Origin of the sequence: Streptomyces sp. NBC_00996 (assembly GCF_045162675.1) — a bacterium.
In the GTDB taxonomy this organism is placed as follows: domain Bacteria; phylum Actinomycetota; class Actinomycetes; order Streptomycetales; family Streptomycetaceae; genus Streptomyces.
The window spans coordinates 1944819-2060161 of sequence record NZ_CP108723.1 but is presented as its reverse complement, the minus strand read 5'-3'; the positions used below and the strand labels follow the sequence as shown (position 1 = coordinate 2060161).

The following is a 115343-nucleotide window of genomic DNA, read 5'->3' as shown; positions in this document are numbered from 1 at the left end:
GCATGGTCTGGCGCCGCGCGGCGCGACCACCGGCGATCGTGGACACGGTTCCTCCGTGTTCGTCCGGGGGGACGGGGCAAGGGGAGTGGTCCCCTGGCCCAGAGATACGGTCCACGACGGCAGTGCGTTCAGAGGCCGGCCGAGTCCAGTGCCGACTGAAGGGACTGCCGGTAACCGTCGCTGGTGTACGTGGCTCCGGACACGGAGTCGATCTGGGCGCTCTGCGCGGCGAGCGCCTCACGCCTGAGCTGGGGGATCGCGTAGCTGTTGATCTCCTGGTCCTTCGGATTGTCCGAGGGGTAGGCGACCGCGGTGACGTCAGTGATCTTTCCGTTCTTCAGCGTGATGCGCACCTGGACGGGGCCCCAACGGGTCTGGACCGTGTCACCGGTGACGGTCTTGGCGCCCGTGCTGCTCTTGGGGGAGCCGGCGGTGCTTGTGGGAGTGGGGGACTGCGAGGACCGCGACGGGGACTGGCCGGCGGACGAGGACGCCTGGGCCACGGTCGGTGGTGTGTGCGGCTTCAGCGACAGCAGCAGGACGACGCCGGTGACGGTACTGGCGGCCGCGAGGACGACGCGCCGCAGCGGACGTTGCTTCTTCAGGGCGTGCAAGGCAGCCTCACAGCTCGAACGACTCGTGGTGGATACGGCGGTCGGGGACACCCGCCGCGCGCAGTGCCTCGTACAGGTCACGCGCCATCGTGGGCGGGCCGCACAGATAGACGTCGTGCGCCGCGATGTCGGGCACGCTCGCCCGCAGGGTCTCGGCGGTGAACCGCGGGCGCGTTCCGTCGGCGCCGTTGACCGCGTACAGGACGCGCGCGCCGCGCCACTTCGCGATGGCCTCCAACTCGGCGCCCAGCGCGAGGTCTTCGGCCGTACGCGCCCGGTAGAGGAGGGTGACCTGGCCCGGCAGGGTCTCGAACAGGGCGCGCAACGGCGTGATGCCGACGCCGCCCGCGATCAGCAGCGCCTTCGAGGAGATGCGCCGCTCGGCGGTCAGCGAGCCGTACGGGCCCTCCGCCCACACCCGGGTGCCGGGCCGCAGCAGCCCCACCGCGGCACTGTGGTCGCCGAGCGCCTTCACGGTGATCCGCATCCGGTCGGGCCGGGGCGGTGCCGACAGCGAGTACGGCGTGGAGGTCCACCGCATCCCGTCCGAGAGGAACCGCCAGCGGAAGAACTGCCCCGCCTGGGCGTTCAGTTCGTCCAGCCGCTCCCCGCGCACGACGATGGAGAAGACCCCCGGCGCCTCGCGGTACACCGACTCCACCCGCAGCCGATGGCGCAGATTGAGCCGCACCGGGACGAGCAGCCGGAACCATGCGACGAGTGCGGCCGTGCCCAGGTAGAGCACGTACCAGGCGGCCTGGGCGAGGCTGTTGCCGACGAAGTCGGAGCCGAGTGCGAGCTGGTGGAAGAAGGCGAGGAAGACCGCTACGTACGTGAGCAGGTGCACGTAGTACCAGAACTCGTGGGGGATCCGACGGCGGGCGGCGCGCGCCGAGGTGACGCCGACGGCGAAGAGGATGAGCGTGCCGACCGTCGCCTTGAGCATGTCCGGATAGTCGAACACCACGCTCAGGGTCTCGTGCACGATGCCCGACCCGTCCTGGGAGGCGTACCCGAAGAGGATCAGCGTGACGTGCGCGACAAGCAGGCAGATCGTGTACCGGCCCGCCATGGAATGCCAGCGGGCCACCCGGTCGGAGCCCACGTTCCGCTCCAGGAGGGGGACCCGGGCCATCAGCGCCACCAGCACCGCGCAGCCGTAGCCGCACAGCAGCCCGGCGATCCGCCCGGCGTCGGTCAGCCATCCGGCGAGGCCCACCACCGACCGCGTGTCGGTCCACCACAGGGCGACGACGGCGGCGGCACCGGCCCAGAGCAGGGCCAGCAGCGGCCCGGCGGGCGAGGGGCGGGGTCGCCTGCGTCCTCGGGTGGGGCGCGGGACCGCAGCCCGCTCGTACACCGTGGTCATCTGTTCGTCCTTCCGGCTGTCCGGGAGGAAACTGTGCGTCCGGAACTTCTGAGGACCCTCTGAACCGGCGCGTTCAGCGCGGACTCACAGGAAACCGAGAGCCTCGGGGAGAGGCGACTCAGAGGAAACTCAGAGGCACCGGGGGAGGATGCAGCCGCCAGGAAGAGCGATGCTGGAAGACGACATGAACACTCCCCGATCCCGAGGCAACGGCCGGCCCGCGCTCACCCGCCCCGACGGCACCCCTGTCCGCGTCCTCGTCGTCGACGACGACCCGGATCTGGCCGAGGTCCTCTCCGGGGCCCTGCGCTACGAGGGCTGGGAGGTGCGCACGGCGGGCGACGGGGCTTCGGCCGTCGCCGGGGCCCGCGAGCTGCTGCCCGACGCCGTCGTCCTCGACGTGATGCTCCCGGACACCGACGGCTTCCACGTGCTGCGCGACCTGCACACGGTGAAGCCCGACGTCTGCGTTCTCTTCCTCACCGCGCGGGACGCCGTCGAGGACCGGATCGCCGGCATCACCGCGGGCGGCGACGACTACGTGACCAAGCCGTTCAGCCTGGAGGAGGTGGTCGCCCGGCTGCGCGGGTTGCTGCGCCGCGCGGGCATGGCCCGGCAACTGGACGAGGGACCACGGTTGGTCGTCGGCGACCTGGTCATGGACGAGGAGGCCCGTGAGGTGACCCGGGGCGGCGAGCTGATCGAACTGTCGCCGACCGAGTTCGAGCTCCTGCGTTTCCTGATGCGCAACCCGCGCCGGGTCCTCAGCAAGGCGCAGATCCTCGACCGCGTCTGGTCGTACGACTTCGGTGGCAGGGCCCATGTTGTCGAGCTCTACATCTCGTATCTGCGCAAGAAAGTGGACGCGGGCCGCGAGCCCATGATCCACACGGTGCGCGGCGCCGGATACGTGATCAAGCCGGTGGCGGGACGATGAGCCCGCGGGCGTGGCCCTGGGCGACGCGGCGGTGGTCGTGGGTGAGGGGACGGTGGGCGTGGCTGGGGGCGGGCGTACGCCGGCTGCCGCGCCCGCGCACGATGCGGGCCCGGCTCACCGCCGGGCTCGTGGTGCTGCTCGCCATCAGCTGCGCCGCCGTCGGGGTGGCCGCCGTGTACGAACTGAACGGCTTCCTCACCGGCCGCCTCGACCAGCAGTTGCACGATGTGGGGGCACGATTTCCCGCGAGCCTGGAGCACGGCGCCGTGAAGCCGTCGGACCATGACAACGACGAACACGGCGACACACGCAACCAGAGTGCCGGGACGCTCGGCGCCCGGCGGGTGGGCCGGGACGTCACCAACGCTGCGGTCGTACCCTCCGGCGGCAGGGCGACCGCAGTGAACGTGCGAGTGACCGCCGCCGACAAGAAGGCCCTCGCCGGAGTCCCGCTCGACGGCGGGGGACACACCATCTGCCTGTCGGCGGTGGGCGAGTACCGGGTGACGGCGGTGCCGGGCCTCGACGGCGACGTCCTGATCACCGGCTTGCCGATGGAGCCGGTCACGGCCGCGGTCCACCGTCTGGAACTGGTGGCTTCCGCCGTCTTCGGCGCGGCCCTCGCCGTCGCCGGCATCGCCGGCGCCCTCTGGGTGCGTTGGTCGCTGCGCCCGCTGAGCCGGGTCGCCGCGACCGCGACGCGGGTCAGTGAACTCCCGCTCGCCAGCGGCGAGGTGGCGCTGCCGCCGCGTGCGCCCGAGTCCGACCCGCGCAGCGAGGTGGGCAGGCTCGCCGGTGCCTTCAACCGCATGCTCGGCCATGTCGAGGACGCGCTGACCAAGCGGCACGCGAGCGAGGAACGGCTGCGCAGCTTCGCCGCCGACGCCAGCCATGAGCTGCGCACCCCGGTGGCCTCGGTCCGTGGCCATGCCGAGCTGGCGCTGTTGCACCCGGGCCCGGTGCCCTCCAAGGTGACCCGTGCACTGGAACGCATCGCCGCCGAGTCGGCCCGGATGGGCGAGATGGTCGACGACCTGCTGCTGCTCGCCCGCCTCGACGCCGGCCGCCCTCTGGAACGGCTCCCCGTCGACCTCACCCGCCTCGTCCTCGACGCCGTCACCGACGCCCGGGCCGCGGGTCCCGACCACCGCTGGACGCTGGAGCTGGCGGAGGAGCCGGTGGCGGTGACCGGTGACGCGCACCGACTCCAACAGGTGTTGGCCAACTTGTTGGCCAACGCACGTTTGCACACGCCCGTGGGCACCAAGGTGACGGTGGCTCTGGAGACCGACGACAAGACGGCCGTCCTCACGGTCCACGACGACGGCCCGGGCGTCCAGAAGGACGTCCAGCCCGGCGTCTTCGAACGCTTCACCCGAGCCGACCGTCGCCGCGCCGAGGGGGCGGGCGGTGGCGCGGGGCTCGGCCTGTCGATCGTGGCGGCAGTGGTGGCGGCGCACGGTGGAAGCGTGCGGTTGGAGAGCCGCCCGGGATCGACGACGTTCACGGTCCGCCTACGGATGGGCGGCGCTGAAGGCGCCTCGTAACGGCTGCGGGGAACTGCGCGACCAGCCGCACACGACCGGTGGCCACGACAGGGCCCGCCCTACGGCGCAGTCGTACTCGGTGGCAGCGGGAGAGGCAGCCCCGGCAGACCGTCCAGGCTCGTGGCGATGTGGTCCTTCTTGGCGAAGTACGCGTCGAGCGAGGCGTCGTCCTCGCGCGCGAACCGCTTGGCGTGCAGATCGCGATCCTCGTCGTAGGACATGAAGGGCACCGCGTAACCACAGGTGTCACGGACGAGTTCGGCGGTCACCACAATGATCGCGCGGAGTCCGTGCGGGGTCGGGTCGATGTCCGGGAAGTGGGTGAGCAGCTCCGGGAAGCGCGGATCGTCCCGGAAGACGGGCTCACCGCGGCCGTGCACCCGGACGATGTTGGGCGGGCCCTGGAAGGCGCACCACATGAGGGTGATCCGGCCGTTCTCGCGCAGATGCGCGATCGTCTCGGCGTTGCTACCCGCGAAGTCCAGATAGGCCACGGTCAGCTCGTCGAGCACGGCGAACGAGCCGGTGAGTCCCTTGGGGGAGAGGTTGATGGTGCCGTCGCCGGACAAGGGCGCGGTCGCGGTGAAGAAGAGGGGCTGCGCCTCGATGAACGTACGCAGGCGGCCGTCAATGCGCTCATAGGTCTTTCCCATGTCTAACGATTATTGGGGAAAGTCTTTCGGCTGTCTAATGAATTGACGGTTCCGGTGGGTCCATGGCCGCCCCCGGCCGACGCTCCGCGGGGCGGTCGCAGTGCCTGTCACGTCACTTGGTGAGTGTGCAGGCGGCGAGGGAGTCCAGGCCCTGCGGCTTGGCCGCGGTGCGGCCGATGGAGATGGCGATGCGGTCGATGGTGGAGACCCGCTTGTTTTTCAGGGGGCCGAGGATCGCGTTCTGGACGAAGTTGGGTCCGCCCTGTCCGACGGTGTTCGCCAGCCGCGCGTTCGCCTCGGAGATCTGGGTGTTCAGCAGCGTGAGATTGCGGTCGACCTCTGCCTTGGCGGAGGCGGGGATCGCGGGCAGCTTCGATGCGACGTCGGGGCAGGAGATGGTGCCCGCGGCGGTGGTGCTCCCCGCATTCCCGGAGTTGCCGCCCGCCTGGGCGGTCGCCGTCGGGCTCGTGGATGCGGCCGCGTTCGGCGTCGTGGCGGCGTCGCCGCCCACCGGGTTCAGCGTGCACGGCGCCAGGGCGTCCAGCCCCTGCGGCTTGGCCGCCGTGCGCCCGATGGCTGTCGCGATGCGATTGATGGTGGCGACCCGCTTGTCCTTGAGCGGGCCGAGGATCGCGTTCTGGACGAAGTTCGGTCCGCCTTGGCCGACCGTGTCGACCAGCCGCTTGTCGGCCTCGGAGATCTGGGTGTTCAGCAGCGCGAGATTGCGGTCCACCTCGGCCTTTGCGGAGGCGGGAACCGCGGGCAGGCTCGGCGCGACGGCCGGGCAGTTCACCGTTCCCGGGGACACGGCCTTCGTCGTGGCGTTCCGACCGCCGCTCTTGGACGTCTCCCCGGCCAAGGCGGAGCCGGCGATCACCGCTCCGGACAACACCACCGCGGCGGCGCCGCCGATCATCGCTACGCGGCGCTTGTGGTACTTCGGAAGAGCCCTGGACATGCGGAAGCCTCACCTGGTCAGGAGTGGGTGCACGGAAGTGGGTGTACAAACGCGGCGCCTGCGTTCGGAGTGAAGTACGAGAAAGCGGTTTCGTGCGTTCAATCGCTCCCGGGATTTCCGGGTCGGCACCCCTTCGATTGACGAATCATGCAGAGCCCTGCATACTCATGCATGTCAGTGAATGCAGTGTGAGGAGAACCCCGTGACCGAGCGCGTCGTACTCGCCTACTCGGGCGGTCTGGACACCTCCGTCGCCATCGGCTGGATCGCCGAGGAGACGGGCGCCGAGGTCATCGCCGTTGCCGTGGACGTCGGCCAGGGCGGCGAGGACCTGGACGTCATTCGCAAGCGCGCGCTCGCCTGCGGTGCCGTCGAGGCCGAAGTCGCGGACGCCAAGGACGAGTTCGCCGACGAGTACTGCCTTCCGGCGATCAAGGCCAACGCCCTCTACATGGACCGCTACCCGCTGGTCTCGGCCCTCTCCCGGCCGACGATCGTCAAGCACCTCGTCGCCGCCGCCCAGAAGCACGGCGCCACCACGGTCGCCCACGGCTGCACCGGCAAGGGCAACGACCAGGTCCGCTTCGAGGCCGGCATCGTCGCCCTCGCCCCCGACCTCAAGTGCATCGCCCCGGTCCGTGACTACGCAATGACCCGGGACAAGGCGATCGCCTTCTGCGAGGAGAAGCAGCTCCCGATCGCCACCACCAAGAAGTCCCCGTACTCCATCGACCAGAACGTCTTCGGGCGCGCCGTCGAGACGGGCTTCCTGGAGGACATCTGGAACGCGCCGATCGAGGACATCTACGAGTACACCTCCAACCCGGCCGAGCCCCGCGAGGCCGACGAGGTGATCATCTCCTTCAAGCAGGGCGTCCCGGTCGCCATCGACGGCAAGCCCGTCACCGTGCTCCAGGCCATCAAGGAGCTGAACGTGCGAGCCGGGCAGCAGGGCATCGGCCGGATCGACATGGTCGAGGACCGGCTCGTGGGCATCAAGTCCCGTGAGGTGTACGAGGCTCCGGGCGCGATCGCGCTGATCACGGCCCACCAGGAGCTGGAGAACGTCACCGTCGAGCGTGAACTCGCCCGCTACAAGCGGCAGGTCGAGCAGCGCTGGGGCGAACTGGTCTACGACGGCCAGTGGTTCTCCGCGCTCAAGCGCGCCCTGGACGGTTTCATCGACGAGGCCAACCAGCACGTCAACGGCGACATCCGGATGACCCTGCACGGCGGCCGCGCCGTCGTCACCGGCCGTCGCTCCGACACGTCGCTCTACGACTTCAACCTGGCGACGTACGACACGGGCGACTCGTTCGACCAGGCCGCGGCCAAGGGCTTCATCGACATCTACAGCCTGTCGTCGAAGATCGCCGCCCAGCGGGACCTCGCGTAAGCAGTAGCGTGATCACCGCCTCTCCGTCTGCATCAGACGAGGAGGCGGTCGCACGGCGAGCTGGGGGTGTCCCCCAGACAACACAGCCACCACCTCCGAGGAGCACAGCAAGTGAGCAGCAACAGCGGTGACGTACGGCTCTGGGGCGGCCGTTTCGCCGACGGTCCCGCCGAGGCCCTGGCCAAGCTGTCCGCGTCGGTCCACTTCGACTGGCGCCTGGCGCCGTACGACATCGCCGGTTCGCGTGCCCACGCGCGCGTGCTGCACAAGGCGGGCCTGCTCACCGAGGACGAGCTGACGCGCATGCTCGCGGGCCTCGACCGGCTCGAAGCGGACGTGGAGTCCGGCGACTTCGTGGGCACCATCGCCGACGAGGACGTGCACACCGCCCTGGAGCGCGGCCTCCTCGAGCGCCTCGGCCCCGACCTCGGCGGCAAGCTGCGCGCGGGACGCTCGAGGAACGACCAGGTCGCGACCCTCTTCCGGATGTACCTGCGCGACCACGCCCGCATCATCGGTGGCCTGATCGCCGACCTCCAGGACGCCCTTGTCGGCCTGGCCGAGGCACACCCGGACGTCGCCATGCCCGGACGTACACACCTCCAGCACGCCCAGCCGGTGCTCTTCGCCCACCACGTCCTCGCGCACGTCCAGTCCCTGTCCCGGGACGCCGAACGCCTGCGCCAGTGGGACGAGCGGACGGCTGTGTCGCCGTACGGCTCGGGCGCCCTTGCCGGTTCCTCCCTCGGCCTCGACCCGGAAGCCGTCGCCAAGGACCTCGGCTTCGAGCACGGCAGCTCCGCCAACTCCATCGACGGCACGGCCTCCCGCGACTTCGTCGCCGAGTTCGCCTTCATCACCGCGATGATCGGCGTCAACCTCTCCCGCATCGCTGAAGAGGTCATCATCTGGAACACGAAGGAGTTCTCCTTCGTCACCCTCCACGACGCGTTCTCGACGGGCTCGTCGATCATGCCCCAGAAGAAGAACCCGGACATCGCCGAGCTGGCGCGCGGCAAGTCGGGCCGCCTGATCGGCAACCTCACCGGCCTGATGGCGACGCTCAAGGCGCTGCCCCTCGCGTACAACCGCGACCTCCAGGAGGACAAGGAGCCGGTCTTCGACTCCTGCGACCAGCTGGAGGTCCTGCTCCCCGCCTTCACCGGCATGATGGCCACGCTCACCGTCAACCGCGAGCGCATGGAGGAGCTGGCCCCGGCCGGCTTCTCGCTCGCCACCGACATTGCCGAGTGGCTGGTCAAGCAGGGCGTACCGTTCCGTGTCGCGCACGAGGTCGCGGGCGAGTGCGTGAAGGTCGCCGAGGCCGAGGGCAAGGAGCTCGACGGTCTGACCGACGAGCAGTTCGCGAAGATCTCCGCGCATCTGACGCCCGAGGTGCGGACGGTTCTCAACGTCCCCGGCGCCCTGGCCTCCCGCAACGGCCGGGGTGGTACGGCGCCGAGCGCGGTCGCCGTACAGCTCGCCGAGGTCAAGTCGGACGTGGTGGCCCAGCACGCATGGGCCACGGCCAAGCAGGCCTAGAACACAGGGGAGCGGGGCCGCCCCGCAGTCGGCTGAAGGGTCCGGACATCACGTCCGGGCCCTTCGTGCTGCCCGGACCACCCCGGACCGCTGGATAACAGATGAGATTCGGCCGCTGGCCGGATCCTTGACTTGTGGCTACTCGGAGGTAACGATTCCGGTTACTGGTCGGCATTGTCGAACGCCGGTCCTGTCACAGCCGAGCATGAAAGGGACGTCATGCGCGCAAGACGTACAAGACGCATAGCCCGCCTCCTCGCCGTCAGCGCCGTCGCGGCGCTGTGCGCCTTCGGCCTCACGGCCCCGGCCGGCGCCGCCGACACTCCGCCACCCGGCGCCAACGACTGGTCCTGCAAGCCGGACTCCGCCCACCCGCAGCCGGTGGTCCTGGTGAACGGCACCTTCAAGACCTCGTACGAGAACTGGCTGACCCTCTCGCCCGCGCTCGCGGACGCCGGCTACTGCGTCTTCTCCTTCGAGTACGGCGATCTGGAGACCGCCCCGATCCCGGACTCGGCGGCCGAGCTCCGCGACTTCGTGAACGCCGTGCTTGGCGCGACCGGCGCCAAGAAGGTGGACATCCTCGGCCACAGCCAGGGCGGCATGATGCCCCGCTACTACGTGAAGTTCCTCGGCGGAGCCACCAAGGTCGACGATCTCGTCGGCATCGTGCCCTCCAACCACGGCACCACCAACCCGCTCGCCCTCGCGGCCGGCGCCACCGTCTGTCCCTCGTGTGTCGACCAGACCGCCGGCTCGGACTTCCTGCAGAAGCTCAACTCCGACCCGGAGACCCCGGTCGGTCCCGACTACACGGCGATAGCCACCAAGTACGACGAGGTCGTGGTGCCGTACACCAGCGCCTTCCTCGACGGTCCGGACTCCCGTGTGACCAACGTGCTGCTCCAGGACCGCTGCCCGCTCGACACCACCGAGCACGACCAGGCCCCCAAGTCCCCGCTGGTCGAGCAGTGGGTGCTCAACGCCCTCAAGCGGAGCGGCCCGGCCGACCCCGCCTTTGTGCCACGCTGCGTCAGCGCGGGCTGAACCGCGCGGAGCTGGGTAGATTGGTGCGGCATCCGCCCTCCGCCGATCGTGCAGGGAGCCACCATGCCGTTCAGTCGCCTGGCCCACGCGACCACGCCCACCGCGCACATCGGACTCGGCCTGGCCGCCGTCGGTCGTCCGGGCTACATCAACCTCGGCCGGGAGGGCGACCTCCCGGCCGACCGCAGCGTCGAAGCCCTGCGCGAGCGCACCCACGAACTCCTCGAAGCCGCCTACGTCCAGGGCGTGCGCTACTTCGACGTCGCCCGCTCCTACGGCCGCTCCGAGGAGTTCCTCGCCGACTGGCTGAACCGCCGGCCGGACATCGACGACGTCGTGATCGGCAGCAAGTGGGGCTACACCTACACGGCGGACTGGCACATCGACGCCGAGGCGCACGAGGTCAAGGACCACAGCCTCGCCACGTACGAGCGGCAGCGCGCCGAGACGGCGGAGCTGCTCGGCGACCGGCTCGACCTCTACCAGATCCACTCGGTGACCCCGGACAGCCCGGCCCTCACCGACAAGGAACTCCACGCCAGACTCGCCGAAGCGGCCGCGGGGGGTCTGTCGATCGGCTTCTCCACCAGCGGGCCCGCCCAGGCCGAGGCCATCCGCGCCGCGCTCGCGGTCACGGTGGACGGCGCACCGCTCTTCCGTACGGTGCAGGCCACGTACAACGTGCTGGAGACCTCGGCGGCGCCCGCGCTCGCCGAGGCTCACGACGCCGGACTGACGGTGATCGTCAAGGAGGGTGTGGCCAACGGCCGGCTGGTGGAGCCGTATGCGCCGGACGTTCTCAAGGCCGTCACCGCGGAGACTTCCCTGGGCTGTGACGCGGTGGCCCTGGCGCTGATCCTGCGGCAGCCCTGGGCCGGCGTCGTGCTCTCCGGGGCGGTCACCGCCAACCAGCTCGCCTCGAACCTGCACGCAGCGGTCGTCGACCTTGACGACGACCAGCTGTCCCGGCTCGCCGCGCTCGTGGAGGACCCGCGGGGGTACTGGGAGCGACGCGGGCAGCTGCCCTGGCACTGAGCGCCACCCGCCCGACACCCGGTCGATGAGACTCGCATGTATTTAATGAGGCAAAGATGTCTCATGTGGTCTACCATTGTCTCATGGCCGTCGACCGTGATCACGTGCTGCGCAGCGCAGCCGCCCTGCTCGCCCGTAAATCCACCGCCACCATGGACGAGGTCGCCAAGGCGGCCGGGATCAGCCGGGCCACGCTGCACCGCCAGTTCGCGGGCCGCGACGCCCTCGTGCGGGCGCTGGAGTCGCTCGGCATCCAGGAGTGCGAGGCGGCGCTGGATGCCGCCCGCCTCGACGAGGGCACCGCTCAGGAGGCCGTGCGCCGCCTGGTGAAGGAGCTCGAAACGGCGGCCGGGCTGCTCGCCTTCCTCTACACCGAGAACCAGCTGTTCGAGGGTGAGGAGCAGAACGAGGGCTGGGCCCGGCTGGACGCGCGGATGGCCGCCCTGTTCCGGCGCGGCCAGGAGAACGGCGAGTTCCGCATCGACCTCACTCCGGCCTGGCTCACCGAGGCGCTCTACGGACTGATGGCCTCGGGGGCGTGGGCCGTGACCGAGGGCAGGGTCGCCGCCAAGGACTTCCACTACATGATCGTCGAGCTGCTGCTCGGCGGCGCACTACGGAGAGAGGAATCATGACCAGCACCCTGCAGCCGGTATCGACGGTGGCGGTGGAGAAGCGCCCGGGCCGCTGGGCCGCGCTCGCGGTGCTGATCCTCGCCGTGCTCCTCGTGGCCGTCGACGCGACCGTCCTCGGCCTCGCGACCCCGTACATCAGTGAGGACCTGAAGCCCTCGGGCACACAGCTCCTGTGGATCGGTGACGTCTACTCGTTCGTCATCGCCGGCCTGCTCGTCTCCATGGGCAGCCTCGGCGACCGCATCGGCCGCAAGAGGCTGCTGCTCCTCGGTGCCACGGCGTTCGGCCTGATATCGGTGCTCAACGCCTATGCCACGACGCCGGAGTTGATGATCCTGGCGCGGGCGCTGCTCGGCGTCGCGGGCGCGACGCTGATGCCCGCCACACTCGCCCTGATCCGCAACCTCTTCCACAACCCGCGCGAGCGCAGCCTCGCCATCGGCATCTGGGGCGCAACCGCCTCCGCCGGTACGGCAGTCGGGCCGGTCGCCGGCGGCTTCCTGCTGGAACACTTCTGGTGGGGTTCCGTCTTCCTCATCAACCTTCCGGTGATGGTCGTCCTCGTCCTCGTCGGCAGTAAGCTGCTGCCCGAGTCGAAGAACCCCGACCCCGGGCCCTGGGACCTGTCCGGCGTCGCCCTCTCGCTCGTCGGCGTGATCGGTGTCGTGTACGGGGTGAAGGAGGCCGCCGCGCACGGTCTCAGCTGGCAGCCGATGGCCACCGGCCTGCTCGGTGCCGCCGCCCTGTACTGGTTCGTGCGCCGCCAACTCACGCTGCCCGCACCGCTGTTGGACGTACGGCTGTTCCGTAACCGGGGCTTCTCCGGAGCCGTCCTCGCCGACCTGCTCACCGTCCTCGGGATGTCCGGGCTCGTCTTCTTCCTCTCCCAGTACCTGCAACTCGTCCAGGGCAGGGGACCGTTCGAGGCCGGCCTCGCCGAAGTGCCCGCCGCCGTCGGCGCGGTGACGGCGGGTCTGGTCGCGGGCACGTTCGCGCGGCGGTTCTCGGTGCGCGCCGTGGTCTCCGGCGGTCTGGCCGCAGTGGGTCTGGCGCTCGGTTCGCTCACGCTGCTGAGCCAGAGCACCGGCTATCCGCTGCTCGGTGCCGCCCTGCTGGTCGTCGGCGTGGGCGCCGGCTTCTCGTTCACGGTCACCGCCGACGTGATCCTCTCCAGCGTGCCCAAGGAGCAGGCGGGCGCCGCGTCCGCGGTCTCCGAGACGGCGTACGAACTCGGCGCCGCCCTCGGCATCGCCCTGCTCGGTTCCGTCGTGACCGGCGTCTACGCCGGCTTCGCCGGCCCCGCGGGCACACCGGCCGTGGCCCACGAGTCACTGGGCGGTGCGGTGGAGGCGGCCCAGGGCCTCCCCGCCCACACCTCCGAGGCCCTGCTGAACGCAGCTCGCGAGTCCTTCGTCGACGGCCTCACGCTGGCGGCGGGCGGCGGCGCGGTGGTGTTGCTCGCCACGGCGGCTGCGGCGTGGTTCCTGCTGAAGGGACAGCGCCTGGAAAGCGCCGGGTAGGAAGCGCCCCGTAAGGGGCGCGGGGAACTGCGCGACCAGCCCGCTGCGGACCCGCAGTCGCTCAACGACGGCAGACCCGCAACGGCGCCGTGGCGGTCCGCGGTGTCCGCTACGCGGCCTTCGCCTTCGTGGCGTACATGTCCACGTACTCCTGCCCCGACAGCCGCATGACCTCGGTCATGACGGAGTCGGTCACGGCACGCAGCACATACCGGTCACGGTCCATGCCCTCGTACCGCGAGAACTCCATCGCCTCACCGAAGCGCACCGTGACACGGCCGGGCCGCGGCATCCCCGCCCCGCCCGGCTGCAGCTTGTCGGTGCCGATCATCGCGAACGGCACGACCGGGGCGCCGGTCATCAGGGTCAGCCGGGCGATGCCGGTGCGGCCGCGGTACAGACGGCCGTCGGGGGAGCGGGTGCCCTCGGGGTAGATCCCGAAGACCTTGCCCTCCTCCAGGACGCGGCGGCCGGTCATCAGTGCCGCGACACCGCCGTTCGCGCCGTCCCGGTCCACCGGGATCATGCCGACGCCGGTGAAGAACCAGGCCATCAGACGGCCCTTGAAGCCCTTGCCGGTGACGTACTCGTCCTTGCCGATGAAGAACACCTGCCGGTCGCAGACCAGCGGAAGGATCATCGAGTCGATGAACGTGAGGTGGTTGCCGGCCAGGATGACCGGACCGTCGCCCGGAATGTGTTCCACGCCCTCCACCCGTGGGCGGAACATCAGGCGCATGATCGGTCCGAGCACTGCCTTGATGAGCGCGAAGCGGGACAACGGGCCCTCCGGTGTCAAGGGATCGGTATGAAGTCTGTGCAGGTGAGGACGATACTCGCGCCCCCCGGGGTATTGCACATCGGGCACATCGGGTTCACCGAGGTCTTACGCACTGTTGACGCAGCTTTACCTGCGGTGTCGCTCCGTCGGCCGCGCGTAACGTGACCGCCACGATGTGACGGACATCGCCCGTCAGGCCCAGTGGGCGAGTACCCGACATCGCTCGGCGGCCCAATGGCCGCGTACCCGATCCGGTCCGGGGCAAGCCGACGGGTCGTCAGCTATCTGTCCTCGTACGACATTCAGCGTCACCCCTGTGTTTTCGACGGCGTCTCCCGCCCGTCACGGGCGCGCCCCTACGATCGGCCCGCACTGGCGAAGACAGGACGACGGAGGCGCTCATGGGAACGCAGGAGTCGGACGAGCGGACGCGCGGGACCGGACGGCGGGCGCTGCTCGGCGCGGCGGTGCTCGGCGCGGGCGTGGCGGCACTGGGGACGGCGGGCACGGCGAGAGCCGCGGACGCGCAGCACGCAGGCGGCGGTTTGAAGAGCCTGCCCGTGCCGACGATCATCGGCCACCGCGGGGCCAGCGGCTACCGGCCGGAGCACACCTTCGGGTCGTACCAGCTGGCCCTCGACCTGGGCGCGGACATCGTCGAGGCGGGTGACCTGGTGCCCACCAAGGACGGCCACCTCGTGTGCCGTCACGAGCCGGAGATCGGCGGGACCACAGATGTCGCGGCGCACCCCGAGTTCGCCGACCGCAAGACCACGAAGACCCTCGACGGGGTCGCCACGACGGGCTGGTTCACCGAGGACTTCACGCTCGCCGAGCTGAAGACCCTGCGCGCCGTCGAGCGCATCCCGGCCAACCGCCCGCACAACACCCTCTACAACGGCCGCTGGGAGATCCCCACCTTCGAAGAGGTGCTCCGCTGGCAGGACGAGCAGACCCGCAAGCGCGGCAAGCAGGTCTGGATCTACCCCGAGACCAAGCACCCCACCTACTTCCGCAAGCTGGGCCTCGGCCTGGAGGAGCGGGTGGCCAAGCTGCTGCACAAGTACGGCAAGGACAAGCGGAACTCGCCGGTCGTCCTCCAGTCGTTCGAGCCGACCAGCATCCAGCGGCTGAACGAGCTCGTCGACAACCCCCTGGTCGTCCTGCTCTCCACCGCGACCAGCCGCCCCTGGGACTTCGTCGAGGCGGGTGACCCGCGCACGGTCGCCGACCTGATCACCCCGAAGGGCCTCAGGGAGATCGCCGGCTACGCGCAGGGCATCGGTCCCACCCTCGACCTGATCATCCCGAAGGACGCGAGCGGCAACCTCACCACGCCGACCTCACTCGTGGCCGACGCGCACAAGCGGGGCCTGGTCCTGCACCCGTACACGATGCGCAACGAGAACCCCTTCCTGCCGGCGAACTTCCGCAAGGGCACGGACCCGACCGCCTACGGCGACGCCTTCGGCGCGTTCCAGACCTATTTCGAGACCGGCATCGACGGTGTCTTCTCCGACAACGCGGACACCGCGCTGCTAGCCCGCGCGGACTTCCTCAACGGATGACCCGCGTCAACGCATGACCCCACCAACCCCGATTGGGGTGACAGTCGGCCGCCCCGGCAACCTCGCGCCGGGGCGGCCGCGTCGTGCCACATATGACACACGACATGGTGGCGACGTTGCACCCCCTCCTCGCCGCCGAGGCCTCGGCGGAGGCGCATGCGTCCGGCGCCGAGCAGAGCGACCTGGAACAGGCGGTCTGGCTGCGCCTCCTGGAGCGACTCGACAGCGACGGCCCACCCGTCGATCCGCACGGCTGGCTGCGCCGCGCCGTGCGCTCCGAAGCCCGCCGCAGCCGCCGCACGGCGCGCATTGAGCAGCCGTACGCCGCCGAACCCGCCGACGAAGGCGGTCTCGGCCCGGAACAGGCGGCGATGACCGCCGACCGCCGGCGGGCGCTGCACGCCGCCGTACGACGGCTGCCCGGCCGCTGCCCGAGCCTGATGGCGGCACTGCTGTCCCCACAGGACCTCACCTACCGGGAGATCGCAGGGGAGTTGGGTATCTCACAGGGCAGTCTTGGTCCGGAACGCTCCAGATGTCTGGGATGTCTGCGGCGATTGCTCACGGTGGAGGTTGCGGCCCGCTGACGGCGGGGATAGGAGTGAGGGACATCCGGTGGAACAGGTGAGCGGGAGGCATGCACACATGGGCATGAGCGTGACCATCTCGGCGGCGACCGAGCAGGACGCAGAGCAGATCCTCAAGCTGCAGTACCTCTGCTACCAGAGCGAGGCCGAGCTGTACGGCGACTACGGCATCGAGCCGCTCACTCAGCCGCTCGACTCCCTCAGGACGGAGCTGGCGGCCGGCACCGTCCTGGTGGCCCGGCTCGGAGAAGAGGTGGTGGCCTCGGTCCGCGGCGCCGTCGACGCCGATGGCACGGCCCGCATCAACAAGCTCATCGTCCACCCGCGCATGCAGCGCCACGGTCTCGGCGGACGCCTGCTCGCCGCGATCGAGGCCCGGCTCGGCGAAGACGGCGCGGCCAAGTCCTTCCAGCTCTTCACGGGCCACCGCAGCGACCGCAATCTCCGCCTCTACCGCAAGCACGGCTACGCCCCGGTCTCCCAGGAGCGCGTCGACGAGCGGCTCACCCTCGTGACCCTTGCGAAGGGCGTCGAGGCGAGCGCGTTCGTGGCCAGCGCGTAGCCGCTGCCGGATGCGCGGTTACCGAACCGCGGTTGCCGAACCGGCCGTACGCGCCTTGCGCAGCCAGTACATCGCCGACAGCGGCAGCAGCACCGGGATGAACAGATAGCCCATCCCGTAGTCCGACCACACCGTGGCGTCGGGGAAGGCGGACGGCTCCACCAGCGTCCAGGTCCCGACGGTCAGCACGCCCGCGAGCTCGGCGGCGCAGCACACCAGCGCCGCCTTGCGGGCCGTCTCACCACCGCGCACGAGCGAGTACGTGATGAAGCCGTAGACGACGCCCGCGACCGCGGACAGCGAATAGGCGAGCGGGGCCTTGTCGAACTCGGTCGAGATCTGCACCGCCGAGCGCGAGACGGCGCCGACGACCATCACGCCGTACAGCCAGAGCAGCAGCATGCCCGGGCCGGAGATGAGCCGCGTCCGCTTGTTCTTCGATGACTTCTCTTCCGTCGGCTTCCCCGCTGCCGGATCTTCTGTCACCGGCTTCTCTTCCGTCGGCTTCTTCTCCTGAGGCACGGTCCCGTTCTCCTCCGTGGCCGTCATCTCAGCCTCCCCAGATGTCATAGAGCCGCACCTCAAGGACGGCGAGGACGATGCCGCCGGCCGCCACCGTGACCGAACCCCAACGGGTGCGCTCCGCCAGCGACATGAAACCCGCGGCCGGAATGCACGCGAAGGCGCCGAGCAGATACGCCACGAAGATCGTCGTGCCCTGCTCCGGCTTCTCGCCGCGCGCCAGTTGGACGATACCGATCACCAGCTGGACCACGGCGAGCAGCGACACCACGGCCATGCCGATGAAGTGCCAGTCCTTGGTGGGCTGATCACGGTAGGCGGCCCAGCCGCACCAGGCGGCGAGCGCGAGCGCGGCGACGGCGGTCGCCACCGTCAGGGCATCAAGCATGCCGCGACCCTATTACGGGCCAAAAGACCCGATGCCCGCACCCCCGGGGTCCCCCGTAGGGTCGAGGGCATGAAGATCCACGCTGAAGCCCTGCTGTTCGACAACGATGGAACGCTCGTCTCATCCCTTGAGTCGGTCGACCGCTGCTGGACCCGATGGGCGCAGGAGTACGGCATCACGGTGGAGGACTTCGCCCGGATCGAACTGCACGGCCGCCCCGCCGTCGAGATAGCCGCCGACCTGCTGCCCGCCGACATCGTCCCCGAGGCCCTCGCGCGCATCGAGCAGCTGGAGGTCGAGGACGTTCCGGGCGGAGTCGAGGCGCTGCCCGGCACCCTCGCGCTGCTCGACACCCTGCCGGCTGAGCGCTGGGCCGTCGTCACCTCCGCCACCCGGCGGCTGGCCGAGGCCCGGCTCGACGAGGTCGGCATCCGTCCCAAGACGCTGATCGCGGCCGACGACATCACACGCGGCAAGCCCGACCCCGAGCCCTACCTCCTGGCCGCCCGCGAACTGGGCGTCGATCCGGCCCGCTGCGTCGTCTTCGAGGACGCCCCCGCCGGTCTCCAGGCGGGCCGTGCCGCGGGCATGACCACCGTGGCGTTGGCCACAACCCACCAGGCCCACGAGCTGAACGCCGACCTGGTGGTCAAGGACCTCTCGGCCCTGTCCGTACTGGTCACGGCCCAGGGGATGGAGATCTCCACCCGAGGCTGAATGGTGTCCACCGCTGTCCGCTATTCGGACAGCGGTGGTAGGCCCCTCCTGTGGGTCTGCTTTACTTGATCCCATGACCACGACGAGCAGCCGCACTCTTGCGACCGAGGCGACCATGACGCCCGGTGCTCGTTGTATGTGTCGAATGTGCGCCTTCTAGAGGGCCCCCGCACCACCGCCTGGTCTCGCGCCCCGAAGCGAGACCGCCGCGCCCTGTCCGTACCGCGTACGTGACTGAGGCTGCCCCGCGCACAAGTTCTCCCCCCGGTTCCCTCCGGTTCCATCGCCATCGCGAGAACCGTGCCGCGTTCCCGACCGAATGCACCCGTGCCCGGCGCACACCCACGCCCTGCACTCGACAGTGACGGAATCCCAGTGATCACGACAACGGGCCTCACCAAGGTCTACCGCTCGCGCGGCCGTGAAGTGACCGCCCTCGACGGCGTCGATCTGCATGTCCGCGAAGGCGAGGTGTACGGCGTCATCGGCCAGTCCGGTGCCGGCAAGTCCTCGCTCATCCGCTGCGTCAACCTCCTGGAGCGTCCGACCTCCGGCACGGTCACCGTCGCCGGACAGGACCTCACCGCCCTCGCGGGCCACGGTCCGCGCGCGGGACGGGAGCTCCGCAAGGCGCGCAGCCGCATCGGGATGGTCTTCCAGCACTTCAACCTGCTGTCCTCGCGCACCGTCCAGGACAACGTCGAGCTGCCGCTCGAAATCCTCGGCGTCTCCGGCAAGGAGCGCAGCCGCAAGGCCCTCGAACTCCTCGACCTCGTCGGTCTCTCCGACAAGGCGAAGGTCTACCCGGCGCAGCTGTCCGGCGGCCAGAAGCAGCGCGTCGGCATCGCCCGCGCGCTCGCCGGCGACCCGAAGGTGCTGCTCTCCGACGAGGCGACCAGCGCCCTCGACCCGGAGACCACCCGTTCCATCCTCCAGCTGCTGCGCGACCTGAACCGGCAGCTGGGACTGACGGTCCTGCTCATCACCCACGAGATGGACGTCGTCAAGACCATCTGCGACTCGGCCGCGCTGATGGAGAACGGCAGGATCGTCGAGTCCGGCACCGTCAGCGAACTGCTCGCGACGCCCGGCTCCGAACTGGCCTCCGCGCTCTTCCCGGTCAGCGGCGACGTCTCCGGCGACGACCGCACCGTCATCGACGTCACCTTCCACGGCGAGGCCGCCACCCAGCCCGTCATCTCGCAGCTCTCGCGTACGTACAACATCGACATCTCGATCCTGGGCGCGGCGATGGACACCGTCGCGGGCAAGCAGGTCGGCCGGATGCGCATCGAACTGCCCGGCCGCTACGAGGACAACGTCGTGCCGATCGGATTCCTGCGCGAGCAGGGCTTGCAGATCGACATCCAGGTCCAGGAGCCCGTCCTGGTGAAGGAAGGTGCCAAGTGACCTGGTCGGAGATGCAGCCGCTGCTGTCCCAGGCGTGTTGGGACACGCTCTACATGGTCGGCTGGTCCACGCTGATCGCGATCGTCGGCGGCCTCCCGCTCGGCATCCTGCTCGTCCTCACCGACCGCGGCGGACTCCTCCAGAACGTCGTCGCGAACAAGGTGATCGGGCAGGTCGTGAACATCGCCCGCTCGATGCCCTTCATCATCCTGATGGTCGCGCTGATGAACTTCACGCGCACGATCACGGGGACGACGATCGGTCGCGAGGCCGCGATCGTGCCGCTCGCCATCGGTGCGATCCCCTTCTTCGCGCGGCTCGTCGAGACGGCTGTCCGCGAAGTGGACGGCGGGCTCGTCGAGGCCGTGCAGTCGATGGGCGGCAACACCTGGACCGTCGTCCGCAAGGTCCTCGTACCGGAGTCGCTGCCGTCGCTGATCTCCTCCGCGACCACCACGATCGTCGCCCTCATCGGCTACTCGGCGATGGCCGGCACGGTCGGCGCCGGAGGCCTCGGCGACATCGCGATCCGCTACGGCTACCAGCGCTTCGAGACCGGACTCATGTGGATCACGGTCGCCATCCTCGCGGTCGTCATCTCCGTCATCCAGTTCGCCGGCGACTATGCCGCCCGCGGGCTGCACCGGCGCGGCGGGCACTCCGGTGCCGCGCCGAAGCTGAGGCTGCTGAAGGCCAAGACGCCGACTGCCGAAGTCGCCACGGCCGAGGCCGGCAAGGTCTCCTGACCCCCCTCCCCGAACTCCCCGTACCACCCAAGACGGGGTCGCTCCACCCATAAGGAAAGGCACTTTTCGTGCGTAACACCGCCAAGATCACCACCGCCGTCCTCGCCGCCGGAGCCCTCACCTTCGGGCTCACCGCCTGCGGCTCGGACAAGGACTCCGCCTCCTCCGACACCAGCGGTCCGCTGGTCGTCGCCGCGAGCCCGACCCCGCATGCCGAGATCCTGAACTTCGTCAAGAAGAACCTGGCGAAGAAGGCGGGCCTCGACCTGGAGGTCAAGGAGTTCACCGACTACGTGACGCCGAACACGGCGACCGAGGACGGCTCCGTGGGCGCCAACTACTTCCAGAACCAGCCGTACCTCGACGACTTCAACAAGAAGAACGGCACCCACATCGTGCCCGTCGTCACGGTGCACCTGGAGCCGCTCGGCCTCTACTCCCACAAGGTCAAGAGCGCCGACGCCCTGAAGAGCCGTGCGACGATCGCCGTCCCCAATGACAGCGTCAACGAGGCCCGTGCCCTGAAGCTGCTCGCAGCGAACGGACTCATCACGCTCAAGGACGGCGCGGGCAACGAAGCGACCCCCGCGGACATCGCCAAGAACCCGAAGAACCTCAAGTTCAAGGAGCTGGAGGCGGCCCAGACCCCGCGTTCCCTGGACGATGTCGACGCCGCGGTGATCAACGGCAACTACGCCATCGAGGCCGACCTCAAGCCCGCCAAGGACGCCCTCGTCCTGGAGTCCGCGAAGAACAACCCGTACGGCAACTTCCTCGCCGTCAAGAAGGGCAACGAGGACGACCCGCGCGTGAAGAAGCTGGCCGAGCTCCTCACCTCGCCCGAGGTCAAGAAGTTCATCCAGGACAACTACGCCGGCTCCGTCATCCCGTCGTTCTAGTCGGTCCTGCCGGTCACCTCCGGCTGACGCGCCCTTGGTCACCGCACGGGGTCCACTCCATCACTTGGAGTGGACCCCGTGGTGCAGTTCAGTGCTTTCATGCTGCATGCTGGGCAGTTCAGCGGGCCCCAAGGATTCCGCGGGCCCCAAGTCCCCGAAGGTTACGGAGCGGCGCATGACGAGCACCTTCCCCGACATCTCCATCAGCACGGAGCGGTTGGTCCTGCGTGCGCTCGACGAGGACGACGTACCCGCCCTGGCCGAGATGATGAACGACGAGATGGTGGCGGCCTGGACATCGGTGCCGCAGCCCTTCACCGAGGACGGCGCCCGCACCTGGATCACCGAGTACGCGCCCACGGAACGCGCGCAGGGCCGCGGACTCGACCTCGCCGTCACCGAGTTCCTCACCCAGCGCCTGGTCGGCGTCATCCAGCTCGGCAAGACGAACTGGCATGTGCGGTCCACCGAACTCTCGTACATCATCGCCCCGTGGGCGCGCGGCGAGGGCTACGCCTCCGAGGCGGCGCTCGCCACCGCCCAATGGCTCTTCGGAGACCAGAAGTTCGAGCGGATCGAGTTGCGTACGGCGGCCGACAACACCGCTTCGCAGCAGGTCGCCCAGAAGATCGGCTGCATCAGCGAGGGCGTGCTGCGCAACGCCTGTATAGCGCGCACCCGCACCGAGGACGGAACCTGGGTCGATCTGCGTACGGACTTCATCGTGTGGAGCCTCCTGCCGGAGGACCTCGAGGGCGTCGGTGAGCAACTCGCCGACACCGGTGGTTTCACGTCGTTCTCCGACTGGAACTGAGAACAACGGGAGCCGCGCCCCGGGAACCTGGAATCGCCTACCTGAATCCGCGGGACCGCTCCCACGTGCCGGAGCCCGTCACGGCACTGCCCAGCCGTACCAGGTACCCTCACGGAGCCCGCTCTCGGGCTGGCCCCTGACGACCTGCGAAAACCTTCTGGAGACTGACGACGATGGCCGACCGGGTCACGGTGATCGGCTGGGACGGCTCGCCGCTGACCGCCGCGGCGCGCTCCGCACTCGGTGCCGCCACGCTGGTGGCCGGCGCGGCCCACCACCTTGCGCTGCCCGAGGTGCCCCGGGCGGCCGAGCGCATCCGCCTCGGCAGCGTCTCCCTCGCCGCCCGCCGGATTGCGAACCACCGGGGCACCGCCGTCGTCCTCGCCGACGGGGACCCGGGCTTCTTCGGTGTCGTACGCACCCTGCGGGGCCCCGAGTTCGGCCTGGAGGTCGAAGTGGTGCCCGCCGTCTCCTCGGTGGCCGCCGCCTTCGCCCGCGCCGGAATGCCCTGGGACGACGCACAGGTGGTCGTCGCACACCCCCGCACCCTGCGACGCGCGGTGAATGTGTGCCGCGCCCACACCAAGGTCGCCGTTCTCACCTCGCCGGGCGCCGGCCCCGCCGAACTCGGTCTGCTCCTCGAAGGAGTGCACCGCACCTTCGTCATCTGCGAGGAACTCGGCACCGCCCGCGAACAGGTCACCGTCGTCACCTCCGACAAGGCCGCCGACCACACCTGGCGCGACCCCAATGTCGTCATCGTCATCGGCGCCTTCAGGGCCGCGGCCGAGGGCGGCGGCTGGATCGCCGGACGCGACCCGGGCAACGGGCCGCGCGGCTGGGCGCTGCCCGCCGAGGCGTACGGCGGTGCGCTCGGCGAAGGAGAAACGGATCTGCTGCGCGCCGCCCAACTCGCCCGCCTGGGCCCGCGCGTCGGCGACCTCGTGTGGGACATCGGCTCCGGCAGCGGCGCCTTCGCCACCGAGGCCGCGCGCGCCGGCGCCGCCGTCATCGCGGTCGACCGCAACCCCGGTTCCTGCGCCCGCACCGAGGACTGCGCCCGCCGCTTCGGTGTCCAGGTGCAGATCGTGCACGGCGCCGCGCCGCACATTCTCGAGAACCTGCCCGAGCCCGATGTCGTACGCGTCGGGGGCGGGGGAGCGGCGGTGGTCTCGGCCGTCGCCGACCGCCGTCCGCAGCGCATCGTGACGCACGCCGCCACCCGCGACGCGGCCGAACTCATCGGCCGCGACCTGACGGAGCACGGCTATGAGGTCGAGTGCGCCCTCATTCAGTCCGTCGAACTCGATACAAGGGCCTGGACGGAGAAGGAACGGAGCGTCGCGTTCCTGCTCAGCGGCCGTCTGCCGGATCGTGCCCCGTGATCCTGTTGTCGTACTGCGCGCGGTAGGCTGGCCGATCGTTGTACCGCTCCTGGGTGATCGGCCTTTCGTCGGTCAATGTCCGGAAAGCGCGCCCGTTTTGAGGCGTGTGTGGTACGGCAGAACCGGAGGACGCGCAACGTGGCGCAGTCCACAGCGGGCCCTCGCGGATCAAGGTGTCGCGAAGGCGGGATGACCGGGACAATGCCAGTAAGTGGCTTTGTCGTCTTTGTTGGCCGGTCGTTCGTGCCGCTGGGCACGCACGCTCGTTCTTCACAGTGGGGCGGTCGGTGCGCCGTTCCGGGCGAGCTGGACTTGGAAGCACTAACCGATGGGCGAGGGGTACGCATGACCGACACCGGCCAGGTCCCGGGCGAGGGACTGCCGGAGAACGCAGGCATGGTGGAGCAGCCGGGCGTCACCGCGCCGGGCGCGTACACCTTCCTCGACCCCTCCGAGAACTCCGCCGAGGACGACGACCTGCTCCTGATGCCGGGCGCGCCGGGAGCGCAGGGCGCGTGGGGCAACGAGGTGCCGCCGCCGGCCCCGATGCCATTCGTCCACGAGCCGGGTTCGCACGAGCCGGGCCCGCACGAGCCGGGCCCGCACGAGATGGCCGGACGCGACAGCGGTTCGGTCGACCTCGGCGGTGTCCGTATGCCGAACGCGGCGCCCGCCCCGCAGCCGATGCCGCAGCGCCGCCCGCTGCACCTCGGCCCGCCGACGCCGGACGGCTCCGCGAGCCCGGTGCGCTCGCTGGCCGACCGCGGCCCTGCGGGTGCGCCGGTCCCCCCCACCGCTCCTGTGCCCGCCACTCCCGTAATTCCCGCACGGCACGCGGGTCCGCCGACGGTAGGGCCCGAGTACCTCGATGTGTCGCAGTTCGGGGAGACCCCGCCGCAGGGCGCGGTGCCGTGGGGCGCTCCGCCCGTGGCCTCAGAGGTGGGCGCTGCAGAAACGGTCGTCCCGGAGACGGGACAGACGCCCGGGTCGGTACCGGCCACCGGGTCGGTACCGGCCACCGGGTCCGTGTCGGCCACCGGGTCCGTGTCGGCCACCGGGCCCGTGTCGGCCACCGAGTCCGGGACGGTCCCCGAGGCGGACCAGGTCGCGGATGCGCCGCAGTTCGTGGACGCGCAGCAGGCTCCGGAGGCCGCCGAGGTCCCGGGGCTCGCGCACGATCCCCGGATCCCGGAGGCCGCCGAGGCCCCGGCGCAGGCACGCCAGGCTCCGGAGGTCCCGCTCGCCCTCCAGGAACAGGCGGGCGCCCAGGCTCCCGAGGCCGCGGCCACGGTGGACGGCTCGCTGGATCCGCAGGTCCCGCCGGATCCGCGGACTCCGGACGCGACGCCCTTCCCGGCGGCCCCGGGGATGCTGCACGCCCTCCAGGCGACGGACGACACCGGATACGTCGGACACTCGGGCGACGCCCAGACAGCCGCGCCCGATGTCGCACAGTCCCAGATCCCGTGGGACGGCGAGCACTTCACGCCCGCGCAGAACCTTGCCCCGGCTCCGGACCTCGCCCCCGTGCCGGACCTCGCATCCGAGCAGGGTGCGCAGGCAGCGCCCGTGCCCCCGCCGCAGAGCGCGGACCGGGCCCCCGCCGACCCGGTCGCACACGGAGCCGAACAGGCCGAGCCGGCGGCCCGGTTCTCCGCCCAGCCCGCCCAGTTGTCGGACCCTGGTGTCCATATCCCGGAACCGGCCGCCCAGTTCACGGACGCGGCATCCCACGCGGAGGCTGCGCAACCGCTCGCGGCAGCCGCGGTGCACGCTCCCGAGCCCGCGCAGGCCGTGCTCTCGGTGGACGCCTCGCACGGCCGGGCGGTCCCGGGCCTCGAAGCCTTCCCGGTCGAGCAGTTCCCGGACCCGGCCGCGTTCTCGGAGACCGGTGCCGCCGAGGCGTTGCACGGTGTCCCGGTGGGTGTGGCCGCCCACGCGGAGGCCGCACAGGCATCCGCGGGCCGGCCCCAGGGCGAGCAGAGCTTCCCCGGTGCCGCCGGCGGCGACGCGGCAGGAGCGTCCGGATTCCCGGACACTCCCCTGGAGCCCCACGCGGACCAGTCTCTCGGCCAGTTCGTGCCTGTCGAGGGCCAGGTGCCGACGACCCCGCACCTGGCCCCGACCCCGCCGCAGGCCATGACCGTGCCGCCCCTCCCGGCGGAGGGGCAGCCCCCGGCCGAGGAGCCCGCGGAGGAGATGATCGTGGTGGCGCCCGCCCCGGTCGAGGAGGCCGCGGAGGAACCCTCGGAGACTTCCGTCGAGGAAGCGGAGCAGGTCGCTCCGGCGGTCGTGCCGGCGCCCCGCGAGCCGCAGGGCGAGACCGAGACCGAGACACCCCCCGTACCGGAGCCGCTCCCCGCGGACCCGGAACCCGTAGTCGCACAGCAAGCGGACGACCTGGACACCCAGGTCGCCGACCAGGAAGAGAGCACGGCCGCAGTGGCAGACGTACGAGAGTCCACCGGCCCCGCGGCCCCCGGTTACGACGACGCCGAGCGCGAGGCGGTGCTGCGCGTGATGCGCGAACGCCGCGACATCCGCAACGGCTTCCGCAGCGACCCGATCCCGCACGACGTGCTGCTCCGTGTCCTGGAGGCCGCGCACACCGCGCCGTCCGTCGGCCACTCCCAGCCCTGGGACTTCGTCGTCATCCGCTCCGCCGACACCCGTCGGAGCATGCACGAACTCGCCCAGCGCCAGCGCGAGGCGTACGCCAAGTCGCTGCCCAAGGGCCGCGCGAAGCAGTTCAAGGAACTGAAGATCGAGGCCATCCTCGACACCCCGGTGAACATCGTCGTCACCGCGGACCCGACCCGCGGCGGCCGCCACACCCTGGGCCGCCACACCCAGCCGCAGATGGCCCCGTACTCCTCCGCGCTCGCGGTCGAGAACCTCTGGCTCGCGGCCCGCGCCGAGGGTCTCGGCGTCGGCTGGGTCAGCTTCTTCGACGAGCGCGAGATGGTCCGCGCCCTCGGCCTGCCCGAGCACCTGGAGGTCGTGGCGTACCTCTGCGTCGGCTACGTCGACGAGTTCCCGGACGAGCCCGAGCTGATGCAAGCCGGCTGGTCCAAGCGCCGCCCGCTGTCGTGGGTCGTGCACGAGGAGACGTACGGCCGTCGCGCGCTGCCCGGCGAGGAGCCGCACGACCTGCTCGCCGAGACGGTCTCCAACATCCGCCCGCTCGACGCCAAGGCGCTCGGCGAGGCATGGGAGCGTCAGAAGCGGATGACCAAGCCCGCGGGCGCGCTCGGCATGCTGGAGATCATCTCCGCGCAGCTGTCGGGCCTGTCGCGGATGTGCCCACCGCCGATCCCGGAGCCCGCCGCCGTCGCGATCTTCGCGGGCGACCACGGCGTGCACGCCCAGGGCGTCACCCCCTGGCCGCAGGAGGTCACCGGCCAGATGGTGGCCAACTTCCTGGGCGGCGGCGCGGTCTGCAACGCGTTCGCCAACCAGGTGGGCGCCGAGGTCTGTGTCATCGACGTGGGCGTCGCCTCCGACCTGCCCGCGACCCCGGGCCTCCTCCCGCGCAAGGTCCGCGCGGGCACCGCCGACATGACGACGGGCCCCGCGATGACTCGCGAAGAGGTCACGGCTGCCATCGAGGTGGGCATCGAAACGGCCCGGGACCTCGTGGCGGCGGGCAACAAGGCCCTCCTGACGGGCGAGATGGGCATCGCCAACACCACGGCGTCGGCGGCCCTGATCTCGGTCTTCACGGACACCGACCCGTCCGAGGTGACGGGCCGGGGCACCGGCATCAACGACGAGACCCTGGCCCGCAAGACCGAGGTCGTGCGCCGTGCCATCGAACTCCACCAGCCGGACCCCGCCGACCCCATCGGCGTCCTCGCGGCCATCGGCGGCCTCGAGCACGCCGCCATGGTCGGCCTCCTCCTGGGCGGTGCCTCCCTCCGTACGCCGGTCATCCTGGACGGCGTCAGCGCCGGCGCCGCGGCCCTCGTGGCCCGCGCCATCGCCCCCGAGGTCCTCGCGGCCTGCATCGCCGGCCACCGCAGCGCGGAACCGGGCCATGTGGCGGCCCTGAACAAGCTGGGCCTGCGCCCCTTGGTCGACCTGGACCTCCGCCTGGGCGAGGGCACAGGCGCGCTCCTGGCCCTCCCGGTGGTCCAGAGCGCGGCACGGGCGATGCACGAGGTGGCGACCTTCGATTCGGCAGGGGTAACGGAAAAGTAGGCACAAGGGCTGTGCCGACTCGTTCCGCAGGGCGGAACGAGTCGGCACAGCCCGCCCCACCGGGCCGCACTGTCGAGGCCCGGTGGCAGAGCCCCTGGTTTCGGGAAGGGGCGGGCTTGGGGAAAGAACCCCCACCCACCCCGGCCCCCACCGAGCCCGCACCATAAAATCCCCACGTCAGGGGCCACTCCAGAGCCGTAGAGGCCCCGCCTACGCACCACCCCGCACGAGGGAGCCGCACCGCTATGGCCGAACACCCCGCCTACCCCGTAGGCCTCCGCCTCATCGGCCGCCGTGTAGTCGTCCTCGGCGGCGGCCAGGTGGCCCAACGCCGCCTCCCGGCACTCATCGCGGCAGGCGCGGACATCCACCTGGTCTCACCGGAGGCCACCCCTTCGGTGGAGGCGATGGCGGACGCGGGTGAGATCACCTGGACGAGGCGCCCGTACGAAGAAGGCGACCTGGCCAACGCCTGGTACGCCCTGATCACGACCAGCGATCACGAGGCGAACACCCAGGCCTCCGCCGAAGCGGAGCGCCACCGCGTCTGGTGCGTCCGCTCCGACGACGCCGACGCGGCGACGGCGTGGACCCCGGCGACGGGCCACAGCGAGGGCGTGACGGTCGCGGTCCTGACGACGCAAGCCCGGGGCCGGGATCCCCGCCACACGGCGGCGATCCGCGACGCAGTGGTGGAGGGTCTGCGCGACGGCACCCTGGTGGCGCCGCACCACCGCACCCGCACCCCCGGCGTCGCCCTGGTCGGCGGCGGCCCCGGCGACCCGGACCTGATCACGGTCCGCGGCCGCCGCCTGCTCGCCGAGGCCGACGTGGTCATCGCGGACCGCCTCGGCCCGCGCGACCTGCTCGCCGAACTCCCGCCGCACGTCGAGGTGATCGACGCGGCGAAGATCCCGTACGGCCGTTACATGGCCCAGGAGGCCATCAACAACGCGCTGATCGAGCACGCCAAGCAGGGCAAGTCCGTCGTGCGACTCAAGGGCGGCGACCCGTTCGTCTTCGGCCGCGGCATGGAGGAGGCCCAGGCGCTCGCCGAGGAGGGCATCGCCTGCACGGTCGTCCCCGGCATCTCCAGCTCGATCTCGGTCCCGGGCGCGGCCGGCATTCCCGTCACACACCGCGGTGTCGCCCACGAGTTCACGGTGGTCAGCGGCCATGTCGCCCCCGACGACGAGCGGTCCCTCGTCGACTGGCCGTCCCTCGCCAAGCTCCGCGGCACGCTCGTCGTCCTCATGGGCGTCGACAAGATCGGCAAGATCGCCGAAACCCTCGTCGCGCACGGCAAGCCGGCCGACACACCCGTCGCCCTGGTCCAGGAGGGCACGACCGCCGCGCAGCGCCGCGTCGACGCGACCCTGGCGACGGTCGCCGAGACCGTACGGACGCAGGACGTGAAGCCGCCGGCGGTGATCGTCATCGGCGAGGTCGTGAACGTGGGCGTGCAGAGCCCGCACAAGGCTTCTGAGTAACCACGGGTAACCCAACTCGTTCCCAGCCGTTGGCACCGCACCCAGGACAAGGCAGTATCACCCTGTGGCCGATCTCATCACCGTTGAGAACCCCGACGACCCGCGTCTGCGCGACTACACGGGCCTGACCGACGTGGAGCTGCGCCGCAAGCGCGAACCCGCCGAGGGCCTGTTCATCGCCGAAGGCGAGAAGGTCATCAGACGGGCCAAGGACGCCGGGTACGAGATGCGCTCGATGCTCCTGTCCGCGAAGTGGGTCGATGTCATGCGCGACGTCATCGACGAGCTCCCGGCTCCGGTCTACGCGGTCAGTCCGGACCTCGCCGAGCAGGTCACCGGCTATCACGTGCACCGCGGCGCGCTCGCCTCGATGCAGCGCAAGCCGCTGCCGACGGCGGAGGAACTCCTGCAGTCCGCGCGCCGCGTCGTCGTCATGGAGTCGGTCAACGACCACACCAACATCGGCGCGATCTTCCGCTCCGCCGCCGCTCTCGGCATGGACGCGGTCCTGCTCTCCCCGGACTGCGCGGACCCGCTCTACCGCCGCTCCGTGAAGGTCTCCATGGGGGCGGTCTTCTCGGTCCCCTACGCGCGTCTCGACTCCTGGCCCAAGAGCCTGGAGACGGTCCGCGAGGCCGGCTTCAACCTGCTCGCGCTCACCCCGGACGAGAAGGCGAAGTCCCTCGACGAGGCGGCCCCGCACCGCATGGACCGGGTCGCGCTGATGCTCGGCGCGGAGGGCGACGGTCTGTCCACGAAGGCCCTGATGGCGGCGGACGAGTGGGTCCGCATCCCGATGGCCCACGGCGTCGACTCGCTCAACGTGGGCGCGGCGGCCGCGGTCGCGTTCTACGCGGTGGCGACGGGCCGCCCGCAGCCCTGATGTCCTGACGGGCGACCGTCCCGGGCGCTGAGCGGCCTCGGGGAAGTGAGGCACGCGCCCACGCCGCCCGGCACGGCACCTCGCCGCACTGCCACATCACCCAAGGACATCCAGTACGAGGGCGATACGGCAGCACGCCGATGCACCGCACCGGACGACGCGGAAACGCACCCCACTTCCCCGGGCCGCTCAGCCGTCCTTGCGGATCTCACTCCGGTACTGCTGGGACATCAGGCCCCTGGTGGGCAGAGGTGCGTACGACTGCTCCTGTCGTACGCCCTTGTGGGTGGTGCCGCCGTCGTCGAGCCCCCGCGCCGGTCCCTGGCACCCCTGGGCCGCCGCGATGCCGAGCGCGACGAGCAGCGTCACCACGACGAACACGAAGAGCCGCTGGCGCAGCAGTCGCGGGTTGGCGGGCCGCCGACCGGTGCCGGTCGTTCGGGGCGCCGGTCGCCCGGCACCGCTGCGGGGCGCCGGCCTGCTGCCGGAGCGGCCTGTGTTCCGTGCGGGCGTGGGGCGCGCACCCGACTGAGCCGACCTCGTGCCGCCGTTCGTCCCGCCCGTGCGCGGTGGGGGAGTGCCCTGCGGACGCCGCTGGGTGCGCTGCTCGGCGTACTGCTCGGCCAGTCGGCCCGTCGGCCGGTCGGGATCCGTGCGCGGCGCGGGCGGCCGTACATCCGCCATGCCCTGCGCCTCGCGGGCCGCGATCTCCTTGAGCCGCAGGGACAGTTGGAGGGTGGTGGGCCGTTCCTCGGGGTCCTTCGCCAGACACGCCCGGACGAGTGGAGCCAGGGCGTCCGGCACACCGTGCAGTTGGGGTTCCTCGTGCACCACCCTGTAGAGCATCACTTCGGAACTGCCTTGCCCGAAGGGCGAGTCCTGGGTCGCCGCGTATGCGAGCGTGGCGCCGAGCGCGAAGACGTCCGTGGCCGGGGTGACGGCGGCCCCGCGCACCTGCTCGGGAGCGAGGAATCCGGGGGAGCCGACGGCCGTACCGACATGCGTGAGCGTCGAGGCGCCCGTCGCCCAGGCGATGCCGAAGTCGATGATCCGCGGCCCCTTCGGGGACAACAGGATGTTGGACGGCTTGAGATCACGGTGGACGACACCGGCCTCGTGCACGGCGACGAGCCCCTCGGAGAGGGCGGCACCGACCGCGGCGACATCGGCGGCCGACAGCGGGCCTTCCTCGGCGACCTTGTCGTGCAGGGAGGGCCCGGGTACGTACTGCGTGGCGAACCACGGCCGGTCCGCCTCGAGATCGGCGGCGACGAGCCGCGCCGTGCATCCGCCCCTGATGCGGCGGGCCGCCGAGACCTCGCGTGCGAACCGCGACCGGAACTCCTGATCCTCCGCAAGATCCGGTCGGATCACCTTCAGCGCGACCCGCTGGCCACGCCGGTCGGAGCCCAGGTAGACCACGCCCATGCCGCCCGCGCCGAGCCGTCTGTGAAGCCTGAACGAGCCGACGACACGCGGGTCCTCGCGCCTCAGGCGCATCATCGCCATGTCCATCCCCGCTGCCCGGTCCGTTTGACGAGCCACAGCTTACGTTTCCGCGGCCGAGCGCGCGCAGAGGCCGCGCCCTCTCGGCCCGATCGATTGTCAGTGCCGGGTGGGAAACTTGAAAGGTGGTCAGGGAGCGTGTGAACAGGACGGCTTTGGGCTGCCTGTGATCCCAACCATCCGTCGCAGAAGGGGGATTGGGCCCGTGAAGGGTGACCGTGTCGAGATAGTCGTGGACGCCGGGGACACGACGCGCACGTACGAGGTGGTGGCGAGCAGGGCGGGCCGCCGAGTGGAGACGGCGGTACGCCGAGGTGTCGTGGAAGTGAGCGAAGTCACGCGAAGCGGATCAGTGGTGCGCACCGCCCGCTTCATGGCGACCCGGGTGCTGGCGCTGGTCGAGCAGCCGGTACCCAGGGAGGACAGCTCGGAACAGTCGGGGCACACCGGGCGCCCCCTCCGGGAAGACCCTGAGACCTAGGTCCTCATCTCCACCCAGGGGAGTACTCCGCAGGTCATCGCTCATCCTCCGGGAGGCCCGCCAATCGGTACGAGGGCATGACGACCCACCGCCGCCGCGGGCCTAGATTTGAGGTCAAGCGGCGGGTGCAGCACTCGTCCCCCGAGGTCAGACACCCGCCGCTGCCAACCACAACAGAAGCTCGGTCAGGAGAGGGACCATGGCCCACACGGCACCGCGGACAGCTCTCCGCACGCAGGGACGCAAGGCGTACGGCTTCGCGTTCGGCACCCGCCGCCAGGGCCGGCGCCACCCCTTGGTGGCGACAGCGATGGTCCTTCCCCTGGCGGCCCTGCTCGTAGTCGTCTTCGGCGGCTGGGACGCGGTGGTCACACAAGCGTCGTCCGTGGGCGTGATGCTGGGGCGCTGAGCGGCGCCCCAGGCCCGGAAGAGCGGTCCGGGCGGGGACATCCGGCCATGAAACCCCGTGGGGACGGGGGTGCGGCGGACGGCACAAAGAATGCCCGCGCAGCTGGGGAGCTGCGCGGGCATTTTTTACTCAGGCCCAGCGAGGCACTGCCCGCAGACCCGTCCCAGCTGCGGGCAGCGGCGCGGCGGTCCTCCCGTCCCACCTGCGGGCAGTCGCGCGGCCGGGCGGTCCTCCCGTGCCGGCTGTCGGCAGTCGCGCGGCGGCCCCCTCCAGCTGCGGGCAGTCGCGCGGCCGGGGTGGTCCTCCCGTCCCACCTGCGGGCGGTCGCGCGGCTGGGCGGTGCCCCTCCCCTCCCAGCTGCGGGCAGTCGCGCGGCCGGGCGGTCCTCCCGTGCCGGCTGTCGGCAGTCGCGCGGCGGCCCCCTCCAGCTGCGGGCAGTCGCGCGGCCGGGCGGCGGACCTCCCCTCCCAACTGAGGGCATGCGTGCCGCCAGAGGCGGCACGGGTGGGCGCAGCGGCACCTGGCAGGCGCCGGGCAGCGCACCGCCTTCGAGTTCAGCGCTTGTGCCGGGTGCTTCTCACGGGCGCTGGGGTCCTTCGCCTATGTCGGCACCTGGCAGGCGCCGGGCAGCGCACCGCCTTCGAGTTCAGCGCTTGTGCCGGGTGCTTCTCACGGGCGCTGGGGTCCTTCGCCTATGTCGGCACCTGGCAGGCGCCGGGCAGCGCACCGCCTTCGAGTTCAGCGCTTGTGCCGGGTGCTTCTCACGGGCGCTGGGGTCCTTCGCCTATGTCGGCACCTGGCAGGCGCCGGGCAGCGCACCGCCTTCGAGTTCAGCGCTTGTGCCGGGTGCCTCTCACGGGCGCTGGGTACCGTCCACCACGCCAGTCCCCCCACCCGCGCCGGGTACCGTCCACCACGCCAGTGCCCCCCGCCGGGTACCCCACCCCCACCTGCGTACGCTCACCCCGGACGCCGTACACCCCAGGGGGACCCGTGACCGCAGACACCCTGCTGCCCGCACTCACCGCCAAGGTGCGCGGCGCGGTCCACCCCGTGCCGGGCCCCTGCCCCTGCGGGACCAAGGACACGGTCCTCGCCGACCGCGACGACGGCACCGTCGTCCGCCACGGCGACACCGTCGCCAAAGCGCACGCCCCCGACGCGGCCCCCGCGGAACTCGCCGCCCGCCTGTCCGTCGCCGCCGAACTCCCCGGCGTCCTCCTGTCCCCGCTGACCCGCACACCCGTCGCCCTCCACGGCCGCCTGGTGACCCTCTGGCCGTACGGCAGCCCGGTCGATCCCGAGAACCCCGAAGCGGCCCCCTGGGAGGCCGCCGCCAGCCTGCTGGCCCGCCTCCACCGGACCCCCGCGCCGCACGGCCTGCCGCCCATGCGCGGCCCCGCCAAGGCGGCCCGAGCGATCGCCCGGCTCCGGACGGCGGGCCCGCACCCGGCCGCCGCCCCGGTCCTGCGCGCCTGGGCCGGCCTTCCGCCCTGGGCCCGCGCCGAGGCCCCGATGCCGGACGCCACGACCCTGTGCCACGGCGACCTGCACCTCGGCCAGCTCGTCCGCCTCCCCGAGCCGAACGGCCGCTGGCTCCTCATCGACGTCGACGACCTGGGCGTGGGCGCCCCGGCCTGGGACCTGGCCCGCCCCGCCGCCTGGTACGCCTGCGGCCTGCTCCCGCCCGACGCATGGCTGCGCTTCCTGACCGCCTACCAGCGCGCCGGTGGCCCGGCCGTCCCCGCCGCCGGCGACCCCTGGCCCGCTCTGGACGTCGCGGCCCGCGCCCTCACCGTGCAGACGGCGGCCCTGGCGATCGCCAAATCCGTCGCTGCCGGGCATCCGTTGGACGAGATGCAGCAGGCCGTGATCGATGCCTGTGACCGAATGGGCACCGTCCCGCCCGAGTTGGCGCACGGTTTCGCGACGTAAGGTGCAACCGACCGAAGCCGGGCGGAGTCTGTCCTGGCGGAAGCAGTACCGACCGGCGAGGAGTTGAGCCGAGCATGCAGTGTCCGAAGTGCCATGCGCCGATGCACACGTACAACCGCAATGGCGTCCAGATCGAGCAGTGCAGCGGCTGCCGCGGGATATTTCTCGACTACGGCGAGCTGGAGGCGCTGACCCGCCTGGAGTCCCAGTGGCAGCAGCCCGCGCCGCCGCCCCCGGCCGCCCCGCAGGCGTACCCCTCCGCCCCCGCGCCCGCCTGGGGCGCCCCGCAGCACGGCGGCCACGGAGGCCACGGCGGTCACTACGGCGGCCACCACCGCCACAAGAGCTTCGGCCACATGCTCTTCTCGTCCTGACGGACTGAACGGACTGAACGACCGAACAGGCTGAACGACCGAACAGGCTGAACGACCGAAGGGGCCTTCTTCCTCGGCGGAGGGGCCCTTTCGTCGTACACAGGTCGCAGCCATGGACACGACGAAGCCCCCGACCGTACGAGACGGCCGGGGGCTTCGGCTGGTGCGCGATACTGGGATTGAACCAGTGACCTCTTCCGTGTCAGGGAAGCGCTCTCCCGCTGAGCTAATCGCGCAGGTCACGCGGCCTGAGCCACGCGTACTGCCGGTACTGCGTGCGCGATACTGGGATTGAACCAGTGACCTCTTCCGTGTCAGGGAAGCGCTCTCCCGCTGAGCTAATCGCGCGGGTCCGGATCTTGCCGTACGTGCTGGAAGATCCAGTGGACGATACTGGGATTGAACCAGTGACCTCTTCCGTGTCAGGGAAGCGCTCTCCCGCTGAGCTAATCGTCCTTGGAGGTGGAGACGGGATTTGAACCCGTGTAGACGGCTTTGCAGGCCGTTGCCTCGCCTCTCGGCCACTCCACCAGGAGCGTAGGGGTTCGGGAAGATCCCCCACTTCCTGCGAGCGGACGACCAGGTTCGAACTGGCGACCTCAACCTTGGCAAGGTTGCGCTCTACCAACTGAGCTACGTCCGCTTGTCGTTTCCGTTCGGCTTGCGCGTCCCGGCGACGTGTTGAACTCTAGCGGATTCCGGGGCCAGCACAAAAACGCGTTTGTGCAGCGTGCTGCGGTCTGTCCGCCCAAGGACATGGTCGGGGCACCCGCAGGTCACCCGCCATAGACTCGACTGCGTGCTCGACCTCCCTCCTCTCGCCCGCTTCGGTGGCCTCGTCGCCACCGGTCTCCTCGACGTCACCAGCGACCCCGCGGCCCTGGACTCGACCGGTTTCTGGGCCGTCTCGGCCGACTTCGAGGGGCGTCTCATCTGCGCCCGCTTCCGGGACGTACGAGAGGAGCCCGTGCCCGAGCCCGTGCCCGGGCAGTGGCGGGGACCGGCGCCCGATGACTGGAGGTCGTCCCTGGAGCGCGCCGCGTACACCGAGGGCGTACGCCGGATCCGCGAGCACATCGCGGCCGGCGAGGTCTATCAGGCGAACCTCTGCCGGGTACTCTCCGCGCCGATCGCGCCCGACGCGGACGTGGACGCGCTGACCGCGCTGCTGGCCCGAGGCAACCCGGCGCCTTACGCAGGAACGATCCGGCTGCCCGCGCACGGTGTGGAGACAGCCACGGCCTCCCCGGAACTCTTCCTGCGCCGCGACGGCCGGATTGTCGAGTCCGGCCCGATCAAGGGCACCGGACGCACCGAGGCGGACCTTCTGCAGAAGGACTACGCCGAGAACGTGATGATCGTGGACCTCGTCCGCAACGACATCGGCCGGGTCTGCGCCGCCGGCACCGTCACCGTCCCCGACCTGTGCGTCGTCGAGAAGCATCCGGGCCTGGTCCATCTCGTCTCCACGGTCCACGGCGAGCTGCGCGAGGGCGTCGGCTGGCCGGAGCTGCTCGTCGCGGCCTTCCCGCCCGGCTCCGTCACCGGCGCCCCCAAGTCCAGCGCACTGCGGATCATCGAGGCCCTGGAGACCGCGCCCCGCGGCCCGTACTGCGGGGGCATCGGCTGGGTCGACGCCGACCGAGGCACCGGACAGCTGGCCGTCGGCATCCGCACCTTCTGGATCGACCGGGAGGAAGGGGTGCTGCGGTTCGGGACGGGCGCCGGTATCACCTGGGGTTCGGACCCCGAGGGCGAGTGGCGGGAGACCGAGCTGAAGGCCGCGCGACTGCTCGCGGTAGCGTCGGGAGCGTACGAGGCGAGTGGAGGGACCCTTACGTGAAGATCTGGCTCGACGGTGGGTTGCAGGACATCGAGACCGCCCGCGTCTCCGTCTTCGACCACGGACTGACCGTGGGCGACGGCATCTTCGAGACCGTGAAGGCGGTCGGTGGGCGGCCGTTCGCGCTGACCCGCCACCTCGACCGGCTGGCCCGCTCGGCCCGCGGCCTCGGCCTGCCCGAGCCCGACCTCGACGAGGTGCGCCGCGCCTGTGCGGCGGTCATGGATGCCAACCCGATGCCGCTCGGCCGGCTGCGGATCACGTACACCGGCGGTCACGGGCCACTCGGCTCCGACCGCGGCGAGCACGGCCCGACCTTGGTCGTCGCCCTCGGCGAGTGCTCGCGGCGCCCCGACTCCACCGCCGTCGTCACGGTCCCCTGGACCCGCAACGAACGCGGCGCGCTGACCGGCCTCAAGACCACCTCGTACGCCGAGAACGTCGTCGCCCTGGCCCGTGCGCGCGAACACGGCGCGTCCGAGGCGCTGTTCGCCAACACGATCGGTCAGCTCTGCGAGGGCACGGGGTCCAATGTCTTCGTCGTCCTCGGCGGCGAGATCCACACGCCACCGGTCGGCTCCGGCTGCCTCGCCGGCATCACCCGCGCGCTGACCGTCGAGTGGACCGGAGCCAAGGAGACCGACCTGCCGTTGGATGTCCTGGAGCGCGCCGACGAGGTCTTCCTGACCTCCACACTGCGTGACGTGCAGGCCGTGCACCGGGTCGACACTCGTGAACTCGCGGGCGCGCCGGGCCCGGTGACCGCCAAGGCGATGCGGATCTTCGACGAGCGGGCCGGGGACGGCCTCGATCCCTGATCGCTCGCTCGATCTCGCGATTTCCCGATCGCTCGATCGCTCGGCCGCTGAGGAAATTCGGCTGACCTCGGACCCCGCAGCGGGTACAACAGCCGTGATGACCACCACCCTGCGGCCGACCGAGCCGCTTCAGTACGCCGGCGACGGGACGCGTTCGCGCCGTTACCAAGTGTGTGTGAACAGCCGTCCCGTCGGTTCCGTACGCCTGGGGACCGACCCCAACTTCGGGGCATCCGTCGCCCTGATCCACGAGCTCCGTATCGATGAGCAGGACCGTGGGCGTGGGCGGGGCACCGTGGCGGCGCTGGCTGCCGAGGAGGTGGCACGCGGCTGGGGGTGCAAGCAGATCGAGCTGGCGGTCCCCGGCGACGCCGAGGCAGGGCTGAGGCTCGCCGAGGCACTCGGGTACGTCACCCGTAACCGCCGCATGGAGAAACTGCTCGGCGACACCCCGCCCGAGATGCCCGCCGGGAGCCTCGGCCGCCCGATGACACAGGCCGAGTACGAAGTCTGGGACCGGCACGGCCGGGAGGGCTTCGCGCAGGACTGGATCGGGCGTGGCCTGCCGGAGAGGGAGGCCTACGCCAAGTCGAACCGGGACCACGACCAGTTGATGCCGCAGGGTCTCGACACGCAGAACATGTGGTTCACCGTCCTGGAACACGAAGGCACCCCGGTCGGCGACCTCTGGCTGGGGGAGCGCGGCGGCCGCGCCTTCGTCTACAACGTCCAGGTCGACGCGGCGCATCGAGGCCGCGGCCACGGCCGTACGCTCATGCTGCTCGCCGAGGTGCAGGCGGTCGCCGCCGGGGTGAACCGCATAAGTCTCAACGTCTTCTCGGGCAACGCCCCGGCCGAGCGGCTCTACGAGTCACTCGGCTACGAGACGACGGAGCGCTCTTTGTACAAGGGCCTGTTGTAAGCAGTCTCCTTGGGCGTCACGCCTCCCGCTCGGCCAGCAGGCGGTCGGCGATCTCTTCGATGCGCTCGCGCAGCCCCTCCTGGCTCTTGCCGCCGTCGAGGCGTTCGCCACCGATGACGTACGTCGGGGTGCCGGTCACGCCGATGGCCTTGCCCTCGGCCTGGTCGGCGTCCACGATCAGGATGTGCCGGCCGTCGATCAGGGCCGTGTCGAACTCCTCGGCGTCCAGGCCGAGTTCACGGGCGACCTCGACCAGGAAGGGTTCTCCCTCACGGTCCAGCTCCGCCGCCCGGCCGAGCACCGCCTCCACGTACGGCCAGGCCTGGCCCTGCTCCGCGGCTTCTTCGGCGGCCTGCGCCGCGGCGAAGGCGTGCTGGTGCTTCTCCATGGGGAAGTGCCGCAGCCGCAGCTCCAGGCGGTCGCCGTAGCGGGCGCGCAGCGCGCGCAGGTCGGCGAGGGCGCTGCCGCAGTCGGGGCACTGGAGTTCGCACCAGACGTCGAGGACGGCGGCCGGGCGGGCGGGTGAGGAGTCGTTCATGGAGACCAGTCTCCCAGCCCCGGCGGGTGGGTCCCAACCAGGACCTTGGGGGGCGTCCCGACCGGGACCTGGGGAGGACGCCGACCCGGAGATGTCCCTGAGGTCCGCCCGGAGCATGGCATACCGGGCACCGGGCGGTGCAGGATGGAAGGGACGAACCGACCCTGCCCGATCGAGCCCTGCCCTGGAGGACCGGATGATTGCCGAGACTGTCTGTTCCGCCGTCTCCGCGGCCGGCCTGGGCATCGCCGCGGTCACGGCGTACCGCAAGCGCTTCCTGGCGGCCGCCCGCATCGCCGCCTACTCGCTCGTGCCGGTGGGCCTGGTGATGACCGGGGTCGTCGGCTGGCTGGCCGACACCGCGTTCAGTCCGACCGCGTGGGCCGGTTTCGTGGTCCTCGGTGGCGCTTGGCTGATGTTCATGACCACGCGGGCCATAGAGCGGCGCGGCGGCGGGACGCGGAAGGAACGCAAGGCGGCGAAGGCCGCCGCCCAGCGCGAGGCGGTGTCCCCGGCGGCCTCGGCGCCCTCGCTGGGGCAGGGGTCACGCCCGGCCGCCCGCCCCGCCGCGACGCCCCGTGCCACCGGCTCCGGGGACGACTTCAGCGACATCGAGGCCATTTTGAAGAAGCACGGCATATGACCCGCACATGACCAGCTGAAACGACACAAAGCTTCATCGGGGCCTCGTGGAGCGCGCGAAAGCGTTCACGTTCGAGCGCTTCTCTCGCAAGATCCGGCGAACTCCCGTATTTTCCGGGCGTGTTGATCGCGCGAGGGGTGTCGGCTGCGTCATCATCGCCGCGAGATGCTGGACACAACACAGAGCGACACCGCCGCCCCGCCCGAGGAGCGGCGTGGTTGTCTCTTCGCGCTCTCCCAGCCACCGCTGATGATCTTCCTTGCGGTGATCGGCTGTCTGCTGCTCATGGCTTCGCTGCACGACCTGCTGCTGCTCTGAGCCGTACACGGAGCCCCTGGCGTCACCCGCCGAGGGCTCCGTCAGCCCGCCACCTCCTCGTGTCGAGGGTTGCGGGGATACGTCCGTCAGCCCGCCGCTTCCTTCCGGCGTGCCCGGTACGCGGCGACGTGGAGGCGGTTCCCGCAGGTGCGGCTGTCGCAGTAGCGGCGGGAGCGATTGCGGGAGAGGTCGACGAAGGCGTGCCGGCAGTCCGGGGCCTCGCAGCGGCGCAGCCGCTCCTGCTCCCCGGCGACCACGAAGAACGCCAGCGCCATCCCGCAGTCGGCCGCGAGATGGTCGGCGACGGAGGCGCCCGGCGCGAAGTAGTGCACATGCCAGTCGTAGCCGTCGTGGTCGGTGAGCCGGGGGGTGGTGCCCGCGGCGGCGACCAGCTCGTTGATCAGCGCGGCGGCGGTCCGCGGGTCGGCGGCGGCGAAGATCCCGGCGAACCGGTCGCGAACCCTGCGCACGGCCGCGAGATCATGCTCGGACAGCACGCCGACATCGCTGATTTCGTGCTTTCGTACGAAATCAGCGAGGGACGCGACATCCGCGAGTCCGTCCGCCGTCCCGTCCTCCGGTGCGGTGTTCACCAGATCCACCACGGCGTCGAGGGCGCACCGGGTGTCGTGGGTGATCAGCACGTTTCGCTCCCTGGCCTGGGGGTCGGGCGGGCACCCGCCCCGATGCTGGCCGATGGTAGTGGCTTCGCGGCGTGGAGAGCGGTCGCGGGGGAGCGGCGAAGCGGCAACGGCGGGGCGGGCATGCACGCCGACGCCGCCTCCGCGGTGGTCCGCGGCGACGGCGCCGGTGTTTGTGCCCTATGCGGTTGTGCCCTATGCGGTTGTCTAGGCCCGAGCCGTCTCCCCGAGTGGACGGCGCCGGGCGGCTCTGTGGTGCCTCGCTAGCTCTCGGCCAGGATGTGTGAGAGCTCCGTGTCGAGATCGAAGTGCCGGTGTTCCGTGCCGGGGGGCACGGCGGCGTCTGTTCGCTTGAGAAACGACTCCAGGGCCCGCGCCGGGGCCTCGAGCAGAGCCTCGCCCTCCGGGGAGCTCAGGGCGATGCATACGACGCCCTGGCCATGGCTACGGGACGGCCAGACTCGGACGTCACCGGTACCGGTGGGCCGGTGCAGGCCCTCGGCGAGGAGGTCGCGGGCGAACACCCACTCGACGGTTTCCTCGGCTCCGGTGTGGAAGGTGGCGTGCACGGCGTAGGGATCGGCCGTGTCATACCGCAGTCCTGCGGGAACAGGCAGTGAGGACTCGCTCGACACAACGAGGCGCAGGTGCAGCTCGCAGCTGACCGTGGTGTTCATAAGCGCCAGGGCCTTTCGCTCAGTGTGCGCTCGGGGATTCGCACGTCGGCGAAATCGACATGCCACCTACGGTGCCGTTGTAAACCCCTCTGAGTGTTTTGCGTGCCTTTACGTAACTCATCCGGCCGAGAGACCGTTCGCCGGATAGGGCCATTCCGGTGACTGGTTTCTCTCGGGTAGGGTTTGGCCGTATGAATACGGGGAGTGACGGGCCGGGCGAGGTTGCCATGGCTGACGACGGGGCGAAGGGTGAGCGAGCGCTCGGTTCGCGAGCGCCGGCATTCGTCAAAGCGCGCCGCGCGCTGCACCTGAGCTGGCAGGTGGGCGTCTTCATCGTGGGGCTCGCGGTGGTCGTCGTGGGCGTGATCATGCTTCCGCTGCCCGGGCCGGGCTGGCTGGTGATCTTCGGTGGCATGGCGATCTGGGCGACCGAGTTCGTCTGGGCGCAGCTGGTGCTCCGCTGGACGAAGCGCAAAGTCACGGAGGCGACTCAGCGAGCGCTCGACCCAGAGGTGCGGCGTCGCAACATCACCCTCACGACCGTCGGCCTGGTGATCGTCGCGGCCCTTGTCGGCGTCTATGTCTGGAAGTTCGGCCTCGCGATGCCCTGGAACATCAAGGAGTGACGGGCCCGCCCAGGCGCCCCCTTGAGGCTCCTCGGCTGGTCGAAGCCACCCCCTGACATGGGGTAATGTTCTTCCTGCGCCCGGGCGATTAGCTCAGCGGGAGAGCGCTTCGTTCACACCGAAGAGGTCACTGGTTCGATCCCAGTATCGCCCACGTATGCGACAGGCGACCCAGGTCCACGGATTCCGTGGACCTGGGTCGCCTTCGTCGTTCCTGCGCGCGCGGCGGGGGCTTTGCCACGGGGACGCCGAGGCAGTGGGAGTGACGGGGCGCGGAGTGATGTTGCCCGTTGGGAGCAATGGAATTGACGTTGCTCGGAGGCGTCGAGGGGTGGTCGTCCGAGCCAGGGGGTGCGGGTGCCGGGACGGTCGCTGACGTGGAAACCTGACGGTGTGCGGCGCTGAAGGTGGAAGCGCGACGGCGTGCGTTGCTGAGACGTCGAAGTCCGACGATGCGTTACGGCGACCGATGCCGGAGTCGGTGGGCGCCCGGAGGGGGACCGGAGCCGGTGCCGCCGCTTGAACTCCGAGCGGATGGGCTGCTGTCCGACGCCGCAGCCGATCGCCCGCCTGACCTGCGCCGATACGCGCTTGACCGACGTGGGCCGGCAGTGCTCCGACTTCGGTTTTCGCGCCGCGTGAACGGCCCTTGTGGGTACGGGCTTTGGGCCCGACGCGGGTCATCCGGGGAGCCCGCCTCTTGCTCGGGCTGAGCCTTTCTGGTCTCTCCGGCCCTCTTCGAGTTGAAACCTTCGTGGTACCCCGGCTCCTGCCCGGACAGGGCCTTCGGGGGGTCCTGGCCTGTCCGAGTCGGTCCCTTCGTGGGCCCCGCCAGCTGCTCGGGTCGAACCCGGCAGGGTGTCCTGTCCCGGACCTGTCAGAGTTGAGCCGATCGCGGCGCCCGGACTCCGCTTCGGGGCGAGCCTTTCGCGGTGTCCGGCCTCCATTCGGGTCGAGTTCTTCGGTGCCCGGGAGTCGTCCTGGCCGCTTCCTTCGCGGCGCCCGGACTCCACGTGGCTGGAGCCCTTCGCGTGCCCGGGCCTCGTCCTGGTCGGGCTCTTTCGTGCCGCCTCGCGGCCCTGCTCGGGTCGAGCCATGCGCCGTGACTCGCCCCCTGCCCGAGCCAAGCCTGTCGCGCCCCCCGGTCCCGGCTCCGCCCAGCCTCCCATCCCTCACCCTCAGTTCCCCCACCTCCGCCCAACCCCCGCGAACCGCAGCACTTTTCGGCCCCGTCCTCACCCCACCCGACCCATCGCTTCGTGTCCGACAGGTCGACCGGATGCCCCCGACCTGCGCAGTTACCCCCGGACGCGCGAGCCGCACCCCCGCCCCCGCCCCCGCCCGGGCAAACCGCATCCCATCAATTCCTGTCCGAATCATTGACGAGTCCGAAAGCCCTCCGTACCTTGTGCCAGCAAGCGCTTACTTGAAACGATTCATGCAGGCGGCGACGACGTTGCGGGAGGCCCGACTGTGGGAAACAATGGGAGTGTTGAGAGGCGGACGGTCCTCAAGGCGGCCGGAGCTTCACTGGCCACGCTGGGGCTGGCCGCCACGACGGGCTGCGGTGGCGACAGCGGCAGTTCCGGAGACGGGACGGTGACGATCCGTTACGCCTGGTGGGGTGCCGACGAGCGGGCGAAGAGGATCAATCAGTCCATCGCGCTCTTCGAGAAGAAGTACCCGAAGATCAAGGTGAAGACGGATTTCCAGGATTACGTGGCCTTTTGGGAGAAGTTCCAGACCCAGGCCGCCGGTGGAAATCCGCCGGACGTATTCCAGAACGCTGTCGGGTTTCTTCGGAAGTACGACAAGAGGGGAGTGCTCCTCGACCTCAAGTCCCAGATAGACACGGGAAATCTGAGCCTGGAAAACTTCCGTGCCGGAGTCGAGAAGGTCGGCCAGGTCGACGGAAAGCAGCTCGGTATTCCCGTCGGATCCAACACCATGTCACTTGTCATCGACGAGAAGGTGTTCAAGAAGGCGGGCATCGCGCCCGAGCAGGGCTGGACCTGGGACGAGTACTTCGCGGCTCTCAAGAAGATCCACGACACCCAGAAGGTGCCGGGCGACACCGGCTACTTCAGCATCATGTACCTGTACGACCTCTACCTCCGGCAGAACGGCAAGGCGTTCTTCACCAAGGACGGACTCGGCTTCGACGAGGCCGATCTGACGGAGTGGTGGACGGACGGCTACAACCGCGTCAAGGCCGGGATCATCACCGACCCCAAGCGGGTCGAGCAGGACAAGCCGAAGTCCTCGCTCTCGGCGGGGCACGCCGCCTCCGAGTTCACCTGGGACAACTTCACGGTCCGCTACACCGCGGAGGGCGACAGCAGCTACGGCCTCGCGCCGATCCCGACGACCGACGGCAAGCGGACGGGGCAGTACCTCGCCTCGCTGATGCTGAGCGCCTCCGCGCGCACCAAGCACCCCAAGGAAGTCGCCCAGTTCATCAACTTCATGGTCCACGACCCCGAGGTCGGCAAGATCATGGGCTACGACCGCGGCATCCTCGCCACCACCGAGCAGTTCGACGCGTACAAGCCGACCGACGCCCCCAACAAGGCGATCGCTCAGTACGAGACGGACGTCGCCGCCGCCGGAGTCCTCGGCACCATCACCCCGCACCCGGCCGGCGCCGACACAGTCGAGTCCGCCTTCCTGCGCATCGGCGGTGACATGTCGCAGGGCACGACCAAGGTCTCCGACGCGGTGAAGCAGTTCTTCTCCGAGGCGAAGACCGCCCTCGCCGCCTGATGGGAACCGCCGTGACGCTCGTCAAGGACGCTCCGCCCGATGCCCCGGAGATACGCCCTTCGGCCCCCGCCGCCGTAAAGCGCCGGGGGCGCCGGGAGAATCTCGCCGGCTATCTCTTCATGTCCCCGTGGATCGCGGGCTTCCTGCTGCTGACAGCGGGCCCGATGGTCGCCTCCCTCTACTTCGCGTTCACCGACTACAACCTCTTCAATTCGCCGAAGTGGATCGGTTTCGACAACTTCACCAAGATGTTCGACGATCCCCGGTGGCAGAAGTCGGTCGAGGTGACGGCAAAGTACGTCGTCATCGGGACGCCGCTCAAGCTGCTGCTGGCGCTCGGGGTCGCCCTGCTGCTGGCGCAGAGCCGTCGTGGCCAGGCCTTCTACCGGGCCGCGTTCTACGCCCCGTCACTGATCGGCGCGAGCGTCTCCGTCGGCTTCGTCTGGCGCGCGCTCTTCTCCGACGACGCCATCGTGGACCGTACGCAGTCCTTCTTCGGCTTCCACACGGGCGGCTGGGTCGGAGACCCGAACTGGGTGCTCTTCAGCCTGGTCGCGCTCACCGTCTGGCAGTTCGGCGCACCCATGGTGATCTTCCTCGCCGGGCTCAAGCAGGTGCCGAAGGAGCTGTACGAGGCGGCCGAGGTGGACGGCGCGGGACCGTTCCGCAGGTTCTGGAGCATCACCCTGCCGATGATCTCGCCCGTGCTCTTCTTCAATGTGCTTCTGGAGACCATCCACTCCTTTCAGATCTTCGGCTCCGCCTACGTGGTCTCCAACGCCACCTGCGGACCGGCCGACGCCACGCTCGTCTACACCTGCTACCTGTACCAAAAGGGCTTCAAGGAGTCCCAGATGGGCTTCGCGTCCGCCATGGCCTGGATGCTGCTGCTCGCCGTCGCCCTGGTCACGGCCGTCCTTTTCTGGTCGCAGAAGCGGTGGGTGCACTACGAGGAGGACGCCCGGTGAGCACCATCCTGCGCAAGCCCATGGAACTCGGTGGCCGCAAGCGCGCCGGCTCGCTGGTCTGGCACATCGGCGCCCTGCTGATCCTCGCGGTCGTCCTCTATCCCGTGATCTGGGTCCTCGGCGCCTCGTTCAAGCCCAGCCGGCAGATCATCGGCAGTCTGGACCTGTTCCCGACCAGTCCCATCCTCGGCAATTTCAAGGGACTGGCCGACGGCATCGCCGACATCTCGATCGCCACCTTCTTCCAGAACTCCCTCATCTACGCGCTCGGCTCCGTCGTCGGCATCCTCATCTCCTGCTCGCTGACGGCGTACGCCTTCGCCAAGATCCGGTTCGCCGGACGGAACCTGCTGTTCTCGCTGATGATCGGCACGCTGCTGCTGCCGTATCACGTGCTGCTCATCCCGCAGTACGTGATGTTCCAGAAGATGGAGCTGGTCAACACCTATGTGCCGCTGCTGATCGGCAAGTACCTGGCCACCGAGGCGTTCTTCGTCTTCCTCATGGTGCAGTTCATGCGGAACCTTCCCAGGGAACTGGACGAGGCGGCGCGGCTCGACGGGTGCGGACATCTGCGGATCTATTGGTCGATCGTGCTGCCGCTGTGCAGGCCCGCGCTCATCACCAGCGCGATCTTCACCTTCATCAACGCCTGGAACGACTTCATGGGCCCGCTGATCTACCTCAACGAGCCCAGCAAGTACACGGTCTCGCTGGGCATGATGATGTTCCGCGACCAGGAGGGAGTCGCCAACTACGGCGGCATGATCGCGATGTCGCTGGTCGCGCTGCTGCCCGTGCTCCTCTTCTTCCTCGCCTTCCAGCGGTATCTGATCGACGGTATGGCGACGTCGGGATTGAAGGGCTGACATGGCCACCACCCAGCCGCGGGCCAAGGCGCATCAGAAGGCGCCTGTGAAGGAAAAGTCCCGCAGGGCGCCCCGTGAATCCGTCTTCGCCGAGCGGTTCGCCGTGTTCGCGGAGTGTCTGCTCACCGGAGTCTGGATCGCGGTGACCTCGCTGCCGCTGGTCACCTACCCTGCCGCGTTCGCGGCCGGCGCGCGGCATCTGCGGCGGCGTGCGCACCATGAGGCGGGCGGTTGGCGGGAGTTCGTGGCCGACTTCCGGTCGGCCGTGCGGGGTGGCTGGATCGCCGGGCTCGCCGGATGGGCCGCGGCGGCCGCGGTGTGGGTGGACGTCCAGGCCGTGCGTGCCGGTATCCCCGGTGGCCCGCTGGTCGGGGCCGTCGGCCTCTTCGCCCTGATCGCAGGGGTGGTCGCCGGACTGCGCGCGGCGGCGGCCTGGGAGCCGGGGGCGTCCTGGCGGGCGCTGCTCGCGGACGCCGGGCGCCGCACCGTTCTCGATCCGGCCGGGTCCTTCCTGCTGATCGGCGGAGTGGCCGTGGTGGCCTGTTCCACCCTGTTGATCGCGCCGCTGGCGGTCCCCGTCCTGGGGGCCGTCGCGGCGGCGGCCGTCGCCGTGGAGGAGCGGTACCGGCGCCGCTGAGCACCCTCGCCCCGCACAGGTCGGCGCCCCCGGCGTCGCACCTCTCTCTGTCGTGCCCCTGACCACTCGCACGGAAAAGCTTCCCGCACGGAAAGGAAAGGCCATGTCCCCCATCCCCCGCAGGTCCCTTCTCAAGGCGGCCGCCGTCGCCGGAGCCGCCGCCCAGTTCAGCTGGGCGCTGGGCGGTACGAACGCACAGGCCGCCTCCAGGGCCGAGGCCGCGGACGCGGACCCCGTGACCGTGGATTGGCTGGAGGACGGCGGCCTCGGCGCGGCCCCCGGCTCCACGGTCGGCGTGCCCTGGCCGAAGGGCACGTACCAGCAGGACCAGACCTTCGCGCTCACGGACGCCGACGGCAAGGCCGTGCCCGTGCAGTCCTGGCCGATCGCCTACTGGCCGGACGGCTCTCTCAAGTGGACCGCGCACGCCGTGAGTTCGGACTCGGGGGAGCTCACGCTCACCGCGGGGGATCCGGCCGCGCCCGACAAGAAGGTCACCGTCGACAAGAGCGGCGGCACCATCGACATATCGACCGGGGTCATCACCGCGAAGATCGGCAAGAGCGGCTCGACGCTGGTCAAGTCCCTGACGCGCGGCTCGACCGAGATCGCCAGGAACGGCCGGCTGGTCCTCATCCGCCAGCCGGAGATCGAGGACGAGGACCAGGGCGCGGAGAAGTTCGAGCGCTTCGACTGCGCCATCTCCGAGGTCGACGTCGAGCAGGAGGGCCCGGTCCGTGCCGTCGTCCGCATTGACGGCAAGCACCGCAAGGGCGACCGGAGTTGGCTGCCGTTCTCGATCCGGCTCTACTTCTACGCGGGCGCCGACTCCTTCCGCATGGTGCACACCATCACCTTCGACGGGAAGCAGGAACCGGGCAAGGCGAGCGGCGACTTCATCCGCGGGCTCGGCGTCCGCTTCACCGTGCCCATGCGGGATGCCGCGTACGACCGCCACATCCGCATCGGCGGCGACGGGACCGGTCTGCTGCGCGAGGCCGTCAAGGGCGTCACCGGGCTGCGGCGCGACCCGGGCGCGGCCGTGCAGGCGGCCCAGTTCGCAGGCGAGAAGCTGCCCGACCCGTCGACCTGGGACCAGCGGGTGACGACACGGCTGCAGTACGTCCCCGAGTGGGGCGACTACACCCTCGCCCAGCTCTCCGCCGACGGCTTCACGCTGCGCAAGCGGACGAAGAAGGGGTACGGCTGGATCGGCGCGGGCGGCGGACAGCGCGCGTCGGGCTTCGGTTACGTCGGCGGTCCGAGCGGCGGATTCTCCTTCGGGCTGCGGGACTTCTGGGAGAAGTTCCCGGCGCAGCTCGACATCCGCGACGCCCACACCGACGAGGCCGAGGTCACCCTCTGGCTCTGGTCGCCCGAGGCGCAGCCCATGGACCTGCGCTTCTACCACGACGGCATGGGCCAGGACACCTATGCCGAACAGCTCGAAGGTCTCAATATCACCTATGAGGACTACGAGCCGGGCTTCGGCACGCCTTACGGCATCGCCCGCACCTCCGAACTCCTCTTCTGGGCCAACGAGTCGACGCCCACCCCCGAGAGGCTCGCCGAACAGGTGGACGCCGTACGGGTGTCGCCGCAGCTCGCCGCCCCGCCCAAGCAGCTCATCAAGGCGAAGGTGTTCGGCCCCGGCCTCTACTCGGAGCCGGACCGCTCCACGCCCGCCAAGGCGAAGATCGAGGACCACCTCGACTTCCTCTTCACCTATTACAAGGACCAGGTGGAGATGCGCCGTTGGTACGGCTTCTGGGACTACGGCGACATCATGCACTCGTACGACCCGGTCAGGCACCAGTGGCGGTACGACGTCGGCGGCTACGCCTGGGACAACTCCGAGCTGTCGCCGGACCTCTGGCTGTGGTTCGCGTACATCCGAAGCGGCCGCTCGGACATCTTCCGCTTCGCCGAGGCGATGACCCGGCACACCGGCGAGGTCGATGTCTACCACCTCGGCCAGTGGGCGGGCCTCGGCACCCGGCACGGCGTCCAGCACTACGCCGACAGCGCCAAGCAGCAGCGCATCGCCAACACCACGTACCGCCGCTACTACTACTTCCTCACCGCGGACGAACGGGTGGGCGACCTCATGCACGCCAACGTCGACTCCGACGAGACGTTCCTGGTGCTCGACCCGATCCGCAAGATCCGCACCGAGCCGTACACGCCCGACCGGCACGCGCTGTCGATCGGCTTCGGCACGGACTGGAGCGGGCTCGTGTCGGCGTGGCTGACGGAGTGGGAGCGCAAGGGGCCGAAGTGGGAGAAGGCCAAGGCGCGCGTGCTGTCGACGATGGAGACCATCGCCGCTCAGCCCAACGGCTTCGTGCAGGGCAGCGGCCTGTACGACCTGGACACGGGCAAGTTCGCGGTCGCCGCGACGCCCGTCGTCGGAGTCTCGCATCTCTCCGCGGTCTTCGGCCTCAACGAGCTGTGCGCCGAGCTCATCGACCTCGTCGACATGCCCGCCTTCAAGGACGCGTACCTCGACTACTGCCGTTACTTCAACGCCACCAAGGCCGAACAGGCCGCGCGCTACGGCTCCAATTTCGGCACGCTGCTGCTCTTCCAGGGGCACTCCCGCCTCGACGCGTACGCCGCCGTGCAGACCGGCGACGCGAAACTCGCCACGCGCGCGTGGAGCAAGTTCTACAACTCCGACGGCTACACGGAGTCCTCGCCCTGGAAGACGGAGAAGGTGAGCGGCCCGGTCACCCTGGTGCCGGGCAGCGAGGCCAACTGGGTCTACACGAACGACACCGCGCTGTACGGCCTCGCCGCCATCGAGAATCTGGCGCTGCTGGGCGACAAGATGCCGTAGCCGCACGCCCGTCGAGGACGCGCTGGTGCGCTGCGCCAGAAGTTCGTCGGTGGATTCGCGCCTTGCCCGGCCGGGTTGGTTGTCCGCCCGTCCAGCCCCGGCCTGCGAGTATTCGGCCAAGTCGGCGGCAGTGGGGCGCCAAGAACTAACGACGAATTAATGGCGCAGGACACTAGTCCATCCTCCCCAGCACCTCCCGCACTCGCCGCGCGTCGCGGATCCGCTGCTCGTACGTCGCACCCAGTGCGAGCAGCAGCAGACCGGCGAGTGCGGGAGGCACCCAACGGGGGAGCGCATCGACCACCTGCACGATGTACGGGGCGAGTTCGTGCAGGGCGTCCAACGTGAGCACCGTGCCGCCCAGCACGAGCGGCGCCTGGAGGCGGTTCCGGGCGCCCACGAGGGTGACCAGCAGCGCCGCCACGCCGAGCAGCAGCGGGCGCGACCAGTGGGCGTCGCCCCACGCCGCGAACAGGCTCGGCACGAGCGTGGCCGACAGCCCCGGTCCGTACGCCGTCCATGACGAGACCTGGGGGTCCTTGCGGCGCCTCAACGCCCCCACCAGCAGCGCCGGGACGGTCACCGGGAGCGTGTACGCCTCCGGGGGGCCGACGTCCCAGGCCGCCAGGCGGACCCAGGTGGCCAGCACGAAGAGGGCGGCGGCCGCGTATCCGACGGGGCGCCGGTCCTCCCGTACGGCGGTGCCGCAGGCAATCACCCCGCAGAGCGCCAGCACCAGGGCCAGCATCGGCGGATCGGTGACCGTGAGCGCGATGGCGAGCAGACCCGCGACGGCTCCCGTCACCTCCACCGGCACGGCCACGGACGAGTCACTCAGGCGCGCCGCGAGGAGGGCCGCGCCGACCGGCACCACGAGGACGAGCAGCGCGGTGTGCTGTGGTTGCCAGCCGAGGGAGCCTCCCGCGGCACAGGCCAGGGCGGTGGTGTACGCGAGAGAGGCGGGCGCCGCGACGGGGCCGAGGCCGGGGCGCCACGCCGCGGCCGCGAACAGGACGGCCAGTGCGGCGAGGACGGTGAGGGTCGGACCCTCGGAGGCCAGCGACAGGAACGCGAGGCCGAGGGAGGTGAGCAGGGCCAGCAGGAGCGGGGGCGCCTGGGGCCGGCCCGGGCGGGCGGCGTACGCCAGAGCGGCCACCGTCGTGAGGCCTTGCACCAATAGTCCTGCCACGTAGGGGAGTTCGAGAGCCGCCGGGAGCACGAGCACCGTCGCCCAGGCCAGCGTCGGTGCGCAGATCAGGGCCTGTGGACGCCAGGCGGCGCCGCGGACCGCCACCACAAGGACTCCGGCGACGAGCGCCAGGACGATGGGTGCCGTGGCCGCGGCGGCGGGCCAGGGCACGTCCATGGTCACCGCGTCCCGGGCGGTCTTCGGCGCGCCCGACCAGATCCTCTCCGACCAGCCGACCGGACCCAGCAGAGCGATGGCGGCCGGCGGCAGCGCCCACACCACCGCCACGGCCTGCACGGAGCCGGAGGCCCAGGCGAGGCCGCGCCGCACCGGATCGGGCCAGCGGGTGCGTACGGCGGCCAACAGAGCGATACCGAACGCCAGATGGCCCGGTACCGTCCAGTCGTCGGGCAGCGCCGAGCGCAGGACGCCGCCGAGTGCGGCGACGGTGATGAGACCGCCCGCCAGGGCGAGGCCGGTCGCGGCGTTCGGCTTCGAGACGTGCCACGCCGCCGCCAGGGCGATCGCCGCGGCAAGGAGGAGGAGCGCCGCCGCACGGGCGGCGGCGCTCGGGCCGGAGGCCGTCCAGGACAGCCAACCGGCGGCAAGGGTGCCCCAGCCGCCCAGGCCGTACGCGCCGACGGCGGCGACCACACGGACGGACTTCACGGGGATCCGCAGCGCGACCAGCGTGTCGAACGCGGCCGTCACCAGCAGCGCGGCCGTGACGGTGCGGACGCCCGCGTCGGCCGCCGCCGCCCAGAGGAGCAGCGGGAGCTGGGCCGCGGCCACGGCGGTGGGCAGAGGCAGACGCAGGGGGAGCCGGGGGAGTCGGGGGAGACGTATGCCGGTGGTGGCCTCGGGCTCTGCGGCGCCGGGGATGTTCGCCCGTTCTCCCGCGCCGGCGGTGTCCGTCCGCTCTCCCGCACGGGTGCTGTCCGTCCGGTGTGCGGCCGGCCGGTTCAGCGTGCCCACGGCGAGACCGTACGCCGCCCACACCACGGCCAGCACGGCCGACGCGATCGCCGCGTACCCCGGCCCGTCGGTGTCCGGCAGCGCGACCTCGTGCAGCGCGTAGACGTCGAGGACCGTCAGCGCGAGGCCGAGTCCCGCCACCGACTCGGCCGTCGAACGCAGCCCGCGGCCGAGGAGGAGTACGGGCGCACCGAGCGCCGCCATCGTCACCGCGCCGAGAACCAGTGCACGCCCGGCGATCCCCAGGTGTCCCCAGCTGACCACGGTGAACGCGACGGCGGCCACGGTCAGCAGGATGCCGCCGAGCAGCAGGAGCAGGTTCTGGACACCGGGTGCGCTGGTCTCGGGCCGACGCGCGGGGACGGCCTGGGGCCGGTGCGGGGGAGCGGGCGGCGCGGCCACCGGCTGCAGGGCCGCGACCAGCCACGCGCGGCGCGCCAGCAACACGGTCCGGCGGGCGTCCAGTTGCCGCAGCTCGGCGTCGAGGAGTCGCAACTCCTCGGCCGGGGGCGGGATGTGGGTCATGCTCCGGAGTGTGGTCCCGGTCACGTTCGACGGCATGAGTGCGCGTACTCAGGATGTACTCAGATCCGCGGACGGGCACACTCGGTGCATGGACTGGAGCCATTACCGCTTCCGCAGCGTGTGGGACCTGCCCGCGCCGCCCCCCGCCGTGTACGTCGTGCTGCAACAGGCCGAGGACTACCCCCGCTGGTGGCCCCAGGTGCGCGAGGTGATCCCTGTCGACGAGCGCAGCGGCGTCATCCGGATCCGCTCGGTCCTTCCGTACGACATGACGTTCACCGGGCGGGAGGTGCGGCGCGACCCGGCGGGCGGCGTGCTGGAGATCGCGATGTCCGGCGACATCGACGGCTGGGCGCGCTGGACGCTCACCGCGGACGGGCCGGGCAGCACGCGTGCCCAGTACGACCAGGAGGTCGTTGTGAGCAAGCCGCTGCTGCGGCGGTTCGCCGTGCCGGGGCGGCCCGTCTTCCGCGCCAACCACGCGCTGATGATGCGGGCGGGGCGGCGCGGCCTCAGGGCCTACCTGGAAGCGGTTTGAACGAGACCCGCCGGGACCTGTATGGTTCAGTGCGTTCCCGGGCGATTAGCTCAGTGGGAGAGCGCTTCGTTCACACCGAAGAGGTCACTGGTTCGAACCCAGTATCGCCCACCCGGAGAAGACCGGTCCGTCACAGACGGACCGGTTTTTCTGTGCTCACGGACCGGTTCTCGGCGCCTTCAGGCCGCTGCCGCGGGCAGGTCCGGCCGCAGCGGCCACGCCGGATCCACCGCCTCCTCCGAGCCGCTGCGCGCGAACCACGCCTGCAGTCCGCGTGCCTGTGCCGCATGCCACACCGCCTGCAGCGTGTGCAGCTCGGCCGGGGTGAGCCGCTCCAGACGGGCCGCGAAACGGCGCCCCACCGCGCGCACGACATCCATCGCGGCCAGCGCGTCGGCAGCCGCGTCGTGCGCCCCCTCCAGGACCACGTCGTAGTGCGCGCACAGGTCGGTGAGGGTGCGGCGGCCCTTGCGATAGCGGTCCAGATGTTTGTCGAGGACCCGGGGATCGAGCACGCGCAGCGGCGTGGCCTCGAACCAGCGGTCGAGGGAGGAGGCGCGATGGCGGCGCAACTCCCGGTCCAGCAACGTCAGATCGAAGGGCGCGTTCATCACCACGAGCGGACGGCCCGCCGCGGCCTGTTCGCCCAGCTCCCGGGCTATCTCGTCCATCACCGGCGACGGCCAGCGGCCGTTGCGCTGCAGATGTTCGTCCGTGAGCCCGTGCACCGCCGTCGCCCCCGCGGGCACCGGCACTCCGGGGTTCACCAGCCATCGGGTCACCCGCGGACGGGAACCCGGGGCGTCCTGGACTACGACGGCGGCCGACACGATCCGGTCGGTCTCGACGTCCACGCCCGTGGTCTCCGTGTCGAACGCGGCCAAGGGGCCCTCGTACCAGCACGTCATACGTTCACAACTCCTCGTTCACCCACGGCAGCTGACGTACCGTCTTCTGCCCGTTTGGTGATACCCGAGCTGTTTGCGCCGTACGCCGGAGGGAGACAACAGAGGTACGGGTCTTTGCAGTTCAGCGACCCGTCGCGGGGAAACACTTGGTTGGGAAGGCTGTTGGACTCATGGCACTCGCGCAGCCCGAACGGGGCGGGCTGCTGCCCCAGCGGACGGCACCCCATCGCGGCACACTCGCCACCACCGCCTGCATGGAGACCTTGCAGGTCGGCTATCTGCACGCCGTCGCGGCAGCCGCAGGCTGCTCGCTGTCCCAGCCTTTTCCGGACAACGGCATCGACTGGCACGTCAGCCACAGCGCCCCCGGGCATACGGTCGACGACGAAGTCACCATCAAGGTGCAGCTCAAGTGCACGTACCAGATCCCGCCGAACCCGCCGGGGCCCGCCTTCTCCTTCACGCTCGACAACGAGCACCTGGCGAAGCTCGCCCGCACCCCGGTCTCGGTGCACAAGATCCTGGTCGTGATGCTCGTGCCCAGGTCCCAGGACGACTGGCTGCGCGCCAGCCACGACCGGCTCGATCTGCGGCACTGCTGCTACTGGACCAACCTCGCCGGACACGCCATCACCGGTCGGCGCAGGACCACCGTCCGAATTCCGACGGCTCGGATCTTCGACGACCGGGCGCTCTGCGAGATCATGACGCGGGTCGGGACGGGAGGCAGACCATGACCCACCGCCCGATCGGCGAAGCCCTGCGGCCGGTCAGGCCGCATCCGGCCGAGGCCCTGTGGCACGAGCCGCCCGCGCCCGGTCAGGTCGACCCCGCCGTGCTCAGCGCCCTGCTGCAGCGGCACGGCTGGCAGCGGCGAGGAGGCGCGCCGGGACGGTACGGCCGGTGGACCCCACCCGGGCCCGGTGGCGGCGGCACCAGCCTGCTGGTGCCGGAGAACCGGGCCTTCCCCGACAGCGACGACCTGCTCGGCGAGGCGCTCGTCGCGCTCTCCCGCAGCGGCTCGCCGTCCGCGCGTGACGTGCTCGTCGCGCTTGCCGTGCCCAGCGACGAGATCCGCTGGTGGCGCGACGTCCCCACCGGACCCGTGGGCGCCGCGCCCTGGACCGTCGAGGAGCAGCTGCGCGCGGCCGCCCGCCAGATGCTGCTCGCGGGCGCGCTCGCCACGCGCGCGCGTGCGGGCTACTACGGCGCCCGGCACCGCAGGTCCGCCGCCGCCTCCCTGGAGAACGTCCTGGTCGGCGCCGAACCCGGCGGGCGCAGGCTCACCGCCTTCGTGCCCGTCGACACCGGGCGGCCGGTCGCCATCCGCCTGCACCAGGCCCTCTATGCCGCCCGCGAGGCCATCGACTACCAGCGGGCCACCGGTGGCATGGACGCCTTCGACGCGGCGGTCGAGGCGGGCGTCAGCCACGAGCTCATGGAGGCCCTGGTGGCCCTCGTCCGCGGCACCGAGGGAGCCCGGATCGCCGTCGAGTGGGCGCCCGCCGCCGGTGTCCCCGAGGGCGGCGCGAGTCCCGCCGAGCCGGTCGAGTTCTCGCCCGGCGACCTGCCCGTGCTGCGCGAGGCCGGAGCCCGCTTTCTGCGCGAGGAGCCGTCCGTGCCGGTGCGCCTGACCGGCGCCGTGGTGCGGATGCGCAGGTCGGGGCCGCGCGGCGAGGGCACTGTACGGCTGCGGGTCATCGCGGGCGCCGAGGTCCCGCACGTACGCATGACGCTCGACGAGGAGGCGTACCGGATAGCGGGCCATGCCCATCTCGTAGGGCTGCCGGTGCGGGTGCACGGAAGGCTGGAGAGCCGCGGCGGCTTCCGCAGGCTCACGGACGCCTCCGGAGTCGTACCCGTGCAGGTGGACGAGGCCGAGCGGGACCGGCTGATGAAGTCGCTCCAGGAGAACCTGGACTTCTTCGAGGAGGCGTGCAGCGGGGACTGAGACGGGGCCGTGGTTATCCGTTTCGCGAACGGGACCCCGGGCTCGGTACGATTCCTGTCTGCGTACGCGAGTGGCGGCGCGCCCACCTTCAGGCAGGAGAGTCCGGTGTCAGACGTCCGTGTGATCATCCAACGCGATTCCGAGCGGGAAGAGCGCGTGGTGACGACGGGCACTACGGCCGCCGATCTTTTCGACGGCGAGCGCACCATCGTCGCGGCCCGTGTCGGCGGCGAGCTCAAGGACCTCGCGTACGAGCTGAAGGACGGCGAGACCGTCGAGGGTGTGGAGATCTCCTCCGACGACGGCCTCAACATCCTGCGCCACTCCACCGCGCACGTGATGGCGCAGGCCGTGCAGGAGCTCTTCCCCGAGGCCAAGCTGGGCATCGGCCCGCCGGTCAAGGACGGCTTCTACTACGACTTCGACGTCGCCGAGCCGTTCACGCCCGAGGACATCAAGCGCGTCGAGAAGAAGATGCAGGAGATCCAGAAGCGCGGACAGAAGTTCTCCCGCCGGGTCACCTCCGACGACGCCGCCCGCGAGGAGCTGGCCGACGAGCCCTACAAGCTGGAGCTCATCGGCCTCAAGGGCAACGCCGCGCAGGCCGCCGAGGGTGCCGACGCCGAGGTCGGCGCCGGCGAGCTGACGATCTACGACAACCTCGACGCCAAGACCGGCGAGCTGTGCTGGAAGGACCTCTGCCGCGGTCCCCACCTGCCCACCACCCGGAACATCCCGGCGTTCAAGCTGATGCGCTCGGCCGCCGCGTACTGGCGCGGCAGCGAGAAGAACCCGCAGCTCCAGCGCATCTACGGCACCGCCTGGCCGACCAAGGACGAGCTGAAGGCGTACCTGGACTTCCTCGTCGAGGCCGAGAAGCGCGACCACCGCAAGCTCGGCGCCGAACTGGACCTCTTCTCCATCCCGGAGGAGCTGGGCTCCGGCCTCGCGGTCTTCCACCCCAAGGGCGGCATCGTCCGCCGGGAGATGGAGACCTACTCTCGCCGGCGCCACGAGGACGCGGAATACGAGTTCGTCAACACCCCGCACATCTCGAAGGAAAACCTCTTCGTGACCTCGGGGCACCTGCCGAACTACGCGGACGCGATGTTCCCGCCGCTGGAGTTCGACGGGCAGAACTACCGCCTCAAGGCGATGAACTGCCCTATGCACAACCTGATCTTCAAGGCGCGCGGCCGCTCCTACCGCGAGCTGCCGCTGCGGCTCTTCGAGTTCGGCACGGTCTACCGCTACGAGAAGTCGGGCGTCGTGCACGGCCTGACCCGCGCCCGCGGCTTCACGCAGGACGACTCGCACATCTACTGCACCAAGGACCAGATGGCCGGAGAGCTGGACTCGCTGCTCACCTTCGTCCTGGATCTGCTGCGCGACTACGGACTGAACGACTTCGAGCTGGAGCTGTCGACCCGTGACGACTCCCCGAAGTTCATCGGCGAGGAGGCGGAGTGGGAGGAGGCCACCGACGCGCTGCGTCAGGCGGCCGAGAAGCAGGGCCTCCCGCTGGTTCCCGACCCGGGCGGCGCCGCGTACTACGGCCCGAAGATCTCCGTCCAGGCCAAGGACGCCATCGGCCGCTCCTGGCAGATGTCCACCATCCAGGTCGACTTCCAGCAGCCCAAGCGGTTCAACCTGGAGTACACGTCCGCGGACGGCTCCAAGCAGCAGCCGGTGATGATCCACCGCGCGCTGTTCGGTTCGATCGAGCGCTTCTTCGCGGTGCTCCTGGAGCACTACGCGGGCGCGTTCCCGGCGTGGCTGGCGCCTGTGCAGGCGATCGGCATCCCGATCGGCGACGCGCACGTGCCGTACCTCGAGGAGTTCGCGAAGAAGGCGAAGGCGGCCGGTCTGCGCGTCGAGGTCGACGGGTCCTCGGACCGCATGCAGAAGAAGATCCGCAACGCGCAGAAGCAGAAGGTGCCCTTCATGGTCATCGCGGGCGACGAGGACATGACGGCCGGAGCCGTCTCCTTCCGCTACCGCGACGGCTCGCAGGAGAACGGCATCCCGGTCGACGAGGCGATCGCCAAGATCGTGCAGGTCGTCCAGGAGCGCGCGCAGGTCTGACGGCGACGGTTGCGAGGCGTACGTAGGTGAGGCATACGGCGCTCTTCTGACACGTACGTGAGGTCAGGCCCCCGGAGAGCTCAGCTCCCCGGGGGCCTTTCGTCGCCCTCACGGGTGAACACCTGCAGCAGCCACGAGGAGAACGACCCCGTCACCGCACCGAGCAGCGCCAGGCCGCACCCCATCAGCCCCACTGCGATCACGCGCCCCAGCGGCGTCACCGGGGTGACATCCCCGTAGCCCACCGTCGCGAGCGTGGAACAGGCCCACCACACCGAGTCCCCGAAGGTCAGGATCGTTGCGTGCGGCGCCGTGTGCTCCACCTGGTAGACGGCGAGGGCGCCCGCGAAACCGATCAAGGTGACCGACAGACCCGCGTAGAACACCACGCGCGCGTACAGCGCGAGCCGGGGCTGCCCATGGCGGCGCTGTACGGCCTCGTAGACCTTCACGACGCGCAGTGGGCGCAGCAGGGGCAGGACGAGCACCAGGGTGTCCAGCCAGTGCGTCCGTACGAAGCGGAGGCGCTGCCCGCTCAGCCGCCAGCGCACCGCGTAATCGACGCCGAACAACGCCCAGGCGGCCACCATCGCCGCCAGGCAGGCGTCCAGTGCGGCGGCGGGCAGACCGTGACCCAGGACAAGAGCCGCGTACGAGGCGAGAAAGACCAGCGAGGCCAGGGCGAGCGCGACCTCGGTACGTCGCTCCCAGCGGACCTGTGGGCTGTCGTCGTCCATCGACCCAGCTTGGCCGGGGGGCCTGTTCCGCGGCACCCGCCGACACGCCGCGAACGGGCGAAGTCATATGCTGCACAACATGACGAGTGAGCCGGAGCAGCAGATCGGAGTGGGAACGCAGGACGCGTTCCAGCGCTTGTGGACGCCCCATCGGATGGCTTACATCCAGGGCGAGAACAAGCCCACCGGTCCGGGGGCCGACGACGGCTGTCCCTTCTGCTCGATCCCGGCCAAGTCCGACGAGGACGGGCTGATCGTCAAGCGCGGCGAGCAGGTGTACGCCGTGCTCAACCTCTACCCGTACAACGGCGGCCACCTCATGGTCGTGCCCTACCGCCACGTCGCCGACTACACGGACCTGACGGACCCGGAGACCGCCGAACTGGGCGAGCTGACCAAGCAGGCCATGACCGCGCTGCGCACCGCCTCGGGCGCGCAGGGCTTCAACATCGGCATGAACCAGGGCACGGTCGCGGGCGCCGGCATCGCCGCCCATCTCCACCAGCACATCGTCCCCCGCTGGGGCGGCGACACGAACTTCATGCCGGTCGTGGGCCACACCAAGGTCCTGCCCCAGCTCCTGGCGGACACCCGCAAGATGCTGGCCGAGGCCTGGCCGAGGCCTGAGCCGCGTTAGCGGAGTCTCCCCGCGCCCATGAGGGGCGCGGGGCGTCACATCATGCGGCTCCGCCGCTTGGGCGCGACCAGCTCACCACGATCCGCACATCACGACGCACGGTCGCGTCCCCGCTCGTCGGCCGGAGGCCTACGCGTCGTAGAGATCGGCCTTCCGAGGCATCGGGTCCTGGACCGCCGTGCTGAGGAACGCGGAGCGGTTGCCGAACTTCTCGGTGTCGACGCCGTTCTCCTCCAAGACCCTGATCGCCGCCGCGTGCACCACACGCAGGACCGGCGTCGCGGCCCGCAGCGCGTCGTCCGCCATGAAGCGGTGCCGCCACGGCTGATCGGCCCACGCGTGCCGCAGCCCGAAGGGCTCGGGCAGCGTCAGGGTCCCGCCGAGCCAATTGAGGAACGGCGGATACCAGGTGAAGGGCGCCCGCGCCGCGAGTCGCACGACCTCGTCCGTGGTGACCAGCGGCAGATTCACCTTGCGGGTCTCCCAGAACTTGACGGCCTTCGCGACCTCCTTGGTCGGCGCCTCCGGCTTCGTCGTGAAGAGCGGGTTCACCGGACCCAGCGCGTGCCCCGTGACCTCGATGCGCAGTGTCTCGTGCAGCACGGTCACGGTGATCAGCATGGTGATGATCAACTGGCCGTCCCAGAGCGTCCATTGGACCCCGAGGTAGTGCCGGTCCCCGCTGCCGAACTGCTGCTTGTTGCAGATGTCCTGTATGGCGTGGGTCTTGATCGTGTACGCGTCCACGTCCGTCCCGGCCGGCCGGGACACCGCCTTCGCGTTCTCACCGATCGGCGTGACGACCCAGTGCTTTATCGAAGGGGCGGGGAAACCACCGGTGTTGAGGGGGCCGCGCTCCAGCATGCGCAGCTGGTCGTGGATGGACCGGATCACGTCCCAACTGCGGAACGGATGGATCTCCTTGTCCGCGTCGCGCGGCACCAGGTCCTCGGCGAGCTGCCAGGCACCCCAGCGGGTGCCCATGCCGAGTATGCCCTTGGGGCCCGCGTAGAAGACCGAGTTGGACTGCTGCTCGGCGGTGAGCCGGGCGAGGGACTGGCGCAGCCGCTCGGCCGCCGTCTCACCGGGACTGCCGGGCACGGCCTCGGGGATCTTGGCGCCGATGCCGCCGCCGGACAACAGGCTGTCCCAGCGGTCGCGCAGGTCCTTGGCCGTGCGCTCGCAGATCTGCTTGGCCCAGAGCCAGCCGACGACGGGGAGCACGATCGCCGCGCGTGCGTACCAGGCCCAGAAGCCCGTGAACGGCATGCGGATGAGGAAGAGCACGGCGAGGGCGCCGACGGCGACGAGCAGCGTGGTCGCGAGGGCCGAGGCGCGCTTGTCCTCGCGCTTGGCGATCTGCGTGCGGATCTGGAAGACGAGCAGCCAGACCAGGAGACCGGGCAGGAAGAGCAGCCCGCACAGCACCATCACGGCCGACAGCCAGTTGTCGCGCTCCCTGCGGATGCGGTTCGCCGCAAGGCAGTGTTCCACGATGACCTGCGGCTCGGTGCCGAAGGACTGGATGAGCGGCTTGCGGCCCGCGCCCAGCATGCGGTCCTGCACGGCCCGCGCGAAGGCCTCGCCCAGGTTCGGCGCGAACAGCTTGATCTTGCCGGGCTTCACGGTGGACTTGTGCCAGTCGTTGTCGGCCTTGAGGATCTCCTCGACACCGTTGTCCCGGTACGCCGCCGAGGCCAGGGCGAAGGTCGCCGCCGTCTGCCCCGCGGAGCCCGAGAGCGGCACCTGCGCCCCGGGAGTGAAATCGAAACCGTCGAATGCCACTTCCGCCCCCCTCGCCGCCGCACCCGCTCCTGCGGCCTTTCCCGACTTCCGTGCCCCGCACACCTGTTGATCAGGTCATCGTCTTGATCAGGTTCTCAGAGTATCGGCCGCGACCGACATTCGTCGGCGGACGGCCGAAGCCGTCCGCCGACCGATGAGGCGCCGAACGCTCAGGCGTCCTGGGTCTGTTCGCGGATCCTTTCGGCGATCTGAGGCGGCATCGGTTCGTGCCGCGCGTAACTGCGGTTGAAGCGCGCGGTGCCGTGCGAGAGGGAGCGCAGATCGACGGCGTACCGCCCGATCTCGATCTCCGGGACCTCGGCCCGTACAAGGGTGCGCCCGCCGCCCGTCTGCTCGGTGCCGACGACTCGGCCGCGCCGCCCCGACAGGTCGCTCATCACGGCGCCCACATAGTCGTCGCCGACCAGGACGGTCACCTCGGCCACAGGCTCCAGGAGATGGATCCTGGCGTCGGCGGCCGCCTCGCGCAGGGCGAGCGCGCCGGCCGTCTGGAACGCGGCGTCGGAGGAGTCCACGGAGTGAGCCTTGCCGTCGAGCAGCGTGATCCGTACGTCGATGAGGGGATAGCCCGCGGCCACGCCCTTGGCGGCCTGGGTGCGGATGCCTTTCTCGACGGACGGGATGAACTGCCGGGGCACGGCGCCGCCGACGACCTTGTCCACGAACTCGATGCCCGAGCCGTTCGGCAGCGGTTCGACCTCGATCTCGCAGATCGCGTACTGGCCGTGCCCGCCGGACTGCTTCACATGGCGCCCGCGCCCGGCGGACCTGCCCGCGAACGTCTCTCGTAGGGAGACCTTGTACGGGACGACGTCGACCTGGACGCCGTAGCGGTTGCGCAGCCGCTCCAGGGCGACGTCGGCGTGGGCCTCGCCCAGGCACCACAGGACGACCTGGTGGGTGTTCTGGTTCTGCTCCAGGCGCATGGTGGGGTCCTCGGCGACCAGCCGCCCCAGGCCCTGCGAGAGCTTGTCCTCGTCGGCCTTGCTGTGCGCCTGGATGGCGAGCGGAAGCAGCGGGTCGGGCATCTGCCACGGCTCCATGAGCAGGGGAGTGTCCTTCGCCGAGAGGGTGTCCCCGGTCTCGGCCCGGTTCAGCTTCGCCACGCACGCCAGATCGCCCGCGATGCAGTGCGTGAGGGCGCGCTGCTGTTTGCCGAACGGCCTGGACAGGGCGCCCACCCGCTCGTCGACGTCGTGGTCCTCGTGACCCCGGTCGGTCAGCCCGTGCCCGGACACGTGCACCGTCTCGTCGGGGCGCAGGGTGCCCGAGAAGACCCGGACCAGCGAGACCCGGCCCACGTACGGATCGGACGCCGTCTTCACGACCTCCGCGACCAGCGGCCCGTTCGGGTCGCAGGCCTTCACCACGCGCGCCTCGCCGGCCGGCGTGGTCACCGTGGGGGCCTCGCGCTCCAGCGGGGTCGGGAAGCCGCCCGTGACGAGTTCGAGGAGTTCGACCGTGCCGAGGCCCTGGCGGGCGCCGTCGGCGGCCGGAGCGGCGGCCAGCACCGGGAAGAAGGTTCCCCGCGCCACGGCCCGCTCCAGGTCCTGCACGAGCGTCTTGAGATCGATCTCCTCGCCGCCGAGATAGCGGTCCATGAGGGTCTCGTCCTCGCTCTCGGCGATGATCCCCTCGATGAGCCGGTTGCGTGCCTCCTCGATGAGAGGCAACTGCTCGGGTCCCGGCTCCGCCTCCTTGCGCTCCCCGGAGGAGTAGTCGAACAGCCGCTGGGACAGCAGCCCGATCAGACCCGTCACGGGCGCGTGCCCGTCGGGGCCCTCCTCGCCGCGCAGCGGTAGATACAGGGGCAGCACGGCGTCGGGGTCGTCCGCGCCGAAGGCCTCCGCGCAGATCCGCGTCATCTCTTCGAAGTCCGCTCTGGCGGCTTCGAGATGGGTGATCACGATGGCCCTCGGCATGCCGACGGCCGCGCACTCCTCCCACACCATCCGGGTCGAGCCGTCCACGCCGTCCGAGGCCGAGACGACGAAAAGGGCCGCGTCCGCCGCTCGCAGACCGGCCCGCAGTTCCCCGACGAAGTCGGCGTATCCGGGGGTGTCCAGAATGTTGATCTTGTATCCGTCCCAGTCGACGGGTACCAGGGAGAGCTGCACCGAGCGCTGCTGCCGGTGCTCGATCTCGTCGTAGTCGGAGACGGTGCCGCCGTCCTCCACACGGCCCGCCCGGTTCACTGCCCCCGCGGTGAGCGCGAGAGCTTCCACCAATGTCGTCTTGCCCGATCCGCTGTGGCCGACCAGCACCACATTCCGTACGGACGCGGGGTGGTCGGCCGCCGTAGCCCTGCCGGCGGCTCCGGGGTGTGCGTTCGCCTTGTCGCCCATGGCCTTGCCTCCCGTGCACGGTGAGGTCTCTGTGGGCGCGGGCATACGGATCCGCGTGCGGTGCGGCTCCGATGACGCCCGCGGTGTCTTCGAGCTTTGCACTCACGTCACGGTGCGTCCATACGGCGGACTCGATCGCGCCGTGACACCGACGGCATCCCGTCATGACACGGGGTGCGGGTGCCCGACCGTCGCACACGCGCGCGCGTGGCTACGATGGGCCAGCCGGTGGCCAGCAGGGGCCGCGCGGCGACACCGACCCTCGGGAAGGCCATGCTGAACAAGTACGCGCGTGCATTCTTCACGCGTGTCCTCACACCGTTCGCCGCGTTTCTCATCCGCCGGGGGGTAAGCCCCGACACGGTCACCCTCCTGGGCACGGCCGGAGTCATGGCGGGCGCGCTGGTCTTCTACCCCCGGGGAGAGTTCTTCTGGGGCACGATCGTCATCACGCTCTTCGTGTTCTCGGACCTCGTCGACGGCAACATGGCGCGCCAGCTCGGCCGCTCCAGCCGTTGGGGCGCCTTCCTCGACTCGACGCTCGACCGGGTCGCCGACGGCGCGATCTTCGGTGGCTTCGCGCTCTGGTACGCGGGCAACGGCGACGACAACGTCCTGTGTGCCGTCTCGATCTTCTGCCTGGCCAGCGGCCAGGTGGTCTCGTACACCAAGGCCCGCGGCGAGTCGATCGGGCTGCCGGTCGCGGTCAACGGACTGGTGGAGCGTGCCGAGCGGCTGGTGATCTCGCTGGTCGCGGCCGGCCTCGCGGGCCTGCACAAGTTCGGCGTGCCCGGCATCCAGGTGCTGCTGCCCATCGCCTTGTGGATCGTCGCGGTCGGCAGCCTCGTGACGCTGATCCAGCGCGTGGTGACGGTACGCCGCGAGTCCGCGGAGGCCGACGCCGAGGCCGCGGCCCAGAACAGCGGGGCCACGCCGTGACGAGCCTCCAGGACCGGCTGGTCGACGGGGCGTACGCGCTCGGCTGGAGCACCGTCAAGAAGCTCCCCGAGCCGGTCGCCGTGCGGCTCGGCCGGACCATCGCCGACCTCGCCTGGAAGAAGCGCGGCAAGGGCGTGCAGCGCCTGGAGAGCAACTACGCGCGCGTGGTGCCCGACGCGACGCCCGAGCGTCTCGCCGAGCTCTCCAAGGCGGGCATGCGCTCGTACCTGCGCTACTGGATGGAGTCCTTCCGGCTGCCCGCCTGGAGCGAGGAGCGTGTGAAGACGGGCTTCGACCCGAAGGACGTGCACCACCTCACCGACGCGCTCGCCTCCGACAAGGGCGTGATCCTCGCCCTCCCGCACATGGGCAACTGGGATCTCGCGGGCGCCTGGGTCACCACCAAGCTCCGCACGCCGTTCACGACCGTCGCCGAGCGCCTCAAGCCCGAGTCGCTGTACGACCGATTCGTCGCCTATCGCGAGGGCCTCGGCATGGAGGTCCTGCCGCACAGCGGCGGCACCGCGTTCGGCACGCTGGCCCGGCGGCTGCGCGACGGCGGGCTGATCTGCCTGGTGGCCGAGCGTGACCTGTCCTCGTCCGGCGTCGAGGTGAAGTTCTTCGGCGAGGCGACCCGGATGCCCGCGGGACCGGCTCTGCTGGCCCAGCAGACCGGCGCCCTGCTCCTTCCGGTGACGCTCTGGTACGACGACTCGCCCGTGATGAAGGGCCGCGTCCATCCCCCCGTCGAGCCGCCCGAGACAGGTACCCGGGCGGAAAAGACGTCTGTCATGACACAGGCGATGGCCGACGCCTTCGCCACGGGGATCGCCGACCATCCGGAGGACTGGCACATGCTGCAGCGCTTGTGGCTCAAGGACCTCGACCCGGGGAAGGATCCTGACAAGAACAGGAAGGATCCTGAGAACACCGGAAAGGTTTCCGATAACTCCGAGAAGGACCCTGAGAAAGGGACCCTGTGAGGATCGGCATCGTCTGCCCGTACTCCTGGGACGTGCCGGGCGGCGTCCAGTTCCACATCCGCGACCTGGCCGAGCACCTCATCCGCCTCGGCCATGAGGTGTCCGTCCTCGCCCCCGCGGACGACGAGACACCCCTGCCCCCGTACGTCGTCTCGGCGGGCCGCGCGGTCCCGGTGCCCTACAACGGCTCGGTGGCACGCCTGAACTTCGGCTTCCTGTCGGCGGCCCGGGTGCGGCGCTGGCTGCACGACGGCACCTTCGACGTGATCCACATCCACGAACCGGCCTCGCCGTCGCTCGGCCTTCTGGCCTGCTGGGCCGCGCAGGGCCCCATCGTCGCCACCTTCCACACCTCCAACCCGCGCTCCCGGGCGATGGTCGCCGCGTACTCGATCCTGCAGGCGGCCCTGGAGAAGATCAGCGCGCGGATCGCGGTGAGCGAGTACGCGCGCCGCACCCTCGTCGAGCACCTGGGCGGCGACGCGGTCGTCATCCCGAACGGTGTCGACGTCGACTTCTTCGCCCGCGCCAAGCCCAAGGCCGAGTGGCAGGGCGACACCCTCGGATTCATCGGCCGCATCGACGAGCCCCGCAAGGGCCTGCCGGTGCTCATGAAGGCCCTGCCGAAAATCCTCGCCGAGCGCCCGCAGACCAGGCTCCTGGTCGCCGGACGCGGCGACGAGGAGGAGGCGGTGGAGTCCCTGCCCGCCGAAATGCGCTCGCGCGTCGAGTTCCTCGGCATGATCAGCGACGAGGACAAGGCCCGCTTCCTGCGCAGCGTCGACGTGTACGTCGCGCCCAACACCGGTGGCGAGAGCTTCGGGATAATCCTGGTGGAGGCGATGTCGGCGGGGGCGCCGGTGCTCGCCTCCGACCTCGACGCGTTCGCCCAGGTCCTCGACCAGGGCGCGGCGGGCGAGCTGTTCGCCAACGAGGACGCCGACGCGCTGGCCGCCTCCGCGCTGCGGCTCCTCGGCGACCCGGAGCGCCGGGCCGAACTGCGCGAGCGGGGAACCGCCCACGTACGGCGCTTCGACTGGTCGACGGTCGGGGCGGACATCCTGTCCGTCTACGAGACGGTGACGGACGGGGCGGCTGCGGTTGCCACCGACGAACGGACCGGGTTCCGGGCCCGGTTCGGGCTGGCGCGGGACTGAACGTGCCGGACACCTCGGGCCGGGGAGCGTCGTGTTGCGCACCCGCGCGCGGGGAGGCCGGTTGGTTCACTTTTCCAACTGGCCGCCGTGCCCGGTCCGCGAAGTGGTCGCGGATCCGGGCACCACATCTCTGCCGTCGAGCTGCCGGGTGGCGAGTTCCGCATGGGTGACACCTTCGGCGAGGGGTATCCGGACGATGCGGAGGGACCGGTCCGTACGGTGACCTCGGAGCCCTTCCGGATCGACGCGACCGCCGTCACCAACGCCAGGTTCACCGACTCAGTGCGGGCCACCGGCTACCGCACGGAGGCGGAGCGGTACGGCAGTTCGTTCGTGTTCCACCTCTTGCTGCACCCCGGTGCGCGGGACACCGTGATGGGGGCAGTCGCCGCCGCACCCTGGTGGCTCGGTGTGGAGGGCGCCTCCTGGAGCGCGCCGGAGGGACCCGGCTCCGATCTCGAAGGCCGCACGGACCACCCTGTCGTGCACGTCTCGTTCCACGACGCGCTCGCGTACTGCTCCTGGGCGGGTGCGCGGCTGCCCACCGAGGCCGAGTGGGAGTACGCGGCGAGAGGCGGCCTCGACGGGGTGCGCTATCCCTGGGGTGACGAGTGCGCGCCCGGCGGCCGCGAGCGGATGAACACCTGGCAGGGGGACTTCCCCCCCCCGGGTCAGCACGCGCCCGGGCGGCGCGAGCGGGACCGTGGACGCGTACGAGCCCGACGGCTTCGGGCTCTACAACACCTCGGGGAACGTGTGGGAGTGGTGCGCGGACTTCTTCTCGGTGGCGGACGCTGCCCAGGTGTCCGTGGGGGATGCAGGCCGGATGCCGACGGTGAACGCCTGCCGATCGTCTTCCGTGGATGGCGGCCGGTTGTCGGCCGTGGGCGTCGGCGAGTTCGCCGAGTCCGAGGTGGACGCCGAACCCCGCGTGATCCGCGGCGGGTCCTGTCTGTGCCACGCCTCGTACTGCAACCGCTACCGGGTCGCCGCCCGCTCCAAGAACACGCCCGACTCCTCGACCGGCCACGGCGGTTTGCGTTGCGCCTGGGACCTCGAAGAGCGGTGACCATACCCGGGTAGCCTTGCCGCCCGTGACCGCAACCCTCATCTGGATCCTCGTCGGCCTCGTCGCGATCGGCCTCTACCTGAGCTGGACCGCCGGGCGACTGGACCGGCTGCACGCTCGCATCGACGCCGCCCGCGCCGCTCTCGACGCTCAGTTGCTGCGCCGGGCCTCCGTGGCACAGGAGTTGGCCACGTCCGGGGTCCTCGATCCGGCCGCCTCGATCGTGCTGTACGAGGCGGCGCACGCGGCTCGGCAGGCCGAGGAGGAGCAGCGGGAGGTGGCCGAGAGCGAGCTGAGCCAGGCGTTGCGGGCCGTGTTCGGGGAAGTGACCCAGGTCGAGGCCGTGCGGGAGGCGCCCGGCGGTGAGGAGGCGGCGAATGAGCTGGCGCAGGCCGTGCGGCGGGTGCCGATGGCTCGGCGCTTCCACAACGACGCCGTGCGTGCCGCCCGTGCGCTCCGTCGCCACCGCAAGGTCCGCTGGTTCCGCCTCGCCGGCCACGCCCCGTTCCCCATGGCCTTCGAGATGGACGACGAGCCCCCGACGGCTTTGGCGGACCGCCCGACGAGCTGAGGCCGGGTTCAGTCCGCCCCCGACCAGCCGCTTGTAGCGCAGTTCCCCGCGCCCCTTTTCAGGGGCGCGGGGAACTGCGCAATCTTTCAGGGGGTCTGGGGGCGCAGCCCCCAGGGACGGGACGGGCAGGGGCGGAGGGGGCGAAAAAAATCCACCGGCTCCCCATTGGCCCTTGCTGTGGCCTGCTCGCCTCGCGTTTCCTCGGTGCTGCACCAAACCCTCTTCCACCGAGTGAGGTCAACCCGTGTCCAGCACGCTCTCCAACTCCGCCCAGACTCCCGAGACCGGCACCGCCCGCGTGAAGCGCGGCATGGCCGAGCAGCTCAAGGGGGGCGTGATCATGGACGTGGTCAACGCCGAGCAGGCGAAGATCGCCGAGGACGCCGGCGCCGTGGCCGTCATGGCCCTGGAGCGGGTCCCCGCCGACATCCGCAAGGACGGTGGCGTGGCCCGTATGTCGGACCCGAACATGATCGAGGAGATCATCGACGCGGTCTCCATCCCCGTCATGGCCAAGTCGCGCATCGGCCACTTCGTCGAGGCCCAGGTCCTGCAGTCCCTCGGCGTCGACTACATCGACGAGTCCGAGGTCCTCACCCCGGCCGACGAGGTCAACCACTCCGACAAGTGGGCGTTCACCACCCCCTTCGTCTGTGGCGCCACCAACCTGGGCGAGGCCCTGCGCCGTATCGCCGAGGGCGCGGCCATGATCCGCTCCAAGGGCGAGGCCGGCACCGGCAATGTCGTCGAGGCCGTCCGCCACCTGCGCCAGATCAAGAACGAGATCGCCCGCCTGCGCGGCTACGACAACAACGAGCTGTACGCCGCCGCCAAGGACCTGCGCGCCCCCTACGAGCTCGTCAAGGAGGTCGCCGAGCTGGGCAAGCTTCCGGTCGTCCTCTTCTCCGCCGGTGGCGTGGCCACCCCGGCCGACGCCGCGCTCATGCGCCAGCTCGGCGCCGAGGGTGTCTTCGTCGGCTCCGGCATCTTCAAGTCGGGCGACCCGGCCAAGCGCGCCGCCGCCATCGTGAAGGCGACCACCTTCTACGACGACCCCAAGATCATCGCTGACGCGTCCCGCAACCTGGGCGAGGCCATGGTCGGCATCAACTGCGACACCCTCCCCGAGGCCGAGCGCTACGCGAACCGCGGCTGGTAAGGCACACCACCCATGAACACCCCCGTCATAGGCGTCCTGGCACTCCAGGGCGACGTACGGGAGCACCTCATCGCGCTGGCCGCGGCTGATGCCGTGGCCAGGCCGGTGCGGCGCCCCGAGGAGCTCGCCGAGGTGGATGGCCTGGTCATCCCCGGTGGCGAGTCCACCACCATCTCCAAGCTGGCCGTCCTCTTCGGAGTGATGGAGCCCCTCCGCGCGCGCGTGCGGGACGGTATGCCCGTCTACGGCACCTGCGCGGGCATGATCATGCTCGCCGACAAGATCCTCGACCCGCGCTCGGGCCAGGAGACCATCGGCGGCATCGACATGATCGTGCGCCGCAACGCCTTCGGGCGTCAGAACGAGTCGTTCGAGGCGGCGGTCGACGTCCAGGGCGTCGAGGGCGATCCTGTAGAGGGCGTCTTCATCCGCGCCCCCTGGGTCGAGTCCGTGGGTGCCGAGGCCGAGGTGCTCGCCGAGCACGAAGGCCACATCGTCGCCGTACGCCAGGGCAACGCGCTCGCCACGTCGTTCCACCCGGAACTGACCGGCGACCACCGCGTGCACGGCCTGTTCGTCGACATGGTGCGCGCGAATCGGACGCCGGAGTCCTTGTAGGATCTCTGGCGTTCGTAAAGAGTTGGGTTACGCGAAGGAGACAGGCAGATGTCCGGCCACTCTAAATGGGCTACGACGAAGCACAAGAAGGCCGTGATCGACGCCAAGCGCGGCAAGCTCTTCGCGAAGATGATCAAGAACATCGAGGTCGCGGCGCGCACGGGTGGCGCCGACCCGGCCGGCAACCCGACGCTGTTCGACGCCATTCAGAAGGCCAAGAAGAGCTCGGTCCCGAACAAGAACATCGACTCCGCGGTCAAGCGTGGTGCCGGACTCGAGGCCGGTGGCGCCGACTACGAGACGATCATGTACGAGGGTTACGGCCCGAACGGTGTCGCGGTGCTCATCGAGTGCCTCACCGACAACCGCAACCGCGCGGCCTCGGACGTGCGTGTCGCCATGACGCGCAATGGCGGCAACATGGCCGACCCGGGCTCCGTCTCGTACCTGTTCAACCGCAAGGGTGTCGTGATCGTCCCCAAGGGCGAGCTGACCGAGGACGACGTCCTGGGCGCCGTGCTCGACGCGGGTGCCGAGGAGGTCAACGACCTCGGTGAGTCCTTCGAGGTCATCTCCGAGGCCACCGACCTGGTCGCGGTGCGCACCGCGCTGCAGGAGGCCGGAATCGACTACGACTCCGCCGACGCCAACTTCGTCCCGACCATGCAGGTCGAGCTGGACGAGGAGGGCGCCCGGAAGATCTTCAAGCTGATCGACGCCCTCGAGGACAGCGACGACGTGCAGAACGTCTTCGCCAACTTCGACGTGAGCGACGACGTGATGGCGAAGGTCGACGCCTGAGGGCACTGACAGCGCGACGGGCCGACGGGACACAACCCGTCGGCCCGTCGCTTTGTCAGTGGCACCCGATAGCCTGCACAAACTGGGGGCACCTCCCAGCGGTAGCTGGGGGAGATCGAAGATGGGGGGCAGGGGTGCGGGTACTGGGCATTGACCCCGGGTTGACCCGGTGCGGAGTCGGAGTGGTCGAAGGAGTCGCGGGCCGACCCCTCACCATGCGCGCCGTCGGTGTCGTACGGACCCCGGCGGACGCCGAGTTGGGCCCGCGTCTCGTCGCCATCGAGCAGGGCATCGAGCAGTGGCTCGACGAGCACGAGCCCGAATTCGTCGCCGTGGAGCGGGTGTTCAGCCAGCACAACGTGCGCACGGTGATGGGCACCGCCCAGGCCAGCGCCGTCGCCATGCTCTGCGCCGCCCGGCGCGGCATCCCCGTCGCCCTGCACACCCCGAGCGAGGTCAAGGCCGCCGTCACCGGCAACGGGCGTGCGGACAAGGCCCAGGTGGGTGCCATGGTCACGCGTCTGCTCCGGCTCGACGCGCCGCCCAAGCCCGCCGACGCCGGCGACGCCCTGGCCCTGGCCATCTGCCACATCTGGCGCGCCCCCGCCCACAACAGACTTCAGCAGGCAGTCGCGCAGAACCGGCTCCAGCAGGCCGCCGCCCTGCACGCATCGAAACTCGCATCGAAAGGCCGTACCGCATGATCGCCTTCGTCAGCGGCCCGGTCGCCGCCCTCGCCCCGGACTCCGCGGTGGTCGAGGTCGGCGGTATCGGCATCGCCGTCCAGTGCACGCCCAACACGCTCTCCGGGCTCCGCACGGGACAGCAGGCCAAGCTGGCCACCTCCCTCGTTGTCCGTGAGGACTCGCTGACCTTGTACGGCTTCGCGGACGACGACGAGCGGCAGACCTTCGAGCTGCTGCAGACCGCAAGCGGTGTCGGCCCGCGCCTCGCGCAGGCCATGCTCGCCGTGCACACCCCCGACGCCCTGCGCCGCGCGGTGTCCACCGGGGACGAGAGGGCGCTCACCGCCGTCCCCGGCATCGGCAAGAAGGGCGCCCAGAAGCTCCTCCTGGAGCTCAAGGACCGGCTCGGCGAACCCCTCGGCACCAGTACGGGAATCGGCGCTCCGGTCAGTACCGGCTGGCGCGACCAGCTGCACGCCGCGCTCATCGGCCTCGGGTACGCGACGCGCGAGGCCGACGAGGCGGTCTCCGCGATCGCCCCGCAGGCGGAGGCCGCGGAGGGCACACCCCAGGTGGGCCAGCTCCTCAAGGCGGCCCTGCAGACCCTCAACAGAGCACGCTGAACCACCCGCAGCCCTGAGCCCCGATCGATCCACCACACCGCGAGGCACACCTGATGAACTGGGACGACCCGACCGACGACACCGCCGCCGAGCGGCTCGTCGGCCCCGCCGCGGAGCGGCTGGTGGACTCTGTCGCCGACCGCGAGGACCAGGCCGTCGAGGCCGCCCTGCGTCCCAAGGACCTGGACGAGTTCATCGGCCAGGAGAAGGTCCGCGAGCAGCTCGACCTGGTTCTGCGGGCCGCACGCGCGCGTGGCGCCACCGCCGACCACGTGCTTCTCTCGGGCGCCCCCGGACTCGGCAAGACCACCCTCTCGATGATCATCGCCGCCGAGATGGGCGCCCCGATCCGCATCACCAGCGGCCCCGCGATCCAGCACGCCGGGGACCTCGCCGCCATCCTCTCCTCCCTCCAGGAGGGAGAAGTGCTGTTCCTCGACGAGATCCACCGGATGTCCCGGCCCGCCGAGGAGATGCTCTACATGGCGATGGAGGACTTCCGCGTCGACGTCATCGTCGGCAAGGGCCCCGGCGCCACCGCCATCCCCCTCGAACTGCCCCCGTTCACCCTGGTCGGCGCCACCACGCGCGCGGGACTGCTGCCGCCCCCGCTGCGCGACCGCTTCGGCTTCACCGCGCACATGGAGTTCTACGAGCCCGCAGAGCTGGAGCGTGTCATCCACCGCTCCGCCAACCTGCTCGACGTCGAGATCGGCTCCGAAGGCGCCGCCGAGATCGCGGGGCGCTCCAGGGGCACCCCCCGTATCGCCAACCGCCTGCTGCGCCGCGTTCGCGACTACGCGCAGGTCAAGGCCGACGGGATCATCACCCGCGAGATCGCGGCGGCCGCGCTGAAGGTCTACGAGGTCGACGCCCGCGGCCTCGACCGGCTCGACCGGGGTGTCCTGGAAGCCCTGCTCAAGCTCTTCGGCGGTGGCCCGGTCGGTCTGTCCACGCTCGCTGTCGCGGTGGGGGAGGAGCGTGAGACCGTGGAGGAGGTCGCCGAGCCCTTCCTGGTACGGGAGGGACTGCTCGCGCGTACTCCCCGTGGCCGGGTGGCGACACCGGCGGCATGGGCGCATCTCGGCCTGACCCCGCCCCGCCAGTCAGTCGGTGGAAACGGACAACAGGACCTGTTCGGGACGTGACGGCGCGGGTAGGTGCCGGGACAGGAACCCCGGTGCCATGCTGAGCGTTGTTCCATGCGTGCGGACTCGCTTAGACTCCGCCGATGCCGCCCTTGTGGGCGGCGCCGACCACCCCCATCCACCAGGCCGCTCTCATCCCGCGGTCGTGCGAAGGAAACTCCGTCCCGTGAATATCGTCACCCTTCTCCCGTTCATCGTGCTCATCGGGGCCATGTTCCTGATGACCCGCTCGGCCAAGCGCAAGCAGCAGCAGGCCGCGTCGATGCGTAATGAGATGCAGCCCGGCGCCGGCGTCCGCACGATCGGGGGCATGTACGCGACGGTGAAGGAAGTCAACGAGGACACGGTCCTCCTTGACGCTGCCCCGGGCGTGGACCTGCTCTTCGCGAAGAACGCGATCGGCGCCGTTCTGACCGACGACGAGTACAACCGGATCGTTCACGGCATCGAGCACGACCTGAAGTCCGACGGCACGGTCGTTCCGGACGACGCCTCCTCCCTCACCGAGACCGACGAGCCCGCCGCCGACGCCTCCGACGACAAGCCCATCGACCTCGGCAAGAAGGACGCGGCGGACGAGTCGGCCGACGAGCCCGCCGAGGCGAAGGCCGACGAGGTCGACGCAGCAGGGCCGAAGAAGACCGACGGCGAGGCCGACGCGAAGTAGTCACGCCCCGGGAGCACGGCGCGACCCGCTCGCGCCCCGTGCTTTCCGGGACGTGCTGTTCTCGCACGGAGTCCCGACACCATGTCATGGCCGTCCGCGCGCTCACCCGGCGCAGGGCGGCCCGAGAGGGAGTACGAGAAGGTGGCAGCACCGAAGAAGGGCCGGAGCGCGAGCGCCCAGAGCAGGCCGGGGCGCTCACTGGCCCTCATCCTGATCGCCATCGCGGCGCTCACCGGGGGGATGTTCGTCTCCGGGCACCCCACTCCGCGTCTCGGCATCGACCTCGCCGGTGGCACGAGCATCACGCTCACGGCGAAGAACGAGCCGGGCCAGCCCAACGCGATCAACAAGACCAACATGGACACCGCGGTCGACATCATGAACCGCCGTGTCAACGGTCTCGGTGTCTCCGAGGCCGAGGTGCAGACCCAGGGATCCGACAACATCATTGTCAACATTCCCAAGGGCACGAACTCGAAGCAGGCCCGGGAGCAGGTCGGCACGACCGCCAAGCTCTACTTCCGTCCGGTCCTGGCCACCGAGGTCTCCGGGCCCGACGCGTCGGCCAGCCCGTCGCCGAGCGCCTCCAGCAGCTCATCCGACAAGGCCACCGACAAGGCGAGCTCGTCTTCGTCCCCGTCGAGCTCCACGACGCCGTCGGCCACCGCCACCTCCCAGGGCCGCGCGGTCACCGACGCCCTGAAGGCCGACTCCACGCCGTCGGCGAGCAGCTCCGCGAGCTCCTCGGCCTCCTCCAGCGCCTCGCCGTCCCCGAGCAGCAGCGTGGACCCCGCGACCGCCAAGCTCGAGGCCGAGTACACCGCGCTCGACTGCACGGACAAGGCGGTCCGCGCCAAGGCCGGCGACGGCGCCAAGCCCACCGACCCCACCGTGGCGTGCGGCAAGAACTCCTCCGGTCAGTGGCAGAAGTACATCCTGGGCCCGGCCGAGGTGTCCGGCACGGACATCAAGAAGGCCGGCGCCGTCTTCGACACGCAGAGCGCCGCGGGCTGGAAAGTCACCATGGAGTTCACGTCCGGTGGCTCCAAGAAGTTCGCCAGCATCACCGGCAAGCTCGCCCAGAACCAGCCCCCGCAGAACCAGTTCGCCATCGTCCTCGACGGTGAGGTCGTCTCCGACCCGCGCGTCGACCAGTCGCTGAGCGGCAACGCGGAGATCTCCGGAAGCTTCAGCCAGACCGAGGCGCAGGACCTGGCCAACATGCTGAAGTACGGCGCCCTGCCGCTCACCTTCAAGGAGTCGAGCGTCACCACGGTGACCGCCGCCCTCGGTGGCGAGCAGCTGCACGCCGGCCTGATCGCCGGCGCGATCGGCCTCGGCCTGGTCATCATCTACCTGGTGGTCTACTACCGGGGCCTGTCGCTCATCGCCATCGCGTCGCTGATGGTCTCCGCCATGCTCACCTACGTGATCATGGCGCTGCTCGGTCCCACCATCGGTTTCGCGTTGAACCTGCCGGCCGTCTGTGGTGCGATCGTCGCGATCGGTATCACGGCGGACTCGTTCATCGTGTTCTTCGAACGCATCCGGGACGAGATCCGCGAGGGCCGCTCGCTTCGCCCCGCCGTCGAGCGGGCCTGGCCGCGCGCCCGGCGCACCATCCTGGTCTCCGACTTCGTGTCGTTCCTCGCCGCCGCGGTGCTCTTCATCGTCACCGTCGGAAAGGTCCAGGGCTTCGCGTTCACCCTCGGTCTGACCACCCTGCTCGATGTGGTCGTCGTCTTCCTCTTCACCAAGCCGCTGATGACGATCCTCGCCCGCAAGAAGTTCTTCGCGAACGGTCACAGCTGGTCCGGCCTCGACCCGAAGCGACTGGGCGCCAAGCCGCCGCTGCGCCGCACCCGTCGCCCCTCCGCCCCCGTCGACACGAAGGAGGCGTGAGATGTCGAAACTCGGCACCCTCGGCGCCCGACTGCACCGCGGCGAGATCGGCTACGACTTCGTCGGCAAGCGCAAGATCTGGTACGGCATCTCGATCCTGATCACCATCACGGCCATCCTCGGCCTGACGGTGCGCGGTCTGAACATGGGCATCGAGTTCCAGGGTGGTGCCGTCCTCACCACCCCGAAGCACATGACCGTCTCGGTGAACCAGGCCGAGTCGTACGCGCAGGACGCCTCCGGCCACGACGCGATCGTCCAGAAGCTCGGCGACGGCAGCCTGCGCATCCAGATCGCCGGCATCGACACCGACAAGTCCGACCAGATCAAGGAGACGCTCTCCAAGGATCTGAAGATCGACTCGGAGAAGATCAACGCCGACCTGGTCGGACCCAGCTGGGGTGACCAGATCGCCAACAAGGCCTGGGAGGGCCTGGCGATCTTCATGGTCCTCGTCGTGATCTACCTGGCGATCGCCTTCGAGTGGCGCATGGCCGTGGCCGCGCTCGTCGCGCTGATTCACGACATCACCATCACGGTCGGCATCTACGCCCTGGTGGGCTTCGAGGTCACACCGGGCACCGTGATCGGTCTGCTCACGATCCTCGGTTACTCGCTCTACGACACGGTCGTCGTCTTCGACAGCCTCAAGGAGCAGACGAAGGGCATCACCAAGCAGACCCGCTACACCTACAGCGACGTCGCCGACCGCTCGATCAACGGCACCCTGGTGCGCTCCATCAACACCACGGTGGTCGCGCTGCTGCCGGTCGCGGGCCTGCTGTTCATCGGTGGCGGCGTGCTCGGCGCGGGCATGCTCAACGACATCTCGCTGTCGCTGTTCGTCGGCCTCGCGGCCGGTGCGTACTCCTCGATCTTCATCGCCACGCCGCTCGTCGCCGACCTCAAGGAGCGCGAGCCGCAGATGAAGGCCCTGCGCAAGCGCGTGCTCGCCAAGCGCGCCCAGGCCGCCGCGACGGGCGAGTCCCTGGAGCCCCGGGTCAGCGACGAGTCGTACGACGACGAGCCGCAGGACGCCGCGCCAGCGATCGTCGGCCCGCGCAACCAGCCCGCCTCCCGCAACCGGGGCCGTGGCCGTCCGTCGGGGAAGCGCCGATGACCGGTATCGAGGCGCTGCTGCTCAGCCGTATCCGCGACGTGGCCGACTACCCGGAGCCGGGCGTGATGTTCAAGGACATCACCCCGCTCCTGGCGGACCCTTCGGCGTTCACCGCGCTCACCGACGCGCTGGCGGACATCGCCGTCCGCAACGGGGCGACGAAGGTCGTCGGCCTGGAGGCCCGCGGCTTCATCCTCGGTGCCCCGGTCGCCGTCCGCGCCGGGCTCGGCTTCATCCCCGTACGCAAGGCGGGCAAGCTCCCCGGAGCGACCCTGGCGCAGGCGTACGACCTGGAGTACGGCTCCGCCGAGATCGAGGTGCACGCCGAGGACCTGGCCGTCGGCGACCGCATCCTGGTCGTCGACGACGTCCTCGCCACCGGCGGCACCGCCGAGGCCTCGCTCCAGCTCATCCGCCGGGCGGGCGCCGAGGTCGCGGGCGTCGCCGTGCTCATGGAGCTCGGCTTCCTGGGCGGCCGCGGCCGTCTGGAGCCGGCCCTGGAGGGCGCTCCGCTGGAGGCTCTGCTCAAGGTCTGAGGATCGAGGTCTGAGGGTCGCGTCCGAGCACCCGAGGGAAAGCCCCGGGAAAGCCTCGGGAAAGGCCTGAGACACCCGTAGGACACCGCGGAGGCGGGCCCGGAGGAATCCGGCGCCCGCCTCTCGTGTTCCACCTGTACGAGGCCGTCCCAGCGGCCGAGAGAGAGTCCGACACCCAGGATCGCTACCATGGGGTTTCCGGAGCCTGACCGGGGGACCCGGAACGCGCACGAGGAGCCCTCTTGCCAGACGAGGCCCAGCCACTCACCGCCGCCAAGCCCGAGCCCGCCTCGGCCGCGGCGGAGAAGCCCGCGAAGAACGCCACGAGCGGGCCGGTCGAGCATGCCCAGTCCGCGCCCGACTACAAGGCGGCCGAGCAGCCACGCCCCAAGCCGGCCCCTCCCGAGCGCGCCACGAGCACCCCGGCGATCCGACCGGCGGCGGGCCAGCCCGCCCGCACCGGCGGCTCCTCCAACCGCGTACGGGCCCGCCTCGCCCGTCTCGGCGTGCAGCGCTCCAACCCGTACAACCCGGTCCTGGAGCCGCTGCTGCGGATAGTGCGCAGCAACGACCCGAAGATCGAGACGGCGACTCTCCGGCAGGTCGAGAAGGCCTACCAGGTCGCCGAGCGCTGGCACCGCGGCCAGAAGCGCAAGAGCGGCGACCCGTACATCACGCACCCGCTCGCCGTGACCACGATCCTCGCCGAGCTGGGCATGGACCCGGCCACGCTGATGGCGGGCCTGCTGCACGACACCGTCGAGGACACCGAGTACGGCCTCGACACCCTCAAGCGGGACTTCGGTGACCAGGTCGCCCTCCTCGTCGACGGCGTCACCAAGCTCGACAAGGTCAAGTTCGGCGAGGCCGCGCAGGCCGAGACCGTGCGCAAGATGGTCGTCGCCATGGCGAAGGACCCCCGTGTCCTGGTCATCAAGCTCGCCGACCGCCTGCACAACATGCGCACCATGCGCTACCTCAAGCGTGAGAAGCAGGAGAAGAAGGCGCGCGAGACCCTGGAGATCTACGCGCCGCTCGCCCACCGCCTGGGCATGAACACCATCAAGTGGGAACTGGAAGATCTCGCCTTCGCGATCCTCTACCCCAAGATGTACGACGAGATCGTCCGCCTGGTCGCCGAGCGCGCCCCCAAGCGCGACGAATACCTCGCCATAGTGACCGACGAGGTCCAGTCCGACCTGCGCGCCGCCCGTATCAAGGCGACCGTCACCGGTCGCCCGAAGCACTACTACAGCGTCTACCAGAAGATGATCGTCCGAGGCCGTGACTTCGCGGAGATCTACGACCTGGTGGGCATCCGTGTCCTCGTCGACACCGTCCGGGACTGCTACGCCGCCCTCGGCACCGTGCACGCGCGATGGAATCCGGTCCCCGGCCGGTTCAAGGACTACATCGCGATGCCCAAGTTCAACATGTACCAGTCGCTGCACACGACGGTGATCGGCCCCAACGGCAAGCCCGTCGAACTCCAGATCCGCACGTTCGACATGCACCGCCGCGCCGAGTACGGCATCGCCGCGCACTGGAAGTACAAGCAGGAGACCGTCGCCGGTTCCTCCAAGATCCGTACGGATGTGCCCCGGGCGGCCAAGGGCAGCGCGGGCCAGGACACCGTCAACGACATGGCGTGGCTGCGCCAGTTGCTCGACTGGCAGAAGGAGACCGAGGACCCCAGCGAGTTCCTGGAGTCCCTGCGCTTCGACCTGTCGCGCAACGAGGTCTTCGTCTTCACGCCCAAGGGCGACGTCATAGCGCTCCCGGCCGGTGCGACGCCGGTGGACTTCGCGTACGCGGTCCACACGGAGGTCGGCCACCGCACGATAGGCGCACGGGTCAACGGACGCCTCGTCCCGCTCGAATCCACCTTGGACAACGGCGACTTGGTGGAGGTCTTCACCTCCAAGGCGGCCGGTGCGGGCCCGTCCCGCGACTGGCTGGGCTTCGTGAAGTCGCCGCGCGCCCGCAACAAGATCCGCGCATGGTTCTCCAAGGAGCGCCGGGACGAGGCGATCGAGCAGGGCAAGGACGCCATCGCCCGCGCGATGCGCAAACAGAACCTGCCGATCCAGCGCATCCTCACCGGTGACTCCCTGGTCACCCTCGCGCACGAGATGCGCTACCCCGACATCTCGTCCCTGTACGCGGCGATCGGCGAGGGCCATGTCGCCGCACAGAGCGTCGTGCAGAAGCTGGTGCAAGCACTCGGCGGCGAGGAAGCGGCCACCGAGGAGATCGACGAGAGCGTTCCGCCCGCGCGCGGTCGCGGTCGCAAACGTCGCTCCAACGCCGACCCGGGTGTCGTCGTCAAGGGCGTCGATGACGTGTGGGTCAAGCTGGCACGCTGTTGTACGCCAGTCCCCGGCGACCCCATCATCGGGTTCGTCACCCGCGGCAGCGGCGTATCGGTTCACCGCAGCGACTGCGTCAACGTCGAGTCGCTCTCCCGCGAGCCCGAGCGCATCCTCGAGGTCGAGTGGGCCCCGACCCAGTCCTCGGTCTTCCTGGTCGCCATCCAGGTCGAGGCCCTGGACCGCTCCCGGCTCCTGTCGGACGTCACCCGCGTCCTGTCGGACCAGCACGTCAACATCCTGTCGGCGGCCGTCCAGACCTCCCGCGACCGCGTCGCGACCTCCCGCTTCACCTTCGAGATGGGTGACCCCAAGCACCTGGGGCACGTCCTGAAGGCGGTGCGGGGCGTGGAGGGCGTGTACGACGTGTACCGCGTGACGTCGGCCCGCAGGCCGTAGACCCGCAGGCCGTACATCGGCCACTGCGTAGAGGGGCTCCCGTACGCACCGTACGGGAGCCCCTCTACGCAGTGGCGGGAAAACTAGCCGCCGAACTCCTGCAGGCCCTTCAGAGCCTGGTCGAGCAGCGCCTGGCGGCCTTCGAGCTCCTTCTGGAGCTTGTCGGCCTTGGACGCGTTGCCCGCGGAGCGAGCCGCCTCGACCTGGCTCTGAAGCTTGTCCACCGCGGCCTGGAGCTGACCGGTGAGCCCCTCGGCACGCGCGCGTGCCTCGGGGTTGGTCCGGCGCCACTCGGCCTCCTCGGACTCCTGCAGAGCCCGCTCCACCGCGTGCATCCGGCCCTCGACCTTCGGGCGCGCGTCGCGCGGCACATGGCCGATGGCCTCCCATCGCTCGTTGATGGAGCGGAAGGCGGCGCGGGCGGCCTTGAGGTCCGTCACCGGTACGAGCTTCTCGGCCTCCTCGGCCAGCTCCTCCTTGAGCTTGAGGTTCTCCGACTGCTCCGCGTCGCGCTCGGCGAAGACGGAGCTGCGCGCCGCGAAGAACACGTCCTGGGCGCCGCGGAAGCGGTTCCACAGGTCGTCCTCGTGCTCGCGCTGGGCGCGGCCCGCGGCCTTCCAGTCGGCCATCAGCTCGCGGTAGCGCGCCGCCGTCGGACCCCAGTCGGCCGAGCCGGACAGCGACTCGGCCTCGGCGACCAGCTTCTCCTTGGTCTTGCGGGCCTCCTCGCGCTGCGCGTCCAGCGAGGCGAAGTGCGCCTTGCGGCGCTTGGAGAACGCCGAGCGCGCGTGCGAGAAGCGGTGCCACAGCTCGTCGTCCGACTTGCGGTCGAGTCGCGGCAGCCCCTTCCACGTGTCCACCAGGGAGCGCAGCCGCTCACCGGCCGCCCGCCACTGGTCGCTCTGCGCCAGCTCCTCGGCCTCGACGACCAGCGCCTCCTTGGCGTGCCGCGCCTCGTCGGACTGCTTGGCCCGCTGGGCCTTGCGCTCCTCACGGCGCGCGTCGACCGTCTCGACGAGCTTGTCCAGCCGCTTGCGCAGCGTGTCCAGATCACCGACCGCGTGGTGGGCGTCCACCTGCTCGCGGATGTGGTCGATGGCGGCCTGGGCGTCCTTCGCCGACAGGTCGGTGGTCTTCACTCGCTTTTCGAGGAGGCCGATCTCGACAACCAGGCCCTCGTACTTGCGCTCAAAGTAGGCCAACGCCTCATCAGGAGAGCCGGCCTGCCAGGAACCGACGACCTGCTCGCCATCGGCCGTACGCACGTACACGGTCCCCGTCTCGTCGACGCGTCCCCACGGGTCGCTGCTCACAGCGCCTCCTCCACATGATGCCTGTGAGGGGCGTCAGCGCCCCCTGGCATCGTCCACAGTTTCGTCACGGCCAACATAGGCGACCAGCGGGTTGCCTGTCCGCATCCCGCGCGACCGAAGTTCCCCGGTTGACGGTCAGGATTTCGTGATGGTCGCCTTGTTGATCACCACGGTCGCGTTCGGTGCGGTGTTGCCCGTCTGAGGGTCGGCGGGCTGCGCACCGGCTGCGGCAATCTTCTTGAGAACCTTCATCCCTGCATCGGACACCGTTCCGAACGGTGTGTAGTCGGGCGGCAGCTGACTGTCCTGGTAGACGAGGAAGAACTGGCTGCCACCGGTGTGGCGACCCTGCTTCGTCTGGGCGTTGTACTGGTTCGCCATCGCAACGGTGCCCGCCGGATACACGTTGCCCTTCAGGCTTTTGTCCTTCAGGTTCTCGTCCGGGATCGTGTAGCCCGGACCACCGGCGCCGGTGCCCTGCGGGTCACCGCACTGCAGCACGTAGATGCCGTCGGTGGTGAGCCGGTGGCACTTGGTGTGGTCGAAGAAGCCCTTGGCCGCGAGGAAGTTGAACGAGTTCACGGTGTGCGGGGCGGCGGCCGTCTTCAGCGCGATGTCTATGTCACCGCACGTCGTCGCCATCTTCATTGTGTAGTCCGCGGACTTGTCGATGGTGATCGCCGGCTCCTTCTTCCAGCTGAGCGACTTCACCTTGCCTGCCGCGGCCTTCTCGCACGGATCCGGCGCCTTGCTCGTCGGCGTGGCGCTCGGGGTTACTTCGGCGCCCGCGTTGGCCTTCTTGTCGTCGTTCTTGAAGACCCCGGTCGCGTACGACACGACACTGCCCACCACGACGACCCCCAGGACCGAGGCGACCACCGCGTTGCGTGCGTGTGTCTTGCGTCGCGCGGCCGTGCGCCGCTGCTGCTGTCGCAAGAACTTCTCCCGGGCGAGCTGACGCCGCCGCTGTTCCTGGCTGACCACCGGGTTTTCTCCTCATGCGTCTCGTACGTCAAGTGGGACGCGTGCGTCTTGTGAGCCGACCGCCTGCGTGTGCCCCGTACCGTATATGGGTTCGCTGAGGAATCGGCAGCGCCGGTAGGCTCTGATCCACAGCCACCCACCCCGTACGAGACAACCGCGTACGCCACCACGAAGGACGATCGTGCTCATTGCCGGGTTCCCCGCCGGGGCCTGGGGGACCAACTGTTACCTGGTCGCCCCCGCCGCGGGTGAGGAGTGCGTGATCATCGACCCGGGCCATCAGGCCGCCCAGGGAGTCGAGGACGCACTCAAGAAGCATCGGCTCAAGCCCATCGCGGTCATCCTCACCCACGGACACATCGACCACGTCGCCTCGGTCGTCCCGGTCTGCGGAGCGCACGACGTACCGGCGTGGATCCACCCCGACGACCGGTACATGATGAGCGACCCGGAGAAGGCGCTCGGCCGGTCCATCGGAATGCCGCTGATGGGCGAGCTGACGGTGGGGGAGCCGGACGACGTGAAGGAGCTGACCGACGGCGCGAAGCTGGCGCTGGCCGGTCTGGAGCTGTCCGTCGCGCATGCGCCCGGCCATACCAAGGGGTCGGTGACCTTCCAGATGCCCGAGAACGCGGACATCCCGTCCGTGTTCTTCTCCGGGGATCTGCTGTTCGCCGGCTCCATCGGACGCACCGACCTGCCCGGCGGCTCCCACGCCGAGATCCTCGACTCGCTGGCCCGTGTGTGCCTGCCGCTCGACGACTCGACCGTGGTGCTGTCCGGCCACGGCCCCCAGACGACCATCGGCCAGGAGCGCGCCACCAATCCGTACCTGCGGCAGGTGGCCGCCGGCCTGGGAGCGGACCCGACCTCCGCTCCTCGACGAGGAATGTGACGAGAGAATTCCGTGAGCACCTTCAAGGCCCCCAAGGGCACGTACGACCTGATTCCGCCGGAGAGCGCGAAGTACCTCGCGGTGCGCGAGGCGATCGCCGCGCCGCTGCGGAACTCCGGCTACGGCTACATCGAGACCCCCGGCTTCGAGAACGTCGAGCTGTTCGCGCGCGGGGTCGGTGAGTCCACCGACATCGTGACCAAGGAGATGTACGCCTTCGAGACCAAGGGCGGCGACAAGCTGGCCCTGCGTCCGGAGGGCACGGCCTCCGTACTGCGCGCGGCTCTGGAGGCCAACCTGCACAAGGCGGGCAACCTCCCCGTCAAGCTCTGGTACTCGGGCTCGTACTATCGCTACGAGCGTCCCCAGAAGGGCCGTTACCGGCACTTCTCCCAGGTGGGCGCCGAGGCGATCGGAGCCGAGGACCCGGCGCTGGACGCCGAGCTGATCATCCTGGCGGACCAGGCGTACCGCTCGCTGGGGCTGCGCAACTTCCGGATCCTGCTGAACTCCCTCGGCGACAAGGAGTGCCGCCCCGTCTACCGGGCCGCTCTGCAGGACTTCCTGCGCGGCCTGAATCTGGACGAGGACACCCTCCGTCGCGCGGAGATCAACCCCCTGCGCATCCTCGACGACAAGCGCGACGACGTTCAGAAGCAGCTGGTGGGAGCCCCGCTCCTGCGGGACTACCTGTGCGACGCGTGCAAGGCGTACCACGAGGAGGTGCGCGAGCTGATCACGGCCGCGGGCGTCTCCTTCGAGGACGACCCGAAGCTGGTCCGCGGGCTCGACTACTACACCCGTACGACCTTCGAGTTCATCCACGACGGCCTGGGCTCGCAGTCCGCGGTGGGCGGCGGCGGCCGTTACGACGGCCTGTCCGAGATGATCGGCGGTCCCGCGCTGCCGTCGGTGGGCTGGGCGCTGGGTGTCGACCGCACGGTCCTCGCCCTGGAGGCCGAGGGAGCCACGCTCGAACTGCCCGCGTCCACCAGTGTGTTCGCGGTGCCGCTCGGGGAAGAGGCCCGGCGGGTGCTGTTCGGTGTGGTCACGGCGTTGCGCAAGGCCGGGGTCGCGGCGGACTTCTCCTACGGCGCGAAGGGGCTCAAGGGCGCGATGAAGAACGCGAACCGGTCGGGCGCGCGGTACACCATCGTCGCCGGTGAGCGGGATCTCGCCGAGGGCGTGGTGCAGCTCAAGGACATGGAGTCCGGCGAGCAGACCGCGGTGCCCGTGGACGGGATCGTGGCGGCGCTGGAGTCGAGGCTGGGCTGAGGGGTGGGGGGCCGGGGTGGGTTTTGTTCCGCCCCCGCCGCCCTTACCCGTCCCGTTCCTGGGGGCTGACGCCCCCAGGAGCGCCCCGCAAGGGGCGCGGGGAATGCGCGACCACCCCCACCCAGCCGCAGCCGAAAGACCAGTGCGGGAGGGGTAGGGGCGGAGGGGACGGCTGCAATCCATCAGCGGCTCCGCCGCGGGCCTCACTCCAGCAACCCGGACCGCATCGCACTGGTCACCGCAGCCGTCCGGTCGTCCACCCCCAACTTCCCGAAGGCCCGCAGCAGATGGGTCTTCACGGTGGACTCCCCGATGAAGAGCCGACGGCCGATCTCGGCGTTGGTGCACCCCTCGGCGACCAGCCGAAGCACCGCGGTCTCGCGCTCCGAGAGCCGCGGCCGCTCCGGCTTCGTACGCAGCTGGTCCATGAGACGCGCGGCCACGGACGGTGCCAGCACGGTCTCCCCACGGGCCGCGGCCCGCACCGCGTCGGCGAGTTCCGCCCGCGGCAGATCCTTCAGCAGGTAGCCCGCCGCCCCCGCCTCCACCGCCCGCAGAATGTCACGGTCCGTCTCGTACGTCGTCAGCACGACGACCCGGCACGACAACCCCGCCTCCGTCATGCGGACGATCGAGTCGACGCCTCCGCCTTCCGGCATCCGCAGGTCCATCAGGACGATGTCGGGCCGGAGTTCGGCGGCCAGCGCCTCCGCCTGTGGTCCGCTGGACGCGTCGGCGATCACATCGAGGTCGGGCTCGGCGCTGAGCATGGCGCGCAGCCCTTCGCGTACGACGGGATGGTCGTCGGCGAGGATGATCCGGATCACGAGTCGCTCCCGGGGACGGGCAGGCACACGGTGACGGTCGTGCCGGTGCCGGGCGTACTGCGGACCTGGGCCGTACCGCCCACCTCGGCGGCCCGTGCGCGCAACCCCGCCAGACCATAGCCGTCGACCGGCGCGACGGGGTCGAAGCCGCAGCCTTCGTCACGCACGGAGACGGCCAGCGAATCGTCGGCGTAGGCGAGCGTGACCGCGACCGCGGCCGAACTCCCCGCGTGCTTGCGGGCGTTCGCCAGCGCCTCCTGGCAGGAGCGCAGGACGACGACCTCGGGCCCGGCGGGCAGCGCGCGCACCGGGCCGGTCACGTCGACCGTCGCGTCATGGCGGGCGGCGAGCCGGCGCAGCGCGTCGGGCAGCGAGGCGCCGTCGAGGTCGGCGGGTGCGCCACCGGCGACCAGGGCCCGTGCCTCGGCGAGGTTCTGCCGGGCGGTCTCGGCCATGAGAGCCAGGTGGCGGCGGGCCTGTGGCACGTCGTGGTCCAGCTCGGCGTCGACGGCCTGGACCAGCATCAGCAGACTGGTGAAGCCCTGCGCGAGGGTGTCGTGGATCTCCCGGGAGAAGCGCTCCCGTTCGGCCAGCGCGCCGTGTGCGGCCGAGAGTCGGGAGATCTCGTGGCGGCTGGCGTCCAACTCGGCGATCAGCTCGGCCCGTTCCTGGCTCTGCTCGATGATGCGGATGACCCAGCTGCCGAGCACCGCGGAGAAGACGAGGGTGACCACGGCGAAGACGGTGTTGAAGAAGACGTCCTGGTCGCTGGGCCACCACAGCAGCGCCCAGCCCACCACCGGCGCGATGTTGATGACGGTCACGGCCGTCAGCGCCCGGCGAAGGCGAAGGCCGATGAAGCACTGCGGAACCAGTGCGAACGTCATCAGGCGGGTCTCGCCGACCAGGATGCCGGGCGGCAGGAACAGCACGATCGCGCCCGCGATGTAGCCGAGGGCGCGGTACTCGTCCGGGCTCTCGGCCGTGAGGATGGGGCGCCCGACCGCCAGATACCAGGGAATCAGCAGGAGAAGCAGTGCGCCGGCGGCGACCCGGATGTGCCACCCCGGATGGCCCGTGCCCAGCACGAACACCAGAGTGGCCACCCAGACGATCGCGAAGTACGAGTCCCACAGCCGGAACGAGCGGTCCCAGGTGTTCGACTCGCGTGCTCCGGCCGGATCCGTCATCCGTCGCGCCGGTTCTTCCACCGGAAAGTCAGCAGACACAGCAGCAATCCTCCGACGCACCAGGCCCCGAGCACCAGGGCGATCCGCCCGAACTCCCAGCCACCCGCCTGTTCGAGGACCTTCGCCGACTCGGGCAGGAAGACCCCGCGCAGTCCCTGGCACATCCACTTCAGAGGGAACAGCGCGCCGATGTTCAGCATCCACTCCGGGATGGTGTCGATGGCGATGTACACCCCGGAGATGAACTGGAGGACCAGGAAGGGCAGGACGACCACCGACGTGGCGCTCTTGCCGGACTTCGGGACCGAGCTGATCGCGATGCCGAGCAGGGCGCATGCCGTGAGGCCCAGGACGAAGACCCAGGCGAAGTCCGCCCACTTGCCGAGGTCCGAGGGCAGGTCCACGTCGTACAGCGTCGTGCCGACGAGGAGCAGGATCGCGGTCTCCAGGGCGCCGGTCACCAGAACCAGCCAGATCTTGCCGAGGAAGTACGCGGCCGGTGGCATGGGTGTGCCGTGCAGCCGGCGCAGCACCTTCTCGTCCCGCTCGATCGCGATCGAGATACCCAGGGACTGGAAGCTGGTGGACATGATGCCCGCCGCCATCATGGCGGGGACGTACAGCTGGGAGGCGGTGATGCCGGCTCCCTGGACGTCGTCGCTGAAGATCGAGGCGAAGAGGAAGAGGAACACGACCGGGAAGGCGAAGGTGAACACCACCTGGTCGCGCTGGCGGAAGAACTGCTTGATCTCCAGGGCGCCCCGCTGGAGGCCGAGCCCCCAGGCGCCGGGCAGCCTGCCCGACGAGGTCGCGCTGTGCGCGCGTACGGCGGTCGTGGTCACCGCGCTTCCTCCTGTCCGGTCAGCCGCAGGTAGACGTCCTCCAAGGTGGGGCGGTTCACCCGCAGTCCCGTGATCTCGCCGTCGAAGCGGTGCATGAGCTCGGCGACGGTCCTGGTGGGCGTGTCCGTGCGCTCCTCGCGCGAGGTGCCGTCGGGCTCCGTCCACTCGACGGTCGCCTCGGTGCCGAAGCGTTCGCGCAGCGCGGACGGCTCGCCCTCGGCGACCACCCGGCCCATCGCGATGACCGCGAGACGGTGCGCGAGCGCCTCCGCCTCCTCCAGGTAGTGCGTGGTGAGCAGGATCGTCGTGCCCTCGTCGGCCAGCTTCCGGATCAGTTCCCAGAACTGCCGCCGCGCGGCCGGGTCGAAGCCGGTCGTCGGCTCGTCCAGGAGCAGCAGCTCAGGGCCGCCGATCACACCGAGCGCCACGTCCAGGCGCCTGCGCTGACCGCCGGAGAGCGCCTTGATGCGGCTGCCCGCCTTCTCCTCCAGACCGACCAGGCCGATGACTTCCTCGGGGTCGCGGGGCTTCGGGTAGTAGCGGGCGAAGTGCCGCACGGTCTCGCGCACCGTCAACTCGGCGGGTGCGGATTCGTCCTGCCAGACGATGCCGACGCGCGAGCGCCATGCGCGCGTGCCGGTCGCCGGATCCGCACCGAGCACCGAGACCTCGCCCGCGTCCCGGCCGCGGTTGCCCTGGAGGATCTCCACCGTGGTGCTCTTGCCCGCTCCATTGGGTCCGAGCAGGCCGAACACCTCGCCCTGCCGTATGCCCAGATCGATGCCGTCGACTGCGGTCACGTCTCCGTACTGCTTGCGCAGCCCCCGTACGTCCACCGCGAGTTGCTCCGCGTGTGTTGTCATGCCGACGAGCCTCCCGCCGAACCGAACGTTCCGGGACGACCGTGCGTACTTCCTTATGTCCATCGAACGGTGGACACGGGGGCGGGTGCGGCACAATGACCCTGCCCGCAGGCCCCTTCGAAGCTACGGAAACGGCGTGATGAGCAAGACGACAGTCAAGGACGTCTCGACCGACCAGGAACGCGTCGCCGCTCCCCGGACGGTCGGCGGCAGCCGTGGGCTCGCCCTGCTGCTGGTGATCACCGGTGCGGCCGGTCTCCTCGCCGCGTGGGTCATCACGATCGACAAGTTCAAGTTGCTGGAGAACCCGAACTTCGTACCCGGGTGCAGCCTGAACCCGGTTGTCTCCTGCGGCAACATCATGAAGAGCGAGCAGGCCTCGGCCTTCGGGTTCCCCAACCCCATGCTGGGCCTCGTGGCGTACGGCATCGTCATCTGCGTCGGCATGAGCCTGCTCGCCCGGGCCACCTTCCCGCGCTGGTACTGGCTGACCTTCAACTTCGGCACGCTCTTCGGCATCGGATTCTGCACCTGGCTGCAATTCCAGTCGCTGTATCGCATCAACGCGCTGTGCCTGTGGTGCTCCCTCGCCTGGGTCGCCACGATCACGATGTTCTGGTACGTGACGTCGTTCAACATCCGCAACGACTTCCTGCCAGCCCCGCGCTGGCTGAAGAGCTTCTTCGGCGAGTTCACCTGGGTCCTGCCGGTGCTGCACATCGGCATCATCGGGATGCTGATCCTGACCCGCTGGTGGGACTTCTGGACCAGCTGAGCCCCGCTGTGCTCGCGGGCCCGGCGGCGTTGTCAGTGGCGTGACATAGGGTTTTGCATGTGGAGCCCGACCTGTTCACCGCCGCGGCAGAAGAACGCCAGGAGAAGGACCCGTCCGCCAGTCCCCTGGCGGTACGGATGCGCCCGCGCACCCTCGACGAAGTCGTGGGCCAGCAGCATCTGCTGAAGCCGGGATCGCCCCTGCGCAGACTCGTCGGCGAGGGGAACGGCGGCCCGGCCGGACCGTCCTCGGTGATCCTCTGGGGCCCGCCCGGCACCGGCAAGACGACCCTCGCCTATGTGGTGTCCAAGGCCACCAACAAGCGCTTCGTGGAGCTGTCGGCCATCACCGCGGGCGTCAAGGAAGTACGCGCGGTGATCGACGGAGCACGCCGTGCCACCGGCGGCTTCGGCAAGGAGACCGTCCTCTTCCTCGACGAGATCCACCGCTTCAGCAAGGCTCAGCAGGACTCCCTGCTGCCCGCGGTCGAGAACCGCTGGGTGACCCTGATCGCGGCCACCACCGAGAACCCGTACTTCTCGGTGATCTCTCCGCTGCTCTCCCGCTCCCTCCTGCTCACCCTCGAACCGCTCACGGACGACGACCTGCGCGGCCTCGTCAAGCGCGCGCTCACCGACGAGCGCGGCCTCAAGGACGCCGTCACGCTTCCCGCGGACACCGAGGAGCACCTGCTGCGGATCGCCGGCGGGGACGCCCGCCGTGCCCTGACCGCGCTTGAGGCCGCCGCCGGCGCCGCGCTCGACAAGGGCGAGACGGAGATCAGCCTCCAGACCCTGGAGGAGACGGTCGACCGCGCCGCCGTGAAGTACGACCGCGACGGCGACCAGCACTACGACGTGGCGAGCGCGCTCATCAAGTCCATCCGAGGCTCGGACGTGGACGCGGCCCTGCACTACCTGGCCCGGATGATCGAGGCCGGTGAAGACCCCCGCTTCATCGCCCGCCGCCTCATGATCTCCGCCAGCGAGGACATCGGCCTCGCCGATCCGAACGCGCTGCCCATAGCCGTGGCCGCCGCCCAGGCAGTCGCCATGATCGGCTTCCCCGAGGCCGCGCTCACCCTCAGCCACGCCACCATCGCCCTCGCCCTGGCCCCCAAGTCCAACGCCGCGACGATGGCGATCGGCGCCGCCATGGAGGACGTACGCAAGGGACACGCGGGACCCGTGCCGGTGCACCTGCGCGACGGGCACTACAAAGGCGCGGCCAAGTTGGGGCACGCCCAGGGGTACGTGTATCCGCACGACTTGCCCGAGGGGATCGCCGCCCAGCAGTACGCCCCGGAGGAGCTCAAGGACCGCGAGTACTACACACCGACCCGGCACGGCGCCGAGGCGCGGTACGCGGACGCCGTGGAGTGGACCAGGAAGCACCTCGGCCGGGGAAAGCCCTGACACCTCCGGGCGGGGTTGCCGTGGCCTCTGGTCGAAAGCGCTCCTGATCCCCCTGTAAGATGACTGAAGCGCTGCGTCCCGTGTCCGACTCCGGTCGGCACCACCAGAACGGGACATCCAGCCGGAGCCCCTGCCGCCACGGAGGGATTCCAGGAGCGTCGCGCACCGTCGAAGGTGTCGCGGGCAGCCCACCACCATCCGGTCTTCCGGAGCGGTCGGTGGGCCACTCGCGTGCTGCACGTATGTGCCCAGACCAGGGAGCGGCTGCCCAGCAGGTCCGTCAGGGCCCGCGGGGTTTCCCCGGCTGCGGATTGCGACCTCCCCTAACCCTGGTGAAGCCGTATTCGCATCAGAAACATGAGGTGTTTGGTTCATGGCGAACCAGTCCCGCCCCAAGGTCAAGAAGTCGCGTGCCCTCGGTATCGCGCTGACCCCGAAGGCCGTCAAGTACTTCGAGGCCCGCCCCTACCCGCCGGGTGAGCACGGCCGTGGCCGCAAGCAGAACTCGGACTACAAGGTCCGTCTGCTCGAGAAGCAGCGTCTGCGCGCGCAGTACGACGTGTCCGAGCGCCAGCTCGTCCGCGCCTACGAGCGTGCCTCCAAGGTCCAGGGCAAGACCGGTGAGGCCCTGATCATCGAGCTGGAGCGTCGTCTCGACGCGCTGGTCCTGCGTTCGGGCATCGCCCGCACGATCTACCAGGCCCGCCAGATGGTCGTTCACGGCCACATCGAGGTCAACGGCCAGAAGGTCGACAAGCCCTCGTTCCGCGTCCGTCCCGACGACGTCGTGATGGTCCGCGAGCGCAGCCGCGAGAAGACCCTCTTCCAGGTGTCGCGTGAGGGTGGCTTCGCCCCCGACGGCGAGACCCCGCGCTACCTCCAGGTGAACCTCCGCGCCCTGGCCTTCCGCCTGGACCGTGAGCCGAACCGCAAGGAGATCCCGGTGATCTGCGACGAGCAGCTCGTCGTCGAGTACTACGCCCGCTGATCTTCCTGCGGACGTAGCACCACCTGCGCGTCAGCCCGTCGTCTCCCCGCCCTTCGAGGTGGGGGAGACGGCGGGTTCGCGCATTTCCGGGGGTCGCCAGCAGTTCGCCCACCAGCGAGGCGCACACGTCCGCCAGATGCTCGAACCCGTCCAGGACGAGGAGGAGTTGACGCTCGGCGAGATGGTCGAGCAGCACCCGGCGCGGCGGCCGCGACGTCTGATCGGTCAGACCGAGGGCCTCGACGGCCGCGTACTCGACGAGGCTCGGATCGCGCACCGCGGACAGTTCCACGCGCCACGCCCCGTCGCCCGCGTCCGTCCGCGCCGCGGCGTGCGCCGCCAGCCGCGACTTGCCCACGCCGCCCATGCCCGTCACGGTCACCAGGCGGGCCGTCTCCAGTGCCTCGGTCAGCCGCGTGAGTTCGGCCGAGCGTCCCACGAACGCGTCGAGTTCCAGGGGCAGGTTGCCGGGTGCCGCAGGGACGGCGGGCTGAGAACCTCGCATGGGACACGGAGCGTACTGACCCGTAAGCGGTCCGTGCAATCGCTTCGCGCAACTCGGCTGCGAGCAGCCGTTAATGCGGTACGGAGCGGCGGCCCCGGCGCGATAGGCTCGGGGGACGACTTTTCGATGTTCAGGCACGCATGAGGGAGCGGGTGCACAGTGTCCGGTGGAGAGGTGGCCGGGATCCTGGTGGCCGTCTTCTGGGCGATCCTGGTCTCCTTCCTCGCCGTCGCGCTGGCGAGGCTGGCCCAGACGCTCAGGGCGACCACCAAGCTCGTCGCGGACGTGACCGACCAGGCCGTCCCGCTGCTCGCCGACGCCTCCGCGGCCGTGCGCTCCGCACAGACGCAGATCGAGCGGGTCGACGCCATCGCGTCGGACGTCCAGGAGGTCACGTCGAACGCCTCGGCGCTGTCCTCCACCGTCGCCTCCACCTTCGGGGGCCCCCTGGTGAAGGTCGCCGCCTTCGGCTACGGCGTGCGCCGGGCCATCGGAGGCCGTCGTGAGAATGTGCCCGACAAGGCGTCCCGGCGTACCGTGATCGTGGGCCGCACCGTCCCGTCCGCGCGACGGGGAAAGCGGAAGAAGGACTGACGCAGCGATGTTCCGCCGTACGTTCTGGTTCACCGCCGGCGCAGCCGCGGGTGTGTGGGCCACCACCAAGGTCAACCGCAAGCTCAGGCAGCTGACCCCCGAAAGCCTCGCGGCACAGGCCGCGAACAAGGCGATCGAGGCGGGCCACCGGCTCAAGGACTTCGCGCTCGACGTCCGCGACGGCATGGCCCAGCGGGAGGCCGAACTCGACGAGGCGCTCGGGCTCAACACCCGTCCCGACCTGCCCGCCCCCCGGCGCGTCGCCGCCATCGAGAACAGCGACACCCCGAAGTACAGCAAGAACCCGACGTACGTCGAGAGGTCGACGTACTCGTACAACCGGAATGAGGACCACTGATGGAGTCGGCTGAAATCCGCCGCCGCTGGTTGAGCTTCTACGAGGAGCGCGGTCACGCCGTCGTCCCTTCGGCGTCGCTCATCGCGGACGACCCGACTCTGCTCCTCGTCCCCGCCGGCATGGTCCCCTTCAAGCCGTACTTCCTCGGTGAGGTCAAGCCGCCGTGGTCGCGCGCCACGAGCGTGCAGAAGTGCGTACGCACGCCCGACATCGAAGAGGTCGGCAAGACCACGCGGCACGGCACGTTCTTCCAGATGTGCGGCAACTTCTCCTTCGGCGACTACTTCAAGGAAGGCGCCATCACCTACGCCTGGGAGCTGCTCACCACGCCCCAGGACAAGGGTGGTTACGGGCTCGACCCCGAGCGCCTGTGGATCACGGTCTACCTCGAGGACGACGAGGCCGAGGCCATCTGGCGGGACAAGATCGGCGTCCCGGCCGAGCGCATCCAGCGCCTCGGCAAGAAGGACAACTACTGGTCCATGGGCGTCCCCGGCCCCTGTGGTCCGTGTTCCGAGATCAACTACGACCGCGGCCCCGAGTTCGGCGTCGAGGGCGGCCCGGCCGTCAACGACGAGCGGTACGTGGAGATCTGGAACCTGGTCTTCATGCAGTACGAGCGCGGTGAGGGCACCTCGAAGGAGGACTTCGAGATCCTCGGCGAGCTGCCCAGCAAGAACATCGACACCGGCCTGGGCATGGAACGCCTCGCCATGATTCTGCAGGACGTGCAGAACATGTACGAGATCGACACCTCCATGGCCGTCATCAAGAAGGCCACCGAGCTGACCGGTGTCGAGTACGGCGCCGCCCACGACTCCGACGTCTCGCTGCGCGTGGTCACCGACCACATGCGCACGTCCGTCATGCTCATCGGCGACGGGGTGACCCCCGGCAACGAGGGCCGCGGCTATGTGCTGCGCCGCATCATGCGCCGCGCCATCCGCAACATGCGTCTGCTCGGTGCCACCGGTCCGGTCGTGAAGGACCTGATCGACACGGTCATCGCGATGATGGGTCAGCAGTACCCGGAGCTCGTCTCCGACCGCAAGCGCATCGAGACCGTGGCCCTCGCCGAGGAGGCCGCCTTCCTCAAGACGCTGAAGGCCGGCACGAACATCCTCGACACGGCCATCACCGACACCAAGGAGTCCGGCGGCACGGTCCTCGCCGGCGACAAGGCCTTCCTGCTCCACGACACCTGGGGCTTCCCGATCGACCTCACCCTCGAAATGGCCGCCGAACAGGGCCTTTCGGTGGACGAGGACGGCTTCAGGCGCCTGATGAAGCAGCAGCGGGACCAGGCCAAGGCCGACGCCCGGGCCAAGAAGACCGGCCACGCCGACCTCGGCGCCTACCGCCAGATCGCCGACGCCGCCGGTGAGACCGACTTCGTCGGCTACGACCGCACCGAGGGCGAGTCGACGATCGTCGGCATCCTGGTCGACGGTGCCTCGTCGCCCGCCGCCACCGAGGGCGACGAGGTCGAGATCGTCCTCGACCGCACCCCGTTCTACGCCGAGGGCGGCGGTCAGATCGGCGACACCGGTCGCATCAAGGTGGACACCGGTGCCATCGTCGAGATCCGCGACTGTCAGAAGCCGGTCCCTGGGGTGTACGTCCACAAGGGCGTCGTCCAGTTCGGCGAGGTCACCGTCGGCGCCAAGGCCCAGGCCTCCATCGACGTACGCCGTCGCAAGGCCATCGCTCGTGCCCACTCGGCCACGCACCTCACGCACCAGGCCCTGCGCGACGCCCTCGGCCCGACGGCCGCCCAGGCCGGTTCGGAGAACCAGCCCGGCCGCTTCCGCTTCGACTTCGGCTCCCCGTCCGCCGTACCGACAGCCGTGATGACCGACGTCGAGCAGCAGATCAACGAGGTGCTCGCCCGCGACCTGGACGTCCAGGCCGAGATCATGAGCATCGACGAGGCCAAGAAGCAGGGCGCCATCGCCGAGTTCGGCGAGAAGTACGGCGAGCGGGTCCGCGTCGTCACCATCGGCGACTTCTCGAAGGAGCTGTGCGGCGGCACGCACGTCCACAACACCGCCCAGCTGGGCCTGGTGAAGCTGCTCGGCGAGTCGTCGATCGGCTCCGGCGTCCGCCGCATCGAGGCCCTGGTCGGCGTCGACGCCTATAACTTCCTGGCCCGCGAGCACACGGTCGTCGCCCAGCTCCAGGAGCTGGTCAAGGGCCGTCCGGAGGAGCTCCCGGAGAAGATCTCCGCCATGCTCGGCAAGCTGAAGGACGCCGAGAAGGAGATCGAGAAGTTCCGCGCGGAGAAGGTCCTGCAGGCCGCCGCCGGCCTCGTCGAGTCCGCCAAGGACGTGCACGGCGTCGCCCTGGTCACCGGCCAGGTCCCGGACGGCACCACCGCCGACGACCTGCGCAAGCTGGTCCTCGACGTGCGCGGCCGCATCCAGGGCGGCCGGGCCGCCGCGGTCGCCCTGTTCACTGTGGCCAATGGCAAGCCGCTGACGGTCATCGCCACCAACGAGGCCGCCCGCGAGCGCGGCCTCAAGGCCGGTGACCTGGTCCGCGCCGCCGCCAAGACCCTCGGCGGCGGCGGTGGCGGCAAGCCGGACGTCGCCCAGGGCGGCGGCCAGAACCCGGCCGCCATCGGCGAGGCCATCGACGCGGTCGAGCGCCTGGTCGCCGAGACGGCCAAGTAAGGCCCAGGGACATGCGTAGAGGACGTCGTCTCGCCATCGATGTCGGGGATGCCCGCATCGGGGTCGCCTCGTGCGACCCCGACGGGATCCTCGCGACACCGGTGGAGACGGTCCCGGGGCGTGACATCCCGGCCGCCCATCGTCGGCTCAGGCAACTTGTCGAGGAGTACGAGCCGATCGAGGTCGTCGTCGGACTCCCTCGCTCCCTCAAGGGGGGCGAGGGCCCGGCCGCGGTGAAGGTCCGCGCCTTCGCCCAGGAGCTCGCCCGGGGGATCGCCCCCGTTCCCGTGCGGCTCGTGGACGAGAGGATGACCACAGTGACGGCCAGTCAGGGCCTGCGGGCCTCGGGCGTGAAGTCCAAAAAGGGCAGGTCGGTGATCGACCAGGCGGCCGCCGTCATCATTCTGCAGCAGGCCCTGGAATCCGAACGGGTGTCAGGTACGTCTCCCGGCGAGGGCGTCGAAGTGGTCATCTGATCGCGATACGGTAACGTTCCGCGCGATGCGGTGGTGTTCGAACAGTCGCCGCACAGCAAAGAGGCGGATGGGAGCCGTGCCACAAGCGCCAGCAGCCACCGCCTCGCGGCTCGTAGGGGATCGATGACTGAGTATGGCCGGGGCGCAGGCTCCGAACCGTGGCATCCGGAGGACCCGTTGTACGGGGACGGCGGATGGGGAGGACAGGCTGCCGACGGCCAGTCCCCCTACGGCGGCCAGCCGCAGCACCATCCGCAGCAGCCGCAGCAGCAGGCGCAGTACGGCGACTGGGGCACGGGCCAGCAGGGCGGCTACGGCCACGACCAGCAGCAGTATCACAACCAGGGACAGCAGCAGTACCAGGACCAGGGCCGGCAGCAGTTCCCCAGTCAGGGGCACCCGCAGTACGCGGACCAGGCCCAGCACCAGTACAACGGCCAGGGCCAGCAGCAGTACGTCGACCAGGGGCAACAGCAGTACGGCGGTCAGGGGCAGCAGCAGTACAACGAAGGCGGCTGGAGCACGGGCACGCACCCGCACGTCCCGTACGCCGCCGATCCGGCCGACCCCTACGCGGGCCAGTACAACGGTGAGCAGCCCGACTTCTATGGCACCCCCGACGCCTACCCGCCGCCGGAGCCGCCCGCTCGCCGGCGCGCCGAACCCGAGCCGCAGACGGACTGGGATCCGGGACCCGACCAGGGCGAACACGCCTTCTTCGCCGGTGGCGGCGACGATGACGACGACTTCGACGACGACGATCCGAAGTCCGGCCGCGGCCGTGGTGACCGGCGCGGCAAGGGTGGCGCCAAGGGCAAGAAGCGCCGCAGCGGCTGCGCCTGCCTGGTGGTCGTGCTGGTCTTCGGAGGCGGGCTCGGCGGAGTCGGATATTTCGGGTATCAGTTCTATCAGAATCGCTTCGGCCCGGCGCCCGACTATGCGGGCGACGGCACGGGACAGGTGCCGGTCGAGATTCCTTCGGGGGCGGGCGGTTACGACATCGGCAAGAAGCTGAAGGACGCCGGCGTCGTCAAAAGCGTCGACGCCTTCGTATCCGCTCAGCAGAACAATCCCAATGGAAAGCTGATCCAGGCGGGCGCCTATCTGCTGAAGAAGGAGATGTCGGCAGCGAGCGCCGTCAAGTTGATGCTCGATCCCAAGAGCCAGGCCAACGTGATCGTCGCCCCAGGGCGGCGCAACTCGATTGTCTATGCGGATATCGACAAGAAACTCGAACTCGCCAAGGGCACCACCGCGAACGTTGCCAAGAAGAAATACAAGAGTCTCGGACTCCCCTCCTGGGCGAACAGCAACCGCTATATCAAGGATCCGCTGGAAGGATTCCTCTACCCGGCCACATACCCCGCGGCGAAGGGTATGAAGGCCGAGGACGTGCTGAAGAAGATGGTGGCGCAGGCCACGTCGAAGTACAACGCGCTGGACCTCCAGGCGAAGGCCAAGGGCCTCAACCTGGACAACCCGCTGCAACTCGTCACGGTCGCGAGCCTCGTCCAGGCCGAAGGAAAGACCCATGACGACTTCCGGAAGATGGCCGAGGTCGTCTACAACCGCCTGAAGTCCACCAACACCGAGACCAACAGGCTGCTCCAGTTCGACTCGACCTTCAACTACTTGAAGGGCCAGAGTAAGATCCACATCAGCGAGTCCGAGATCAACAGCAACAAGGACCCGTACAACACGTACACGCAGAAGGGTCTGCCGCCCGGACCGATCGGCAACCCGGGTGATGACGCACTGAGTGCGGCGCTCAACCCGACGAGCGACGGCTGGATCTACTTCGTGGCGACCGACGGTCAGGACAACACCGAATTCGCCAAGACGTACGCCGAATTCAACAGACTCAAGGAAAAATTCAATGAAAGCTCGGGCAACTGACGCCCGCCGGGCTGCCGTACTCGGTTCTCCGATCGCCCACTCCCTCTCCCCGGTGCTGCACCGGGCGGCGTACAAGGAGCTGGGGCTCGGCGACTGGTCGTACGACCGTTTCGAGGTCGACGAGGAGGCGCTGCCCGGGTTCTTCGGAGAGCTCGGGTCGGAGTGGGCCGGGTTGTCGTTGACCATGCCGCTCAAGCGTGCGGTGATTCCGCTGCTCGATGAGATCACCGACACGGCCGCCTCGGTCGAGGCGGTCAACACGGTGGTGTTCACGCAGGACGGCCGACGCGTGGGCGACAACACGGACATCCCCGGGATGATCGCCGCCCTGCGTGAGCGGGGGATCGAGGAGGTGGACTCCGCGGCCGTCCTCGGCGCGGGCGCCACCGCCTCGTCCGCGCTGGCGGCGCTCGCCCGCGTCTGCACCGGTGAAGTCGTCGCCTACGTCCGCAGTGAGGCGCGCGCCGCCGAGATGCGGCAGTGGGGCGAGCGGCTCGACGTCGAGGTGCGGACCGAGGACTGGGCGGACGCGGAGCAGGCGCTGCGGGCACCGCTGGTGATCGCCACGACCCCGGCCGGGACCACGGACGCGCTCGCCGCCGCCGTCCCGGAGCGGCCCGCGACCCTCTTCGACGTGCTGTACGACCCGTGGCCCACGTCCCTCGCGGCGCGCTGGTCCGCGTACGGCGGTGCCGTGGTCAGCGGTCTCGACCTGCTGGTGCATCAGGCGGTGCTCCAGGTCGAGCAGATGACCGGGCGTTCGCCGGCGCCGCTGGACGCCATGCGGAAGGCCGGCGAGCACGCGCTGGCGGCGCGCTGACGACCTGCCCCTGCTCTGGGCACTGCGCGATCTGCTCGGCGTCCGCGGCCCCAAGCACGGCTGCGGAATCGACGTCTGCAAGGCCTGCACCAGCCATCTCGACGGCGAGGCCGTGCGTCCCTGCGTGGTTCCGGTCGCCGAGGCCGCGGGCCGCGAGGTCACCACCGTCGAGGGGCTCGCGGACGGTGACCGGCCGCACCCCGTCCAGGAGGCCTGGCTGGAGCAGGACGTCGCCCAGTGCGGCTACTGCCGGCCCGGTCAGATCATGGCGGCCGTCGCCCTGCTGAAGCGTACGAAGAACCCCACGGACGCCGACATCGACGAGATCGCGAACGTCTGCAGCTGCGGCACGTACTTCCGCATCCGCGAGGCGATCAAGAGCGCGGCGGCACGAATGGCGTGACGGCGGCGGCGCGGATGAGGCGATGGCGGGGCGCACACGGGGCCGCACCAGCTGACAGGGTCCGTCCGCCTGATGGACCTGCGACCGGATCCCGGGCCGAGACGTGGGAGGATCGGAGGTGGCGGGCCAGGGCCGCGCACCCGGTCGCGCCGTCGCCGTACGCGAGGACGCGCGTACGCAGCAGCAGTACCAGGGCGCGAGCATGAGGAGCACCGTTGAGCAGGTTGCGCTGGCTGACCGCGGGGGAGTCCCACGGTCCCGCACTTGTCGCGACGCTGGAGGGCCTTCCCGCCGGCGTGCCGATCACCACGGAGATGGTGGCGGACCACCTCGCCCGGCGGCGCCTGGGCTATGGACGCGGTGCCCGGATGAAGTTCGAGCGCGACGAGGTCACCTTCCTCGGCGGCGTACGGCACGGCCTCACCCTCGGCTCGCCGGTGGCCGTCATGGTCGGCAACACCGAGTGGCCCAAGTGGGAGCAGGTCATGGCGGCCGACCCGGTCGCCCCGGAGATCCTCGCCGACGTGGCCCGCAACGCCCCGCTGACCCGGCCCCGGCCCGGCCATGCCGACCTCGCGGGAATGCAGAAGTACGGCTTCGACGAGGCCCGGCCGATCCTGGAGCGCGCCTCCGCCCGTGAGACCGCGGCCCGCGTGGCGCTGGGCGCGGTGGCCCGCTCGTACCTGAAGGAGACGGCCGGGATCGAGATCGTCTCGCACGTCGTCGAACTGGCCGCGGCGAAGGCGCCCTACGGCGTCTACCCGAAGCCCTCGGACGTCGAGAAGCTCGACGCCGACCCGGTGCGCTGCCTCGACGCCGACGCGTCGAAGGCGATGGTTGCGGAGATCGACCAGGCCCACAAGGACGGCGACACGCTCGGCGGCGTGGTCGAGGTGCTGGCGTACGGCGTGCCGGTGGGCCTCGGCTCGCACGTGCACTGGGACCGGCGTCTCGACGCCCGGCTCGCGGCCGCGCTCATGGGCATCCAGGCCATCAAGGGTGTCGAGGTCGGCGACGGCTTCGAGCTCGCCCGGGTGCCCGGCTCCAAGGCGCACGACGAGATCGTCCGCACCGACGAGGGCATCCGGCGCACCTCCGGCCGCTCCGGGGGCACCGAGGGCGGGCTGACCACCGGTGAGCTGCTGCGCGTGCGCGCCGCGATGAAGCCGATCGCGACCGTGCCGCGCGCGCTCGCCACCATCGACGTCGCCACCGGCGACGCCGCCAAGGCCCACCACCAGCGCTCCGACGTCTGCGCGGTCCCGGCCGCCGGCATCGTCGCCGAGGCGATGGTGGCCCTCGTCGTCGCGGACGCGGTCGCCGAGAAGTTCGGCGGCGACAGCGTCCCGGAGACCCGCCGCAACGTCCGGTCGTACCTCGACAACCTGGTCGTGCGGTGACCGCTCCGAGCGTCGTCCTCGTCGGCCCGATGGGGGTCGGCAAGTCCACGGTGGGCGCACTGGTCGCCGAGCGGCTCGGCTGCGTCTACCGGGACACGGACGACGACATCGTGGCCGAGCAGGGCCGCACCATCGCCGACATCTTCGTCGACGAGGGCGAGCCGGTCTTCCGTGCGATCGAGAAGCGGGCCGTGCACAAGGCGCTCGCCGAGCACGACGGCGTCCTCGCGCTCGGCGGCGGCGCGATCCTCGACGAGGACACCCGTGCGCTGCTCGCCGGGCACCGGGTCGTTTACCTCTCGATGGACGTCGAGGAGGCGGTCAAGCGCACCGGCCTCAACGCCGCACGTCCGCTGCTGGCCGTCAACCCGCGCCGGCAGTGGCGCGACCTGATGGAGGCGCGCCGCCACCTGTACACCGAAGTCGCCCGCGAGGTCGTGGCCACCGACGGCCGTACCCCCGAAGAGGTCGCCCAGGCGGTCCTCGACGCACTGGAGTTGAAGGAAGCATGAGCGAGGCAGTGACCCGTATCCAGGTCGGCGGCACCGCGGGCACCGACCCCTACGAGGTCCTGGTCGGCCGTCAACTCCTCGGCGAACTGGGTGAGTTGATCGGCGACAAGGCCAAGCGCGTCGCGGTGATCCACCCCGAGGCGCTCGCCGAGACCGGCGAGGCGCTCCGAGCCGACCTGGCCGGACAGGGCTTCGAGGCCGTCGCCATCCAGGTGCCGAACGCGGAGGAGGCCAAGACCGCCGAGGTCGCCGCCTACTGCTGGAAGGCGCTCGGCCAGTCCGGCTTCACCCGCACCGACGTCATCGTCGGTGTCGGCGGCGGCGCCACCACCGACCTGGCCGGCTTCGTCGCGGCGACCTGGCTGCGCGGGGTGCGCTGGATCGCCGTCCCCACGACCGTGCTCGCCATGGTGGACGCGGCGGTCGGCGGCAAGACCGGCATCAACACAGCCGAGGGCAAGAACCTGGTGGGCTCTTTCCACCCGCCCGCGGGCGTGCTCTGCGACCTGGCCGCGCTCGACTCGCTGCCGGTCAACGACTTCGTGTCCGGGCTCGCGGAGATCATCAAGGCCGGATTCATCGCCGACCCGGTGATCCTCGAGCTGATCGAGGAGGACCCGCAGGCCGCCCGCACCCCGGCCGGCCCGCACACCGCGGAGCTCATCGAGCGCTCCATCAAGGTGAAGGCCGAGGTCGTCTCCGGCGACCTCAAGGAGTCCGGGCTGCGAGAGATCCTCAACTACGGGCACACGCTCGCGCACGCCATCGAGAAGAACGAGCGCTACAAGTGGCGGCACGGCGCGGCCGTCTCCGTCGGCATGCACTTCGCCGCCGAACTCGGCCGTCTGGCGGGTCGGTTGGACGACGCGACGGCCGACCGTCACCGCACGATCCTGGAGTCCGTCGGCCTCCCGCTGAGCTACCGCTACGACCAGTGGCCCAAGCTCCTGGAGAACATGAAGGTCGACAAGAAGTCCCGCGGCGACCTGCTGCGCTTCATCGTCCTCGACGGCCTTGCCAAGCCGACGGTCCTGGAAGGCCCGGACCCGGCCGTGCTGCTCGCCGCGTACGGCGAAGTCGGGGAGTGACGGCCTCTCGGCGAACGGGCGGGTAACTCCCGACGGGCCCACACTTGGCCCGTTTTGCCCCTCGCTCACGGGCACTTCGCACGTTCCCCGGCCGTTCCCACAACGGCGGCCGGGGAAGGTACCGTTCGGTAGCGAGCGGGACCGAGGCCCCGTTCGTCCAGCGCCAATTGCCTGACGCGAGTGAGCCGAAGGGACGCGTCGGTGTCGAGAGGGTGAGTGCCCCAAGGCCCGAAGGGCTGAGCACGGTCGCCCTCCGGACGCCGGCTGAGGCGTCCCGAAGGCGAACGAGCCAAAAGACACGAGACGGAGTGGCACCGGATGCAGCACGCAGTGGGGGCTCCGCTGCCGCCGCCCCACCAGCCGGGGCATGGAACGGCCGCCGGCTGGTCGCCGACCGGACAGCACCCGGGACACCCGGGTCCCGCACCCGCTCCCGGTTTCACCGGAGCGCCCCTGCCTCCCGGGGTCCCTCCCACGCAGGTCCCGCATCACGCGCCCCAGCACCACGCTCCGCAGCAGCCTCCGCACCACGCCGCCGCGCAGCCCGCACACCACGCTCCCGTGCCTCCCACGCCGGACACGACCGGGCATGTGCAGCTGCCCCCGGGCGGCCCCGTCGCCATGCCGTCGCCGCCGCCCGCCGCGGGCGCGTCCGACCCCACAGCCACCACGCTCGCGGTGCTGCTCATCGGTCCCGCGGGCGCCGGAAAGACCAGCGTCGCCAAGTACTGGGCGGACCACCGCCGGGTGCCCACCGCGCACATCAGCCTCGACGACGTACGCGAATGGGTGCGCTCGGGTTTCGCGGACCCGCAGTCGGGGTGGAACGATCATTCGGAGGCGCAGTACCGACTGGCTCGCCGCACCTGCGGCTTCGCCGCGCGGAACTTCCTGGCCAACGGCATCTCCTGCATCCTCGACGACGCGGTCTTCCCGGACCGCCCGGTCGTCGGGCTCGGTGGCTGGAAGCGGCACGTCGGTCCCGGCCTGCTGCCGGTCGTTCTGCTCCCGGGCCTGGAGATAGTCCTGGAGCGCAACGCCGAGCGCTCCGGAAACCGCCGCCTCACCGACGAGGAAGTCGCCCGGATCCACGGCCGGATGGCCGGCTGGTACGGCTCCGGGCTGCCCATCATCGACAACTCGCAGCTCGACGTACCGGCCACGGCTCGCGTCCTGGACGACGTGCTCGCCCGGTCGATCGCCAGCCCGCCCCAGTGGTAGTCCCCCCACCCGCACCGCCCGTCCGGCCCCTCTGAAACGGCGACATCCGGCCACCGCTCGTAGGCTCGTTTCATGCCAGAGGTGTACGCGGCCCGCAGAGAGCGGGTCCGAGAGCGCTGTACGGCGGGCGGCAGTGCGACGGCGCTCGTCACCCGCCCCGCCAACGTGAGGTATCTCGCCGGCGCGGCCCCGCGAGGTGCCGTGCTCCTGCTGGGCAGGGGCGAGGATCTGCTGCTGTGCGTCGGGCCGCCGAGCGGCGAGGCCGGCGAAGGACGTCCCGACGAGGCGCTGCGGGTGCAGGTGCTGCCGCGTGCCGGCGGTGATGCCGCCGTTGCCGCCGCCGATGTCGCCGCGGCCCAGGGCGCCGAGTCCCTCGCGGTCGAGGAACACCACCTGACCGTGACCCGGCACCGCGCCATCGGCTCGGTGGCCCCACGGCTGCGCCTCGGCGACCTGGGCGGTGCGGTGGAACAGCTGCGGGTGATCAAGGACGAGGAGGAGATCTCCTGTCTGCGGATCGGCGCCGAGATCGCCGACCAGGCCCTGGGCGAGCTCCTCGAATCCATCCTGGTCGGCCGCACGGAACGCCATCTCGCGCTGGAGCTGGAGCGCCGCCTCGTCGACCACGGCGCCGACGGCCCGGCGTTCGCGACCTCGGTCGGCACCGGCCCGAACTCGGGTCGGCGCGGCCACCGGCCCACCGACCGGCGGGTCGAGGAGGGCGACTTCCTCTCCGTCTGCCTGGGCGCGACCTATCGCGGCTACCGCTGCGAGATCGGCCGTACCTTCGTGATCGGCACCTCCCCGGCCGACTGGCAGATCGAGTTGTACGACCTCGTCTTCGCCGCCCAGCGCGCCGGACGGGAGTCGCTGGCGCCCGGCGCCGCCTACCGTGACGTGGACCGAGCGGCCCGCCAGGTACTGGACTCCGCGGGCTATGCGGAAGGCCTTCCAGCGCTGACCGGGCACGGTGTGGGGCTCGAAATCGACGAGGACCCGCAGCTGGCTCCCGCAGCCATGGGTAAACTGGACGCTTGCGTGCCGGTCACCGTCGAACCGGGGGTCCACCTCCCGGGCCGGGGCGGTGTCCGGATCGATGACACGCTCGTCGTACGCCCCGAGGCGGACGGCGGACCCGAGCTACTCACCATCACGACCAAGGAACTGCTCGCGCTCTAGCCTTCGAGCTACGCGCGTGTCCCGGGGTCGTCCACGTCAGTCCAGGAGATTCCGCAACCGTGGCTTCCACGAACGACCTCAAGAACGGCCTGGTGCTCAAGCTCGACGGGGGCCAGCTCTGGTCCGTCGTCGAGTTCCAGCACGTCAAGCCCGGCAAGGGCCCGGCCTTCGTGCGCACCAAGCTGAAGAACGTGCTCTCCGGCAAGGTCGTCGACAAGACGTTCAACGCCGGCGTCAAGGTCGAGACGGCCACGATCGACAAGCGCGACATGCAGTTCTCGTACATGGACGGCGAGTACTTCGTCTTCATGGACATGGACACGTACGACCAGCTGATGGTCGACCGCAAGTCCGTCGGTGATGCCGCCAACTTCCTGATCGAGGGCTTCACGGCCACCGTCGCCCAGCACGAGGGCGAGGTGCTCTTCGTCGAGCTGCCTGCCGCCGTCGAGCTGGTCATCCAGGAGACCGAGCCGGGCGTCCAGGGCGACCGCTCCACCGGTGGCACCAAGCCCGCCACCCTGGAAACCGGCCACCAGATCCAGGTCCCGCTCTTCATCACCACCGGTGAGAAGATCAAGGTCGACACCCGCACCAGCGACTACCTCGGCCGGGTGAACAGCTAACCGTGGCTGCCCGCAACACGGCCCGCAAGCGCGCCTTCCAGATCCTCTTCGAGGGCGACCAGCGCGGCGTGGACGTCCTGACGGTCCTCGCGGACTGGATCCGGCACTCCCGGTCCGACACCCGGCAGCCGCCGGTGAGCGAGTACACGATGCAGCTGGTCGAGGGCTACGCCAAGAAGGCGGCCAGGATCGACGAGCTGCTCGCGCAGTACGCCGTCGGCTGGACGCTGGACAGGATGCCGGTCGTCGACCGCAACATCCTGCGCCTCGGTGCCTACGAGCTGATCTGGGTCGACGAGACCCCGGACGCCGTGGTGCTCGACGAGGCGGTGCAGCTGGCGAAGGAGTTCTCCACGGACGAGTCGCCCTCGTTCGTGAACGGCCTGCTCGGCCGGCTGAAGGACCTGAAGCCGTCGCTCCGCCGGGACGAGGCGTAGGCGCTCCGTCGGTAGGGCGGATGCGAACAGGGAAACCGTTGGCTCCGCCCCCAGAAGCCGTCACAAAGGGCCCGCAGCAGACGCTGCGGGCCCTTTGGCATTCCGGTACCCATGAGGCTCCCGAGGCGCACAGAAAGCCGCCGGGGTGGCCGGAACGATGAAGTTCCGGCCACCCCGGCGGCACGTTTCTGCTGAGCTGTCCGAAGGGGTCAGCCCTCGTCGTGGGAGACGGCACGGCGCGCGTCCGCGTCCAGGACGCCCCAGCTGATCAGCTGCTCGGTGAGGACCGAGGGCGACTGGTCGTAGATGACGGCGAGGGTGCGCAGGTCGTCCTGGCGGATCGACAGCACCTTGCCGTTGTAGTCACCGCGCTGGGACTGGATCGTCGCCGCGTAACGCTGCAGGGGACCCGCCTTCTCGGCCGGCACGTGGGCCAGCCGCTCCAGGTCCAGGACCAGCTTCGGCGGCGGCTCGGCGGCCCCGCCCGGCGTGGTGCCCGGCAGCAGCTCCTGCACCGGAACCCCGTAGAAGTCCGCCAGCTCGGCGAGGCGCTGCACGGTGACGGCGCGGTCGCCGCGCTCGTACGAACCGACCACGACCGCCTTCCAGCGTCCCTGGGATTTCTCCTCTACGCCGTGGAGGGAAAGGCCCTGCTGGGTGCGGATGGCGCGGAGCTTGGCCCCGAGCTGTTTGGCGTATTCGCTGGACATATAGCTCCCCGGACGCTGTATCAACGTGCGGCTCCGCCGCGCGGCTGGTGACTCTTGTGACTCACAGTGAGGTTACGCAGCGTTACTCTCCCCCGTCAAGCCGAATGGTCCGGACCGACCCTTCCGTGGGAGTCACCGGCGGTGGCTTGAAGGGTGGTGATCAGGCGCGTTGCCGGACTGGTACCGTGGATGGCGCAATTCCGACGTCCTTTAATGATCCGTCCCGTGAGGCGGAGAAGGAGGTCCGTTTCGTATGGACACAGAGCAGGACAAGCAGAGTTACGAAGCCGATGCGCGGCCCGTTCTCGAAGCCCCCGACATCGCGCGGGTGCTGACCCGCATCGCCCACGAGATCGTCGAGCGCGCCAAGGGTGCGGACGACGTGGTGCTTCTCGGCATTCCGACCCGAGGCGTCTTCCTGGCCCGCAGGCTGGCCGACAAGCTCGAAGAGATCACCGACCGCAAGATCCCGGTCGGCTCCCTCGACATCACCATGTACCGCGACGACCTGCGCATGCATCCGCCGCGTGCGCTGGCCCGCACCGAGATTCCCGGTGACGGCATCGACGGCCGCCTGGTCGTCCTCGTCGACGACGTGCTCTTCTCCGGCCGCACCATTCGCGCGGCGCTCGACGCGCTGAACGACATCGGCCGCCCGCGCGCCGTGCAGCTCGCGGTCCTCGTCGACCGCGGTCACCGCGAACTGCCCATCCGCGCCGACTACGTCGGCAAGAACCTCCCCACGTCGTTGCGGGAGACGGTCAAGGTCCAGCTCGCCGAGGAGGACGGTCGCGACACCGTGCTGCTCGGTGCGAAGCGGACCTCCTCGGACGCACAGCAGTAGCCCTCCGGCGTACGCCACTGTCGTACGCCCCTGAGCGCGCCCTGCCTGCCCGAATCCTCCCGAACTGAACTGCCTTACGGAGCCTGACAGATGCAGCGTCATCTCATCTCGGCCGCCGACCTCACCCGCGACGACGCCGTCCTGATCCTCGACACCGCCGAGGAGATGGCCCGGGTCGCCGACCGGCCGATCAAAAAGCTGCCGACCCTGCGCGGCCGCACCGTCGTCAACCTCTTCTTCGAGGACTCGACCCGCACCAGGATCTCGTTCGAAGCCGCCGAGAAGCGCCTCTCCGCGGACGTCATCAACTTCACCGCCAAGGGATCGAGCGTCTCCAAGGGCGAGTCCCTGAAGGACACCGCCCAGACCCTCGAAGCCATGGGCGTCGACGCCGTCGTCATCCGGCACGGCGCCTCCGGTGCCCCCTACCGGCTCGCCACCTCCGGCTGGATCGACGCCGCCGTCATCAACGCCGGTGACGGCACCCACCAGCACCCCACGCAGGCCCTGCTCGACGCCTTCACCATGCGCCGCCGCCTGGTCGGCCGGGACGCCGGGATCGGCCAGGACCTGTCCGGCAAGCGCATCACGATCGTCGGCGACGTCCTGCACAGCCGGGTCGCGCGCTCGAACGTCGATCTGCTGCACACCCTCGGCGCCGAGGTCACCCTCGTCGCTCCGCCGACCCTGGTGCCGGTCGGCGTCGGGACCTGGCCCTGCGAGATCTCGTACGAACTCGACAGCACGCTCTCCAAGTCCGACGCGGTGATGATGCTGCGCGTGCAGCGCGAGCGGATGAACGCGGCGTTCTTCCCCACCGAGCGCGAGTACTCGCGGCGCTACGGCCTCGACGGCGACCGCATGGCGAAGATGCCCGAGCACGCGATCGTGATGCACCCCGGCCCGATGGTCCGCGGCATGGAGATCACCGCCGAGGTCGCCGACTCCGAGCGCTGCACCGTCGTCGAGCAGGTCGCCAACGGCGTCTCGATCCGGATGGCCGTCCTGTACCTGCTCCTTGGCGGCAACGAGCCCGCCGTCACCCACACCCGTACCGAGGAGAAGTAAGAACATGAGCAAGATCCTGATCCGTGGTGCGAAGGTGCTCGGGGGCGAGCCGCAGGACGTCCTGATCGACGGCGACACGATCGCCGAGGTGGGCAGCGGGCTGTCCGCCGACGGTGCCGAGATCGTCGAGGCCGAGGGCAAGGTGCTCCTGCCGGGCCTCGTCGACCTGCACACGCATCTGCGTGAGCCCGGCCGCGAGGACTCCGAGACCGTGCTGACGGGCACGCGGGCCGCGGCGAGCGGGGGCTACACGGCCGTGTTCGCGATGGCCAACACCTTCCCGGTCGCCGACACCGCCGGTGTGGTCGAGCAGGTCTACCGGCTCGGCCAGGAGCACGGCTACTGCGACGTGCAGCCCATCGGCGCCGTCACCGTCGGCCTGGAGGGCAAGAAGCTCGCCGAACTGGGCGCGATGCACGAGTCGGCGGCCGGCGTCACGGTCTTCTCGGACGACGGCAAGTGCGTGGACGACGCGGTGATCATGCGCCGCGCGCTGGAGTACGTGAAGGCCTTCGGGGGCGTCGTCGCGCAGCACGCGCAGGAGCCCCGCCTCACCGAGGGCGCCCAGATGAACGAGGGCGTCGTCTCCGCCGAGCTGGGGCTCGGCGGCTGGCCCGCGGTGGCCGAGGAATCGATCATCGCCCGGGATGTCCTGCTCGCCGAGCACGTCGGCTCGCGCGTCCACATCTGCCACCTGTCCACGGCCGGTTCGGTCGAGATCGTGCGCTGGGCCAAGTCCCGCGGCATCGACGTCACCGCCGAGGTCACCCCGCACCACCTCCTGCTCACCGACGAGCTGGTGCGCACCTATGACCCGGTCTACAAGGTCAACCCGCCGCTGCGCACCGAGCGCGACGTCATGGCACTGCGCGAGGCGCTCGCCGACGGCACGATCGACATCGTCGCCACCGACCACGCGCCGCACCCGCACGAGGACAAGGACTGCGAGTGGGCCGCGGCCGCCATGGGCATGGTGGGTCTCGAAACCGCGCTGTCCGTCGTCCAGCAGACGATGGTCGAGACCGGCCTGCTCGACTGGGCCGACGTCGCCGACCGCATGTCCGTCCAGCCCGCGCGGATCGGCCGGGCCGCGGGCCACGGCCGTCCCGTCTCGGCAGGTGAGCCCGCGAACCTCACGCTGGTCGACACGGCATACCGTGGGTCCGTGGACCCCGCGGGCTTCGCCTCGCGCAGCCGCAACACCCCCTACGAGGGCCGTGAGCTGCCGGGCCGGGTCACGCACACCTGGCTGCGGGGCAAGGCCACCCTCGTCGACGGGAAGCTCGCGTGACACCTCTCATCTCGATGGCCGCCGAACACAAGTCGGCGCCCGTGACCGACTGGTCCGGCCGGATCGGCTGGCTCGTCGGGCTCACCCTCTTCGTCGTGCTCGTCTACTGGCTGATGCGCGAGGGCTGGAAGTGGCGCGCCACCCTCCAGGGTGACCTGCCCGAGCTGCTTACCGCGCCAGAAGACCTCGGCCCGGCGAAACTGAGCATGAGCGGCCGCTACCACGGCTCCACCACCGCAGGGCAGTGGCTCGACCGCATCGTGGCGCACGGCCTGGGCACCCGCAGCCGGGTCGAGCTGACTTTGACGGAGGCGGGCCTGGATGTCGTACGCCCGGGAGCGACCGACTTCTTCGTGCCTCTCGCGGCCCTGCGTGAGGCCCGGCTCGACAAGGGCATCGCGGGCAAGGTCCTCACCGAGGGCGGACTCCTCGTCGTCACCTGGGCGCACGGCGACAAGCTGCTCGACTCCGGCTTCCGCTCGGACCGCGCGGCCGAGCACAACGAGTGGGTCGACACCCTGAACAGCATGATCAACAAGAGCATCGACACGGAAGGCGCACGATGACGACCTCCACCAGGGGAGCTGCCAAGGTTCCCGCCGTACTCGTCCTGGAGGACGGCCGGATGTTCCGCGGCCGTGCCTACGGGGCCGTGGGGGAGACCTTCGGCGAAGCGGTGTTCTCCACCGGCATGACCGGCTACCAGGAGACCCTCACCGACCCGTCGTACCACCGTCAGGTCGTCGTGATGACCGCCCCGCACGTCGGCAACACCGGCGTCAACGACGAGGACCCCGAGTCGCAGCGCATCTGGGTCTCCGGCTACGTCGTACGCGACCCCGCGCGCGTGCCCTCCAACTGGCGCGCCAAGCGCTCGCTGGACGAGGAGCTCCGCCACCAGGGCGTCGTCGGCATCAGCGGTATCGACACGCGTGCGCTGACCCGCCACCTGCGCGAGCGCGGCGCCATGCGCGTCGGCATCTTCTCCGGCAACGCGCTGCCCGACGAGGGCACCATGCTCACCGAGGTGCGCCAGGCCCCGGAGATGAAGGGCGCGAACCTTGCCGCCGAGGTCGCCACCAAGGAGACGTACGTCGTCCCCGCGATCGGCGAGAAGCGCTTCACCGTCGCCGCCGTCGACCTGGGCATCAAGGGCATGACCCCGCACCGCATGGCCGAGCGCGGCATCGAGGTGCACGTGCTGCCCGCCACGGCCACGGCCGAGGACGTGTACGCCGTGAACCCCGATGGCGTGTTCTTCTCCAACGGCCCCGGTGACCCGGCCACCGCCGACGGTCCGGTCGCGGTCATGCAGGAAGTGCTCTCGCGCAAGACGCCGCTCTTCGGCATCTGCTTCGGCAACCAGATCCTGGGCCGCGCGCTCGGCTTCGGCACGTACAAGCTGAAGTACGGCCACCGCGGCATCAACCAGCCCGTGCAGGACCGCACGACCGGCAAGGTCGAGGTCACCGCGCACAACCACGGCTTCGCCGTCGACGCCCCGCTCGACAAGGTGTCCGACACCCCCTACGGCCGCGCCGAGGTCTCCCACGTCTGCCTCAACGACAACGTGGTGGAGGGCCTCCAGCTGCTCGACCAGCCGGCCTTCAGCGTCCAGTACCACCCCGAAGCGGCAGCGGGCCCGCACGATGCCGCCTACCTGTTCGACCGCTTCGTATCCCTGATGGAGGGCCAGCGTGCCTAAGCGCACCGATATCCAGTCCGTCCTGGTCATCGGCTCCGGCCCGATCGTCATCGGCCAGGCCGCCGAGTTCGACTACTCGGGCACCCAGGCGTGCCGCATCCTGCGCGCCGAGGGCCTGCGAGTCATCCTGGTCAACTCCAACCCGGCGACGATCATGACCGACCCGGAGATCGCCGACGCGACCTATGTCGAGCCGATCACCCCGGAGTTCGTCGAGAAGATCATCGCCAAGGAGCGCCCGGACGCGCTCCTGCCCACCCTGGGTGGCCAGACGGCGCTCAACACCGCCATCTCGCTGCACGAGGCAGGCACCCTCGACAAGTACGGCGTCGAGCTCATCGGCGCCAATGTCGAGGCCATCAACAAGGGCGAGGACCGCGACCTCTTCAAGGACGTCGTGGAGGCGGTGAACCAGAAGATCGGGTACGGCGAGTCCGCCAAGTCCGTCATCTGCCACTCCATGGACGACGTGCTGGGGGGCGTCGAGACGCTCGGCGGCTACCCCGTCGTCGTCCGTCCCTCCTTCACCATGGGCGGCGCCGGCTCCGGCTTCGCGCACGACGAGGAGGAGCTGCGCCGCATCGCCGGGCAGGGCCTCACGCTCTCCCCGACCACCGAGGTGCTCCTGGAGGAGTCCATCCTCGGCTGGAAGGAGTACGAGCTGGAACTGATGCGCGACAAGCACGACAACGTCGTGGTCGTCTGCTCCATCGAGAACTTCGACCCGATGGGCGTGCACACCGGTGACTCGATCACCGTCGCCCCGGCGATGACGCTCACCGACCGCGAGTACCAGATCCTGCGCGACATCGGCATCGCGGTCATCCGTGAGGTCGGCGTGGACACGGGGGGCTGCAACATCCAGTTCGCGGTGAACCCCGAGGACGGTCGCGTGATCGTCATCGAGATGAACCCTCGCGTGTCGCGCTCCTCGGCCCTCGCCTCCAAGGCGACCGGCTTCCCGATCGCCAAGATCGCCGCGAAGCTCGCGGTCGGTTACACGCTCGACGAGATCCCGAACGACATCACCGAGCAGACCCCGGCGTCGTTCGAGCCGACGCTCGACTATGTCGTGGTCAAGGCGCCGCGGTTCGCGTTCGAGAAGTTCCCGTCCGCGGATTCGACCCTGACGACCACCATGAAGTCGGTCGGCGAGGCCATGGCGATCGGCCGCAACTTCACCGAGGCGCTGCAGAAGGCGCTGCGGTCGCTGGAGAAGAAGGGCTCGCAGTTCACGTTCGTGGGCGAGCCCGGCGACAAGAAGCTCCTCCTCGAAGAGGCCGTACGGCCGACCGACGGGCGCATCAACTCCGTCATGCAGGCCATCCGCGCGGGCGCCACGCCCGAGGAGGTCTTCGAGGCGACGAAGATCGACCCGTGGTTCGTCGACCAGCTGTTCCTGATCAAGGAGATCGCGGACGACCTGGCCGCCGCCGACAAGCTCGACCCCGAGCTGCTGGCGGAGGCCAAGCGGCACGGCTTCTCCGACGTGCAGATCGCCGAGATCCGCGGGCTGCGCGAGGACGTGGTGCGCGAGGTACGGCACGCGCTGGGCGTGCGCCCGGTGTACAAGACGGTCGACACGTGCGCCGCCGAGTTCGCGGCCAAGACGCCGTACTTCTACTCCTCGTACGACGAGGAGACGGAGGTCGCGCCCCGCGAGAAGCCCGCGGTGATCATCCTGGGCTCCGGCCCGAACCGTATCGGCCAGGGCATCGAGTTCGACTACTCCTGCGTCCACGCCTCCTTCGCGCTCAGCGACGCGGGCTACGAGACCGTGATGGTCAACTGCAACCCCGAGACCGTCTCCACGGACTACGACACCTCCGACCGCCTGTACTTCGAGCCGCTGACGCTGGAAGACGTGCTGGAGATCGTCCACGCGGAGTCGCTGGCCGGTCCGATCGCGGGTGTCATCGTCCAGCTCGGCGGGCAGACCCCGCTGGGCCTGTCGCAGGCGCTCAAGGACAACGGCGTGCCGGTCGTGGGTACCTCGCCCGAGGCCATCCACGCCGCCGAGGACCGCGGCGCCTTCGGGCGGGTCCTCGCGGAGGCGGGTCTCCCGGCGCCCAAGCACGGCACCGCCACCACCTTCGCCGAGGCCAAGGCCATCGCCGACGAGATCGGCTACCCCGTCCTCGTACGGCCCTCGTACGTGCTCGGCGGGCGCGGCATGGAGATCGTGTACGACGAGACGCGGCTGTCCTCGTACATCGCCGAGTCGACCGAGATCAGCCCCTCCCGGCCCGTCCTGGTCGACCGGTTCCTCGACGACGCGATCGAGATCGACGTCGATGCCCTGTACGACGGCGAGGAGCTCTACCTCGGCGGCGTCATGGAGCACATCGAGGAGGCCGGCATCCACTCCGGCGACTCGGCGTGCGCGCTGCCGCCGATCACCCTCGGCGGGTTCGACATCAAGCGGCTGCGGGCATCCACGGAGGCCATCGCTCGCGGAGTGGGCGTGCGCGGACTGATCAACATCCAGTTCGCGATGGCCGGCGACATCCTGTACGTCCTCGAAGCCAACCCGCGAGCCTCGCGCACCGTGCCCTTCACCTCGAAGGCGACCGCGGTGCCGCTGGCCAAGGCCGCGGCCCGGATCTCCCTCGGCGCGACCGTCGCCGAACTGCGGGCGGAGGGGCTGCTGCCCGCGGGCGGTGACGGTGGCACGCTGCCGCTCGACGCGCCGATCTCCGTCAAGGAGGCGGTCATGCCGTGGTCGCGCTTCCGCGACATCCACGGGCGTGGCGTGGACACCGTCCTCGGCCCGGAGATGCGCTCTACCGGTGAAGTCATGGGTATCGACTCGGTGTTCGGGACGGCGTACGCCAAGTCGCAGGCGGGTGCGTACGGTCCGCTGCCGACCAAGGGCCGCGCCTTCATCTCTGTCGCCAACCGTGACAAGCGCTCGATGATCTTCCCGGCGCGTGAACTCGTCGCTCACGGGTTCGAGTTGCTCGCCACGTCCGGCACGGCCGAGGTACTCAAGCGCAATGGCATCAACGCCACGGTCGTGCGCAAGCAGAGCGAGGGCGAGGGCCCGAACGGTGAGAAGACCATCGTCCAGCTCATCCACGACGGCATGGTCGACCTCATCGTCAACACGCCGTACGGCACCGGTGGCCGCCTCGACGGCTACGAGATCCGTACGGCCGCCGTCGCCCGGTCCGTGCCGTGCCTGACGACGGTCCAGGCGCTCGCCGCCGCCGTCCAGGGCATCGACGCGCTCAACCACGGTGACGTGGGCGTGCGTTCACTCCAGGAACACGCCGAGCATCTGACCGCGGCCCGCGACTAGCAGCCCTGAGGGGGACATCGGAAACGGTGTCCCCCTCTTCATGAGGCTCATGAGGCTTCAAGAGGACATCGAGACATGTACAAGCTTTTCTTCAACCTCGCCTTCAAGCGCATGGACCCGGAGCAGGCGCACTACCTCGCCTTCCGCTGGATCCGGCTCGCCGTCCGCGTCCCCGTCCTGCGCACCTTCATCGCCGCCGGGCTCGCGCCCCGCTACAAGGAGCTGCGCACCGAGGCGTTCGGGCTGCGGATGCACGGCCCGTTCGGGCTCGCGGCCGGCTTCGACAAGAACGCCGTCGCCATCGACGGGATGTCGATGCTCGGCTTCGACCACATCGAGATCGGCACGGTCACGGGGGAGCCGCAGCCCGGCAACCCCAAGAAGCGCCTGTTCCGCCTTGTGCCGGACCGCGCGC

Annotated in this window: 105 protein-coding genes, 7 tRNA genes and 2 pseudogenes (2 of these 114 cut by a window edge); 84 read left to right on the top strand and 30 right to left on the bottom strand. The window is 70.1% G+C overall.

What is annotated here, in order from left to right; genetic code table 11:
• The 3 genes from OG390_RS09870 to OG390_RS09860 form a co-directional block, all read right to left on the bottom strand.
• Positions 1–4 carry the 5' end (the start) of a ferric reductase-like transmembrane domain-containing protein gene (locus OG390_RS09870; RefSeq protein ID WP_406177585.1) on the bottom strand. 1334 nt of this gene lie to the left of the window's left edge, so the window shows 4 of its 1338 coding nt (coding positions 1–4); it begins with the start codon at positions 2–4; its stop codon lies beyond the left edge, outside the window.
• Positions 5–128: 124 nt separating this feature from the next.
• A complete protein-coding gene (locus OG390_RS09865) occupies positions 129–614 on the bottom strand; it encodes an FMN-binding protein (protein WP_406166733.1) in 486 nt (161 codons plus the stop codon).
• 7 nt (positions 615–621) lie between these two features.
• The gene (locus OG390_RS09860; RefSeq protein WP_406166731.1) at positions 622–1983 is read right to left on the bottom strand and encodes a ferric reductase-like transmembrane domain-containing protein; all 1362 of its coding nucleotides are present in this window, start codon (positions 1981–1983) and stop codon (positions 622–624) included.
• 184 nt (positions 1984–2167) lie between these two features.
• Between OG390_RS09860 and OG390_RS09855 the strand changes: the two genes are divergently transcribed.
• Entirely contained in the window at positions 2168–2920 is a 753-nt protein-coding gene (locus OG390_RS09855) for a response regulator transcription factor (protein ID WP_406166729.1), read from the top strand.
• Between the two features lie 101 nt (positions 2921–3021).
• Positions 3022–4467, top strand: a complete 1446-nt coding sequence (locus tag OG390_RS09850) for a sensor histidine kinase (protein ID WP_406177583.1) — start codon at positions 3022–3024, stop codon at positions 4465–4467.
• Between the two features lie 59 nt (positions 4468–4526).
• On the opposite strand, the gene OG390_RS09845 is transcribed toward OG390_RS09850, so the two are convergent.
• On the bottom strand, positions 4527–5120 hold the full coding sequence (locus OG390_RS09845) for a pyridoxamine 5'-phosphate oxidase family protein (protein ID WP_406166727.1): 594 nt from the start codon (positions 5118–5120) through the stop codon (positions 4527–4529).
• Positions 5121–5232: 112 nt separating this feature from the next.
• Positions 5233–6078 carry a hypothetical protein gene (locus OG390_RS09840; RefSeq protein ID WP_406166725.1) on the bottom strand — a complete coding sequence of 282 codons (846 nt, stop codon included), beginning with the start codon at positions 6076–6078 and terminating at the stop codon, positions 5233–5235.
• Positions 6079–6280: 202 nt separating this feature from the next.
• Between OG390_RS09840 and OG390_RS09835 the strand changes: the two genes are divergently transcribed.
• The 6 genes from OG390_RS09835 (at position 6281) to OG390_RS09810 (ending at position 13253) form a co-directional block, all read left to right on the top strand.
• Positions 6281–7474: an argininosuccinate synthase gene (locus OG390_RS09835; RefSeq protein ID WP_406166723.1), complete on the top strand. Its 1194-nt coding sequence runs from the start codon at positions 6281–6283 to the stop codon at positions 7472–7474.
• A 111-nt stretch (positions 7475–7585) separates the two neighbouring features.
• Positions 7586–9016, top strand: a complete 1431-nt coding sequence (gene argH, locus OG390_RS09830; RefSeq protein ID WP_406166721.1) for an argininosuccinate lyase — start codon at positions 7586–7588, stop codon at positions 9014–9016.
• A 219-nt stretch (positions 9017–9235) separates the two neighbouring features.
• Positions 9236–10063, top strand: a complete 828-nt coding sequence (locus OG390_RS09825) for an alpha/beta fold hydrolase (protein ID WP_406166719.1) — start codon at positions 9236–9238, stop codon at positions 10061–10063.
• A 63-nt stretch (positions 10064–10126) separates the two neighbouring features.
• On the top strand, positions 10127–11098 hold the full coding sequence (locus tag OG390_RS09820) for an aldo/keto reductase (RefSeq protein WP_406166717.1): 972 nt from the start codon (positions 10127–10129) through the stop codon (positions 11096–11098).
• 83 nt (positions 11099–11181) lie between these two features.
• Complete coding sequence (locus OG390_RS09815; protein WP_406166715.1) at positions 11182–11733, top strand: TetR/AcrR family transcriptional regulator; 552 nt, start codon at positions 11182–11184, stop codon at positions 11731–11733.
• A complete protein-coding gene (locus tag OG390_RS09810) occupies positions 11730–13253 on the top strand; it encodes an MFS transporter (RefSeq protein ID WP_406166713.1) in 1524 nt (507 codons plus the stop codon). Before OG390_RS09815 ends, OG390_RS09810 begins: the two co-directional genes overlap by 4 nt.
• 109 nt (positions 13254–13362) lie before the next feature.
• Here the strand turns inward: OG390_RS09810 and OG390_RS09805 are convergent, their stop codons facing one another.
• Complete coding sequence (locus OG390_RS09805) at positions 13363–14052, bottom strand: lysophospholipid acyltransferase family protein (protein WP_369245295.1); 690 nt, start codon at positions 14050–14052, stop codon at positions 13363–13365.
• Between the two features lie 383 nt (positions 14053–14435).
• Here OG390_RS09805 and OG390_RS09800 point away from each other — a divergent pair, with 383 nt between their 5' ends.
• The 3 genes from OG390_RS09800 to OG390_RS09790 all read left to right on the top strand — a co-directional run bounded on the left by OG390_RS09800 (position 14436) and on the right by OG390_RS09790 (position 16751).
• Entirely contained in the window at positions 14436–15602 is a 1167-nt protein-coding gene (locus OG390_RS09800) for a glycerophosphodiester phosphodiesterase (RefSeq protein ID WP_406166711.1), read from the top strand.
• Positions 15603–15694: 92 nt separating this feature from the next.
• A complete protein-coding gene (locus tag OG390_RS09795) occupies positions 15695–16189 on the top strand; it encodes an RNA polymerase sigma factor (RefSeq protein WP_406166710.1) in 495 nt (164 codons plus the stop codon).
• A gap of 58 nt (positions 16190–16247) precedes the next feature.
• Positions 16248–16751: a GNAT family N-acetyltransferase gene (locus OG390_RS09790; RefSeq protein WP_406166708.1), complete on the top strand. Its 504-nt coding sequence runs from the start codon at positions 16248–16250 to the stop codon at positions 16749–16751.
• 18 nt (positions 16752–16769) lie between these two features.
• On the opposite strand, the gene OG390_RS09785 is transcribed toward OG390_RS09790, so the two are convergent.
• Both OG390_RS09785 and OG390_RS09780 read right to left on the bottom strand, forming a co-directional pair.
• Complete coding sequence (locus OG390_RS09785) at positions 16770–17153, bottom strand: hypothetical protein (RefSeq protein WP_406177581.1); 384 nt, start codon at positions 17151–17153, stop codon at positions 16770–16772.
• Positions 17154–17301: 148 nt separating this feature from the next.
• Positions 17302–17661, bottom strand: a complete 360-nt coding sequence (locus OG390_RS09780) for a hypothetical protein (protein ID WP_189187955.1) — start codon at positions 17659–17661, stop codon at positions 17302–17304.
• Between the two features lie 69 nt (positions 17662–17730).
• On the opposite strand from OG390_RS09780, the gene OG390_RS09775 reads away from it, so the two are divergent.
• From OG390_RS09775 to OG390_RS09735, 9 genes are all read left to right on the top strand, one after another.
• On the top strand, positions 17731–18378 hold the full coding sequence (locus OG390_RS09775; protein WP_406166706.1) for an HAD family hydrolase: 648 nt from the start codon (positions 17731–17733) through the stop codon (positions 18376–18378).
• A 375-nt stretch (positions 18379–18753) separates the two neighbouring features.
• Entirely contained in the window at positions 18754–19788 is a 1035-nt protein-coding gene (locus tag OG390_RS09770; RefSeq protein WP_406166704.1) for a methionine ABC transporter ATP-binding protein, read from the top strand.
• On the top strand, positions 19785–20534 hold the full coding sequence (locus OG390_RS09765; RefSeq protein WP_406166702.1) for a methionine ABC transporter permease: 750 nt from the start codon (positions 19785–19787) through the stop codon (positions 20532–20534). Before OG390_RS09770 ends, OG390_RS09765 begins: the two co-directional genes overlap by 4 nt.
• Positions 20535–20602: 68 nt before the next feature.
• Positions 20603–21433, top strand: coding sequence for a MetQ/NlpA family ABC transporter substrate-binding protein (locus tag OG390_RS09760; RefSeq protein WP_406166701.1), 831 nt, complete (start codon positions 20603–20605; stop codon positions 21431–21433).
• Positions 21434–21608: 175 nt separating this feature from the next.
• On the top strand, positions 21609–22247 hold the full coding sequence (locus tag OG390_RS09755) for a GNAT family N-acetyltransferase (RefSeq protein WP_406166699.1): 639 nt from the start codon (positions 21609–21611) through the stop codon (positions 22245–22247).
• A 173-nt stretch (positions 22248–22420) separates the two neighbouring features.
• The gene (gene cbiE, locus OG390_RS09750) at positions 22421–23632 is read left to right on the top strand and encodes a precorrin-6y C5,15-methyltransferase (decarboxylating) subunit CbiE (RefSeq protein WP_406166697.1); all 1212 of its coding nucleotides are present in this window, start codon (positions 22421–22423) and stop codon (positions 23630–23632) included.
• A 345-nt stretch (positions 23633–23977) separates the two neighbouring features.
• Positions 23978–27832 carry a nicotinate-nucleotide--dimethylbenzimidazole phosphoribosyltransferase gene (cobT, locus tag OG390_RS09745; protein ID WP_406166695.1) on the top strand — a complete coding sequence of 1285 codons (3855 nt, stop codon included), beginning with the start codon at positions 23978–23980 and terminating at the stop codon, positions 27830–27832.
• Between the two features lie 245 nt (positions 27833–28077).
• Positions 28078–29322 carry a uroporphyrinogen-III C-methyltransferase gene (gene cobA / locus OG390_RS09740; protein WP_406166693.1) on the top strand — a complete coding sequence of 415 codons (1245 nt, stop codon included), beginning with the start codon at positions 28078–28080 and terminating at the stop codon, positions 29320–29322.
• 64 nt (positions 29323–29386) lie between these two features.
• Positions 29387–30205, top strand: a complete 819-nt coding sequence (locus OG390_RS09735) for a TrmH family RNA methyltransferase (protein WP_399076418.1) — start codon at positions 29387–29389, stop codon at positions 30203–30205.
• A 189-nt stretch (positions 30206–30394) separates the two neighbouring features.
• Here OG390_RS09735 and OG390_RS09730 read toward each other — a convergent pair whose 3' ends face one another.
• A complete protein-coding gene (locus OG390_RS09730; protein ID WP_406177579.1) occupies positions 30395–31720 on the bottom strand; it encodes a serine/threonine-protein kinase in 1326 nt (441 codons plus the stop codon).
• A 196-nt stretch (positions 31721–31916) separates the two neighbouring features.
• On the opposite strand from OG390_RS09730, the gene OG390_RS09725 reads away from it, so the two are divergent.
• From OG390_RS09725 to OG390_RS09710, 4 genes are all read left to right on the top strand, one after another.
• Complete coding sequence (locus tag OG390_RS09725; protein ID WP_060902353.1) at positions 31917–32192, top strand: hypothetical protein; 276 nt, start codon at positions 31917–31919, stop codon at positions 32190–32192.
• A gap of 199 nt (positions 32193–32391) precedes the next feature.
• The gene (locus OG390_RS09720) at positions 32392–32601 is read left to right on the top strand and encodes a hypothetical protein (RefSeq protein WP_406166691.1); all 210 of its coding nucleotides are present in this window, start codon (positions 32392–32394) and stop codon (positions 32599–32601) included.
• A gap of 993 nt (positions 32602–33594) precedes the next feature.
• Positions 33595–34536: an aminoglycoside phosphotransferase family protein gene (locus OG390_RS09715; RefSeq protein ID WP_406166689.1), complete on the top strand. Its 942-nt coding sequence runs from the start codon at positions 33595–33597 to the stop codon at positions 34534–34536.
• 74 nt (positions 34537–34610) lie between these two features.
• A complete protein-coding gene (locus tag OG390_RS09710) occupies positions 34611–34910 on the top strand; it encodes a zf-TFIIB domain-containing protein (protein ID WP_399076410.1) in 300 nt (99 codons plus the stop codon).
• 161 nt (positions 34911–35071) lie between these two features.
• Here OG390_RS09710 and OG390_RS09705 read toward each other — a convergent pair.
• The 5 genes from OG390_RS09705 to OG390_RS09685 all read right to left on the bottom strand — a co-directional run bounded on the left by OG390_RS09705 (position 35072) and on the right by OG390_RS09685 (position 35553).
• A tRNA-Val gene (locus tag OG390_RS09705) sits at positions 35072–35146 on the bottom strand.
• Between the two features lie 40 nt (positions 35147–35186).
• Positions 35187–35258, bottom strand: a tRNA-Val gene (locus tag OG390_RS09700).
• A gap of 36 nt (positions 35259–35294) precedes the next feature.
• Positions 35295–35366, bottom strand: a tRNA-Val gene (locus OG390_RS09695).
• 1 nt (position 35367) lies between these two features.
• Positions 35368–35441, bottom strand: a tRNA-Cys gene (locus OG390_RS09690).
• A gap of 39 nt (positions 35442–35480) precedes the next feature.
• A tRNA-Gly gene (locus OG390_RS09685) sits at positions 35481–35553 on the bottom strand.
• 156 nt (positions 35554–35709) lie between these two features.
• Here OG390_RS09685 and OG390_RS09680 point away from each other — a divergent pair.
• The 3 genes from OG390_RS09680 to OG390_RS09670 all read left to right on the top strand — a co-directional run bounded on the left by OG390_RS09680 (position 35710) and on the right by OG390_RS09670 (position 38493).
• Positions 35710–36753, top strand: coding sequence for a chorismate-binding protein (locus tag OG390_RS09680; protein ID WP_406166687.1), 1044 nt, complete (start codon positions 35710–35712; stop codon positions 36751–36753).
• Positions 36750–37571, top strand: a complete 822-nt coding sequence (locus OG390_RS09675) for an aminotransferase class IV (protein WP_406166686.1) — start codon at positions 36750–36752, stop codon at positions 37569–37571. The genes OG390_RS09680 and OG390_RS09675 overlap by 4 nt, the downstream gene beginning before the upstream one ends.
• A gap of 97 nt (positions 37572–37668) precedes the next feature.
• Entirely contained in the window at positions 37669–38493 is an 825-nt protein-coding gene (locus tag OG390_RS09670) for a GNAT family N-acetyltransferase (protein WP_406166684.1), read from the top strand.
• A gap of 16 nt (positions 38494–38509) precedes the next feature.
• Here OG390_RS09670 and OG390_RS09665 read toward each other — a convergent pair whose 3' ends face one another.
• Entirely contained in the window at positions 38510–39031 is a 522-nt protein-coding gene (locus OG390_RS09665; protein ID WP_406166682.1) for a DsbA family protein, read from the bottom strand.
• A gap of 196 nt (positions 39032–39227) precedes the next feature.
• Between OG390_RS09665 and OG390_RS09660 the strand changes: the two genes are divergently transcribed.
• Both OG390_RS09660 and OG390_RS09655 read left to right on the top strand, forming a co-directional pair.
• Positions 39228–39674 carry a hypothetical protein gene (locus tag OG390_RS09660; protein WP_406166680.1) on the top strand — a complete coding sequence of 149 codons (447 nt, stop codon included), beginning with the start codon at positions 39228–39230 and terminating at the stop codon, positions 39672–39674.
• Between the two features lie 165 nt (positions 39675–39839).
• Complete coding sequence (locus tag OG390_RS09655; protein WP_010988207.1) at positions 39840–39992, top strand: hypothetical protein; 153 nt, start codon at positions 39840–39842, stop codon at positions 39990–39992.
• Between the two features lie 86 nt (positions 39993–40078).
• Here the strand turns inward: OG390_RS09655 and OG390_RS09650 are convergent, their stop codons facing one another.
• Together OG390_RS09650 and OG390_RS09645 are read right to left on the bottom strand one after the other, a co-directional pair.
• The gene (locus OG390_RS09650; protein WP_406166678.1) at positions 40079–40636 is read right to left on the bottom strand and encodes a CGNR zinc finger domain-containing protein; all 558 of its coding nucleotides are present in this window, start codon (positions 40634–40636) and stop codon (positions 40079–40081) included.
• Between the two features lie 260 nt (positions 40637–40896).
• A complete protein-coding gene (locus tag OG390_RS09645) occupies positions 40897–41310 on the bottom strand; it encodes an SsgA family sporulation/cell division regulator (protein ID WP_003959770.1) in 414 nt (137 codons plus the stop codon).
• 191 nt (positions 41311–41501) lie between these two features.
• Between OG390_RS09645 and OG390_RS09640 the strand changes: the two genes are divergently transcribed.
• From OG390_RS09640 to OG390_RS09610, 7 genes are all read left to right on the top strand, one after another.
• Positions 41502–41936 (top strand): TIGR02611 family protein, encoded by a 435-nt coding sequence (locus tag OG390_RS09640; RefSeq protein ID WP_406166677.1) that lies wholly within the window; start codon positions 41502–41504, stop codon positions 41934–41936.
• Positions 41937–42018: 82 nt separating this feature from the next.
• Positions 42019–42090 (top strand) — tRNA-Val (locus OG390_RS09635).
• Between the two features lie 1319 nt (positions 42091–43409).
• On the top strand, positions 43410–44699 hold the full coding sequence (locus OG390_RS09630; RefSeq protein WP_406166675.1) for an ABC transporter substrate-binding protein: 1290 nt from the start codon (positions 43410–43412) through the stop codon (positions 44697–44699).
• Between the two features lie 11 nt (positions 44700–44710).
• Entirely contained in the window at positions 44711–45667 is a 957-nt protein-coding gene (locus OG390_RS09625; protein ID WP_406166673.1) for a carbohydrate ABC transporter permease, read from the top strand.
• A 20-nt stretch (positions 45668–45687) separates the two neighbouring features.
• On the top strand, positions 45688–46536 hold the full coding sequence (locus OG390_RS09620; protein ID WP_406177578.1) for a carbohydrate ABC transporter permease: 849 nt from the start codon (positions 45688–45690) through the stop codon (positions 46534–46536).
• A 1-nt stretch (position 46537) separates the two neighbouring features.
• The gene (locus tag OG390_RS09615) at positions 46538–47173 is read left to right on the top strand and encodes a hypothetical protein (protein ID WP_406166671.1); all 636 of its coding nucleotides are present in this window, start codon (positions 46538–46540) and stop codon (positions 47171–47173) included.
• A gap of 103 nt (positions 47174–47276) precedes the next feature.
• Positions 47277–50012: a Tat pathway signal sequence domain protein gene (locus OG390_RS09610; RefSeq protein WP_406166669.1), complete on the top strand. Its 2736-nt coding sequence runs from the start codon at positions 47277–47279 to the stop codon at positions 50010–50012.
• A gap of 172 nt (positions 50013–50184) precedes the next feature.
• Here the strand turns inward: OG390_RS09610 and OG390_RS09605 are convergent, their stop codons facing one another.
• Positions 50185–52701, bottom strand: a complete 2517-nt coding sequence (locus OG390_RS09605) for an SCO7613 C-terminal domain-containing membrane protein (RefSeq protein ID WP_406166667.1) — start codon at positions 52699–52701, stop codon at positions 50185–50187.
• Positions 52702–52789: 88 nt separating this feature from the next.
• On the opposite strand from OG390_RS09605, the gene OG390_RS09600 reads away from it, so the two are divergent.
• On the top strand, positions 52790–53239 hold the full coding sequence (locus tag OG390_RS09600) for an SRPBCC family protein (protein WP_406166665.1): 450 nt from the start codon (positions 52790–52792) through the stop codon (positions 53237–53239).
• Positions 53240–53278: 39 nt separating this feature from the next.
• Positions 53279–53350: transfer RNA gene (locus tag OG390_RS09595), tRNA-Val, on the top strand.
• Between the two features lie 68 nt (positions 53351–53418).
• Here the strand turns inward: OG390_RS09595 and OG390_RS09590 are convergent.
• Positions 53419–54147 carry a 3'-5' exonuclease gene (locus tag OG390_RS09590; protein WP_399076378.1) on the bottom strand — a complete coding sequence of 243 codons (729 nt, stop codon included), beginning with the start codon at positions 54145–54147 and terminating at the stop codon, positions 53419–53421.
• Between the two features lie 170 nt (positions 54148–54317).
• Between OG390_RS09590 and OG390_RS09585 the strand changes: the two genes are divergently transcribed.
• The 3 genes from OG390_RS09585 to thrS all read left to right on the top strand — a co-directional run bounded on the left by OG390_RS09585 (position 54318) and on the right by thrS (position 58183).
• Positions 54318–54884 carry a DUF4365 domain-containing protein gene (locus OG390_RS09585; protein ID WP_362020980.1) on the top strand — a complete coding sequence of 189 codons (567 nt, stop codon included), beginning with the start codon at positions 54318–54320 and terminating at the stop codon, positions 54882–54884.
• A complete protein-coding gene (locus OG390_RS09580; RefSeq protein WP_399076374.1) occupies positions 54881–56098 on the top strand; it encodes a hypothetical protein in 1218 nt (405 codons plus the stop codon). The genes OG390_RS09585 and OG390_RS09580 overlap by 4 nt, the downstream gene beginning before the upstream one ends.
• A gap of 105 nt (positions 56099–56203) precedes the next feature.
• Positions 56204–58183, top strand: coding sequence for a threonine--tRNA ligase (thrS, locus tag OG390_RS09575; RefSeq protein ID WP_406166662.1), 1980 nt, complete (start codon positions 56204–56206; stop codon positions 58181–58183).
• Positions 58184–58263: 80 nt separating this feature from the next.
• Here the strand turns inward: thrS and OG390_RS09570 are convergent, their stop codons facing one another.
• The gene (locus OG390_RS09570; protein WP_406166661.1) at positions 58264–58920 is read right to left on the bottom strand and encodes a potassium channel family protein; all 657 of its coding nucleotides are present in this window, start codon (positions 58918–58920) and stop codon (positions 58264–58266) included.
• 67 nt (positions 58921–58987) lie between these two features.
• On the opposite strand from OG390_RS09570, the gene OG390_RS09565 reads away from it, so the two are divergent.
• Positions 58988–59557, top strand: coding sequence for an HIT family protein (locus OG390_RS09565; RefSeq protein WP_406166659.1), 570 nt, complete (start codon positions 58988–58990; stop codon positions 59555–59557).
• Positions 59558–59686: 129 nt separating this feature from the next.
• On the opposite strand, the gene OG390_RS09560 is transcribed toward OG390_RS09565, so the two are convergent.
• Positions 59687–61342: a hypothetical protein gene (locus OG390_RS09560; protein ID WP_406166657.1), complete on the bottom strand. Its 1656-nt coding sequence runs from the start codon at positions 61340–61342 to the stop codon at positions 59687–59689.
• A 170-nt stretch (positions 61343–61512) separates the two neighbouring features.
• Positions 61513–63708, bottom strand: a complete 2196-nt coding sequence (locus OG390_RS09555) for an elongation factor G-like protein EF-G2 (RefSeq protein WP_406177576.1) — start codon at positions 63706–63708, stop codon at positions 61513–61515.
• A 216-nt stretch (positions 63709–63924) separates the two neighbouring features.
• On the opposite strand from OG390_RS09555, the gene pgsA reads away from it, so the two are divergent.
• The 16 genes and pseudogenes from pgsA to OG390_RS09475 all read left to right on the top strand — a co-directional run bounded on the left by pgsA (position 63925) and on the right by OG390_RS09475 (position 80455).
• The gene (pgsA, locus tag OG390_RS09550; RefSeq protein ID WP_399076363.1) at positions 63925–64647 is read left to right on the top strand and encodes a phosphatidylinositol phosphate synthase; all 723 of its coding nucleotides are present in this window, start codon (positions 63925–63927) and stop codon (positions 64645–64647) included.
• Entirely contained in the window at positions 64644–65630 is a 987-nt protein-coding gene (locus tag OG390_RS09545) for a phosphatidylinositol mannoside acyltransferase (RefSeq protein ID WP_406166656.1), read from the top strand. The genes pgsA and OG390_RS09545 overlap by 4 nt, the downstream gene beginning before the upstream one ends.
• A complete protein-coding gene (locus OG390_RS09540) occupies positions 65627–66787 on the top strand; it encodes a glycosyltransferase family 4 protein (RefSeq protein WP_406166654.1) in 1161 nt (386 codons plus the stop codon). The genes OG390_RS09545 and OG390_RS09540 overlap by 4 nt, the downstream gene beginning before the upstream one ends.
• A 162-nt stretch (positions 66788–66949) precedes the next feature.
• Positions 66950–67856, top strand: a pseudogene (locus OG390_RS09535) (formylglycine-generating enzyme family protein).
• A 25-nt stretch (positions 67857–67881) separates the two neighbouring features.
• Entirely contained in the window at positions 67882–68427 is a 546-nt protein-coding gene (locus OG390_RS09530; RefSeq protein WP_406166652.1) for a hypothetical protein, read from the top strand.
• A 310-nt stretch (positions 68428–68737) separates the two neighbouring features.
• Positions 68738–69586, top strand: a complete 849-nt coding sequence (gene pdxS, locus OG390_RS09525) for a pyridoxal 5'-phosphate synthase lyase subunit PdxS (RefSeq protein WP_406177574.1) — start codon at positions 68738–68740, stop codon at positions 69584–69586.
• A gap of 12 nt (positions 69587–69598) precedes the next feature.
• Positions 69599–70204: a pyridoxal 5'-phosphate synthase glutaminase subunit PdxT gene (pdxT, locus tag OG390_RS09520; protein WP_399076355.1), complete on the top strand. Its 606-nt coding sequence runs from the start codon at positions 69599–69601 to the stop codon at positions 70202–70204.
• Positions 70205–70252: 48 nt separating this feature from the next.
• Positions 70253–71005 carry a YebC/PmpR family DNA-binding transcriptional regulator gene (locus OG390_RS09515; RefSeq protein WP_406166650.1) on the top strand — a complete coding sequence of 251 codons (753 nt, stop codon included), beginning with the start codon at positions 70253–70255 and terminating at the stop codon, positions 71003–71005.
• Positions 71006–71139: 134 nt separating this feature from the next.
• Positions 71140–71709: a crossover junction endodeoxyribonuclease RuvC gene (gene ruvC / locus OG390_RS09510; RefSeq protein ID WP_406166648.1), complete on the top strand. Its 570-nt coding sequence runs from the start codon at positions 71140–71142 to the stop codon at positions 71707–71709.
• Positions 71706–72314 (top strand): Holliday junction branch migration protein RuvA, encoded by a 609-nt coding sequence (ruvA, locus tag OG390_RS09505; RefSeq protein ID WP_406166646.1) that lies wholly within the window; start codon positions 71706–71708, stop codon positions 72312–72314. Before ruvC ends, ruvA begins: the two co-directional genes overlap by 4 nt.
• A 53-nt stretch (positions 72315–72367) precedes the next feature.
• Positions 72368–73462 (top strand): Holliday junction branch migration DNA helicase RuvB, encoded by a 1095-nt coding sequence (ruvB, locus tag OG390_RS09500; protein ID WP_406166645.1) that lies wholly within the window; start codon positions 72368–72370, stop codon positions 73460–73462.
• 166 nt (positions 73463–73628) lie between these two features.
• Positions 73629–74129 (top strand): preprotein translocase subunit YajC, encoded by a 501-nt coding sequence (gene yajC / locus OG390_RS09495; protein ID WP_406166643.1) that lies wholly within the window; start codon positions 73629–73631, stop codon positions 74127–74129.
• A gap of 141 nt (positions 74130–74270) precedes the next feature.
• Positions 74271–76031, top strand: a complete 1761-nt coding sequence (gene secD / locus OG390_RS09490; protein WP_406166641.1) for a protein translocase subunit SecD — start codon at positions 74271–74273, stop codon at positions 76029–76031.
• 1 nt (position 76032) lies between these two features.
• A complete protein-coding gene (secF, locus tag OG390_RS09485) occupies positions 76033–77151 on the top strand; it encodes a protein translocase subunit SecF (RefSeq protein ID WP_406166639.1) in 1119 nt (372 codons plus the stop codon).
• Positions 77148–77687: an adenine phosphoribosyltransferase gene (locus tag OG390_RS09480; RefSeq protein ID WP_406166637.1), complete on the top strand. Its 540-nt coding sequence runs from the start codon at positions 77148–77150 to the stop codon at positions 77685–77687. Before secF ends, OG390_RS09480 begins: the two co-directional genes overlap by 4 nt.
• Before the next feature lie 242 nt (positions 77688–77929).
• The gene (locus OG390_RS09475) at positions 77930–80455 is read left to right on the top strand and encodes a RelA/SpoT family protein (protein ID WP_406166636.1); all 2526 of its coding nucleotides are present in this window, start codon (positions 77930–77932) and stop codon (positions 80453–80455) included.
• A gap of 83 nt (positions 80456–80538) precedes the next feature.
• On the opposite strand, the gene OG390_RS09470 is transcribed toward OG390_RS09475, so the two are convergent.
• Positions 80539–81768 carry a DUF349 domain-containing protein gene (locus OG390_RS09470; RefSeq protein ID WP_406166634.1) on the bottom strand — a complete coding sequence of 410 codons (1230 nt, stop codon included), beginning with the start codon at positions 81766–81768 and terminating at the stop codon, positions 80539–80541.
• A gap of 135 nt (positions 81769–81903) precedes the next feature.
• The gene (locus OG390_RS09465) at positions 81904–82752 is read right to left on the bottom strand and encodes a peptidylprolyl isomerase (RefSeq protein ID WP_406166632.1); all 849 of its coding nucleotides are present in this window, start codon (positions 82750–82752) and stop codon (positions 81904–81906) included.
• Positions 82753–82933: 181 nt separating this feature from the next.
• Here OG390_RS09465 and OG390_RS09460 point away from each other — a divergent pair, with 181 nt between their 5' ends.
• Positions 82934–83647, top strand: coding sequence for an MBL fold metallo-hydrolase (locus tag OG390_RS09460; RefSeq protein ID WP_406166630.1), 714 nt, complete (start codon positions 82934–82936; stop codon positions 83645–83647).
• A 12-nt stretch (positions 83648–83659) separates the two neighbouring features.
• On the top strand, positions 83660–84922 hold the full coding sequence (gene hisS, locus OG390_RS09455) for a histidine--tRNA ligase (protein WP_406166628.1): 1263 nt from the start codon (positions 83660–83662) through the stop codon (positions 84920–84922).
• A 203-nt stretch (positions 84923–85125) separates the two neighbouring features.
• Here the strand turns inward: hisS and OG390_RS09450 are convergent, their stop codons facing one another.
• Genes OG390_RS09450 through OG390_RS09435 form a run of 4 tightly spaced genes read right to left on the bottom strand, consistent with a single transcriptional unit; the run spans position 85126 to position 88644 of the window.
• Positions 85126–85749, bottom strand: a complete 624-nt coding sequence (locus OG390_RS09450) for a response regulator (protein WP_406166626.1) — start codon at positions 85747–85749, stop codon at positions 85126–85128.
• The gene (locus OG390_RS09445; RefSeq protein ID WP_406166624.1) at positions 85746–86939 is read right to left on the bottom strand and encodes a sensor histidine kinase; all 1194 of its coding nucleotides are present in this window, start codon (positions 86937–86939) and stop codon (positions 85746–85748) included. Before OG390_RS09445 ends, OG390_RS09450 begins: the two co-directional genes overlap by 4 nt.
• Positions 86936–87781, bottom strand: coding sequence for an ABC transporter permease (locus OG390_RS09440; protein WP_406166623.1), 846 nt, complete (start codon positions 87779–87781; stop codon positions 86936–86938). Before OG390_RS09440 ends, OG390_RS09445 begins: the two co-directional genes overlap by 4 nt.
• On the bottom strand, positions 87778–88644 hold the full coding sequence (locus OG390_RS09435) for an ABC transporter ATP-binding protein (protein ID WP_406166621.1): 867 nt from the start codon (positions 88642–88644) through the stop codon (positions 87778–87780). Before OG390_RS09435 ends, OG390_RS09440 begins: the two co-directional genes overlap by 4 nt.
• A gap of 139 nt (positions 88645–88783) precedes the next feature.
• Here OG390_RS09435 and OG390_RS09430 point away from each other — a divergent pair, with 139 nt between their 5' ends.
• The 3 genes from OG390_RS09430 to rpsD all read left to right on the top strand — a co-directional run bounded on the left by OG390_RS09430 (position 88784) and on the right by rpsD (position 91822).
• A complete protein-coding gene (locus OG390_RS09430) occupies positions 88784–89419 on the top strand; it encodes a vitamin K epoxide reductase family protein (RefSeq protein WP_406166619.1) in 636 nt (211 codons plus the stop codon).
• Between the two features lie 59 nt (positions 89420–89478).
• A complete protein-coding gene (locus OG390_RS09425) occupies positions 89479–90834 on the top strand; it encodes a replication-associated recombination protein A (RefSeq protein ID WP_406166618.1) in 1356 nt (451 codons plus the stop codon).
• A 373-nt stretch (positions 90835–91207) separates the two neighbouring features.
• Positions 91208–91822, top strand: a complete 615-nt coding sequence (gene rpsD / locus OG390_RS09420) for a 30S ribosomal protein S4 (protein WP_362021045.1) — start codon at positions 91208–91210, stop codon at positions 91820–91822.
• An 85-nt stretch (positions 91823–91907) separates the two neighbouring features.
• Here the strand turns inward: rpsD and OG390_RS09415 are convergent.
• Positions 91908–92327: pseudogene (locus OG390_RS09415) on the bottom strand (AAA family ATPase); the annotation flags it as partial.
• Positions 92328–92486: 159 nt separating this feature from the next.
• On the opposite strand from OG390_RS09415, the gene OG390_RS09410 reads away from it, so the two are divergent.
• The 14 genes from OG390_RS09410 to nusB all read left to right on the top strand — a co-directional run bounded on the left by OG390_RS09410 (position 92487) and on the right by nusB (position 106009).
• Complete coding sequence (locus OG390_RS09410) at positions 92487–92921, top strand: DUF948 domain-containing protein (protein ID WP_189188020.1); 435 nt, start codon at positions 92487–92489, stop codon at positions 92919–92921.
• A gap of 7 nt (positions 92922–92928) precedes the next feature.
• A complete protein-coding gene (locus tag OG390_RS09405) occupies positions 92929–93279 on the top strand; it encodes a DUF6167 family protein (protein WP_406166615.1) in 351 nt (116 codons plus the stop codon).
• The gene (gene alaS / locus OG390_RS09400; RefSeq protein WP_406166613.1) at positions 93279–95951 is read left to right on the top strand and encodes an alanine--tRNA ligase; all 2673 of its coding nucleotides are present in this window, start codon (positions 93279–93281) and stop codon (positions 95949–95951) included. Before OG390_RS09405 ends, alaS begins: the two co-directional genes overlap by 1 nt.
• Positions 95952–95962: 11 nt before the next feature.
• Positions 95963–96427: a Holliday junction resolvase RuvX gene (gene ruvX, locus OG390_RS09395; protein WP_189188023.1), complete on the top strand. Its 465-nt coding sequence runs from the start codon at positions 95963–95965 to the stop codon at positions 96425–96427.
• Between the two features lie 123 nt (positions 96428–96550).
• Positions 96551–98323, top strand: a complete 1773-nt coding sequence (gene mltG, locus OG390_RS09390; protein WP_406166612.1) for an endolytic transglycosylase MltG — start codon at positions 96551–96553, stop codon at positions 98321–98323.
• Entirely contained in the window at positions 98304–99143 is an 840-nt protein-coding gene (locus OG390_RS09385; RefSeq protein ID WP_406166610.1) for a shikimate dehydrogenase, read from the top strand. Before mltG ends, OG390_RS09385 begins: the two co-directional genes overlap by 20 nt.
• Before the next feature lie 4 nt (positions 99144–99147).
• The gene (locus OG390_RS09380) at positions 99148–99546 is read left to right on the top strand and encodes a (2Fe-2S)-binding protein (RefSeq protein ID WP_406177572.1); all 399 of its coding nucleotides are present in this window, start codon (positions 99148–99150) and stop codon (positions 99544–99546) included.
• Positions 99547–99761: 215 nt separating this feature from the next.
• Positions 99762–100946: a chorismate synthase gene (gene aroC, locus OG390_RS09375; RefSeq protein WP_406166608.1), complete on the top strand. Its 1185-nt coding sequence runs from the start codon at positions 99762–99764 to the stop codon at positions 100944–100946.
• A gap of 29 nt (positions 100947–100975) precedes the next feature.
• Complete coding sequence (locus tag OG390_RS09370) at positions 100976–101458, top strand: shikimate kinase (protein WP_406177570.1); 483 nt, start codon at positions 100976–100978, stop codon at positions 101456–101458.
• Positions 101455–102546 carry a 3-dehydroquinate synthase gene (gene aroB, locus OG390_RS09365; RefSeq protein WP_406166606.1) on the top strand — a complete coding sequence of 364 codons (1092 nt, stop codon included), beginning with the start codon at positions 101455–101457 and terminating at the stop codon, positions 102544–102546. The genes OG390_RS09370 and aroB overlap by 4 nt, the downstream gene beginning before the upstream one ends.
• A gap of 318 nt (positions 102547–102864) precedes the next feature.
• Entirely contained in the window at positions 102865–103767 is a 903-nt protein-coding gene (locus OG390_RS09360) for a Pro-rich N-terminal domain-containing protein (protein WP_406166604.1), read from the top strand.
• Between the two features lie 72 nt (positions 103768–103839).
• Complete coding sequence (locus tag OG390_RS09355) at positions 103840–104946, top strand: M24 family metallopeptidase (RefSeq protein ID WP_406166602.1); 1107 nt, start codon at positions 103840–103842, stop codon at positions 104944–104946.
• Between the two features lie 59 nt (positions 104947–105005).
• Entirely contained in the window at positions 105006–105572 is a 567-nt protein-coding gene (gene efp / locus OG390_RS09350) for an elongation factor P (protein WP_010988257.1), read from the top strand.
• Positions 105573–105574: 2 nt separating this feature from the next.
• Positions 105575–106009 carry a transcription antitermination factor NusB gene (gene nusB, locus OG390_RS09345; RefSeq protein WP_399076291.1) on the top strand — a complete coding sequence of 145 codons (435 nt, stop codon included), beginning with the start codon at positions 105575–105577 and terminating at the stop codon, positions 106007–106009.
• Positions 106010–106218: 209 nt separating this feature from the next.
• On the opposite strand, the gene bldD is transcribed toward nusB, so the two are convergent.
• The gene (bldD, locus tag OG390_RS09340) at positions 106219–106719 is read right to left on the bottom strand and encodes a transcriptional regulator BldD (protein ID WP_067366005.1); all 501 of its coding nucleotides are present in this window, start codon (positions 106717–106719) and stop codon (positions 106219–106221) included.
• A 253-nt stretch (positions 106720–106972) separates the two neighbouring features.
• Between bldD and pyrR the strand changes: the two genes are divergently transcribed.
• The 7 genes from pyrR to OG390_RS09305 form a co-directional block, all read left to right on the top strand.
• Positions 106973–107563, top strand: a complete 591-nt coding sequence (gene pyrR / locus OG390_RS09335; RefSeq protein WP_399076288.1) for a bifunctional pyr operon transcriptional regulator/uracil phosphoribosyltransferase PyrR — start codon at positions 106973–106975, stop codon at positions 107561–107563.
• 90 nt (positions 107564–107653) lie between these two features.
• Positions 107654–108631, top strand: coding sequence for an aspartate carbamoyltransferase catalytic subunit (locus OG390_RS09330; RefSeq protein WP_406166599.1), 978 nt, complete (start codon positions 107654–107656; stop codon positions 108629–108631).
• 4 nt (positions 108632–108635) lie between these two features.
• The gene (locus OG390_RS09325; RefSeq protein WP_406166597.1) at positions 108636–109922 is read left to right on the top strand and encodes a dihydroorotase; all 1287 of its coding nucleotides are present in this window, start codon (positions 108636–108638) and stop codon (positions 109920–109922) included.
• A 14-nt stretch (positions 109923–109936) separates the two neighbouring features.
• Positions 109937–110488, top strand: a complete 552-nt coding sequence (locus OG390_RS09320) for a hypothetical protein (protein WP_399076729.1) — start codon at positions 109937–109939, stop codon at positions 110486–110488.
• Positions 110485–111627: a glutamine-hydrolyzing carbamoyl-phosphate synthase small subunit gene (gene carA / locus OG390_RS09315; protein ID WP_406166595.1), complete on the top strand. Its 1143-nt coding sequence runs from the start codon at positions 110485–110487 to the stop codon at positions 111625–111627. The genes OG390_RS09320 and carA overlap by 4 nt, the downstream gene beginning before the upstream one ends.
• Entirely contained in the window at positions 111620–114928 is a 3309-nt protein-coding gene (gene carB / locus OG390_RS09310) for a carbamoyl-phosphate synthase large subunit (protein ID WP_406166593.1), read from the top strand. The genes carA and carB overlap by 8 nt, the downstream gene beginning before the upstream one ends.
• A gap of 75 nt (positions 114929–115003) precedes the next feature.
• Positions 115004–115343 carry the beginning of a quinone-dependent dihydroorotate dehydrogenase gene (locus tag OG390_RS09305; protein ID WP_406166591.1) on the top strand. Its footprint extends 767 nt past the window's final position, so 340 of the gene's 1107 nt are visible here — the first part of the coding sequence; the start codon lies at positions 115004–115006; the stop codon falls past the right edge of the window.

What these genes read in the sequence shown, in the direction of transcription:
- OG390_RS09860 (WP_406166731.1), bottom strand. Translation starts at nt 1,983, where the DNA reads ATGACCACGGTGTACGAGCGGGCTGCGGTCCCGCGCCCCACCCGAGGA.
- OG390_RS09855 (WP_406166729.1), top strand. Translation starts at nt 2,168, where the DNA reads ATGAACACTCCCCGATCCCGAGGCAACGGCCGGCCCGCGCTCACCCGC.
- OG390_RS09850 (WP_406177583.1), top strand. Translation starts at nt 3,022, where the DNA reads ATGCGGGCCCGGCTCACCGCCGGGCTCGTGGTGCTGCTCGCCATCAGC.
- OG390_RS09845 (WP_406166727.1), bottom strand. Translation starts at nt 5,120, where the DNA reads ATGGGAAAGACCTATGAGCGCATTGACGGCCGCCTGCGTACGTTCATC.
- OG390_RS09840 (WP_406166725.1), bottom strand. Translation starts at nt 6,078, where the DNA reads ATGTCCAGGGCTCTTCCGAAGTACCACAAGCGCCGCGTAGCGATGATC.
- OG390_RS09825 (WP_406166719.1), top strand. Translation starts at nt 9,236, where the DNA reads ATGCGCGCAAGACGTACAAGACGCATAGCCCGCCTCCTCGCCGTCAGC.
- OG390_RS09820 (WP_406166717.1), top strand. Translation starts at nt 10,127, where the DNA reads ATGCCGTTCAGTCGCCTGGCCCACGCGACCACGCCCACCGCGCACATC.
- OG390_RS09815 (WP_406166715.1), top strand. Translation starts at nt 11,182, where the DNA reads ATGGCCGTCGACCGTGATCACGTGCTGCGCAGCGCAGCCGCCCTGCTC.
- OG390_RS09810 (WP_406166713.1), top strand. Translation starts at nt 11,730, where the DNA reads ATGACCAGCACCCTGCAGCCGGTATCGACGGTGGCGGTGGAGAAGCGC.
- OG390_RS09800 (WP_406166711.1), top strand. Translation starts at nt 14,436, where the DNA reads ATGGGAACGCAGGAGTCGGACGAGCGGACGCGCGGGACCGGACGGCGG.
- OG390_RS09795 (WP_406166710.1), top strand. Translation starts at nt 15,695, where the DNA reads ATGACACACGACATGGTGGCGACGTTGCACCCCCTCCTCGCCGCCGAG.
- OG390_RS09790 (WP_406166708.1), top strand. Translation starts at nt 16,248, where the DNA reads ATGGGCATGAGCGTGACCATCTCGGCGGCGACCGAGCAGGACGCAGAG.
- OG390_RS09785 (WP_406177581.1), bottom strand. Translation starts at nt 17,153, where the DNA reads ATGCTGCTGCTCTGGCTGTACGGCGTGATGGTCGTCGGCGCCGTCTCG.
- OG390_RS09780 (WP_189187955.1), bottom strand. Translation starts at nt 17,661, where the DNA reads ATGCTTGATGCCCTGACGGTGGCGACCGCCGTCGCCGCGCTCGCGCTC.
- OG390_RS09775 (WP_406166706.1), top strand. Translation starts at nt 17,731, where the DNA reads ATGAAGATCCACGCTGAAGCCCTGCTGTTCGACAACGATGGAACGCTC.
- OG390_RS09755 (WP_406166699.1), top strand. Translation starts at nt 21,609, where the DNA reads ATGACGAGCACCTTCCCCGACATCTCCATCAGCACGGAGCGGTTGGTC.
- cbiE (WP_406166697.1), top strand. Translation starts at nt 22,421, where the DNA reads ATGGCCGACCGGGTCACGGTGATCGGCTGGGACGGCTCGCCGCTGACC.
- cobT (WP_406166695.1), top strand. Translation starts at nt 23,978, where the DNA reads ATGACCGACACCGGCCAGGTCCCGGGCGAGGGACTGCCGGAGAACGCA.
- cobA (WP_406166693.1), top strand. Translation starts at nt 28,078, where the DNA reads ATGGCCGAACACCCCGCCTACCCCGTAGGCCTCCGCCTCATCGGCCGC.
- OG390_RS09730 (WP_406177579.1), bottom strand. Translation starts at nt 31,720, where the DNA reads ATGGACATGGCGATGATGCGCCTGAGGCGCGAGGACCCGCGTGTCGTC.
- OG390_RS09720 (WP_406166691.1), top strand. Translation starts at nt 32,392, where the DNA reads ATGGCCCACACGGCACCGCGGACAGCTCTCCGCACGCAGGGACGCAAG.
- OG390_RS09710 (WP_399076410.1), top strand. Translation starts at nt 34,611, where the DNA reads ATGCAGTGTCCGAAGTGCCATGCGCCGATGCACACGTACAACCGCAAT.
- OG390_RS09670 (WP_406166684.1), top strand. Translation starts at nt 37,669, where the DNA reads ATGACCACCACCCTGCGGCCGACCGAGCCGCTTCAGTACGCCGGCGAC.
- OG390_RS09665 (WP_406166682.1), bottom strand. Translation starts at nt 39,031, where the DNA reads ATGAACGACTCCTCACCCGCCCGCCCGGCCGCCGTCCTCGACGTCTGG.
- OG390_RS09660 (WP_406166680.1), top strand. Translation starts at nt 39,228, where the DNA reads ATGATTGCCGAGACTGTCTGTTCCGCCGTCTCCGCGGCCGGCCTGGGC.
- OG390_RS09655 (WP_010988207.1), top strand. Translation starts at nt 39,840, where the DNA reads ATGCTGGACACAACACAGAGCGACACCGCCGCCCCGCCCGAGGAGCGG.
- OG390_RS09645 (WP_003959770.1), bottom strand. Translation starts at nt 41,310, where the DNA reads ATGAACACCACGGTCAGCTGCGAGCTGCACCTGCGCCTCGTTGTGTCG.
- OG390_RS09640 (WP_406166677.1), top strand. Translation starts at nt 41,502, where the DNA reads ATGAATACGGGGAGTGACGGGCCGGGCGAGGTTGCCATGGCTGACGAC.
- OG390_RS09620 (WP_406177578.1), top strand. Translation starts at nt 45,688, where the DNA reads ATGGAACTCGGTGGCCGCAAGCGCGCCGGCTCGCTGGTCTGGCACATC.
- OG390_RS09615 (WP_406166671.1), top strand. Translation starts at nt 46,538, where the DNA reads ATGGCCACCACCCAGCCGCGGGCCAAGGCGCATCAGAAGGCGCCTGTG.
- OG390_RS09610 (WP_406166669.1), top strand. Translation starts at nt 47,277, where the DNA reads ATGTCCCCCATCCCCCGCAGGTCCCTTCTCAAGGCGGCCGCCGTCGCC.
- OG390_RS09605 (WP_406166667.1), bottom strand. Translation starts at nt 52,701, where the DNA reads ATGACCCACATCCCGCCCCCGGCCGAGGAGTTGCGACTCCTCGACGCC.
- OG390_RS09600 (WP_406166665.1), top strand. Translation starts at nt 52,790, where the DNA reads ATGGACTGGAGCCATTACCGCTTCCGCAGCGTGTGGGACCTGCCCGCG.
- OG390_RS09590 (WP_399076378.1), bottom strand. Translation starts at nt 54,147, where the DNA reads ATGACGTGCTGGTACGAGGGCCCCTTGGCCGCGTTCGACACGGAGACC.
- OG390_RS09585 (WP_362020980.1), top strand. Translation starts at nt 54,318, where the DNA reads ATGGCACTCGCGCAGCCCGAACGGGGCGGGCTGCTGCCCCAGCGGACG.
- OG390_RS09580 (WP_399076374.1), top strand. Translation starts at nt 54,881, where the DNA reads ATGACCCACCGCCCGATCGGCGAAGCCCTGCGGCCGGTCAGGCCGCAT.
- OG390_RS09570 (WP_406166661.1), bottom strand. Translation starts at nt 58,920, where the DNA reads ATGGACGACGACAGCCCACAGGTCCGCTGGGAGCGACGTACCGAGGTC.
- OG390_RS09565 (WP_406166659.1), top strand. Translation starts at nt 58,988, where the DNA reads ATGCTGCACAACATGACGAGTGAGCCGGAGCAGCAGATCGGAGTGGGA.
- OG390_RS09555 (WP_406177576.1), bottom strand. Translation starts at nt 63,708, where the DNA reads ATGGGCGACAAGGCGAACGCACACCCCGGAGCCGCCGGCAGGGCTACG.
- pgsA (WP_399076363.1), top strand. Translation starts at nt 63,925, where the DNA reads ATGGGCCAGCCGGTGGCCAGCAGGGGCCGCGCGGCGACACCGACCCTC.
- pdxS (WP_406177574.1), top strand. Translation starts at nt 68,738, where the DNA reads ATGGCCGAGCAGCTCAAGGGGGGCGTGATCATGGACGTGGTCAACGCC.
- pdxT (WP_399076355.1), top strand. Translation starts at nt 69,599, where the DNA reads ATGAACACCCCCGTCATAGGCGTCCTGGCACTCCAGGGCGACGTACGG.
- OG390_RS09515 (WP_406166650.1), top strand. Translation starts at nt 70,253, where the DNA reads ATGTCCGGCCACTCTAAATGGGCTACGACGAAGCACAAGAAGGCCGTG.
- ruvA (WP_406166646.1), top strand. Translation starts at nt 71,706, where the DNA reads ATGATCGCCTTCGTCAGCGGCCCGGTCGCCGCCCTCGCCCCGGACTCC.
- ruvB (WP_406166645.1), top strand. Translation starts at nt 72,368, where the DNA reads ATGAACTGGGACGACCCGACCGACGACACCGCCGCCGAGCGGCTCGTC.
- secF (WP_406166639.1), top strand. Translation starts at nt 76,033, where the DNA reads ATGTCGAAACTCGGCACCCTCGGCGCCCGACTGCACCGCGGCGAGATC.
- OG390_RS09480 (WP_406166637.1), top strand. Translation starts at nt 77,148, where the DNA reads ATGACCGGTATCGAGGCGCTGCTGCTCAGCCGTATCCGCGACGTGGCC.
- OG390_RS09445 (WP_406166624.1), bottom strand. Translation starts at nt 86,939, where the DNA reads ATGACGGATCCGGCCGGAGCACGCGAGTCGAACACCTGGGACCGCTCG.
- OG390_RS09435 (WP_406166621.1), bottom strand. Translation starts at nt 88,644, where the DNA reads ATGACAACACACGCGGAGCAACTCGCGGTGGACGTACGGGGGCTGCGC.
- OG390_RS09430 (WP_406166619.1), top strand. Translation starts at nt 88,784, where the DNA reads ATGAGCAAGACGACAGTCAAGGACGTCTCGACCGACCAGGAACGCGTC.
- rpsD (WP_362021045.1), top strand. Translation starts at nt 91,208, where the DNA reads ATGGCGAACCAGTCCCGCCCCAAGGTCAAGAAGTCGCGTGCCCTCGGT.
- OG390_RS09405 (WP_406166615.1), top strand. Translation starts at nt 92,929, where the DNA reads ATGTTCCGCCGTACGTTCTGGTTCACCGCCGGCGCAGCCGCGGGTGTG.
- alaS (WP_406166613.1), top strand. Translation starts at nt 93,279, where the DNA reads ATGGAGTCGGCTGAAATCCGCCGCCGCTGGTTGAGCTTCTACGAGGAG.
- ruvX (WP_189188023.1), top strand. Translation starts at nt 95,963, where the DNA reads ATGCGTAGAGGACGTCGTCTCGCCATCGATGTCGGGGATGCCCGCATC.
- mltG (WP_406166612.1), top strand. Translation starts at nt 96,551, where the DNA reads ATGACTGAGTATGGCCGGGGCGCAGGCTCCGAACCGTGGCATCCGGAG.
- OG390_RS09385 (WP_406166610.1), top strand. Translation starts at nt 98,304, where the DNA reads ATGAAAGCTCGGGCAACTGACGCCCGCCGGGCTGCCGTACTCGGTTCT.
- OG390_RS09370 (WP_406177570.1), top strand. Translation starts at nt 100,976, where the DNA reads ATGGGGGTCGGCAAGTCCACGGTGGGCGCACTGGTCGCCGAGCGGCTC.
- aroB (WP_406166606.1), top strand. Translation starts at nt 101,455, where the DNA reads ATGAGCGAGGCAGTGACCCGTATCCAGGTCGGCGGCACCGCGGGCACC.
- OG390_RS09360 (WP_406166604.1), top strand. Translation starts at nt 102,865, where the DNA reads ATGCAGCACGCAGTGGGGGCTCCGCTGCCGCCGCCCCACCAGCCGGGG.
- OG390_RS09355 (WP_406166602.1), top strand. Translation starts at nt 103,840, where the DNA reads ATGCCAGAGGTGTACGCGGCCCGCAGAGAGCGGGTCCGAGAGCGCTGT.
- bldD (WP_067366005.1), bottom strand. Translation starts at nt 106,719, where the DNA reads ATGTCCAGCGAATACGCCAAACAGCTCGGGGCCAAGCTCCGCGCCATC.
- pyrR (WP_399076288.1), top strand. Translation starts at nt 106,973, where the DNA reads ATGGACACAGAGCAGGACAAGCAGAGTTACGAAGCCGATGCGCGGCCC.
- OG390_RS09330 (WP_406166599.1), top strand. Translation starts at nt 107,654, where the DNA reads ATGCAGCGTCATCTCATCTCGGCCGCCGACCTCACCCGCGACGACGCC.
- OG390_RS09325 (WP_406166597.1), top strand. Translation starts at nt 108,636, where the DNA reads ATGAGCAAGATCCTGATCCGTGGTGCGAAGGTGCTCGGGGGCGAGCCG.
- OG390_RS09320 (WP_399076729.1), top strand. Translation starts at nt 109,937, where the DNA reads ATGGCCGCCGAACACAAGTCGGCGCCCGTGACCGACTGGTCCGGCCGG.
- carA (WP_406166595.1), top strand. Translation starts at nt 110,485, where the DNA reads ATGACGACCTCCACCAGGGGAGCTGCCAAGGTTCCCGCCGTACTCGTC.